The organism is Bacillus sp. S/N-304-OC-R1 (genome assembly GCF_019749375.1).
Lineage (GTDB): Bacteria > Bacillota > Bacilli > Bacillales > Cytobacillaceae > Cytobacillus.
The window spans coordinates 346,029-434,132 of the sequence record NZ_JACWFE010000004.1 but is presented as its reverse complement, the minus strand read 5'-3'; the positions used below and the strand labels follow the sequence as shown (position 1 = coordinate 434,132).

92 protein-coding genes, 3 pseudogenes, 1 riboswitch and 1 other annotated feature (1 of these 97 cut by a window edge) are annotated in these 88,104 nt (G+C 35.1%); of the genes and pseudogenes, 33 read left to right on the top strand and 62 right to left on the bottom strand.

Annotation, left to right across the window (positions count from 1 at the left end):
* Positions 1-29: 29 nt before the first annotated feature.
* The 4 genes from H0173_RS07285 to H0173_RS07270 form a co-directional block, all read right to left on the bottom strand.
* On the bottom strand, positions 30-893 hold the full coding sequence (locus tag H0173_RS07285; RefSeq protein ID WP_221845665.1) for an IS3 family transposase: 864 nt from the start codon (positions 891-893) through the stop codon (positions 30-32).
* Positions 857-1,408 carry a helix-turn-helix domain-containing protein gene (locus H0173_RS07280; protein ID WP_221845664.1) on the bottom strand — a complete coding sequence of 184 codons (552 nt, stop codon included), beginning with the start codon at positions 1,406-1,408 and terminating at the stop codon, positions 857-859. The genes H0173_RS07285 and H0173_RS07280 overlap by 37 nt, the downstream gene beginning before the upstream one ends.
* 83 nt (positions 1,409-1,491) lie before the next feature.
* Positions 1,492-2,247 (bottom strand): exodeoxyribonuclease III, encoded by a 756-nt coding sequence (locus H0173_RS07275; protein WP_221845663.1) that lies wholly within the window; start codon positions 2,245-2,247, stop codon positions 1,492-1,494.
* A gap of 401 nt (positions 2,248-2,648) precedes the next feature.
* Positions 2,649-3,434, bottom strand: coding sequence for a GNAT family N-acetyltransferase (locus H0173_RS07270; protein WP_221845662.1), 786 nt, complete (start codon positions 3,432-3,434; stop codon positions 2,649-2,651).
* 135 nt (positions 3,435-3,569) lie between these two features.
* On the opposite strand from H0173_RS07270, the gene H0173_RS07265 reads away from it, so the two are divergent.
* Positions 3,570-4,013 carry an OsmC family protein gene (locus tag H0173_RS07265; protein WP_221845661.1) on the top strand — a complete coding sequence of 148 codons (444 nt, stop codon included), beginning with the start codon at positions 3,570-3,572 and terminating at the stop codon, positions 4,011-4,013.
* 427 nt (positions 4,014-4,440) lie between these two features.
* Positions 4,441-5,364 carry a MerR family transcriptional regulator gene (locus H0173_RS07260; protein WP_221845660.1) on the top strand — a complete coding sequence of 308 codons (924 nt, stop codon included), beginning with the start codon at positions 4,441-4,443 and terminating at the stop codon, positions 5,362-5,364.
* A 72-nt stretch (positions 5,365-5,436) separates the two neighbouring features.
* Here the strand turns inward: H0173_RS07260 and speD are convergent, their stop codons facing one another.
* On the bottom strand, positions 5,437-6,243 hold the full coding sequence (speD, locus tag H0173_RS07255; RefSeq protein ID WP_221845659.1) for an adenosylmethionine decarboxylase: 807 nt from the start codon (positions 6,241-6,243) through the stop codon (positions 5,437-5,439).
* Positions 6,244-6,425: 182 nt separating this feature from the next.
* Between speD and H0173_RS07250 the strand changes: the two genes are divergently transcribed.
* The gene (locus H0173_RS07250; protein ID WP_221845658.1) at positions 6,426-7,559 is read left to right on the top strand and encodes a CAP domain-containing protein; all 1,134 of its coding nucleotides are present in this window, start codon (positions 6,426-6,428) and stop codon (positions 7,557-7,559) included.
* Between the two features lie 39 nt (positions 7,560-7,598).
* Here the strand turns inward: H0173_RS07250 and H0173_RS07245 are convergent, their stop codons facing one another.
* Complete coding sequence (locus H0173_RS07245) at positions 7,599-8,648, bottom strand: CNNM domain-containing protein (protein WP_221845657.1); 1,050 nt, start codon at positions 8,646-8,648, stop codon at positions 7,599-7,601.
* 320 nt (positions 8,649-8,968) lie between these two features.
* Between H0173_RS07245 and H0173_RS07240 the strand changes: the two genes are divergently transcribed.
* Positions 8,969-9,802: an undecaprenyl-diphosphate phosphatase gene (locus H0173_RS07240; protein WP_221845656.1), complete on the top strand. Its 834-nt coding sequence runs from the start codon at positions 8,969-8,971 to the stop codon at positions 9,800-9,802.
* 106 nt (positions 9,803-9,908) lie between these two features.
* On the opposite strand, the gene H0173_RS07235 is transcribed toward H0173_RS07240, so the two are convergent.
* The gene (locus H0173_RS07235) at positions 9,909-10,475 is read right to left on the bottom strand and encodes a DUF1836 domain-containing protein (protein ID WP_221845655.1); all 567 of its coding nucleotides are present in this window, start codon (positions 10,473-10,475) and stop codon (positions 9,909-9,911) included.
* Positions 10,476-10,618: 143 nt separating this feature from the next.
* On the opposite strand from H0173_RS07235, the gene trhA reads away from it, so the two are divergent.
* Entirely contained in the window at positions 10,619-11,266 is a 648-nt protein-coding gene (gene trhA, locus H0173_RS07230; RefSeq protein WP_221845654.1) for a PAQR family membrane homeostasis protein TrhA, read from the top strand.
* A 35-nt stretch (positions 11,267-11,301) separates the two neighbouring features.
* Here trhA and H0173_RS07225 read toward each other — a convergent pair whose 3' ends face one another.
* Positions 11,302-11,562 (bottom strand): hypothetical protein, encoded by a 261-nt coding sequence (locus H0173_RS07225; protein ID WP_221845653.1) that lies wholly within the window; start codon positions 11,560-11,562, stop codon positions 11,302-11,304.
* Between the two features lie 188 nt (positions 11,563-11,750).
* Here H0173_RS07225 and H0173_RS07220 point away from each other — a divergent pair, with 188 nt between their 5' ends.
* The 4 genes from H0173_RS07220 to H0173_RS07205 are packed head-to-tail and all read left to right on the top strand — an operon-like array spanning position 11,751 to position 15,790.
* Positions 11,751-13,289: a spore germination protein gene (locus tag H0173_RS07220; protein ID WP_221845652.1), complete on the top strand. Its 1,539-nt coding sequence runs from the start codon at positions 11,751-11,753 to the stop codon at positions 13,287-13,289.
* Complete coding sequence (locus tag H0173_RS07215) at positions 13,290-14,399, top strand: GerAB/ArcD/ProY family transporter (RefSeq protein WP_221845651.1); 1,110 nt, start codon at positions 13,290-13,292, stop codon at positions 14,397-14,399. It begins immediately after the preceding gene.
* Complete coding sequence (locus tag H0173_RS07210) at positions 14,374-15,630, top strand: Ger(x)C family spore germination protein (protein WP_221845650.1); 1,257 nt, start codon at positions 14,374-14,376, stop codon at positions 15,628-15,630. Before H0173_RS07215 ends, H0173_RS07210 begins: the two co-directional genes overlap by 26 nt.
* A 1-nt stretch (position 15,631) precedes the next feature.
* Entirely contained in the window at positions 15,632-15,790 is a 159-nt protein-coding gene (locus H0173_RS07205; RefSeq protein WP_221845649.1) for a hypothetical protein, read from the top strand.
* Positions 15,791-15,836: 46 nt separating this feature from the next.
* Here H0173_RS07205 and H0173_RS07200 read toward each other — a convergent pair whose 3' ends face one another.
* Positions 15,837-16,811 (bottom strand): aromatic ring-hydroxylating dioxygenase subunit alpha, encoded by a 975-nt coding sequence (locus H0173_RS07200; protein WP_221845648.1) that lies wholly within the window; start codon positions 16,809-16,811, stop codon positions 15,837-15,839.
* A gap of 186 nt (positions 16,812-16,997) precedes the next feature.
* On the opposite strand from H0173_RS07200, the gene H0173_RS07195 reads away from it, so the two are divergent.
* Positions 16,998-18,341 (top strand): uracil-xanthine permease family protein, encoded by a 1,344-nt coding sequence (locus tag H0173_RS07195; RefSeq protein ID WP_221845647.1) that lies wholly within the window; start codon positions 16,998-17,000, stop codon positions 18,339-18,341.
* 163 nt (positions 18,342-18,504) lie between these two features.
* Positions 18,505-20,265: a SulP family inorganic anion transporter gene (locus tag H0173_RS07190; protein ID WP_260631068.1), complete on the top strand. Its 1,761-nt coding sequence runs from the start codon at positions 18,505-18,507 to the stop codon at positions 20,263-20,265.
* 49 nt (positions 20,266-20,314) lie between these two features.
* Here H0173_RS07190 and H0173_RS07185 read toward each other — a convergent pair whose 3' ends face one another.
* Positions 20,315-20,770, bottom strand: coding sequence for a nucleoside deaminase (locus H0173_RS07185; protein WP_221845646.1), 456 nt, complete (start codon positions 20,768-20,770; stop codon positions 20,315-20,317).
* Between the two features lie 309 nt (positions 20,771-21,079).
* Between H0173_RS07185 and H0173_RS07180 the strand changes: the two genes are divergently transcribed.
* Both H0173_RS07180 and H0173_RS07175 read left to right on the top strand, forming a co-directional pair.
* Positions 21,080-21,427: an ArsR/SmtB family transcription factor gene (locus H0173_RS07180; protein WP_221845645.1), complete on the top strand. Its 348-nt coding sequence runs from the start codon at positions 21,080-21,082 to the stop codon at positions 21,425-21,427.
* Positions 21,428-21,620: 193 nt separating this feature from the next.
* Positions 21,621-22,823, top strand: a complete 1,203-nt coding sequence (locus tag H0173_RS07175) for an MFS transporter (protein WP_221845644.1) — start codon at positions 21,621-21,623, stop codon at positions 22,821-22,823.
* A 46-nt stretch (positions 22,824-22,869) separates the two neighbouring features.
* On the opposite strand, the gene H0173_RS07170 is transcribed toward H0173_RS07175, so the two are convergent.
* Both H0173_RS07170 and H0173_RS07165 read right to left on the bottom strand, forming a co-directional pair.
* Positions 22,870-23,571, bottom strand: a complete 702-nt coding sequence (locus H0173_RS07170) for a HoxN/HupN/NixA family nickel/cobalt transporter (RefSeq protein ID WP_221845643.1) — start codon at positions 23,569-23,571, stop codon at positions 22,870-22,872.
* A 225-nt stretch (positions 23,572-23,796) separates the two neighbouring features.
* Positions 23,797-24,963 (bottom strand): pyridoxal-phosphate-dependent aminotransferase family protein, encoded by a 1,167-nt coding sequence (locus H0173_RS07165; protein ID WP_221845642.1) that lies wholly within the window; start codon positions 24,961-24,963, stop codon positions 23,797-23,799.
* A 182-nt stretch (positions 24,964-25,145) separates the two neighbouring features.
* Positions 25,146-25,336: a binding site (T-box leader), on the top strand.
* Between the two features lie 50 nt (positions 25,337-25,386).
* Between H0173_RS07165 and nhaC the strand changes: the two genes are divergently transcribed.
* Positions 25,387-26,802 (top strand): Na+/H+ antiporter NhaC, encoded by a 1,416-nt coding sequence (gene nhaC / locus H0173_RS07160; RefSeq protein WP_221845641.1) that lies wholly within the window; start codon positions 25,387-25,389, stop codon positions 26,800-26,802.
* Entirely contained in the window at positions 26,799-27,665 is an 867-nt protein-coding gene (locus tag H0173_RS07155; RefSeq protein WP_221845640.1) for an MBL fold metallo-hydrolase, read from the top strand. Before nhaC ends, H0173_RS07155 begins: the two co-directional genes overlap by 4 nt.
* 86 nt (positions 27,666-27,751) lie before the next feature.
* On the opposite strand, the gene H0173_RS07150 is transcribed toward H0173_RS07155, so the two are convergent.
* The 7 genes from H0173_RS07150 to H0173_RS07120 all read right to left on the bottom strand — a co-directional run bounded on the left by H0173_RS07150 (position 27,752) and on the right by H0173_RS07120 (position 35,316).
* Complete coding sequence (locus H0173_RS07150) at positions 27,752-28,969, bottom strand: M20 family metallopeptidase (RefSeq protein ID WP_313770615.1); 1,218 nt, start codon at positions 28,967-28,969, stop codon at positions 27,752-27,754.
* 31 nt (positions 28,970-29,000) lie between these two features.
* Positions 29,001-30,548 carry an AbgT family transporter gene (locus H0173_RS07145; protein ID WP_221845638.1) on the bottom strand — a complete coding sequence of 516 codons (1,548 nt, stop codon included), beginning with the start codon at positions 30,546-30,548 and terminating at the stop codon, positions 29,001-29,003.
* Positions 30,549-30,569: 21 nt separating this feature from the next.
* Complete coding sequence (locus H0173_RS07140) at positions 30,570-31,214, bottom strand: helix-turn-helix transcriptional regulator (RefSeq protein WP_221845637.1); 645 nt, start codon at positions 31,212-31,214, stop codon at positions 30,570-30,572.
* 36 nt (positions 31,215-31,250) lie between these two features.
* A complete protein-coding gene (locus H0173_RS07135; protein WP_221845636.1) occupies positions 31,251-32,537 on the bottom strand; it encodes a cysteine desulfurase-like protein in 1,287 nt (428 codons plus the stop codon).
* A 95-nt stretch (positions 32,538-32,632) separates the two neighbouring features.
* The gene (locus tag H0173_RS07130; protein WP_221845635.1) at positions 32,633-33,850 is read right to left on the bottom strand and encodes a metal-dependent hydrolase family protein; all 1,218 of its coding nucleotides are present in this window, start codon (positions 33,848-33,850) and stop codon (positions 32,633-32,635) included.
* Positions 33,847-34,842, bottom strand: coding sequence for a threonine ammonia-lyase (gene ilvA / locus H0173_RS07125; protein WP_221845634.1), 996 nt, complete (start codon positions 34,840-34,842; stop codon positions 33,847-33,849). The genes H0173_RS07130 and ilvA overlap by 4 nt, the downstream gene beginning before the upstream one ends.
* A gap of 12 nt (positions 34,843-34,854) precedes the next feature.
* Positions 34,855-35,316 (bottom strand): RidA family protein, encoded by a 462-nt coding sequence (locus tag H0173_RS07120; RefSeq protein ID WP_221845633.1) that lies wholly within the window; start codon positions 35,314-35,316, stop codon positions 34,855-34,857.
* A gap of 151 nt (positions 35,317-35,467) precedes the next feature.
* On the opposite strand from H0173_RS07120, the gene H0173_RS07115 reads away from it, so the two are divergent.
* Positions 35,468-36,178: an alanyl-tRNA editing protein gene (locus tag H0173_RS07115; protein WP_221845632.1), complete on the top strand. Its 711-nt coding sequence runs from the start codon at positions 35,468-35,470 to the stop codon at positions 36,176-36,178.
* A 135-nt stretch (positions 36,179-36,313) separates the two neighbouring features.
* Here H0173_RS07115 and queE read toward each other — a convergent pair whose 3' ends face one another.
* From queE to H0173_RS07090, 5 genes are all read right to left on the bottom strand, one after another.
* The gene (gene queE / locus H0173_RS07110; RefSeq protein ID WP_221845631.1) at positions 36,314-37,030 is read right to left on the bottom strand and encodes a 7-carboxy-7-deazaguanine synthase QueE; all 717 of its coding nucleotides are present in this window, start codon (positions 37,028-37,030) and stop codon (positions 36,314-36,316) included.
* Positions 37,023-37,496, bottom strand: coding sequence for a 6-carboxytetrahydropterin synthase QueD (gene queD / locus H0173_RS07105; RefSeq protein WP_221845630.1), 474 nt, complete (start codon positions 37,494-37,496; stop codon positions 37,023-37,025). The genes queE and queD overlap by 8 nt, the downstream gene beginning before the upstream one ends.
* 3 nt (positions 37,497-37,499) lie before the next feature.
* The gene (gene queC / locus H0173_RS07100; protein ID WP_221845629.1) at positions 37,500-38,159 is read right to left on the bottom strand and encodes a 7-cyano-7-deazaguanine synthase QueC; all 660 of its coding nucleotides are present in this window, start codon (positions 38,157-38,159) and stop codon (positions 37,500-37,502) included.
* Between the two features lie 56 nt (positions 38,160-38,215).
* A riboswitch (PreQ1 riboswitch) is annotated at positions 38,216-38,258 on the bottom strand.
* Between the two features lie 68 nt (positions 38,259-38,326).
* A complete protein-coding gene (locus tag H0173_RS07095) occupies positions 38,327-39,511 on the bottom strand; it encodes an aminotransferase (protein WP_221845628.1) in 1,185 nt (394 codons plus the stop codon).
* Positions 39,511-40,014, bottom strand: a complete 504-nt coding sequence (locus H0173_RS07090) for an Lrp/AsnC family transcriptional regulator (protein ID WP_221845627.1) — start codon at positions 40,012-40,014, stop codon at positions 39,511-39,513. The genes H0173_RS07095 and H0173_RS07090 overlap by 1 nt, the downstream gene beginning before the upstream one ends.
* Positions 40,015-40,278: 264 nt before the next feature.
* Here H0173_RS07090 and H0173_RS07085 point away from each other — a divergent pair, with 264 nt between their 5' ends.
* Together H0173_RS07085 and H0173_RS07080 are read left to right on the top strand one after the other, a co-directional pair.
* Positions 40,279-41,262, top strand: a complete 984-nt coding sequence (locus H0173_RS07085) for a ring-cleaving dioxygenase (protein WP_221845626.1) — start codon at positions 40,279-40,281, stop codon at positions 41,260-41,262.
* A 140-nt stretch (positions 41,263-41,402) separates the two neighbouring features.
* Positions 41,403-41,621 (top strand): hypothetical protein, encoded by a 219-nt coding sequence (locus H0173_RS07080; protein WP_221845625.1) that lies wholly within the window; start codon positions 41,403-41,405, stop codon positions 41,619-41,621.
* 40 nt (positions 41,622-41,661) lie between these two features.
* On the opposite strand, the gene H0173_RS07075 is transcribed toward H0173_RS07080, so the two are convergent.
* The 3 genes from H0173_RS07075 to H0173_RS07065 form a co-directional block, all read right to left on the bottom strand.
* Positions 41,662-42,288: a metal-dependent hydrolase gene (locus tag H0173_RS07075; protein ID WP_221845624.1), complete on the bottom strand. Its 627-nt coding sequence runs from the start codon at positions 42,286-42,288 to the stop codon at positions 41,662-41,664.
* A gap of 153 nt (positions 42,289-42,441) precedes the next feature.
* A complete protein-coding gene (fabI, locus tag H0173_RS07070) occupies positions 42,442-43,221 on the bottom strand; it encodes an enoyl-ACP reductase FabI (RefSeq protein ID WP_221845623.1) in 780 nt (259 codons plus the stop codon).
* 177 nt (positions 43,222-43,398) lie between these two features.
* On the bottom strand, positions 43,399-43,644 hold the full coding sequence (locus H0173_RS07065; RefSeq protein WP_221845622.1) for a DUF2164 domain-containing protein: 246 nt from the start codon (positions 43,642-43,644) through the stop codon (positions 43,399-43,401).
* Between the two features lie 244 nt (positions 43,645-43,888).
* Here H0173_RS07065 and H0173_RS07060 point away from each other — a divergent pair, with 244 nt between their 5' ends.
* Positions 43,889-45,073 carry an MFS transporter gene (locus tag H0173_RS07060; protein WP_221845621.1) on the top strand — a complete coding sequence of 395 codons (1,185 nt, stop codon included), beginning with the start codon at positions 43,889-43,891 and terminating at the stop codon, positions 45,071-45,073.
* Between the two features lie 92 nt (positions 45,074-45,165).
* Here H0173_RS07060 and H0173_RS07055 read toward each other — a convergent pair whose 3' ends face one another.
* A complete protein-coding gene (locus H0173_RS07055; protein ID WP_221845620.1) occupies positions 45,166-45,366 on the bottom strand; it encodes a hypothetical protein in 201 nt (66 codons plus the stop codon).
* 552 nt (positions 45,367-45,918) lie between these two features.
* Between H0173_RS07055 and H0173_RS07050 the strand changes: the two genes are divergently transcribed.
* The 6 genes from H0173_RS07050 (at position 45,919) to hpaB (ending at position 49,895) form a co-directional block, all read left to right on the top strand.
* Positions 45,919-46,839 (top strand): GNAT family N-acetyltransferase, encoded by a 921-nt coding sequence (locus H0173_RS07050; protein WP_260631067.1) that lies wholly within the window; start codon positions 45,919-45,921, stop codon positions 46,837-46,839.
* Between the two features lie 233 nt (positions 46,840-47,072).
* Positions 47,073-47,342, top strand: coding sequence for a hypothetical protein (locus H0173_RS07045; RefSeq protein WP_221845619.1), 270 nt, complete (start codon positions 47,073-47,075; stop codon positions 47,340-47,342).
* A 12-nt stretch (positions 47,343-47,354) separates the two neighbouring features.
* Positions 47,355-47,585, top strand: a complete 231-nt coding sequence (locus H0173_RS07040; protein WP_221845618.1) for a hypothetical protein — start codon at positions 47,355-47,357, stop codon at positions 47,583-47,585.
* A 44-nt stretch (positions 47,586-47,629) separates the two neighbouring features.
* Positions 47,630-47,863, top strand: a complete 234-nt coding sequence (locus H0173_RS07035) for a hypothetical protein (RefSeq protein ID WP_221845617.1) — start codon at positions 47,630-47,632, stop codon at positions 47,861-47,863.
* 42 nt (positions 47,864-47,905) lie between these two features.
* A complete protein-coding gene (locus H0173_RS07030) occupies positions 47,906-48,142 on the top strand; it encodes a hypothetical protein (RefSeq protein WP_221845616.1) in 237 nt (78 codons plus the stop codon).
* A gap of 304 nt (positions 48,143-48,446) precedes the next feature.
* Positions 48,447-49,895 carry a 4-hydroxyphenylacetate 3-monooxygenase, oxygenase component gene (gene hpaB / locus H0173_RS07025; RefSeq protein ID WP_221845615.1) on the top strand — a complete coding sequence of 483 codons (1,449 nt, stop codon included), beginning with the start codon at positions 48,447-48,449 and terminating at the stop codon, positions 49,893-49,895.
* A 149-nt stretch (positions 49,896-50,044) separates the two neighbouring features.
* Here the strand turns inward: hpaB and H0173_RS07020 are convergent, their stop codons facing one another.
* On the bottom strand, positions 50,045-50,311 hold the full coding sequence (locus tag H0173_RS07020; RefSeq protein ID WP_260631066.1) for a spore coat protein: 267 nt from the start codon (positions 50,309-50,311) through the stop codon (positions 50,045-50,047).
* 1,167 nt (positions 50,312-51,478) lie between these two features.
* Positions 51,479-51,970, bottom strand: coding sequence for a CDP-diacylglycerol--serine O-phosphatidyltransferase (gene pssA / locus H0173_RS07015; RefSeq protein WP_221845614.1), 492 nt, complete (start codon positions 51,968-51,970; stop codon positions 51,479-51,481).
* Positions 51,971-52,185: 215 nt separating this feature from the next.
* On the opposite strand from pssA, the gene H0173_RS07010 reads away from it, so the two are divergent.
* On the top strand, positions 52,186-52,719 hold the full coding sequence (locus tag H0173_RS07010; RefSeq protein ID WP_260631065.1) for a GNAT family N-acetyltransferase: 534 nt from the start codon (positions 52,186-52,188) through the stop codon (positions 52,717-52,719).
* Between the two features lie 111 nt (positions 52,720-52,830).
* On the opposite strand, the gene H0173_RS22205 is transcribed toward H0173_RS07010, so the two are convergent.
* Complete coding sequence (locus H0173_RS22205) at positions 52,831-53,223, bottom strand: sensor histidine kinase (protein ID WP_260631064.1); 393 nt, start codon at positions 53,221-53,223, stop codon at positions 52,831-52,833.
* A 537-nt stretch (positions 53,224-53,760) separates the two neighbouring features.
* Positions 53,761-54,201, bottom strand: coding sequence for an Lrp/AsnC family transcriptional regulator (locus H0173_RS07000; protein WP_221845613.1), 441 nt, complete (start codon positions 54,199-54,201; stop codon positions 53,761-53,763).
* A gap of 153 nt (positions 54,202-54,354) precedes the next feature.
* Between H0173_RS07000 and H0173_RS06995 the strand changes: the two genes are divergently transcribed.
* Positions 54,355-54,981, top strand: coding sequence for a YitT family protein (locus tag H0173_RS06995; protein ID WP_221845612.1), 627 nt, complete (start codon positions 54,355-54,357; stop codon positions 54,979-54,981).
* 43 nt (positions 54,982-55,024) lie between these two features.
* Here H0173_RS06995 and H0173_RS06990 read toward each other — a convergent pair whose 3' ends face one another.
* A complete protein-coding gene (locus H0173_RS06990) occupies positions 55,025-55,549 on the bottom strand; it encodes a GNAT family N-acetyltransferase (RefSeq protein ID WP_221845611.1) in 525 nt (174 codons plus the stop codon).
* A 194-nt stretch (positions 55,550-55,743) separates the two neighbouring features.
* Here H0173_RS06990 and H0173_RS06985 point away from each other — a divergent pair, with 194 nt between their 5' ends.
* The gene (locus H0173_RS06985) at positions 55,744-56,349 is read left to right on the top strand and encodes a trimeric intracellular cation channel family protein (protein WP_221845610.1); all 606 of its coding nucleotides are present in this window, start codon (positions 55,744-55,746) and stop codon (positions 56,347-56,349) included.
* A gap of 88 nt (positions 56,350-56,437) precedes the next feature.
* On the opposite strand, the gene H0173_RS06980 is transcribed toward H0173_RS06985, so the two are convergent.
* From H0173_RS06980 to H0173_RS06960, 5 genes and pseudogenes are all read right to left on the bottom strand, one after another.
* On the bottom strand, positions 56,438-57,322 hold the full coding sequence (locus H0173_RS06980) for a gluzincin family metallopeptidase (RefSeq protein WP_221845609.1): 885 nt from the start codon (positions 57,320-57,322) through the stop codon (positions 56,438-56,440).
* Between the two features lie 782 nt (positions 57,323-58,104).
* Positions 58,105-58,578: a GNAT family N-acetyltransferase gene (locus H0173_RS06975; protein ID WP_221845608.1), complete on the bottom strand. Its 474-nt coding sequence runs from the start codon at positions 58,576-58,578 to the stop codon at positions 58,105-58,107.
* A gap of 75 nt (positions 58,579-58,653) precedes the next feature.
* Positions 58,654-59,202 (bottom strand): short-chain dehydrogenase, encoded by a 549-nt coding sequence (locus tag H0173_RS06970; RefSeq protein ID WP_221845607.1) that lies wholly within the window; start codon positions 59,200-59,202, stop codon positions 58,654-58,656.
* A gap of 22 nt (positions 59,203-59,224) precedes the next feature.
* A pseudogene (locus H0173_RS06965) lies at positions 59,225-59,752 on the bottom strand (histidine phosphatase family protein).
* 33 nt (positions 59,753-59,785) lie between these two features.
* Positions 59,786-61,735, bottom strand: coding sequence for a S9 family peptidase (locus tag H0173_RS06960; RefSeq protein WP_221845606.1), 1,950 nt, complete (start codon positions 61,733-61,735; stop codon positions 59,786-59,788).
* Positions 61,736-62,195: 460 nt separating this feature from the next.
* On the opposite strand from H0173_RS06960, the gene H0173_RS06955 reads away from it, so the two are divergent.
* Together H0173_RS06955 and H0173_RS06950 are read left to right on the top strand one after the other, a co-directional pair.
* On the top strand, positions 62,196-62,780 hold the full coding sequence (locus H0173_RS06955) for a helix-turn-helix domain-containing protein (RefSeq protein WP_221845605.1): 585 nt from the start codon (positions 62,196-62,198) through the stop codon (positions 62,778-62,780).
* Positions 62,781-62,884: 104 nt separating this feature from the next.
* A complete protein-coding gene (locus tag H0173_RS06950) occupies positions 62,885-64,255 on the top strand; it encodes an MATE family efflux transporter (protein ID WP_221845604.1) in 1,371 nt (456 codons plus the stop codon).
* A 317-nt stretch (positions 64,256-64,572) separates the two neighbouring features.
* Here H0173_RS06950 and H0173_RS06945 read toward each other — a convergent pair whose 3' ends face one another.
* The 8 genes from H0173_RS06945 to H0173_RS06910 all read right to left on the bottom strand — a co-directional run bounded on the left by H0173_RS06945 (position 64,573) and on the right by H0173_RS06910 (position 70,185).
* A complete protein-coding gene (locus H0173_RS06945; RefSeq protein WP_221845603.1) occupies positions 64,573-65,283 on the bottom strand; it encodes a hypothetical protein in 711 nt (236 codons plus the stop codon).
* A gap of 159 nt (positions 65,284-65,442) precedes the next feature.
* Positions 65,443-65,733, bottom strand: coding sequence for a DUF5316 domain-containing protein (locus H0173_RS06940; protein ID WP_221845602.1), 291 nt, complete (start codon positions 65,731-65,733; stop codon positions 65,443-65,445).
* Positions 65,734-65,856: 123 nt separating this feature from the next.
* On the bottom strand, positions 65,857-66,387 hold the full coding sequence (locus tag H0173_RS06935; protein ID WP_221845601.1) for a GNAT family N-acetyltransferase: 531 nt from the start codon (positions 66,385-66,387) through the stop codon (positions 65,857-65,859).
* A 682-nt stretch (positions 66,388-67,069) separates the two neighbouring features.
* Positions 67,070-67,534, bottom strand: a complete 465-nt coding sequence (locus tag H0173_RS06930) for a phage tail protein (RefSeq protein ID WP_221845600.1) — start codon at positions 67,532-67,534, stop codon at positions 67,070-67,072.
* A gap of 84 nt (positions 67,535-67,618) precedes the next feature.
* Complete coding sequence (locus H0173_RS06925) at positions 67,619-68,008, bottom strand: SRPBCC family protein (RefSeq protein WP_221845599.1); 390 nt, start codon at positions 68,006-68,008, stop codon at positions 67,619-67,621.
* Between the two features lie 3 nt (positions 68,009-68,011).
* Complete coding sequence (locus H0173_RS06920) at positions 68,012-68,335, bottom strand: ArsR/SmtB family transcription factor (RefSeq protein WP_221845598.1); 324 nt, start codon at positions 68,333-68,335, stop codon at positions 68,012-68,014.
* A gap of 167 nt (positions 68,336-68,502) precedes the next feature.
* Positions 68,503-69,129 carry a lysozyme inhibitor LprI family protein gene (locus tag H0173_RS06915; RefSeq protein WP_221845597.1) on the bottom strand — a complete coding sequence of 209 codons (627 nt, stop codon included), beginning with the start codon at positions 69,127-69,129 and terminating at the stop codon, positions 68,503-68,505.
* A 174-nt stretch (positions 69,130-69,303) separates the two neighbouring features.
* Positions 69,304-70,185: a LysR family transcriptional regulator gene (locus tag H0173_RS06910; RefSeq protein WP_221845596.1), complete on the bottom strand. Its 882-nt coding sequence runs from the start codon at positions 70,183-70,185 to the stop codon at positions 69,304-69,306.
* A gap of 107 nt (positions 70,186-70,292) precedes the next feature.
* Here H0173_RS06910 and H0173_RS06905 point away from each other — a divergent pair, with 107 nt between their 5' ends.
* Positions 70,293-71,402, top strand: coding sequence for a citrate synthase/methylcitrate synthase (locus tag H0173_RS06905; protein WP_221845595.1), 1,110 nt, complete (start codon positions 70,293-70,295; stop codon positions 71,400-71,402).
* 132 nt (positions 71,403-71,534) lie between these two features.
* Here H0173_RS06905 and H0173_RS06900 read toward each other — a convergent pair whose 3' ends face one another.
* Together H0173_RS06900 and H0173_RS06895 are read right to left on the bottom strand one after the other, a co-directional pair.
* Positions 71,535-72,167 (bottom strand): FMN-binding negative transcriptional regulator, encoded by a 633-nt coding sequence (locus H0173_RS06900; protein WP_221845594.1) that lies wholly within the window; start codon positions 72,165-72,167, stop codon positions 71,535-71,537.
* Between the two features lie 195 nt (positions 72,168-72,362).
* A complete protein-coding gene (locus H0173_RS06895; RefSeq protein ID WP_221845593.1) occupies positions 72,363-73,553 on the bottom strand; it encodes an MDR family MFS transporter in 1,191 nt (396 codons plus the stop codon).
* Between the two features lie 118 nt (positions 73,554-73,671).
* On the opposite strand from H0173_RS06895, the gene H0173_RS06890 reads away from it, so the two are divergent.
* The gene (locus H0173_RS06890) at positions 73,672-74,529 is read left to right on the top strand and encodes a LysR family transcriptional regulator (protein WP_221845592.1); all 858 of its coding nucleotides are present in this window, start codon (positions 73,672-73,674) and stop codon (positions 74,527-74,529) included.
* 174 nt (positions 74,530-74,703) lie between these two features.
* Positions 74,704-75,753, top strand: coding sequence for a DUF3231 family protein (locus H0173_RS06885; RefSeq protein ID WP_221845591.1), 1,050 nt, complete (start codon positions 74,704-74,706; stop codon positions 75,751-75,753).
* 367 nt (positions 75,754-76,120) lie between these two features.
* Here H0173_RS06885 and H0173_RS06880 read toward each other — a convergent pair whose 3' ends face one another.
* The 14 genes and pseudogenes from H0173_RS06880 to H0173_RS06815 all read right to left on the bottom strand — a co-directional run.
* Positions 76,121-76,696 (bottom strand): DJ-1/PfpI family protein, encoded by a 576-nt coding sequence (locus H0173_RS06880; protein ID WP_221845590.1) that lies wholly within the window; start codon positions 76,694-76,696, stop codon positions 76,121-76,123.
* Between the two features lie 117 nt (positions 76,697-76,813).
* Positions 76,814-77,260 carry an AraC family transcriptional regulator gene (locus tag H0173_RS06875; RefSeq protein WP_221845589.1) on the bottom strand — a complete coding sequence of 149 codons (447 nt, stop codon included), beginning with the start codon at positions 77,258-77,260 and terminating at the stop codon, positions 76,814-76,816.
* A gap of 106 nt (positions 77,261-77,366) precedes the next feature.
* On the bottom strand, positions 77,367-78,398 hold the full coding sequence (locus H0173_RS06870) for a serine hydrolase domain-containing protein (protein WP_260631062.1): 1,032 nt from the start codon (positions 78,396-78,398) through the stop codon (positions 77,367-77,369).
* A 438-nt stretch (positions 78,399-78,836) separates the two neighbouring features.
* Positions 78,837-79,369 (bottom strand): annotated as a pseudogene (locus tag H0173_RS06865) (isochorismatase family protein).
* Between the two features lie 10 nt (positions 79,370-79,379).
* A complete protein-coding gene (locus tag H0173_RS06860; protein WP_260631061.1) occupies positions 79,380-80,675 on the bottom strand; it encodes an MFS transporter in 1,296 nt (431 codons plus the stop codon).
* A 234-nt stretch (positions 80,676-80,909) separates the two neighbouring features.
* On the bottom strand, positions 80,910-81,116 hold the full coding sequence (locus H0173_RS06855) for a DMT family transporter (RefSeq protein ID WP_313770619.1): 207 nt from the start codon (positions 81,114-81,116) through the stop codon (positions 80,910-80,912).
* A gap of 103 nt (positions 81,117-81,219) precedes the next feature.
* Positions 81,220-81,741 (bottom strand): GrpB family protein, encoded by a 522-nt coding sequence (locus tag H0173_RS06850; RefSeq protein ID WP_221845587.1) that lies wholly within the window; start codon positions 81,739-81,741, stop codon positions 81,220-81,222.
* On the bottom strand, positions 81,738-81,977 hold the full coding sequence (locus tag H0173_RS06845; RefSeq protein WP_221845586.1) for a pyridoxamine 5'-phosphate oxidase family protein: 240 nt from the start codon (positions 81,975-81,977) through the stop codon (positions 81,738-81,740). The genes H0173_RS06850 and H0173_RS06845 overlap by 4 nt, the downstream gene beginning before the upstream one ends.
* 153 nt (positions 81,978-82,130) lie before the next feature.
* Positions 82,131-82,484, bottom strand: a complete 354-nt coding sequence (locus tag H0173_RS06840) for a hypothetical protein (RefSeq protein WP_221845585.1) — start codon at positions 82,482-82,484, stop codon at positions 82,131-82,133.
* 184 nt (positions 82,485-82,668) lie between these two features.
* Positions 82,669-83,156, bottom strand: a pseudogene (locus H0173_RS06835) (DinB family protein).
* A gap of 125 nt (positions 83,157-83,281) precedes the next feature.
* Positions 83,282-83,731 carry a GNAT family N-acetyltransferase gene (locus tag H0173_RS06830; RefSeq protein WP_221845584.1) on the bottom strand — a complete coding sequence of 150 codons (450 nt, stop codon included), beginning with the start codon at positions 83,729-83,731 and terminating at the stop codon, positions 83,282-83,284.
* Between the two features lie 227 nt (positions 83,732-83,958).
* The gene (locus tag H0173_RS06825; protein ID WP_221845583.1) at positions 83,959-84,948 is read right to left on the bottom strand and encodes an NAD(P)-dependent alcohol dehydrogenase; all 990 of its coding nucleotides are present in this window, start codon (positions 84,946-84,948) and stop codon (positions 83,959-83,961) included.
* A gap of 835 nt (positions 84,949-85,783) precedes the next feature.
* Entirely contained in the window at positions 85,784-86,332 is a 549-nt protein-coding gene (locus H0173_RS06820; RefSeq protein WP_221845582.1) for a CcdC protein domain-containing protein, read from the bottom strand.
* A gap of 938 nt (positions 86,333-87,270) precedes the next feature.
* Positions 87,271-88,104, bottom strand: the 3' portion of a protein-coding gene (locus tag H0173_RS06815) for an NAD(P)H-dependent glycerol-3-phosphate dehydrogenase (RefSeq protein WP_313770618.1). The gene runs 90 nt beyond the window's last position; 834 of the gene's 924 nt are visible here — the last part of the coding sequence; the start codon falls outside the window, past its right edge — the gene reads right to left on this strand; it ends in the stop codon at positions 87,271-87,273.

Sequence of the window (88,104 nt, the reverse complement as noted above, 5' to 3'; positions counted from 1 at the left end):
GTAGTGACCCCTTAAAGTTAGAGTTTTTATTATGCAGCTAATTGGCTGGCATTAGTTCGGTATTTTACTGGACTCATGCCAGCCAGTTTTTGTTTAATCCGTTCGTTGTTATAGTAATCTATATATCTTTCAATTCTCTTTCTTAAGGCTTCGTATGAAATCAATTCTTCTCCATAATACATTTCCTGTTTCAGTATGCCAAAGAAGTTTTCCATTGCCGCATTGTCTGCACATGTTGCTTTACGAGACATGCTTTGGAAAATCTTGTTTTGCTTTAATGTTTTCACCCATGAATTGTGTTGATAATGCCATCCTTGATCTGAATGAATCGTTGTACGGTGATTGGCGTGTTCTAAAATGATAGGCAGTGCTTGCTGTAGCGATTCCATCACAAAATCGAGTGTCGGACGTTTAGATAGACTGAAGCTAATAATTTCACCGTTATACAAATCCATTATCGGACTTAAATACAATTTTTCATCTCCTGTACACTTGAATTCCGTTACGTCTGTCACAATTTTTTGTAAGGCATTTCGGGTGCTGAAACGACGGTTTAATCGATTCTTTGCTACTTTACCTACTTTGCCTTTATAAGATTTATAACGAGATTTACGAACGAACTTCTCGCACTTTAAATCGAGTTCGTTCATAAGTCGTTGTACTTTCTTATGATTAATTACGTATCCTTGTGCTCTTAATTCCGGATAGATGCGACGATAACCATATCGACCTTCATGCTTCTCAAATAGCGCTAAAATCAACGTTTTCCACGCTTGATCCGGGTCTTCATTATTCATTTGATTGATGTGATAGTGGTACGTTGCTTCAGGAATATCCACTTGTTTTAAGACATCTTTTAATCGGAATCCTTCTTCTTTGAGTTCGAAGACCAACGCTGCTTGTGCTTTTCGAGATAGGCGTCCGGATTCTCCCGAAAAGCTTTCAACTTTTTTAAATACGCCACCTCTAGACGAAGTAGTTCATTTTCACGCTCTAATTGTTCTTCACGTGACATTGTTTTTTCACCTTTAGCAGGTGTAATTTTAGGCTTTTTAGACATAGATGGCCGTCCCTTCAATTTTTCTTGCAGGCCCTCTATTCCTTGACTGTTCCAATTCGCAATTAATGACGGATTATTCATGTTAAATTCAATCGCTGTATCATGATAAGAAGCACCTGTTTGTTTCATAAAGTGTAATACATCAAGCTTGAATTGAACAGCGTATACTTCTTTTCCTGTTTTTCGTTGTAAACCTTCGTTACCGAAAGCTTTATAAGCTCGTACCCATTGTTCAATTGGAGTTGAAGATGGCATCTCATATTTTTTCGATAATAATTGATAACCCAACTTACCTTCTAAATACTCCTGAACAACTTTCAATTTAAATCCTTCACTATATTTTGCCATAGAAAAACACCCCAAAAGTTAGTTTTTTAACTCTAACTTTTGGGGTGCAGCACCGATGCATCTATTGGATACCCTTTTTACTATTATAATTCCATTTCAAGCACGACAGGACAATGATCACTGCCCATTATGTCACAATGAATTTGCGCTGATTTGATGAATTCCTTCACTCGATCTGAAACGATAAAATAATCGATCCGCCATCCAATATTCCGCTCTCTCACTTTTGCCATATAGGACCACCAAGTGTAAGCCCCTTCTGCATCCGGATAAACATATCGAAAGGTATCTACAAAACCAGAATCTAGCAACTTCGTCATTTTTGCTCTTTCCTCTTGAGTAAAACCGGAGTTTCCTTCATTGGATTTAGGATTTTTCAAATCCATTTCAGCATGTGCAACATTAAGATCACCACAATACACAACTGGCTTTATTTGATCCAATTCACGTAAATATTGGAGTAAATTGTTTTCCCATTCTAGTCGGTACGAAAGACGAGCCAAGTCACGCTGAGAGTTTGGCGTATACACATTCACCAAGTAGAAAGATTCGAACTCAAGCGTAATAATCCGCCCTTCATCTTCCGTCTCTTTTTCCCCTACTCCATATTTAACAGATAGCGGCTTCTGTTTCGTAAACACAGCTGTACCAGAATACCCTTTTTTCAATGCATAATTCCAATATTGATAATAGCCATTAAGCTCCAGGTTAATTTGACCTTCCTGCAGCTTTGACTCTTGAATACAAAAAATATCAGCATCCACTTCATGAAAATAATCCAAAAAACCTTTTTTCACACAAGCTCGAATTCCATTCACATTCCAAGAAACAAATTTCATGTTGAAAAGACTCCTTTTTCATAGAACTCTAGACTACTAGAATAACATGGAACAGTATTAAGTGCTACGAAATGATAGATAGTAATAGAAAGCTAGGTTAATGGACAAATTTTGATAAATTTGTATTTTCTTGTCCGATAATGCGGTGTTATTGGACAGATTTTGTTGAATTTGTGTTTACTTGTCCAATAAAGTGGTGTTATTGGACAAATTTTGGTGAATTTGTGTTTTCTTGTCCAATAAAGTGGTGTTATTGGACAAATTTTGGTGAATTTGTGTTTTCTTGTCCAATAACGGGGTGATATTGGACAAATTTTGATGAATATATGATTTCTTGTCCAATACCTCTCTCAATCTCGTAAATTCATCAAATAATATACACCCCACCTCCATAAACATTGTTATCCTTGAATCTCTTTTATACTCTTTCCGCCTAAATAGGCGTGTCCCATTCTTATTTTACCTATCGTTGTAAAACCGTATTTTTGATAGACCTTTTCGATTTTTTCATTGATTGGGAACACCCAAAGATTTTCTAATCCTAGTTTGGCTGCTTCTTTTTGAATATGTTGTATTAAAAAGCCAATAAGTCCTTTTCCTCGATATTCTTCTAAGGTTGCAACACTTTCAAGGCGGCCCTGTTTATTATTTACAAATAAACAAGCTGTTGCACAAGCAATGCCATTATATCTAAGTAAATAATATGTAAATTTCGGATGATTAAACTCGTGCTCAAATGCCCTTTCTCTTACAATTTTTCCTCCTAATTCTTTAATGCTGCATTCAATATGAAGTGCTTCAGAATAATTTTTGTCTGTAACTAATTCGATGGTGATTTGGTCTGGAGCTTCCCTCTGATAAATTTTTTTGTTCCATTGCTGAATAGGCTCAATTAATTCTTCAAAACCAAAATTATTCTCTTTCAGTATTGAGATAAATTCCTCTTGAATATCCAGCTGATAGATATAAAATCTAGGAATGATTCCTTTTGATTGGAAATAATTCATTACTTCATTGATTATGTTCTGAGGCTGAGCTGCTATTTGACTAATATGTGCATGATTGGCACTATAATAATGAGGCTGGTATTCATTGCAAAATAGAATTCCCCAGCATTTATCGGTACGTGATGTAAAGCTTTCTAAATAGGCGTAATCTAATTCAAGGATATCTTGTAAAAATTTCATAATATGCCTCCCAATTATGTATCAAAGCGAAAAATGTTATGAATCTACATAATTATTACATTACACTCCCAAATATGTAAATCATCTCTATTATTTATCGAAAAATTGGACCGTTAAGAAGGAGGATTAACAATAATGGCAGAACATCATTTTCACTTGAAGGCTCACTGGCCAGGACTAAGAAATGACGTTGGTGAGATCGAAACAGGATCATTGAAAACGAAGGTATCTATTCCCCCTGAGATGGATGGACCGGGAATCGGGACAAATCCAGATGAAATGCTGCTTGGGGCAGCTGCAACATGCTTCATCATTACTCTTGCTGCGATGATGGAGCGCAGTAAACTAGAAAAAGTCGATTTGTACATGGAATCTGAGGGAATTGTGGATGTAACAAATAGTGTTATTACGTATAAAAAAATCATCCACCGTCCAACGATTGTATTAAAGCAAGGTGCAACTGAGCGAGATGAGGCCATGGCACTTAAATTGGCACATAAAGCCGAAGCTTCCTGCATGATTTCTCGTGCGGTAAAAGGAAATGTAGAAATTGAATTGCAAGCGGCTATTCTAAAGTAATACATCAGTATATTCAAATATCATGTGAGAAAAATATTACATAAAATAAAAAAAGTGCTAATTTTGCTTCTTTTAAATAAGGGACAGAATTAGCACTTTTTTATTCCTTCGCACTCCTCTTTAATGAATATTTCAAAATAATGAGGCTAACATAAATTGGCTAGTAAGGAGGCACTGAAAGTAAGGTTTTCATTACTATGCAGAAATATTTATGAATTAATCGACAGAATTCTTTTTTTGCTACATTTTTTTTATTTTTTATAGCGAAAATATTTATTTCTGTTGAAATAGGACTACTTTTGATAGCTTTTGTCAGGTAGCAGGAAAATAGGGTATCTCTTGCTGAATAACTTTTACATAGAAAATTTATTTGGAATATATTCCGAATTATTCATAATGATGCTAGACAGAAAGGGATGGATATCGAATGTCAAGTCAATTTGTAAAAGCATACACAATCAAGGAAGTATCTAAAATGATAAATATACCAGCTGGCACACTTCGTCAATGGGAGAAGGATTTGGATGACCTTCTTGTTATTCCCCGCTCTAAACAAGGGGCAAGATTTTATTCAGATAGGGAAATTCAATTGCTTGAAAAGATTAAACAAATGAGAACAAAAAACCTAAGCAAGGAAATGATTAGGGAATTACTTCAGCAGCATTTACATTCGGAACCTGCTTCCGAAACAGTCGAAACCTCTTTATCCCCTGTTGAGAATGAAGCAAACCTAGTAATAGAGAAAAATGAGCTCGCAATGGTCTATGAAGCCATGGAAATGTTCAGGAACCAATTAATAGTGGATGTACGAACAGAAATCAAGACTTGTATAAGGAAAGAAGTTATTGAAGAAGTAAAAAAAGAGATTTCGAAGAGTTCCCTACATACTGTGAAAAGTCTTTCGGATTCCATTTATAAGTCAAATGAAAAAACACGCCTTGAAATTACCGAGCTTTCTAGCCAGATACATAATGTTTCGGAACATACTTCCGAGTCGCTCGAAACCTTGAGCAAAAGGATTTCGAAAGCTTCGAAAGGCACTTCCGAACAAATTCGGAGCCTAGTTCACCGAGTTTCCGAATCATCTGAAGCTGCATCTGAAGAATTCAAAACAATGATTCATTATATATCGAGTTCGGCAGAGGTTACCCACACGGAAATTAGTGCACTAATTGAAACGTTAAACCAGGACCGTGAAATCTATATTGAAACAATTAATCGGGAACGTGAGCAATATTTGGAAGATGTTATTCAACGCGAAAGGATGTTTCAAGATTTAATGGCCAGCTTCCGGAAAGCTGCGGCAGCATCTGAAGAAAAAGTGAAACCTTGGTGGAAGCTTTGGGGGTAATGTATAGTAGAAAAGTAAGGCGGTCTTAAAAGTTAAGACCGTCTTATTTGTGATATTTGACTAACCTTTTCCTTAATTCATATTTGTACCATAAAAGATTTCGTCCATTTCTGTTTTGAGTTTTTCTGTAATTTCTTCGACTTCTCCCCCACTGAGTTTGTCCTTTGTGTAGCCAAAGAGATAGTTGTTTAAATCAAAATCGCGGATTCTGCATTTTGTATGGAAAATGTGGGACTGATAAATATTGACGTCAATCATGTCGAATTCATCTTTAATTTCGTCAGGAATATAATTTTGAATGGAGCTAATATTGTGATCGATAAAGAGCTTCTTTCCGTCTTTATCTCGAGTGAAACCACGTACACGGTAGTCAATGGTCATAATATCCGTATCAAATGAATGAATTAAAAAATTTAATGCTTTTAAAGGAGAAATTTCCCCGCATGTTGAGACATCAATATCGGCTCTAAATGTGCTTATCCCATCTGATGGGTGATATTCAGGATAGGTGTGTACGGTAATATGACTTTTGTCTAATTGCATAACAACGGATTCTGGCAGCGGACCTGGAGATTCTTTTAATGACTCACTTGGCACCTCGACAACGGGTCCTTCTGATACAAGCATTGTTACACTAGCCCCTTGAGGCACATAGTCCTGCTGGGCAATGTTTAATACATGGGCCCCAATAATCTCTGACACGCTTTTTAATATTTTTGTTAACCTTTCTGCGCTGTATTCCTCATCAATATACTCTATGTATGCGTCTCGCTCTTCCTTCGTCCTCGTATAACAAATATCATACATATTAAAGCTTAACGACTTCGTTAAGTTATTAAATCCATGCAGTTCAATGGTTTGCTCTGGAGTTAAGGTCAAAATCAGTTCCCCCTTTTTTTGAAACTCCTGTAAATATTGTTATATTGCCCATTACGATAGGCAAATATGATAAATAAGCTGTTACCATAAATAACTAGGTGTATATTATTTTATTATTTAACTGTTTCTATTTATAATGAGAACTAATTGCGGCCATTTACTGAAAGAAGGTATAACAAACAATGGGTAGATTATTTCGAACGGTCATCTTGTTATTTATTATATATTTATCGTGGCCCTTTATTGAAAACCAAATTGAAAAAACAAAATATGCCCCTATTTTAGAAAATATAAAAACTGAGATTCAGGCTTTGGCCGAAAACCCTCGTGTAACTGAAACAGTTGATGTAATATACGGAACAATCAATGAGTTAACGAATAAGCTTGAAAACAATGAGTTGCTTCCTTTAAAAGAAACTAAACCCGAGCAAGCGAAAAAACCTAATCTAACCATTCCATCGGAGCATGCATTTTCGATTCATAATATTGCTTTAGGTGAATTAAAGGAAAACGTTGAAAAACAAATTGGCCTCGCGAAACGGTCTTCATATAATGAATACGGCACTAAATGGTATTCGTACCATGAAAACTATCATAATTTCTTAATGGTCGCCTACGATACGAATAACAGAGTAGCCGCATTGTATACAAATCAGGATCTAATTGCTTCCCAAAAAGGGATCAAGCTTGGCAGTACGAAGGAAAATGTTCGTCAGCAGCTAGGGGATCCTTTGAAGCAAATTAGAAAAGGTTTGGTTTATTACCAAATTGAGGAAGACCGGGACTATGATATGTTTAAAATGGATAATAGTTTTGTCACTATTTTTTACGATAAACATTCGAATAATACTGTAACAGCTATTCAAATTATTGATGAGAATCTTGAACAAGTGAAGCATTATTTTTACACGGAAGGTTCTCTTCCTTTAAAGGAAGGCTTTGAATATCAATTGTTTGATTTAACGAATGCAGACCGCGTTAAGCATAATCTGACAGTATTGCAATGGGATGACCATGTTAGGGAAACCGCGCGGAAGCATAGCAAGGATATGGCAGATCAAAACTATTTTTCTCATACAAACTTGGAAGGTTTATCTCCATTTGATCGTATGAGCAAGGATCACGTATCCTTTACAATGGCTGGTGAAAATCTTGCGACTGGGCAGTTTAGCTCCATATTTGCTCATGAAGGATTGATGAACTCACTCGGTCACCGGGAAAATATTCTTAGACCAGAGTATCGGTATTTAGGTGTCGGCGTCGCCTTTAACTCGAAGTCACAGCCGTATTACACAGAAAATTTCTATTGTAGATAACAAAATGGCCGAACGTTATGTTCAGCCATTTTTTCTGTATTAAGTACTGTCTACCAGGTCTCCACTAATATGTTTTGTGGCATTCCTATTTTCTATTCTTTGAACAATATCATCCTCTTCATCAGACTCGTCTTCAATCTCTTGACCGAGCATCGCTTCGATTATATCCTCAAGAGTAATAAGCCCTTGTGTACCTCCATACTCATCAAGAACAATCGCCATATGTTTTCTCTCTCTATTCATTAATTTAAATACTTTCTCTATGGAATGAAATTCAAATACAAACAGTGGATCATTGTCAGTAAAATCATCTAAACTCTTATTTGGGTGTAATGACCATGCTAGTAATAACTTTGAATGAAACACACCGATTATTTGATCAATATCTTCCTTATAAACTGGATATCTGGAATATTTATTATAAAGGACAATTTCTCTTGCTTCTTCAAATGTAGATTCACTTGGTATCCCCTCAATTTTCATCCTCGGTGTTTTTAAGACATCATGGACATCAAGGCTGTAGAAATCAAGAACTCCTTTTAGAGTTCTTGTTTCATCAATTCGAAATGTCCCTTCAACCGCTGCGATATCAACCATTGCCCTTAATTCCTCACGGGATACTGAAATAGAATGCTGTTGGTCCTTCGTAAAAATTTTAATGATGGTACGAGTAAATTTTGAGAGTAAGAAGGTTAATGGTTTACAAACTATTAACAGCACTCGAATAACAGGATACACTGCATAAGCAACTTTTTCTGATAATGAAGCAGCAATTGACTTTGGCAGCACCTCGCAAAAAATGATAAGAACTGCTGTTAAAATTCCAGTAGCTAGCCCGACACTATAACCATATTTTATTGCAATAATTGTGACAAGAGTTGGTAGCATAATATTCGCAATATTATTTCCAATCAAGATGGCAGTAATTAATTCATCCGGCTTCGAAACTAGCTTTAAAAGTCTTTCAGCCTTACTATCATTATTTTCAGCTCTTGTCTTTAATTTCATTTTATTTACTGCGGTTAAGGCAGTTTCACTACCAGATAAGAAAAAAGACATAAGCATAAAAAATAGGATTGCAATAAACAAAATAGACAGCCTCCATTAATATTCCTTGTCCTACTAATAGTATCCAATTATTATGCTGTTAAATCTGAACCGAATAAAAAAAGTATTTATTTTCTGGTATGATGATAAAAACTGTATGAATCCTAGAAATAATTCAGTATGAAATGCTTAGTCATACCGATTTTATTTATGGTATACTGATACAGCGTATCATACCTAAATCATTTTCAATTGGACTTTTATTCTAATTACTGCAGAGTTATGTCTATTTATTATTCGTTTAGTTATCAAATCCGAATAAAAGTGATGCCTCTGCATCATAAAGGAGAATTAATCGTAAAATGGCAGTAGATTTTATCATGATTTTGAAGGCAATTATTTTAGGACTTGTCGAGGGATTAACGGAATTCGCACCTGTCTCATCTACAGGACATATGATTATCGTGGATGATATGTGGCTTCATTCAAAGGATTTTCTATCGCAATCAACAGCAAATACATTTAAAGTTGTTATTCAATTAGGTTCCATCCTTGCAGTCGTTATTGTGTTTAAAGACAGATTTATTCAAATGCTTGGTCTAGGGAGAAATACTTCTGAGGCGAATGCAGGTTCGCGGTTAAAGCTGACTCAAGTTATTGTTGGCCTGATCCCAGCAGGTATTTTAGGTGTTTTATTCGATGACTATATTGATGAAAACTTATTTTCTACAAAAACTGTATTAATTGGTTTAGTGATTGGTGCAATTTTTATGATCCTTGCCGATATTTTTGGCGCAAAAAAACCAAAAGTAGACTCAGTTGATCAAATTACATATAAGCAAGCATTTTCAATTGGCCTTATTCAATGCTTCTCCCTTTGGCCAGGTTTTTCAAGATCCGGTTCAACAATATCCGGTGGTGTTTTGCTTGGGTTAAGCCATCGGGCAGCAGCTGATTTTACTTTCATTATGGCCGTTCCAATTATGGCTGGAGCTAGCTTTATTTCATTATTAAAAAATTGGCAATATTTCACGATGGATGCCCTGCCGTTCTTTATCGCTGGATTTATTAGTGCTTTTGTCTTTGCGTTATTGTCTATTCGCTTCTTTTTAAAGCTAATAAACAAAATAAAGCTAGTGCCCTTTGCTATTTACCGCATAGTACTTGCTATCATTATTTACATTGTTTACATTTAAAAAACTACAAACAATAGTCCTTTACTTTATATATGAAGGACTATTGTTTCTTTTAACAAATCACTTAACATATCGTTTTATAATTCTTCAGTATTTTACTCCCCTTTTATTCCTTCTCCTCTAACTTATCAATTAGCTTTTCGGCTGCTCTACGATATAAATTGCTCATGTGGGCCATAGACGCAATCATGAGAATTTTTTCTAACTGACCTGACTCCATATCCTCAAGAATATTTATCTCTTCTACCACATCATTCTCTTTGTTGATAATGTCTTTCTCAAATACAGCTGCATTTTTCTCTGTTAAATGAAGAAAACTCTCATAAAATTGTTCAACCTTAAAAGAATGGTCTACAATCTTTTCATTGATTTTTGAAAGAGTTCCTCTTATGTCATTAATCGAAAGTGCTCCCTTTAATTGATAAATCAAGCTGATTAGGATAAGATGCTCCTTCGAATATTTTTTATTTTTAATTGGAAAGAATAATTTTCCCTTTGCATAATTATTAATCATCGTTTTTGTCAGAACTTTTTCATCTTCATTTCGCTTCGAGTTGCTGAATTTATTTTCAAATAGCTGAATTACTTGATCCATATACAGGTCAATGTCTGGAATTTCGTTTAGCGTGATTTGATTGTTTAAACCGGTAATATCTATTAATTTATTGTCCATTTAATTTACCTCATTACTTATGATCTGTATGTTGATTTTACAGGAAAAAAAAGTGTATGTAAATGATTGACTATGTAATGTAATAGATGTATCATTTTAAGTAGTTATCAAAACTACATAACAACATATTAGGGGGTTATCTTATGACATCTTATATCCGCGAACCTATTAATGGACTCACACACTTAGCTGGAGCAATCCTTTCATTTGTCGGGCTTTTGGCTATGGTTATTAAAGCTTCAATCACTACTTCCTCTCCTCTCGTGATTACGTCTGTCATTATTTTTGGAATAAGTATGATTTTGCTTTACACTGCTTCTGCCACCTATCATATGGTAATTGCAAAAGACCTTGTCATCGCTTTCCTGAGAAGACTAGATCACTCAATGATTTTTGTACTAATTGCTGGTTCCTATGCTCCCTTTTGCCTTATTAGTTTAAGTGGTGTAACTGGCTGGGTTATTTTTTCGATTGTAACGACTATATCAGTGATAGGGGTTCTTTTTAAAATGATATGGTTTAATTGTCCAAGATGGCTTTCAACAATGCTTTATGTAGCAGTAGGCTGGATTATAATCTTTGCATTCTCCCCATTGTCTCATTCTTTAAGCAAGCCTGGAATATTACTATTATTGTTAGGCGGAATTCTATACACTATTGGTGGTGTTATATATGGAGTTAAACCTAAGTTTCTGGAATTTGATCATTTTGGATTTCATGAAATCTTTCATATTTTCATAATGCTTGGGAGCATGTCCCATTTTCTTTGTGTATATTTATATGTAATATAAAAACCCGCTCTAGCAATTAGAACGGGTTTTCCCTGTTAATAGCCCATATTCATGAACACGGAGAAGAAGTATGCAAAGAGAAGTATGACACCAATAACTAAAAGAATGAATAATGCCACAATGATCCAGCCTAAAGCCTTTCTTCCTGTCACAATTAAATAAATTCCTAATCCTAAAAGTCCAAATATAAATCCTACAATCCCCCATAATACAGGACTTTTCCCATGTTTCGGAGCATCAATTACCAAATATACAGTGATCAAAATACTTACAATTAGTCCAATACTATATTCCATTTTCTCCCTCCCTATTTAATCAAAAGCACATAATAAATTTCTATACAATTTTAACAAAAATATGCAGAGGAATTAATCTGTAATGCTTGTCTATTACGGTTGATAATGCCTTTTTCAAAAGCGGTAGAAATTTTTTTACATAATTACCAACGAAAAAGGAAAACTTTTAAGAAGGGAGTGTGCTATTAATGTTTCGTGATTTGTTTAAAAAGCTGCTACATACAAAGGTTAGCAATAAAAAGTTCAATGAGATATCAAATAAGCGAGAAATCGAAATAAAAGAGAATCCTATTTCAGCAAATTTAGAAAAAACAATTGAGATTTTTGAGCAAATATATTCGATTCCAGAAAATAAAGATGTAAAAATTAGACGTTTGGTTATAAAGAGTTTAAATCGAAAAGCAGCTATTTTAACGGTAAGTACGATTACTGATCCAGTAATTTTGGATGATTTCATTATTAAACCACTTCTTAGAAATGCTAATGAAAAAAAAGTGGATGATATATTACAAGGTCTGACTATTTCGCCTGATACTGTCATTATGGATATTATCACAAAAATAAATAATGGACATGCTGTCCTCTTTATCGAAGGCTTTAAAAATGCCTTTTGTATAAATGCTGCAAATTTTCATGGCCGGGACATTGGATCACCAGACAATGAAATTGCTCTAAAAGGTTCAAAGGAAGCCTTTACAGAGAAAATGGATATAAATATTTCATTGATAAGGAAAAGAATTCGTAATGAAAGCCTAATATTTGAATCAACTATGGTTTCTGAACGAGCAAGAAACGAAGTAACATTAGTCTACTTAAAGGATATAACAAATGAAAAACTACTAAATAACATAAGAGAACGACTCAAGAGTCTTAGTGTTGATTCCATTCAAAACCTCGGTTTATTAGAACAACATATTGAAGAAAGAACATTTTCGATATTCCCAACGATTTTATATACTGAGAGACCGGACAGAGCTACAGCGTATATCGAAAATGGCTATATCATTTTAATAATGGAAAATTCCCCTGCCTCCTTGATTGTACCAGCAACGTTTTGGTCGTTTTTCCATACATCTGAAGATTATTATATGAGGTTTTTGTACGGCAATTTCACGAGGGCTTTACGAGCAGTCGGAATGTTTATCACCATATTTGCTTCAGCAATATACGTTTCCATTACAAACTACCATACTGAAATGATTCCTCCAGATTTATTGCTGGCCATCGCATCTACAAGGGAAAAGGTACCCTTTCCAGCATTATTTGAAGTGTTTTTGATGGAAATAGCTTTTGAACTTATTAGAGAAGGCGGTCTCCGAGTCCCCGCTCCAATCGGTCCCACCATTGGTATTGTAGGAGCATTGATTCTTGGACAGGCAGCAGTTCAAGCAAATATTGTTAGTCCTATTGTTGTAATTGTTGTAGCGTTAAGCGGCTTAAGTTCTTTTACTGTTGGAGATCTCAGTATGAATTTTACAATCCGCTTAATTCGTTTTTGTTTTCTTATTGCTGGAGGTCTATTTGGATTTTACGGAATGACCGCTTTGTTTACAGCTGGAATATTTTATTTAGTCTCATTAAAATCCTTTGGTGTTCCCTACTTAGCCCCGATGACACCGAAATATATATCATCTAAAGATACCGTATTTAGGAGGATGCTTAAGGATGAAATGTTCCGTCCAGGCTATTTGAAGCCAAAAGATATGAAAAAAACTAGGAGAATTTAAATGGAAGAGTCTAAGGGAAAGATCGGATTACGTGAATTTGTCGCAATCATTTTTCTTACTGTTGGCCCAAAATATGGGGATGATTCACCAACCATATTGTATAAATATTTAGATACTGCAGCTTGGATGGCACCGATAATAATTTCTATTTTATCAATAATCCCTATATATTTTATGATAAAAGTACTAGGAAACTACGAGGAAAAAAATTTATCAGATGTCATTAGACGGCTATTCGGAAAGTATATTGGATTCATTATCTTGATGATTTTATGGATCATACTGATATGTGCCCTAACCTTTGATACAGCGATATATTCTAATATTATAACGACGATGTATTTCTCTGAAACTCCTTTAATCGCAGTATACGTTGTACTTATGGCGGTATGTGCCTATGGTGCAAAAAAAGGGCTGCAGCAAATCGGCTCTGTTTCGTGGGCAGTCCTATTTTGGATTAAATTGTCACTTCTAAGTGTATTAATTATTATTCTGTTTCGAGGGGAATTTAGTTTCTTATTCCCGATTTTTGGTCCCGGACCTTTAGAAGTAGTAAAAGATAGTTCAATGAGATTAACACTTTACGCAGAGTTTCTCTATCTAGGTCTTATCTACCCATATTTAAGCAGTAAACGTCACTTTAAAAAGGCGATCTGGATTACCTTACCTTTGATAACTGTAGAAATTACAATTGCCATCATCGGTTTTATTTTGTTATTTGACTATGTTGGTGTGAAGATGATGAACTATCCATTCCATGAAGCTATTCGTTATTTGGAATTAGGATTTTTAATTAATATTGAGACCTTTTTCTTTCCCTTTTGGCTCATTGCTACATTTGTAAGGTTTACTTTCTATTTATACCTTGCTTCCTTACTTTTCGGTGATCTATTCAAAATAAAACATTTTGAATATTTAACCCCTATTTTAGCCACTTTAGTTTTTTTCCTTGGATTGATACCTGAAAGCCCAACATTTACGATTTTCTATCTTAGGGAAAAATTACTCACATATGTGAGCCCACTCTTTTTTTTACTGCCAATTATCATTTGGATTCTAGCAGTGGTGAGAGGAGAATTTAAAAATGATAAGACTAAAAACTTTCATTAAAATGATTTGCCTCCTTTTCCTCGTGATCACATTAGGTGGTTGCTGGGATAGGAAAGAAATTGAGAAAAGAGCTTACGTAATATCAATTGGGCTTGATAAAGGAACAGGTGATAACCTTAAAATTTCATATCTTATTGCAAATCCGGACTATGGTACGCAGCAGCAAGGTGGTGGAACGAATGAGCCTCCTCAAGAAATCATTAGCTTCGAAACAGGGGATATAATTACGGCAGAAACGAAAGCCAATACAGTAATCGCAAAAGAAATATCCTATGATTTGTTAAGAAATATAATGGTTTCAGAAAAACTTGCGAAAGATAAAAACTTTATTAGATGGTTATACGACACGACGAAAGAAAGAGAAATTAGAAGAGATGTATTCTTAGTCGTAACTAAGGAAGATGCATTAAAGTTCTTTGAGCAGAATAGTCCAAAGCTTGAGTCAAGGGCTCATAAATATTTCGATCTTATTATTAGGCGCGGTCTAGAAACGGGATTAATCCCAAATTCTCAATTGCATAGATATCTCAGAATAACAGAATCAGATGCAGATTTATTTTTAGCGATTTATGCAACGACAGAGCATAATCCTGAGGAAGAAAAACCATCAACCGAAGGTGATAATCTTTTTGCCGGACAATTTAATACAACTGGGGAAACGAATAGAACCCAATTTCTTGGCTCAGTTATATTTAAAGAAGGAACAATGATTGGCAAACTGACAGGTGAGGAAACGAGAATAGCGAATATATTAAACGATGTGGAGCCTGCACCAGAAATGGTTGTTTCAGTACCAGATCCTTTTAATAAAAATTTTCGTATCGCTGCAAAACTAAAAAAGCTTAGAAAAAACAAAGTGGATTTCAAAATTAAAGACCAATCTGGTAAGTTACATATTACCATTCCTTTAAGGGTTGATATATTAACCGATCAAAGTATGGTTAATTATGCGAAAAGCCTGGATAAAAGAAATGAGTTAAAAAGTTATTTAGAGGAGCGTTTTTCATCAAAAATTAATAAATTTATTGCTAAAACCCAAGAAGAATATAAAGGAGAACCGTTTGGCTGGTCATTGTTTGCCAGAAAGAAGTTTCTAACTTTGCCTGAATATGAAAAATTCAACTGGGAAAAACAGTACCCTGATATGGAGATATCCACTAAGGTTGAAATTACATTTGGAAATTTCGGCAGACAAAGCAGGATGCCAAAACTGAAAAGTGTGAGGGAATAATATGGTTATCATGACATGGATCTTAATGATCTTTTTGTTTACTTATACAATTGGCTTTTCTGTTGCTCTTTGGAAGGATCATAATAAAATCGGTTCCCTTGCAGTTTCTTCTTTAGTAGTTATCACTTTTGTCAGTGCCTTCTTTGGAATTCTAAAATAAAAAACGCGACCTATTTTGTTTTTTGAAGAGGTCGCGTTTCTATTAATTAATTCGTTCCAAGAACAACTCCAAGCTCTTTTAAGTATTGTCTATAAGCAATACTCATCCTATCGCACACTAAGGAAAGTTCAACTTGTAAATCTAGAGGAAGTTCCTCTGGCTTTTGATTTTCTACAACTGGTTTATCCTGAGCAAAAATCTCATCCTGGAACTTGATAATTTCTTCATCTGATAATCCCGTTTCATAATCAAAGGATAGGATGCCGTATGCCACCGATTTCGATTCTGTTTCTGGACGTATTGTTAAAAGAATCGTCATATGAGTCCCATTTTCACGGTCCTTTTTTGTAAACAGGACGGTCAAAGGACGAATAATTTCATATGTGTAATAAACATACTTCGGTTTTCCGGAGCCATCTGGGTCTGGCTGATAAATAGCAATCTCATCAGAATATATACGGTTCCCCTCTTTATTTACGGAATAATCATTTATGACACGGTGAGTTTCTGTACCAAGAAACCCTTGGTGGACAACAGCTAAATGTCCGACATCCAAGAAATTTTCTACTATACGAGGAGGTTTCGCATTGACCTCCTGTGGACCCCATATGACATTACGATAATCCGCTCCTTCCATTTCCTTATAATAGAAGAAATCAGGCTGGTTATTACCTAAATTCACCCAAATAAATCCGTATTTTTCTTGACATGAATAGCTGATTGCCTTTGCTTTATTAGGAATTGCTCTGCCCTCAGGAAGCTGAGGGATTTTTACGCAATTCCCCTCATCATTATACTCCCACGCATGATAAGGACATACAAGACAGTCATGCTTAACTTCTCCGAGTGAAAGAGCAGCTCCTCTATGAATGCATAAATCTTTAAAAGCGTGAACCCCTTTGCTATTTCTGAAAATAACAAGACGTTCTCCCATTAAAATAACTTGTTTTGGCTTATCTTCTACATCGATTGAGCGACAGGCTACAATCCAATCTTCTAGCAATACTTTATCTTGTATCATGTTAGTCTCCTCTATCAAGTTTTCTCTATTTTCATTTTAATGTGAATACTATTGTGGGTCAACCATAAATACGAACAAAATTAATTATTTTTTAAAAAATGTTCGTTTTTTATATACAAACAATTAAATTTTTAATATAATCCAGTTGAAAACAAGAAAATCACATACAATCTAGGAGGAATACCATTGGAAAAAAGACCAGATAATGGGATTATAATTGGAGTAGATGATAAAATTAGTTATGGAAAGGCGCTTTTGCTTGGAGCACAGCACGTATTAGCAATGGACTTATATATTGCACCAATCATTGTTGCCGGACTTCTATCTTTAGGAACTGAAAACACATCCTTCTTCATCCAAATGTGCTTTCTAGCAACGGGACTTGCGACTTTAATTCAAACTGGCGCTGGCATTAAACTTCCAGTAGTACAAGGTCCTTCATATGTACCGATTGGTGCAATTGCAGCGATTGGAGGCAAGCTTGGCTTAGGCGCCATTGCAGGTAGTCTTATTCCTGGTGCGCTAATTATTGCCATTCTTGGTTTTCCTTTAAAATGGTTTGCAAAGGTAGTTAAGAAAGTGATCCCACCTCTTGTTGGAGGCACTGTTATTATTATTGTTGGAATCGCGTTAATGCCGGTCGGTATCAATAACATCTATATTGCACCAGGGAATGTAGGAGATAATATTATTGTTGCTGCTGTTTCTGCTGGAGTGTTAATCGTTTGTATGCTTCTTGGCCGTAAAGTAAGCGGACTTGGAACGTTTTTCCGTTTAGTATCTGTTCTTATTGCAATAATTGCTGGAACAATTACAGCAAGTTTCTTTGGAAGTGTAGATTTCTCTCCTGTTAAAGAAGCTGCATGGTTCTCATTGCCATCGTTCCTTCCATTCGGTAAACCTATCTTTAATGTAAGTGCAATTATTACAATGGTTTTAGTTTATTTCATTATTTTAATCGAAACGACTGGTACTTGGTTTGTTGTTTCAACTGTAACTGGGAAAGAGCTTGATGAGAAGCGGTTAAACCGCGCTGCTGTTGGAGAAGGCCTTGGCTGTTTCGTTGGTGCCCTTTTCGGAAGTACACCGATGACAGGTTATTCTTCAAATGCTGGGCTACTAGCGATTACAGGGGTTGCCAGCAGATTAGCCATTATGGCTAGCGGACTAATTCTTGTATGTTTAGGCCTAGTACCAAAGCTATCAACGGCAATCACATGTATTCCTGAACCTGTTATTAACGGAATTTTTGGTATAGTTTGCGTGGCTATTGTGACAAATGGGATGAAGGTTATTCAGCCAATTATTATTGATGACCGAAATATGATGGTCATTGGGCTTCCGATTTTGTTAACAATCGCTGTTACTGTATTACCAAAGGATGTTTTATATAGTGCGCCTGAATGGGCAACCTATATTTTATCGTCTGGAATTACAGTAGGTGCGATTGCCACAGTTGTATTGAATTTAGTAATTCCTTCAGGGAAAAAGGAAACGGCTCCTGATACTATAAATGCAAATGCTTCATAATAATAAATTAAACAATGGGGAACTAGTTTGAGATTAGTTCCTCTTTTTGTATTACTGCGCTCACTTGCATTGACTTTATTTCATAATCAGAGTACATTCTATATATTAGTATATTCAAATAATCAAATATACTAAAATAACAACATAAAGAAAAGGGATGGTTATGCAGCTGAAAAATTTCTTTACCGGAAGATATGCGGGCTATTCTTTTCACAGTTTTCAAAAGGATTTAATATCCGGCTTAGTAGTTGGTGTCATTGCTATCCCCCTGGGTATGGCTTTCGCTATTGCTTCTGGTGTTAAACCAGAATATGGAATTTACACAACTATAATTGCTGGAATTTTGATCTCATTATTGGGCGGATCCAAATACCAAATTGGCGGTCCAACTGGTGCGTTTATTCCAATCTTATTTGGCATTGTCATGACATATGGATACGAAAATTTGCTTATTGCTGGTTTTCTTGCTGGTTTTATTCTTTTATTTATGGGTATATTCCGTTTAGGATCTTTAATTAAATTTATTCCCAAACCAGTAACTATTGGTTTTACTACTGGAATTGCAGTTATTATTTTTACTGGTCAGATTGCTAATTTTCTAGGTTTAGAGAATGTTGAAAAGCACGAATACTTTTTACAAAATATCGAGGAAATCTTTAATCATTTAGATTCATTCAACATATTAAGCATTTTGACTGCCGGCATTTGTCTCTTTATCATACTCTTAATACCTATGTTCTTTCCGAAAATTCCTGGACCTTTAATCGGATTATTGATCTCTACTATCATTGCCAATCTTTTTTACCCAAGCGATATTGCCACAATTGGCTCGACTTTCGGTGTGATTCCCAGTTCATTGCCACAATGGCGGTTTCCAGAAATCACTTTCGAGAAGATTCAATTACTTATTGGACCTGCATTTGTCATTGCTCTGCTTGGAAGTATTGAGTCTCTTTTATCTGCTGTAGTTGCTGACGGAATGACTAATGGAAAACATAATAGTAACAGGGAGCTTAAAGCACAAGGGATAGCGAATATTATTACACCTTTATTTGGCGGAATCCCGGCAACAGGAGCCATTGCCAGAACAGCTACCAATATTAATAATGGGGCTGTTTCTCCTTTATCAGGAATTACACATGGATTTGTAGTTTTGCTTGTACTTTTACTTTTTGCTCCATATGCTTCAATGATTCCACTCGCAAGTATGGCTCCTATTCTAATGATTGTAGCTTGGAATATGAGTGAAAAGCATGTATTCTATCATATTTTAAAAACAAAAACAGGGGACTCTATCGTTCTCGTTGTCACATTTTTATTAACCGTGTTGATTAATCTTACAGTTGCAGTTCAGGTTGGACTTCTATTAGCGCTGATTCTTTTTACAAAACGAATGAGTGATATATTAATTACCACAAAGGTACTGCCAAATCCTATGCATAAGAATAAAAAGGTTGATTCAAAGGTGGTTTCGAAAAACCGGGATTGTCCGCAAATTAGCATCTATAATGTTGAAGGTCCCCTATTCTTTGGAGCTGCACAATCATTTTCACAGTCGATCATGAAAACAATATATTATAAACCAAAAGTGCTGCTATTAAGAATGGAGAATGTCCCTTTTATGGACACGACAGGTGAAGCCTCTTTAGCTTCAATTGTCAGTCATTTTTCGAAAACCGGGGTTATTTTAATTGCCGGGATGAGAGCTCAACCGAAGAGAGTCATAATAAAAACTGGGCTATATGAAGTCATAGGTGAGCATCATTTTTTTGAACATACAGGAGAGGCTATTGATATGGCTTTGCATTATTTAAATAAAGAAAAATGTATTGGCTGTAAGCATTTCGCATTCCAGGAATGTGCGGTATTATCACAAGAAACAGATCAAGTTCAATCTAGGAAAAATCTATTGTCTTCTTCATAAAGAAAGAGCGGTTCTGCTTTAGTCGTGCAGACCGCTTTTTGATTTCGTTCTATTTCTGTTTATCCTTCCACTGCTTCATAGGATCTGCAAGAGACTGATCAATCTGCATTTGGATAATATTTATTTCTCTTTCGCTTCTTGCTTTAGCCAATTCGCGATAAATCATTTTCGATTTACCTAGCCCTGCTTGTTCAGCATCATCTACAGAAGCTGCATAGTAGACATCTTGAATGCCAGCAAAATACATTGCCGTTAAACACATCGCACACGGCTCTCCACTTGCATATATCGTGCAATCACTTAAATCCAATGTTTTGAGATCTGCCTGGGCCCTTCTAATGGCTAAAAGTTCAGCATGTCCGCTAATATCATAATGAAGATGAAGTTCATTTACTCCCTCGGCAATTACCTCATTGCCCCTTACCAAAACTGCACCGAACGGCTGTCCCCCCTTTTCAACATTATCGAGTGCCAACTGTATTGCTTGCTTCATAAATTGGTCCATTTCGAAACTCCTTTCACATTTAATCATTATTTCTAATTGTTTGTTTATAGATTGTACCATAGTTAACTTAGTGTAGCTTGAATTAGATTTAGGACACTTCTGTTTAGTTTTTGAAGAATACAATATAAAAATCGAACCAGTATCCCCTATCTCTGGGATCATTCATGTTATCATGGTATTATTAATACTAATACTTTTTATTATGTATACATCTAGCAATTAATTGGCAAGTATGACACCGACTTTTCCGGTCAACTATAGCATTCTGCTGAAAATGTACTGTCTTTATTGAAAGAAGGAGTTTATGACATGAACCTTGAAATGCAAAAATTCAAAGCGGATTTCTTTAAAGCTTTGGCTCATCCGCTCAGAATTCGAATTCTAGAACTTCTCTCTGAAGGCGACAAAAGTGTAAATGAAATTCAAACACTTGTTGGAAGTGAAGGGTCTGCAGTTTCCCAGCAGCTGACAGTCCTGCGCTCAAAAAACATTGTAACAGGAACAAAGGACGGCAATCGCGTTATCTATTCATTGCGGGACCAGATGATTATTGATCTGCTACAAGTAGCTAGACAAATCTTCAATAATCATCTTGTTGATACAATTACGATGTTAGATAAGTTTACAGAAAGTGAAACTAGTGATGAAACTGACTGACACAGCTTGGTTTGAAGCTGTGTTTTTTTGTGCTCTTGTCATGTGAACTTCCACCTCTGTAAAAGAATAATTCTTTTTTGTTAGCTAACAATAACGATGAAACTTACTAATTAATTATTTGTCAAAACTCCTTACAATGGAAAATATAATTAGGGGCACTATGCATTACATGTTACTCCCAGGAGGAATTTATATGAGTCATGATCTAGTCAATGCTGCTTCTAGGTCAAAGGCAAGCTCTGAAAAGATTTGGACCCGAGATTTTATTCTAATTGTTTTGTCCAACTTTTTTGTTTTTCTAGGATTTCAAATGACATTGCCGACGATTCCCCTATTTGTAGAAAAATTAGGAGGAAATGATCAGTTAATTGGAATTGTTGTTGGTATCTTTACATTTTCGGCACTCCTTCTTCGGCCATTCGCTGGTCATGCACTTGAATCAAAAGGAAGACGGTTTGTTTATTTAATTGGGCTGGGCATATTTGTACTGTCTGTCGGGTCTTTTGGATTAGTACATAGTTTGATGTTTCTTTTTATGCTCCGAATTATTCAAGGTGTTGGTTGGGGTTTTTCAACGACTGCCTCGGGTACGATTGCAACTGATTTAATACCGCCTAGAAGAAGAGGCGAAGGAATGGGTTATTATGGCCTTTCAGGAAATTTGGCTTTAGCACTTGGTCCAACTATTGGATTATCTTTAGCTGGCATAATTTCTTTCAAGTCTCTATTCCTATTCTGTTCATTGTTAGGACTTACAGCCTTGATCTTATCCTCTACAATTCGTTATAAAAAAGTAGAATCTGTTGCTGTTGCTCATAAAAAGTGGGATTTTTATGAAAAAAGTGCTCTTCCCCCTTCAATGTTATTATTTTTCTTAACCGTTACTTTTGGAGGAATTGCCTCTTTCTTGCCTCTATATTCAGCACAAAAAGGGATAGAAGGAATTCAGTGGTATTTTTTACTATATGCTTTCGCCTTATTGCTTTCCCGAACATTCGCAGGAAGGCTGTATGATCAAAAGGGGCATAAAGCAGTTTTTATTCCTGGAGCTATACTAGTGTTAATCTCGATGGGTTTACTATCTTGGTTGCCAAATAGTCTTATTCTTTATACCGCTGCCGTTATTTACGGTCTCGGCTTCGGTACAGTTCAGCCAGCTTTACAGGCTTGGTCGGTAAAAGAATCTCCCCCTCATCGAAGGGGAATGGCAAACGCTACATTTTTCTCTTTTTTTGATTTAGGAGTTGGAGTCGGTGCAATGACATTTGGGCAAATCGGCCACTGGTTTGGCTATAGTACTATTTATCAGGTTGCCGGGGTATCCGTTCTTTTATCCATTGTTTTATATCTGTTTATTTTAGCAAGAAGCGGGAAAATGGCGATTAAGGAAACTTAGAAGGGAGTTGGTTATTGTCAAACCAACTCCCTTTTTTAAGATGATCTTAAACCCAAAGACTAAACAGCCCTTCATTGAATCCTAAATTATACATGTAATAAATTCCAAATAATGTACTAATGACTCCAGTAGCCAATCCAAGTGATCCGCTAATGCTTTTACGGTTCTTGCTTATCACAAAAGGTATGCCAATAATAGTAGTAAAGAAAAGCATTCCAATAACGGTTCCAGCGCCAAAAATAAGTATGTAAATGGCTGCCTCTCCGATACTCTTCACTGTACTCATTGTTAATAATACCATAGCACCGCTGCCTGCAAGTCCATGAACTAAACCGATCAACAAGGAATTTATATACTTTGGTTTCTTGTGCTGAAGGTTATGTTCATGGTCACCATGCTGTTTATGAGCATGAACATGTTTATGATCATCACCTTCATGAACATGAATATTCTTAAAAGATTTAATAGTTTTAACTCCAAGATAAACAAGCATGATACCTACAAAAAATTCTAAGGACAAGGACCACTTTTCAGGTATTTCACCCTTCATAAAAATAAGAATAATTCCAATGATAAATAAGGTTGCTGTATGGCCAATTCCCCAAAATACCCCTGCCAATGAAGCGTTCCATAGTTTTTTGCTTTGACTTGCAATTGTAGATACTGCGATAACATGATCCGGTTCTATCGCATGTTTTATACCCAAAATAAAACCTAGAGCCAAAACTGAGTAAATAGTAACATCCATAAACTTCCTTCCTCCATTCTCTTCCTAAACTCAGGAACTATTATTATCACTGAGTTTAATGATTTTAATTTTTATTAGATTCCATGTAAATTATATTATGAATATAGGAAAATATACTTTCTATTAGTGTGGATGCACGTATTTGAAGGCAGCCTATTAATAAAATCAGACAGACCAATCCATCATTTAAATTGGTCTGTTCGAGAGATTTTCTTATTTTCGGTATTAACCAATTGGCATTGCCATTTCCCTGAATTTATCAGCTGCCTTTTTAGTATCTGCCTCAAATCCTTGTTCTATCATTGTTTCTCCTATAAATAAGATCGCCTTTTCCAGCATTTCCTCTGTTGTATTTCCCATATGTCCAATTCGAAATGCTTTTCCCGCTAAATGAGCAAGCGCTCCTGCAACTATTAATCCCTTTTCAGCGAGGGCAGCACGGAAAACCGCATCATTCATTCCTTCAGGGTAAAGAATACAGCTTAATGTATCTGCTGCTACTTCTTCTGATGCTAAAGCCTTCATACCATATACTGCAAGAGCTGCTCTTACGGCTTTACCAAATGCCGCATGTCGTTTATAACGATTTTCCATCCCTTCAGCCAGTACAAGTTTCATTCCTTTTTCATATGCGTAAATAAGATTAACCGGAGGGGTTGCAAAATATTTTGCAGGATCTTTCATTATGGGAATCCAATTGTAAATATCACAGTAATAAGCTGGCACTCGTTTGATTTGTTCTCTTGCAGCAAGTGCAGACTTGTTAAACGCGACAATGGCAATTCCTGGAGGTACTCCTATTGCCTTTTGTGAACCTGTCAAAATTACATCTATTTTAGCATCTTCATTTCCATATGACTTGCTCATGTCCTCTTCCATTGCTGCAGTGGCACATACTCCATCTAGAATAACGAGAGCTCCATGATTTTTAATGATAGGTACAAGTGAATCTAAATTAGCCGCAACACCAGTTGATGTATCAGCATGTGTTAACGTGACTGCCTTGTATTTGCCAGTTGCTAATTTTTCTTTTATTTCTTCAGGGTTTACCTGTTTACCCCATTCAGATTGGATGACCTCTGCCTCAATTTCAAATGCTTCAGCAATTTTAATAAATCGGTCACCAAAAAATCCTTGGCTTATAATCAGAATTTTTTCTCCTGCTTCTACTGTATTAACAAGAGCCATCTCCATAGCTAGTGTGCCAGAGCCAGCGACAACTATAACCTCACCGTCAGTTTTAAACATTTCTCTTGTTTTTTCAATAGCGCTCCTATATATTGCAGTAAACCTATGGTCAGTATGACTTCTCGTTTCTTCAGCTAGGGCATCATAAATAGAATCAATAACAGGGGTCGGGCCAGGTATTAACAACATTTCTTTGTTTCTCATGATCATCCTCCTAATATTCCTCATACTCATTATGAATACTTCTATACATTTCCATAAATCCCTTTAATATATTAATAATTCAAAAAATTATGTTGTTTTTAAAATATGAAAATATCGGTTGACTCTTTTATAAGATTAATATTATGATTGTTCTACACTTAATTACACAAAAGCATAAAAGCGTAAAAGCGTTGAACTATTATAGTAACTTATACAATCTTGAATGTAGAGACCTGATGGCTGGTGAAAATCAGGCAATCTGTATAGTGAATTACAAATAGGGAGCTGTTTATTCCGGTCTCGGCCGTTATGAAAACAAGAGAGCAGTTTAATCTGCTAACTAGGGTGGTACCGCGGAGCTTCCGTCCCTTTTTTGGGATGGGGCTTTTTTATTTTTTCGGAAATGAAAGGAGATTAAATGGAATGAAAAGAGAACTTACGATTGGAATGTCCGTCATTCCTATATTGGCATTAATTATTTCTGCTGCGTTATCAATTTTTATTTGGAAAGCTGGCATGCATTTTCCCTTGATGATTGGCGTAATTTTTGCTGCTTTTGTTGCAAAGCGAAGCGGCTGGGATTGGGATGAAATACAAAATATGATGGTAAGAGGTGTTTCCAGGGCATTACCTGCTGTGTTTATTCTGCTCATCATTGGCATGATAGTTGGTTCATGGATAGCTAGCGGGGTCATTCCAACGATCATTTATTATGGTCTTTCGATTTTGAAGCCAGAGCTATTCGTACCACTAGTTGCTCTTATTACAGGGATCGTTTCTGTAACTCTAGGAAGTTCCTTCACTTCTATTGCTACGATCGGTCTTGCTTTTATGGTAATCGGTGAAGGACTTGGCTTTACACCCGGTCTTGTTGCTGGGGCAGTGATTTCTGGAGCTTATTTCGGTGACAAATTATCCCCTGTCTCTGATACGACTAATATTGCTCCAGCAATGGCAGAAACCGATCTATTCAGCCACATTAAACATATGCTATGGGACACTCTTCCTGCCTTTTTCGTGTCTATTATATTATATTGGATTGTTAGTAATTCAGGTGCTGTCGGGGCTGGCGCAGATGCAAATGTAATTGATACGATTAAGACAGGATTAAATAATATATTTACTATTCATCCGTTATTATTATTTATGCCTATTCTAACGATTATCTTAATGGTTTTACGCACACCTGCGATTCCGGCATTAATGGGTGTAAGTCTTTTAGGCGGTCTTCTAGCCATATTTGTCCAAGGTTCAACTGTTTCTTCTATTATACAAATCATGACTAGCGGATTTACCGTTGATTCTGGTATCAAGGCACTTGATTCACTCTTAAACCGCGGTGGCATGATGTCTATGCTTGGAACCGTTGCCCTTCTCATTATTGCTACTGCTTTAGGTGGAATATTAGAAGAGACTGGATCGTTTGAAGTATTAACTAGAAAAATGATGGCAAAGGTAAACTCCGCTGGAACTTTAATCAGCTCAACCATTCTTTCTACATTTGTTGTTGCCTTTGCAAGCGGAGCACAATTTCTGGCAATTATTTTGCCCGCAAGAACATTTGTCAACAAATATAAAGACATGGGCATTGATACGAAAAACCTTTCAAGATGTGTAGAAGCTGCTGGAACAGTCGGTATAAATCTTGTTCCGTGGGGTGTCCCCGCTGTATTTGCAGCTAGCATTTTAAGTGTTAGCCCTGGTGAATTTATTCCATATTCATTCTTTGTATTTTTAGTTCCTCTTATTAATATTGTTTTCGGTTTTACAGGCTGGACCATATCTAAGAAAAATTACAATCATGATTCAAATAATAAAAAAGGAGAAATCACGCTATGAGTGAAGTGATCTTAAATGTAATAGGAACAGCACAAGATGCAGGTCTCCCCCATCCTAACTGCTTTTGCAAAAACTGTATGGAAGCAATCCAAAATCCTAGATTTCGGCGGCTCGCTGCTTCGTTAGCGATTGTTTTTCCAAATGAAAGAAAATGGCATTTAATTGATGCCTCACCTGATTTAAGAGAACAAATGACGAAGCTACAATTACAATATGGAATGCATGGGAAGCTAATGGATAGTATTTTCCTTACACATGCCCATTTGGGACATTATCCAGGCTTGCTTTTTTTAGGGCGAGAAGCCATTGGAGCCACAGGGATTCCTGTAATGGCTGGTAAAAAAATGAAGCAGTTGCTAGAGGATCAAGCACCTTGGAGTCAATTAACGAAACTAGGTAATATTCAGACACATGAAATATCGGACGGACAGCTCATTTCTATTTCAGAGCAAGTCTTCATAAAACCGGTTGAAGTTCCGCATCGAAATGAGTTTTCGGAAACATTTGGCTTTATTATCGAAGGACCGAATAAAAAGGTACTCTATATTCCAGACATTGACCGCTGGCATGAATGGAAACTTGATATTTATAAAGCAGCTGAAGAAGTGGATATCTGTCTTCTAGACGGTACCTTTCATTCTGTGAAGGACCTTGAAAAAATTGGCCGGGATTTCAGAGAAATTCCCCATCCATTAATGACAGAAACAATGGATAGATTGCAGGATCTAGCTCGAGAAAAGGAAATCTATTTTACGCATTTAAACCATTCGAATCCTGCTATTGATTCGGACCGAACAATTAGAAACGAAATTGAAAATCGTGGGTTTAAGATTGCCGATGATGGAATGGAAATTCAGCTGTAAGATTTTATTATGTTTCATAGCTATTAAAATGCCTGCCTTCTTTTTAGTGATGAAGGCAGGCAAATAATAAATTGTTTATATATAACTCAGACTAGCTCAGTTTTTTCTATTTCAGCTTCCAAAACTTCAACTCTGTTAAAATATGTTAGAGTTGCTGCCCCTAAAACATTCGCTGCGATTAATAAACCTTGTTCATCAATATCAAATTTCGGATGATGATGAGGATAGGCTTCTGTTCGATCAGCAATCCTTGCACCAGTAATAAAAAAGGTTCCTGGTACTCTTTCAAGGTAATAGGCGAAGTCCTCTCCCCCCATTTGAGGTGCTATTTCTTGCGTTTTTATTACCCCAGGAACATTTGGTGCAAGCTTTGCTATAAATTCAGTTTCTTTTTTATGATTGACAGTCGGTGGATATCCTCTTAGAAACTGATAGGAGAATTTCGCATCTGCCGCCAAACACGTACCTTCCGTTATCCTTCTGATTTCACTTTCCATTTTCGATCTAACTTCTTCCTTAAATGTTCTTACAGTACCAGTTAATCGAACTGTATCTGCAATCACATTAAATGCATTCTTTGCCTCAAATGAACCGACTGAAAGAACTGCGGAATCTAATGGATCTACTCTCCGGCTAACAATTTGCTGTAAATTCACAACAAGTTGGGACGCAATAACAATGCTATCTTTTGTGAGATGGGGCTGAGCACCATGGCCTCCCTTTCCTTGAATATCAATATGAAAACGATCAGCAGCCGCTAAAGCAGGTCCCGTTCGATACCCAATTTCCCCAACCGGACTCGTAGCCCAAATATGTGTCCCAAAAATAACATCTACTCCTTCTAGGCAGCCATCATCTATCATGGCTATCGCACCACCTGGGGCAAGCTCTTCAGCGTGCTGATGGATAAAAACAATGTTTCCTTCAATTTCATTTTTTAATAGATTTAAAGCTTTAGCGAGAACAAGTAATGTTGCAGTATGTCCATCATGCCCACAAGCATGCATGACTCCATCTACTTTTGATTTATATGGAACTTCATTTTCTTCCTGAATTGGCAATGCGTCAAAATCTGCCCGTAAGGCAACTGTTTTCCCTGGCTTTTCTCCTTTTAATATCGCAACGACGCCACGGCCCCCGACACCTGTTCGAACTTGGTGCCCAAGTTTTTCGTGATAACCAGCAATATACTTAGGAGTCTCTACTTCCTCAAATGATAATTCGGGATACTGATGCAAGTAACGTCGAATCTCCACCATTTCATCGTAATTTTCTTCCAATATTTTATACAATTTTTCAAGCATATTTTTCAACCCCATTCTATTTTATTTATTCTTAATTTAGTTTTATATAAGAACCTGGTCCCAACGGTAGTCCAAGTAAATACCAGACGGAGAATAATATAATCCAAAATATACCAAATGCGATTGTAAATGGAATTAAAGAGGAAATCAGTGTTCCTACCCCCATATTTTTATCAAACTTTTTCGCAAATGATAGTAAAATAGCAAAATAGGCAAGCATAGGAGTAATCGTGTTTGTAATAGAGTCTCCTATTCTATAGGCAACTTGTGTGAATGCCGGACTATAGCCTAGAAGCATAAACATTGGAACAAAAACCGGACCTAATAAAGCCCATTTTGCAGAGGAGCTTGCAATTAGAAGATTGACAATGGCAGTAAATATTATAAATCCGATTAACAACGGTAAACCGACTAACCCAATTGATTGTAGTGCCTCTGCTCCTTTAATAGCTATAATGGCACCAAGATTGCTCCAGCTAAAATAGGTAATCATTTGGGCCGCGATAAACGCTAAAACAATATAATATCCCATACCGGACATGGCTTTGCTTAATTGCTCAGCAACATCTTTATCAGATTTGATCGTTTTTGCACCAATACCATATGCAAGGGCCGGAATGAAGAAAAATAAGAACATAATGCCAACTAGTGAATCCATAAAAGGAGAAACAACAATTGATCCGGTTTCTGGATGGCGAAGTAGTGCATTTGGCGGTAATGTAACAGCTAGGAGAATAAGGATATAGATACTTAAAGAAATTGTTGCCCACTTTAATCCTTTTTTCTCATCAACTGTTAATTTCGAATTACTTTCTTCACTAGGCAACTGTGAATGATAAGTACCCAATCTTGGTTCTACAATCTTTGTTGTAACGAACACCGCTACGGGTAAAAGAACAAAGGTAGAAGCAAATAAAAAATAATAGTTCATCGCAGGATTAGCTTTATAGGATGGATCCAAAATTTGTGCACTTGTTTCAGTGAATCCAGCGAGCATCGCATCAAGAACATTTATAATAATGTTTGCACTAAATCCGCCAGCAACAGCCGCATATGCCGCTACAAGGCCAGCAATAGGATTACGTTTTAGAGCAAGGAAAATCATTGCAGCAACTGGAGGCAGTACGATTAAAGCAGCATCAGCAGCTGCATTTCCTACAATTCCGATAATTACGATAATCGGAAGGATCAATTTGCTTGGTGCAGACAATACAACTTTCCTCATAAATGCAGAAATTAGGCCAGTTGATTCAGCTAGCCCTACCCCAAGCATGACGACAAGAACTATTCCAAGGGGAGGGAAATTAACAAAGTTTTTGACCATTTCTGAGAGAATCCGCTTAATCCCATCTCCATTCAATAAATTAACTGCATCTATTTTTTCTTTCGTTGCTGGGTTAATCGCACTCCAGCCTGAAAGCCCGGCAATCGCAGATGTTATTAAAATAATTACTGTAAAAATAACAAACAGTGTTAATACATCAGGTAATTTATTCCCATTTACCTCGATCCAATCTAAAAAGCGGTAAAACATGCCTTTTTTCTTTGGTTTATTTACATTTATTTCAGGTGTGCTCATATTTATAATCCTCCTTTATTTTTAAGTTTTTTTCTCGATATAGTTATAGATGGTGAATTTAGATACATCTAACAACTCAGCAATATTTTGAATTGTTCCTTTAATAAGAAATAGTCCCATTTCATCGAGTAAATGAATAAATTCCATTCTTTCAATTTTATTCATTAATCCTATAGGTTTACCAATCTTCTCGATTGCTCGCTCTATCATTCTATCCTCTAAATCTGCTACTGTTTGAGGAAATAGTTCGTCTTCCTTCTCCTCTTGGACATTTACCAATTCATTCATAACACTAGTAGCTAGGGATAGAAGGGTAAGGTCAATGTTTATACAAAGACATCCAACAATTTTTCCATCGTTATCCCTAATAACAATGGAGGAAGACTTTATCTTTTTTCCCTTTATACTCTTGTTTGGATAGTTTAATAGAAGGTCCTCTTCAGCACCTTTTCTTAATATTGCTAATCCTAAATCAGTTATAGGTGAACCTACCTCCCTGTCGGTTACATGTCCATTAAAAATGGCCACAATGGAAGAGGAAATGTCCGTTAAGTCATGTACAACCACCTCACAGTGGCTGCCGACCGTTTTGGCGATCCCTTCAGCAATAGGCAGGTAGTTTTTAAATATAGGATGCTGTGCTTTCTTCTGATCGATTTGGTACATTATGCCCTCCAATTTGATCTCCTTTTATCGAAAAATTCAACTAATTGTGTTGGTATTTAAAATATGTTCCTTAGTCTTACTATCGTTTTCATTATGCCTCTTCATATATTGAAGGAGCGCTTCTTTAAAATGCTGTATTTCTTCCCTTGTGTTGTATGGTGCAAGGCCAATTCTGATCCAGCCGCCAACTTTATTGACATCTAGTTTTTTGGCCATAGTAGACGCATAGAAATCTCCATCTGCTACGCACATATTATAATTTTGAGCGAGCCACTCGGTTACATTTCGAGAATGGTGGTGGTCAATCGTAAAAGCAAATGTTGGTGTTTTTATGCCTTTTGATGAACGATAGAGACGTATATCGGGAATACTCCTTAAAAAGTTTTCTAAGTCAATGGATAGCTCAGTTTCATATTCCTCTATTGCTTTCATACCAGAAAGGAGTCTCTCCCTTCTAGTTTCTCCAAAGCCTAATTCTTCAATAAATTTAATAGCGCCCCTAACGCCTGAAATTCCTTCATGGTTTTGTGTCCCAGTTTCTAATTTATACGGAATATTAGAAGGAGCAGGATTTAATTTGTATACGGAAAGCTTTTCAAATAATTCCTTCCTAATATATGCAATCCCTACATGAGGCCCAAAGAACTTATAAGCTGAACAAAGCAAAATATCACAGCCAAGAGTACGTACATCTATTTGTAAGTGAGGAACCGCATGGACTGCATCAACAATAACAAGTGAGTTTACTTCCTTTGCTCTCTCGACAATTTTGCTAATATCTGTAACAGTTCCTGTGACATTTGAAGAAAGTCCAACTGCAACAATTTTTGTTTTTTTTGTTATTACTTCGTCAATGTTTTCTAAATTTAGTGATAAGCTTTCTTTGCTAAGCTCGATGAATTTTATAGTAGCTCCCTTATCATTTGCTAATTTGATCCAAGGATCGATATTGGCATGGTGGTCCAGCTCCGTTACAACAATCTCATCCCCTTCGCGGATGTAATCATTAAGACTTCTAGCTATTGAAAACGCTAGTGTTGTCATATTTGCTCCAAATGCCACTTCCTTTTCCTCACAACCCAACAAATCTGAAACTGCCTCCCGTGCCTCGGAAATAACTAATTCTGTTTCAATACTTGTCTGAAACGTCCCATGTAGATTTGCCATTCCTCTTTTCATATAGCGATACATCGATTCAATGGCATAGTCAGCCATTTGTGTACCGCCAGGACCATCAAAATAAATAACTGCTTTTTCTCCTTCCAATCTGGATAATGCAGGAAAATTATTTCTTACTTGTTCAATTGGAAAATGACTTGCCAACTTTTATTCAGCCCCTTTTTCATTTATTCAAATAATTGATAAGTTAGTTAGTTTCCTTGCTATGTGAGTTGTTTGAATAGGGTTAATTACATCATTTAAGAATTGATTTCAAGATGAGTTTTTGAATGTGAGGTATTATTATGAACCATTCGTCCATTTAAGAAAACATAAACAGGTTCACATAAGTTATGGATATTCTCTAGAGGATTGCCACGTACAATAGTAAGATCTGCTTCTTTACCGATTTGAATAGAACCTATTTTATGATCCATTTGAACTGCCTTTGCTGCACCTAATGTAGCAGAATAAATAGCTTTTCTAGGAGTCATTCCGTATTCAATCATTAATGATAGTTCTTTTGCCAGCAAACCAGGAAAATTAAATGGAGTACCGGCATCTGTACCAGCCGCAATCGGAACTCCAGCCTTATAGGCCATTTGAAAACTAATTTTATGATCATTGATTATTTTTTTCACTTTAGAAATCATATAGTCAGGAACAGTGCCTGGTTTATCCAGGATAAGTGTTGGGGCTAATAATGTAGGTACAAGATATGTGCCCATTTTCAGCATAAGTTCAACTGCTTCTTCATCAAGCAAATATGCATGCTCAATAGTTGTAACTCCTGCCCTAATCGCATTTTTTATTCCTTCAGTTCCAATCGTATGTGCTGCTGTCGTTTTCGAAACTTTTGCAGCTTCTTGACAAATACACCTTAATTCCTCCTCAGAAAATTGAGTAGCACCAGGTTCATTTCCTTGTGTCAATACTCCCCCAGTCGCCATGACCTTAAGCAAATCAGCCCCAGCTTTTAACTGTGATCTAGCTGCTTTTCTTACCTCATCGCAACCATCTGCTTCAATAGCCATAACATGCCCATGTCCACCCGTCATTACTATTGGACTACCGGCAGCGAATACCTTTGGTCCTATGATTTTTCCAGATGATACTGCATTTCGATATGCAATATCTGCATTGTAACGAGTACCAAGATTACGAATAGCGGTAATTCCCGCTTTCAAAAATTCGTATCCTTGTTGAACCGCCAAATAGGCGATATCTGCAGGACCCTCATCTTTCATGCTTAAAAATGGATCTGGGGAAGCATCCATTCCTAAATGAACATGGGAATCGATTAATCCAGGGAGAATGGTTAGCCCAGTACCGTCAATTTCTTCTACATCTGAATATCCTTCATCTACTTTATGTCCAAATCCGACTATTGACTTTTCATTAAAGAGTATTTCTCCTCGTTCAATTACCTCTTCATCGTTACAAGTCAAAATTCGGATATTCATAAATTTATAGATCATTTCATTAACTCACTCCTTTTATAGTTTTTTTCATGATAGTTCTGAATAATAGATTGAAAGAGTTCAAAGCTTATATTTCCGCCACTAACCATGACTACCACTTTTTTATTCTTTAGTGTGGTATGTCCATTAACTATCGCTGCCAATGCAGCAGCCCCTGATGGTTCTACGACAAGCTTTGCTCTTTCAGCTAAAAGAGAAACACATTCTGCAATTTCTGTTTCTTTTACTAAAACCAATTCATCAACATAGCGTTGAGTATGAGCAAAAGTAAGGTCACCAGGCTTTTTAGCCATTAGCCCATCAGCAATTGTATTAACCTTTTCTATCTCAACAGGCTTTCCATACTGAAGAGATGTATACATTGCTGTGGCTCCCTCTGTATTGACTCCTATCACCTTAATGGATGGCTTTATTTCTTTTAATGCTGCTGCAACGCCTGAAATAAGGCCACCCCCGCTAACCGGAATAATAACTGCATCTGTTTCTCCCAGTTCTTCTAGAATTTCAAGTCCAATCGTTCCTTGCCCAGCGATAATATGATGATCATCAAATGGATGAATCATAGAAAATCCTTCATCTCGATGCAATTGTAATGCTTTTTCATACATCTCTATCGATGTATTTCCATGTTCAATAGCCTTTGCTCCATACTGAATAATGGCATTTTTTTTACTCATTACAGGGTTATTAGGCATAACAACAGTTGCCTGAATGCCTAACCTTTGAGCTGCATAGGCGGTTCCAGCTCCGTGATTTCCTGCTGAAAAAGCGACTATCCCTCTTCGTTGCTCCTCTACCGATAAATTAGCAACTTTATTATAAGCCCCCCTAATTTTGAATGATCCAGTTTTTTGAAGGTTCTCAGTTTTTAAGAAGATTTCATTTCCAGCCAAATTTGAAAAAGTATGTGAACTTTGAAGATTAGTTGGTATAATAATACCGGCAAGTGTAGCTCTTGCTTGTTTAATCTGTTTTAATGTGACATACATATTTTCACTCTCCTATTCTAATAATTCGGCTATGAGCTCAATTTCAACAGGAATATTAAAAGGAAGAACATTCGTGCCAATTGCGGTACGGGCGTGTTTCCCATTATCCCCCAGTATTTCTACAATAAGATCTGAGGCGCCGTTAATCACTTCAGGCTGTTGAAAAAAATCATTTGCACTATTTACAAAACCAAGAAGTTTCAACACTCTAATTTTTTCCAGACTTCCTACCTCTGCATGGATAGTGGATAATAAATTTACTGCTGAAATCCTTGCTGCTTCATAAGCCTCCTGAACAGAAAGTTCCTCCCCTACTTTTCCAACATAGCGAGCCTCACCATCAATAAATGGACCAGCACCGGATAAAAATAGCAGGACTCCGCTTCTCCTCAAAGAAACATAATTTGCCATTGGCTTTGGAGATTGTTTTGGCCAGTATAAACCTAATTCCTTAATTTTTTCTTCAATTACCATTTATTCAACTCCTTTCTATGAATTAGTTTTATTATGTCATAATTTTCAGACATTTCAATAAGTTTTTGTAATTTTTAAAATTTTTTGTATTTAATAAGATTGATTGGTATAATGTAAAAAATCAATAATATAATGGATGGTGATTTAATAGATGCTATCAGAGTTATTTTTGCATGACAGCTATGCTACTAATTGTAAAGCTGATGTGATTCATATTGATAACGAAAAGGTCATACTAAATCAAACGGTATTTTATCCAACAGGAGGCGGGCAGGAGCATGATAACGGCTGGCTTCATCAGGGTATTCACTCCTTTGAGGTTTATAAAGTGAAGAAAGAGCAAGGTCAAGTTGTTCATTATATTAAAAATCATGAGAATCTGACATTAGGACCAATTAAAGCAGAGATAAATTGGGATAGACGATTAGGATTAATGCGGCATCATTCAATGCTTCATGTGATAGGGGCGGTATTCTATAAGCACTTTGGCTCTTTATGCACTGGGAATCAAATCTATCAGGATAAAGCGAGAATTGACTTAACAGGAATTTCTGATTTAGAAATTGAAGAGATAAATAATTTAATTGCAGAAGCAAACAGGGAGATCGCGGCTAATCATCCTGTTTCAATTTCCTTTGTTTCTAGAAAAGAGGCGGAAACTTTATCCGGCACGATTAAAACAGTTGTTAATCTCATTCCTGAATCAGTAAATGAAATTAGATTGGTGAAGATTGGTATCCTTGATTTGCAGGCATGTGGAGGAACCCATATTAAAGAAACACGAGAAATTGGTAGAATAGTTTTGGAAAAAGTAAAGAATAAAGGAAAAGGTATAACTAGATTAGAATTAAAAATTGAATAGCTTATTTTTTCTACATTATCAATCGCCAAATCAAACTTCTAGCATAATATAAATGGCTCCCTTCCATTTAATTGATGGGAGCCATCGTAAAGAACTATTAGTTTACATAACATTTTTATCGTTAATTAAATTTATCTACACACCGCGTTTATTTCCCCAAATATAAGTATGCAGCTGTGGAAGCACCTTGACATCATTTAGATTAAAGTCAGCTACTACTTTATCAATAAGCCATGAATACTTGTCGATCAAGCGATTTACTAGCCTGCCTTGATCAGGCGAAGTGATATCATCATTCCCTACTTGCAGATAAAAAGGAACTTGAGGATACCTCTGATGCAAATTCTTGGCATAAATGTAATCTTCATCATTAAAAATGACCACTTTTAAGCTGATTTGCTGTGATTTCAGCTTGTCAATGATGTCATCGAGAATATATAAATTAGTAGTCATTTTCGAGCTTGGCGGTTTTGGTGAAATGGTCAGTTCATCGATTTGATAGAACCAATCCTGCCATTTACTTCCTTGCGTTTCAAGACTAATTTTTATAGAATTTTTCTTTAACAAATCAATTAATCCATTTAGGTTTTTCAGTAGCGCCGGATTTCCTCCAGAAATGGTAACAAACGAAAATCTGTCCTCCCCTAATTGTTTTAGCTCTGTCCATATCTCTTCTGCTGTCATCTGTTTAATTAAATCTTTTCCAGACCCATCCCATGTAAAAGCAGAATCACACCAAGAACAGGAATAATCACAGCCAGCTGTTCTGACAAACATTGTTTTCTGGCCAATTACCATCCCTTCTCCTTGAATGGTAGGACCAAAAATTTCGATAACTGGAATCTTACTCAAATTCCATCCACTCCCTTCTTGCTTCCGCATAGCTAGTAGGAGTTTCATATAAACGAACAAATTCTACTCTTGGATTACCGCTGTACTCACGTTTTTCTAGGCTCTCCTGCATTTTTTCATATATCCAAACGACCATATTTTCTGCCGTCGTATTCATCGGAGGCAGAGTTTCATTCAAGTAGCGATGATCTAAAAAGATTTCAATTTCTTTTTTCCAAATATCCTTAATATCTCCAAAATCGATTAATAGACCACGGTGATCGACAAATCCGCTTATGCCAAAAATCACTTTATACGTGTGGCCATGTAGATTTTTACACTTTCCCTCATAATCATGTAAATGATGAGCAGAATCGAAAGTGAATTCTTTGCTGACAAGAACACGCTTTTGATGGTATTTTAATTGCTCTCTTAATATATCAATATCTATTTTTTGGAGTTTATCTACAATTCGAAATCCGTACATCGATTAAAACCCCTTTCTAATAGATAAGTATTCTTCTAAACCGTTCTTTCTAAGCTGACATGCCGGACATTCTCCACACCCATCAGCAACGACTCCATTATAGCATGTGAATGTTTTTTCACGGACAAAATCAAATGCTCCAAGTTCGTCTGCAAGCTTCCATGTTTCAGCTTTATTTAGCCACATTAACGGTGTATGAATAACAAATCGTTCATCCATTGAAAGATTTAATGTAACATTTAATGACTTAATAAAAATATCACGGCAATCAGGGTAACCACTAAAGTCAGTTTCACAAACACCTGTAATGATATGCTTAGCTCCGACCTGACTCGCTAAAACACCTGCAAAAGAAATGAATAATAGGTTTCGACCAGGAACAAAGGTTGAAGGTAGCTCTCCATTTTCACCATCCATTACCTGGATCTCCTGTCGTGTTAATGCATTTGGGGCAAGCTGATTTAATAAACTCATATCTAGTACATAGTGTTTGACACCAAGTTCCTCCGCTATGGATTGGGCACATTGAATTTCTATAGCATGACGCTGATTATAGTCAAATGTGACCGCCACTACTTCTTTAAAACGTTCCAATGCCCAGAATAAACATGTTGTACTATCCTGACCGCCGCTAAACACGACAACCGCTTTTTCATTTTTCATCTTGCATACTCCTTTATAAAAAGGAAAAAACAGTTCCACTAAGAAAGCAGAACTGTTTTTCCTTAGTTTTTTTGAGAGGGTAGCTAGAACCTCTACCGCGTTAGCGGATTTTTTAATTTAATTGTATTTCATTATACCATAACTTCTTAAAAAATTTCGTTTTGTAATTATTTGTTACTCGATTCTAATTTTTCAATAAAACGTTTCATCCGTTTTATTGCTTCTTGAAGCTGTTCCAATGATGTTGCATAGGAACAACGAATATGTCCTTCGCCGCTTGGCCCAAAAACATTACCAGGAACAACAGCTACTCCCTCTTCTAGCAACAGTCTTTCAGCAAATTCCTCTGAGCTTAGTCCTGTTGATTCTATAGATGGAAAGGCATAAAAAGCGCCGCCTGGAATATGGCAAGTCAAGCCAATTTCATTAAAGGACTGCACAATATAATTTCTTCTTCTCCGGTAGCTTTTGACCATATCCTCTACATCTGGTCTGCCATTTCGCAATGCCTCGATGGCTGCAAATTGCGCCATCGTTGGAGCACACATAATTGCATATTGATGGATTTTTAACAAGGCTTGTGTGATTTCTTCAGGTGCACAAACAAAGCCTAATCGCCAACCAGTCATGGCAAACCCTTTTGAAAAGCCGGAAATCAAAATCGTTCTCTCCTGCATCCCTTTTATAAATGCTAAACTTGTATATTCCTCATCATAGACTAGCTCAGCATAGATTTCATCAGCAATGACAAGAATATCGTATTTTTCAGCGATTGTTGCGATTTCCTCCAGCTCTTTTCTATTTAGCATCGAGCCTGTTGGATTATTTGGAGAACAAAGCATAATTGCTTTTGTATTTTTCGTCATAGCCTCCTCTAGCTGTGATGGTAATATTTTAAAGTCATTTTCCTTTAACGTCTGAACCGGTACAGGAATACCGCCTGCCATTTCCACCATTGGTGAATAGGAAACGAAACAAGGTTCGACAATAATTACTTCATCCCCTGGATCAAGTATTGCTCTCATCGCAATATCAATAGCCTGACTCGCTCCAACAGTGACAATTATTTCTGATTGAGGGGAATAAGAAACTTTAAATTGCCTTTTCATATAAGAGGCAATTTCTTCTCTCAGCTCCATAAAGCCAGCATTTGCAGAATAGGATGTATAACCTTGTTCTAATGAAAGAATAGCTGACTCTCTTACCGACCAAGGAGTGACAAAATCAGGTTCACCAACTCCTAAGGAAATAACCCCTTCCATACCGGCAGCTAAGTCAAAGAACTTGCGGATTCCTGAAGGCTTTAGTTCTTGAGCTTTTTTAGATAAGTAAGTTTTGTTCAATGTTTTCATTATGGAGACACCACAATTCTTTTGTCTTCATCATTACCGGATTCAAAAATCGTCCCATCATGCTTGTACTTCTTCAAAATAAAATGAGTCGTTGTAGAGATAACGGAATCAAGGGTTGAAAGCTTTTGTGAAACAAACCGGGCTACCTCATTCATCGATTTACCTTCAATTTCAACCGATAAATCATAAGCACCAGACATTAGATATACTGACTTTACTTCATTGTAGCGATAAATTCTTTCGGCTATATCATCAAAGCCTACCCCCCGTTTTGGTGTAACTTTGACATCAATCATGGCTGTTAAGCCTGCGTGCCCTTCAACCTTTGCCCAGTCTATCACAGAGGTATATTTTAATATGACCTTTTCATCCTCTAGTTTCTTGATCGCCTCTTCTGTTTCAGCTAAGCTTAGATCAATCATTTTTGCTAGATCCTCTGTTTTAACTCGAGCATCCTTTTCTAAAATCTCGACGATTTCTAAATCCTTTTCAGTTAATTTCATTGATGTGCCTCCAATGTTCTAAAAAATATTCATATTATAACAAATCAAAAAGTATTTAAAAAGTCTTTCGATTAAGAATATTACTATATACACAGGAAATTTATATATATTTACTTAAATAGATAGTGTGCCCAATATAGGTTAGAAATTTGACATTACTTCAAATCCGTGATAAATTTATCTCGAATTAAAGATATTTTTATTCGAAGCATTTATTTTTGTACTTGAGATACACTGATAATTCTATACTTGGGAGGAATATAAATGAATGAACTTAAAGGTGTCCACCATGTCACTGCAATCACAAGCAGCGCAGAAAGGATATATGACTTTTTCACATATGTTTTAGGAGTTCGACTTGTTAAGAAAACTGTCAATCAAGATGATATTAAAACCTATCACCTATTTTTTGCTGATGACACTGGCAGTCCTGGAACTGACATGACGTTCTTTGATTTTCCGGGGATTCCCAAAGGGGTTCATGGAACAAACGAAATCTCAAAAACATCCTTTCGTGTTCCAAGTGATGCTGCGCTAAATTATTGGGTCAAACGATTTGACCGTCTTGAGGTAAAGCACTCAGGCGTTACAGAACAATTTGGAAAAAAGACACTTTCTTTCGTTGATTTTGATGAGCAACATTATCAATTAATTTCAGATGAACATAATAATGGCGTTGCATCGGGAACTCCTTGGCAAAAGGGACCGATCCCTTTAGAATATGCTATTACTGGTTTAGGACCGATCTTTGTGCGAATTGCAAACTTTGCATATTTTAAAGAAATGCTCGAAAAAGTGCTTTTATTTAGAGAAATTGCTCAAGAAGATGCTTTTCATCTATTTGAAACTGGTGAAGGAGGAAATGGTGCCCAAGTGATAGTTGAAGACAATCCAGATCTTCCTCAAGCTCAGCAAGGCTTCGGAACTGTGCATCATGCTGCGTTCAGAGTAAATGATAGAGCAGAATTGGAAGAATGGGATAAACGAGTTAGAAACTTCCGAATTCCTACATCAGGATTTGTTGACCGTTTCTTCTTCGGATCATTATATTCAAGGGTTGCTCCACAAATATTATTTGAATACGCTACAGATGGCCCAGGATTTATGGGAGACGAACCGTATGAAACACTTGGAGAAAAATTATCACTGCCGCCTTTTCTGGAATCAAAGCGTGAGCAAATCGAAAAATTAGTGCGTCCAATAGATACAGAAAGAAGTTCAAAAGAAATAAAAAAAGAATATGAATAACTATTCCATTAACACCTGCATGTTTCACTTATTAAATGCGGGTGTTTTTCTTTTCTGCTTAGCAAATGCTGCCTATGAAAGAGAAAAGCTTACATATAATTATTTTTGAGAAGCAACCTATTCGTATAGGAGGTGCTACCTTGACGAATCCAAAAAAGCCAGGCAGCAAAAAACTACCGGACTTCAATAAACTGACTGATCGAATCATTGCTGAAACAAGAACATCTGGACCAAGCTTGGTTATTAAAACAAACCTAGACCCGCAAGATTCAACTATCGATAATCCCTACTTCGAAAATAAAAAGCTTACGGATACGGATGAATTCAGAGATTTCTTTGAAGATGATTCAATTAAGTAAAAGAGCCGGTAGTATTTTATCGGCTCTTCCCTTTTATTAATCAAAATTCCCGATTTGAAAAAGGTAAAAATAGTTTAATTCCTTTCTTGTTGAATGGAAGCAGCTTCAAATCGGCTAATAAATGACTAATATACCCTAAAAGACAGGCTATAAATATCCCATTCATCTTCATTGATACTTCCAACTGATAGGAAATATAGCTGAACGCAAGGATTCCGATAAGTGAATGCGTATAGCTTCTATGAGGAACGAAGGAAGCAGCAATAATAAAAATCCCTAACATCCATAACCAATTTTCACGTAAATAAAATCCCCCAAGGAATAAACCAATACCTGTAATGGTGAGCATCCTCCTTTGTTTAATAAACGAAGAAAGGAAGAAGAAGATAAGTCCAATAGCAATACCTGTCCACTTATAAATTCCTGCACCAAAAAAATAACTAATCAAAACGAATAGAACTGAAATACACTGGACTATTGATTTAATAAGCTTATGAGAGATCGTAATTTTATTACTAAGTTTTCCATCAATGTCGACATCAGGCATTAAACCTGAAATAGCTCCTAATCCTACTAAAATAATTGTTCCAGTTGGATCTGTCTGCAGCACGTTAGCTGTTATAAACCCCGCTCCTGCCCCGATGACTGTATGTGCTGTACCGTTCAATTGCTTCCACCTATCTCTAATTATTGTAATTATACCAAAACAGAACATTCGTTCTCGATATGATTATACTTATTATTTTTACAAACTTCAAGGATAAATAAAAAAGAGATTCTTTCTGGTTTACTCTCCAAAAAGAACCTCCTATATGAACACTTAAGCCATAATATTATAGCCGGCATCTACATACACAATTTCACCTGTTACACCTCTTGAAAGGTGACTCATAAGTGCTAATGTCATATCGCCAACCTCTTCTTGTGTAACATTTCTTTGAAGTGGTGATGTTTCTTCAATTTTATGCAGAATTTGATTAAATGATGGAATTCCCTTCGCAGCGAGTGTTCGAATAGCACCCGCAGAAATAGCATTCACACGAATATTATCTTTTCCTAAGTCTAAAGCCAAATATTTCACAGATGCTTCAAGTGATGCTTTAGCGATTCCCATTACGTTATATCCAGGTGCAACACGTTCTGCGCCTAGGTATGACATCGCAATGATGGAACCCCCTTCAGTCATGAAAGGTTTTGCTTCACGTGCAACCGCAATCAATGAATATGCACTAGTATCTTGAGCAAATGCATAGCCGCTTCTAGAAGTATCGATAAAATCTCCCTTTAGGTCTTCTGCATGTGCAAATGCAAGGGAATGTACAACGCCATGGATTGTGCCTGCAGTTTCCCCAATTTTCTTAAATGCTTCTGTCACGCTTTCATCACTATTTACATCGCATTGGATAATTAATTTAGCTTCAAGATTGTTATCACTCAGCATTTTTGTCAGCTTTGCAAGAGAACGTTCCTTTCGATAAGTAAAAATAATGTTCGCTCCTGCTTGAAAAAGAGATTTTGCCACTCCCCAAGCTATACTGCGTTCATTTGCTACGCCCATTACTACAATATTCTTGCCCTGTAATTTAAGTAAATCTTCCATATTAGCCTCCAAAACCTATATATTGAGTTCATACAAATCTGGTAGCAAATCATAGTATCTGCTCCTAATTATTGATTATATCATAATCTTTTTCATATAATTATGCAAAGTTTTATCACTACATTGATATCGCAAATAAAAAAAGAGTGAATAGAAAATTCACTCTAGATTCATCATTTATTTATTGATTGGCCGCTCTAATGTTAATATCTCTTCTTCTAAAGCTGAATATTGTTGCTCTAATACATGTTTTGCATCTAAGACAGCGGCATTATAAAAATGAGGAGCTAACGATTCTTTAATAAAAAACAGAAATCTTTCTGCCGCAAATTCCGAAATTTCCTCGTCCCTCTCATGTAAAAAAAATTCTTGAATATCTGAAATCATTAATTGCTGCTGGTCTTTTGTCAGTTTAATAAACAAATTGAACACTCCTTCGTACATCTCATAGTGTAACCATACATGTATATAACATTAAAAGACAGACTATATTTTTTAAAATAAATATGTACAAAAACATTTTAGTTTGGTTACAAACAGCCTATATTAAAGGTTCCAATCCTTCTACTAGGATTCAATTACAGCTTCCTGTAAAATAAAATTATTGATTAAATAATCAAATAATTGATTGAATTAATTTTTAGATAACATCCAGGAGGAAATCAAAATGTCTGAACCAATGATAAAAAGTGCTCCCCAAATGTCAGCCGATAAAATATGGACCAAGGATTTTACTCTTATATTATTGGCCAATTTCTTTATTTTTCTTTGTTTTCAAATGACTGTACCCACCATTCCATTGTTTGTTAAAGAGCTTGGGGGAAACGACCAGCTAGTTGGTCTAGTCGTTGGGATCTTCACATTCTCTTCCCTCCTCCTTAGACCTCATGCGGGACAAACAATCGAAACAAAAGGCAGACGCTTTGTCTATTTGCTAGGACTTGTATTATTTGTCGTCTCAATCGCCTCATTTGGATTTGTAAAGAGTTTACTATTTTTATTTTTTCTAAGAATTGTTCAAGGAGTTGGCTGGGGATATTCGACAACCGCCTCAGGAACAATTATCACGGATATCATCCCGCCAAAAAGACGAGGAGAAGGAATGGGGATTTATGGTCTATCAAGTAGCCTGGCATTGGCACTCGGTCCAACATTAGGTCTAGCATTCGTTGGTTTTTTAACATTTCCGCAGATTTTTCTTGTATGTGCAGTCCTTGGTTTCGTTGCTTTCTTCTTATCATTAAACATCCATTATCGAAAAATGGAGACAAATTCCGCACAGCTTGGAAAACGGGGAATTTATGAGAAAAGTGCATTGCCGCCTTCTATCCTTCTGTTTTTCATCACTCTTACATTTGGTGGCATTTCCTCTTTTCTTCCGATTTATTCGCAGGAAAAAGGAATTGATGGGATCCTCATGTATTTCTTCTTGTATGCAATTGCATTAATGGTTTCACGCCCTTTTACAGGGAAACTATATGATCGAAAAGGACATAAGGCAGTCTTTATCCCAGGGGCACTTTTAATCATCATCTCAATGAGTTTGCTAGCGTGGCTGCCCAATAGTTTGACCCTTTACATAGCAGCTGTTTTGTATGGATTTGGTTTTGGTACGGTACAGCCTGCCTTGCAAGCTTGGTCGGTTAAGGATGTACCCAGTCATAGAAGAGGAATGGCCAATGCGACCTTTTTAACCTTTTTTGATCTCGGAGTAGGAATCGGTGCAATTCTATTTGGACAAATCGCCTACTGGTTTGGCTACAGCACCATTTATGTTATTGCTGGCATATCTGTTCTGTTGTCTGTTGGTATTTACCTTGGAATGATTTGGAGGAATAAAATAACTATATAAATAATGACAAAACGCAGGGTTTATATCCTGTGTTTTGTCATTAATTCAAAGCTTAGTTGTTTATAGAAACCTATTATTGTTTTCATAGTTGATTAAAGATCCTTATCATCTGTGTATATTTTTAGTTTCCCTAATATTAATATTAAAGGGAATACAACTAATGAAAATCTGAGAATGAGAATATCAAAAATGAAACTTATTAGAATAATAGGAATGGCAATCAAACAAGTTAAGGATGCGAATTTGGTGTAGCGGATGACTTCATTGGATAGCTCTGGTTCCTCTTTAAACATCCACATTCTCCCAAACAATATACTATCTTCAGTGCATAAATAAGACCAAATTAATAAACCATAAATAGGAATTATAAAAATAAATATCAAAATGGTTTCAGCCATATAGCTCACTCTTTCTTTCATGTTTTCTAATAAAAATTCTTATTAAATAATACGTAAAGTAATCAAAATGGTTTCAATTTAATCAACCCAATGGATTTTAGTTATTTAATAACTCTTGACCATGAATTAAAAAATAATCTCTACTTTTTAAATTTCATCTTAGTAAAAATGATAATAATTCTGCATCCCTGAATATGTATCGTTCACTTTTTTAATAATCATTTGCATTTCTTTAGGTAATATTGACAACCCCCCATTGACCAGCTAATGATACTAGGCTCAAGTTAATCCCCCACATTTTATATTTACTTTAATTCTACTTTTTATCTGTTATCAAAAACACTATTGAATTAATAATTAGCGATCCCCTATTACAACTCTATCCTTATAAGGTAAAATATGTTATTTTAATATTATCATTTAATTATAGAATCAGGAGAGTGTTTAATGAGCAATGTAGAAATTAGGAGTTTTAAAAAAGAGGATATGCCTCTTTTGGGGAATTTTTATCGCACAATGACATCTCAAGAACCAACCGTATTTTGGTGGGTAGGAGACGAAGGAAATTGGAAGGATGTAATTTGTGCTTTTAAAGATGGAAAAATGATTGCTAAAGGTCAAATTCAAGTCATTAGTGTCATTCCATCAGGACGTTCAAATGATAGCAAGCACTCCATTTATATTAATTTAAAAGCCTTACCGAATACAGATACAGCGATATTAAATCAAATTTACGAAAGATTGTACAATATAGCGCTACTTTTAAAGGAAACATTGCCAAATGAGTATGAAACGCTGCTATGTGTAGGGAACTTTCAAAACGAAGTCGAAAATAACCTTTTCTTCACTAAAGAAAAAGGGTTTAACCATTTAAATACTTTATATTCGATGAAAAGAGATTTAGAAAGAGAGATAAATGAAACAACAACAATTAGGGACTATCAACTTTTCCACTGGAATATGGAATCTCCTAACGAAGAACAAGAATACTTAAAAGTCGAAGCAGAAATATGGCCTGAAGCCGCTCTTGGTTTAAATAGACTTCGAGAGTATAAAAGTAACGAATTTTGGACTTCTATTAATGTAAGAGAAAATGGAACAATCGTCGGGAATGCAATGGCTTGGAAAGAACTAGAAGGCGATAATGAAATCGGAATAATTGAAGATGTATTTGTAAGGGAAAATTGGAGAAAACAAGGCATCGCTAAACATATCCTTACAAAATCCATGCTTTATTTAAAAGAAAAAGGTTTGACTGTAGCAAAGTTACAGGTAGAAACTACCAATGAAAAAGCTCTAAACTTATACAAATCTGTTGGTTTCGAGGTAGAAACTGAAGAACTTCGATTTTTTACTATTCTTAAATAAAAAATTAGATTAGTTTCTTTAAAGAACGCTTTTTTGGCGTTCTTTTTTCATTGTGCTGATTATAAAATATACATTTCCAAACTTTATAAAAATATAAATTTTGTTATTTTAATGGGTTAGCAAATGTTCGATATATGCTTAAAATTCTAGGTTATAACGCGAATACTCATATATATTTAACATAATCGACATTTTTATGAATATAGTTTAAAAGACGAAAGGAGAGGTTGTGGATGGCTCCTGTAACAAGGCCTGCTCAGTTCAATATTCATATTAATATAATTAAAGTGAATTCATTTGAAAATGCATCTGCCATTAATGTCGGTAATAATTTATTAGCAGAATGGCACAATTCTGATAAGAAAAATATGGGTCTCGGACAAAATATGGGTGATGGAAGCAATTTCTTTGGAACGAATAGTATGGTAGACGATCGAGATCAAATCGACTCTGCTGCTTCTTTTGAATCAGAATGGTTACCAATGCCTGATATTAAACCATAAAGGAGAAGGGAAATGTTTTTTAAACCGACAAGTATTCAGATTGATTCATTTAAGGTCAATAATCTAGATCATTTAGGTGCTATTTCTTTTGGCTCTACACAGAAAATAGGGAGAAATGTGAATGGCAAAAAAACGCAAGGATTCGGCCAGCAGCACGGGGATAACACTATTCGCGCTTTTAATTGGCATTATGTTCTCGATGAAGATATTTCGGACCAGGCATCCGTTAAAATTAATAAGTAACATCATAATTTTGATGCATCAATATTTTTTGGGGAGGAGTTCATATGTATTTTGCACCAGTTACAATCAATATGATTGTTTTTAAAATCAACGCGATCGACCATTCAGCCGTTGTTAATATGGGTCCCAGCCAACATATTGATGTATTTGTCTCCTATAAAAGAAGTCAAGGTATCGGGGAACAAAATGGGGATTTTTCTCCAATGCTTCTTACCAACTCTATTGTGGCAGATAGCGATTTTAGTGATAGTCCTTCTGCAAAGTATAGTTTTATTTAAGGGACAGGTTTTTTAAATAAAGATAATTAGGTAGGTGGTAAAATGTTTTCTTTTTCACCTGTAGTTATGAATGTTTTAGCAATTAAGGTTAACGCAGTAGATAACGAATCGGTTGTTATGACTGGATCTCTTCAAAATGTAGATCTGTTTCTCTCATATAAAAGAAACCAAGGAATTGGAGAAGTAAATGGCGATCTATGTCCACTTAATGTTCCAATCTCCTCTGTTGTAGACCCTGATGTTCTTGATAGCACGTCTGCCAAAACCAGTGTAATATAATTTCCAAAAGATATCAATATCAAAAATAACTGTTCCAATTACCGACCTCAATTAGACTTTTATTGAGGTCTTTATCTTTATATTCAAATAAACTCCGATTTCTAACTATCTGAAATAATCATATTCTCTCCCCTCTTATCCAACGCAAGTCAATGCGTATTTATTTGAATAGGTAGGTAATTATTCAAGCATTTACCCAATTTAAAAACAAGGCTTTTCCAATAAGAACAGGCTTCTAGTTTTTTCAATAAAATGTTACTAACAAATTTCGTACATTTATTACACCAAAAGGAGCAGGTTGAAAATGGGAATCATTAACGGGGAAAACTTTATTGAACGGTTAGATAAAATGGAGAATGAAATTTGGTTAGATGGTGATAAAGTAAGCGGGAAAATTTCAGAACATCCTGCCTTTAAAGGGATCCTACAGTCAAAAGCTTCCCTTTATGATTTACAAAATGATCCTAGCATTATAGATGAAATGACTTTCATTTTACCTAATAAAAACGAGCCTATTGGACTTTCATATTTACAGCCAAAGTCAAAGGCAGATTTAAAGAGAAGGAGAAAAATGATTCAGCATTGGGCTAAAAGTACCCATGGAATGCTGGGAAGAAGTCCAGATTATATGAATACTGCTCTCATGAGCTTTGCCTCTTCTGCGTCTATTTTACAAGGTAGAGAAAATTCCTTTCCTGAAAATATCGTATCCCTTTATGAAAGAGCAATGGAGCAAGATCTCTCGTTTACACATACATTCATTACTCCACAAATAAATCGTTCTCAGCATTATTTCGGATCCACTTCGGATCCAATATCTGCTAGGGTTATTGATACAAACGAAAAAGGAATAGTCATTATGGGTGCCCGCCTTCTAGCTACTCAAGGCGGTTTAACTGATGAATTAATAATCATTTCTTCCCCAAGTTTATTATTCTCTGAAAAAGAAGATGCGTTCGCCTTTTCTATCCCTTCTAATACAAAGGGATTAAAATTCATTTGCAGAGAGTCTTTTGTTGGAGGAGATTCTCTATTTAATCATCCTCTTAGTTCAAGATATGAGGAAATGGATTCTATTGTCGTGTTTGACAATGTAATTGTGCCATGGGATCGAGTGTTTTTTTATAATAATATTGAGGTTGCAGCCGACTTTTTGAATTATGGTTCCTTTCAAAACTTTGCATACCATCAAGTCGTTACAAGACAAATTGTAAAAACTGAATTTATCTTAGGAGTTGCTGAACTTATTGTCGAGACAATTAATGTTGGTGAGTATGGGCATATTCAAGAAAAGCTTTCCGAAATCATAATTGGTCTTGAAACGATGAAGGCGCTGCTAGAGAAGTCCGAAAATGATGCAGAAACTGATCAGTTTGGCATTATGCGTCCCAGCATAATACCGTTACATGTTGCCAGTGTCATCTTTCCAAAAATTTATCCCCGCTTCTGCGAAATTATCCAACTTATTGGGGCCAGCGGGATGGTTTCATTACCTACACAAAAAGACTTTGATTCTGATATTAAGTCAGATTTAGAAAGATATCTTCAAGGAACAAGCAAGATTGCTGAGGATCGGGTTAAAATTTTTCGTTTGGCTTGGGATCTCACAATGAGTTCATTTGGTACAAGAGAGACTCAATATGAAAGATACTTTTTCGGTGATCCAGTTCGCTTAGCAAGTGGCTTATATAGAAACTATAAAAAAGATAAATATGTTGAAGAGATTAACAGATTTTTAAACCTAAATAATTAGGAATGCATTCTTACTTTGGTTAAGATGAATTATTGTTTGATTTAAAAATTAATATTCCCTAATAAGAAACAGGCGCTTCTACAAATTATAGAAAAACGCCTGTTTCATTGTTCACTTCATTCAGATTTTAACATTTTTATCTGTAAATCTTAATAATGGGAGTGGTATGGATAGTAATGGTGGTGATATGGGTAATGGTGATGGTATGGATAGCCCCATCCATATCCTGGAGCGCCAAACCCCATTCCAGGACCATAGCCAAAACCTGAACCCGGACCACCAAAACCTAACCCAGGAGCATAACCAAACCCTGAACCTGGACCTCCTAAACCTAGACCCGGTGCATAACCAAAACCTGAACCTGGACCTCCTAAACCCATACCTGGATAAATTCTCTCATCAATGGCATAATACATACGCTATCTTCCTCCCCATTTCTTTTTACACTAGAGCATATGCATAATTGGGATAAATTCTTGGGTTTATGTCCTGAATTTTTAATTTTTTTTATGACATTCGCGGATAAATTTTGGATTGATCAACAAATTTTCAGGTTTTGAATTGTGTACAACTGCTTAAGGACAAAAATGTTTCCTACTCCCCTCTTACATCAAGCTCAATTCTTTTACTAAAAGAATATACATCCCACAATTATTCAAAAACCAAAATAGAAAAAAGCTATCCCCTTAGTTTTAAGTAGTTCGGTTTTTGTGGAGAAACATTGTAAATAGCATATGGTTGCATACATATTAGCACAGTAAATAGCATCTATATTTTCGTAGGTATTACAATGATTTTAATGAAAATAAACGCAAAACATTATAGCAAATAAACCCTTAATTGCATCTTGACAATAGCAGTAGTAGTCATCATTGGCATTAGGGTGATATTTTATTGTTGTTATTTTGCTTTTCAATTTCTCTCTTATTTTGAGAAAAATACTTTTATGGTAAAATATAGTTTATTAAATTCTTCAACCAACGGACAGTTTGTTTAAGAAGGTGGTTAGTGTTTCTCATCTGGTTGATAAAATGCTGCTATTTCCGCATCTAGGATTAATAGGGCCTGTTCTTATCAGTTTGGGAACCAGGTTAAGCCCCAATCTGATAAATAGACGGAAAAATTCCTCCTAATTAAAAATTTTAAAAAATTAAGCTTAAATAGGCGGAGAAATTCCGCCTATTTACTCAAAAATTGAAAAAACGGGGGATTTTTCTTTGAATTAACGGAAAAGTTCCCCTTATTTACCCCAAAACGAGCTCTATTCTGCATTTAACGGGAAAATTTCCGCTTATTTTGCTGGTTACTAATTAAGGACAAGACATTGTATATAAAAAGTCAGGGACGTTCTTTAGCATAAATAGATTTTCCCCCTTCAACAAATAGGAGCTTTAATTAAATAAGCAACATTTCCCCTTAAAGTGAAAAAAGCTTGGAGTTTTTCAAGCTTTTTTGTGTGCTATTTACAATGTTAATTTGTATTGTTAATTCGTATGTTATTTAACTTGTAATTTTGGGTCTTCACCACGTTATCGGACCTACTTACCTTGGTTTTAACAGGTTTTAGCTTTTCTCATAAAAAGTTAAATTTTTTTCACTCTAATTGGGCTTACCATTAAGATTGCAAGGATTAAAGTAATCCAGGCATTACTATATGAAAATAGCCCCATCCCTGCCAAAGGCAGTCCTGCCGCTGGAATAGGCAACCCTTTAAAATAACCAATAGTTGGTTTAACACTAAATTTCGCTAAACGTAATGCTCCCATTATTGGAAATAGAATAAAAGCAAGTGATGTAAAAATGGATGGTACTGCAATTGAATGAAATAAAAGTGCAGGCGCAACTCCAAAACTAACTATATCCGCCAATGAATCCAATTCAACGCCAAATTCACTATTCACCTTTAATTTCCTCGCAATCCTGCCATCTAGAAGATCAAAGACAGCTGATAAGAATATAAAAATGGATGCTGCTTCTAAGAAACCACTCATATTAAAAGTAATTGAAAGCACCCCGCATAATAAATTTCCAATCGTAAATAAATTAGGAACAACTTTCACTATTTGATTGAACAAGGCAGCACCTCCTAATGTGAACTAATACTCTTCACTCAAATAGCATTTTCTATTTGTTCTTCACTTATTCTTAAATTTACCATGTAGTTATAAATTTCATTCCTTATAATACGCATTTTAATGCCGATAATGATAAAATCATGTATACTAGCAGTATTTCTTGTACACCAAATATAACTTTAGTATTAATTCTACCTAGAAAGCAGCTGATAGATATGATGAAATTTCGATTAAGAGATGGAAATGAAGTAACGATAATAGAAGCAACCAAAGAATATGCCCAACGGATGATCGATTTCTATAATGTTGTTGGAGGGGAAACTGATTTTCTTTCATTTGGGAAAGATGAATTTAAGCGAAATGCAGAAGAGTATCAAGAGTATATTGAAACTACAAGGCTGGAACAGAACTCTATCATATTACTGGCAACCATTGATGATGAAATAATAAGCATAGCATCCATCACCTCTAGCCAGAAGGTAAGAATGAAACATGTTGGAACATTAGGGATCGTTGTTAGTAAGCAATTTATAGGGCAAGGTTTAGGTACGGAAATGATGGTGCGTTTGATCCAATGGGCTGCCTCTAATGGCATAACGAACAAAATTAGTTTAGTAACGAGAGAAGATAATATTCATGCTATTGAACTGTACGAAAAACTTGGATTTGAAAAGGAAGGCCTTATTAAAAAAGATAATCTAATTAATGGGGTTTATTACAATACGTATATAATGGGATTGTTTCTATGAAGAGTATCCTAATCTGTTAGGGTCTCTTCTACAAGGATCAATATTTAATTCTTTTGCACTCAAAATATAAAGCCGATATAAGAAATAATCTTGAATCGTCATAAGGACATATTATTTAGGATCGCTTGTATGATTCTCTGATGGAAAAAGAATAGTTACTGTTGTTCCTACACCTTTCGAACTTTGAAAATCAATTGTGCCTTTATATTTAGCTGCAATATTATAGCAAATCATCATTCCTAATCCAGTCCCTTTACTTTTTAAAGAGTAAAAAGGGGTGCCTAAAGACCCAACTTCTTCTTCTGACATTCCTTTTCCATAATCAATTATTTTAATCTCAACAAAATCATTCTTTATATCAGCATTTATTTTAACCAAATCACCATTGCCAGAAGCCTCGATGGCGTTTTTAATAATATTGATTAATAATTGTTTAAATTCTATGTGGTTTGCGGCGATAAAGCAATTATCTGTCACATTTAATTCAATATTATTATCATGCAATAGTACATATGATTGAAGTAAATCTCCGTATCTGGATATAAAATGAAAAGCGTATAAAAGTAAACGGCCCCTACTGTCATTATGATTATTCTAAAAGCATGGGTTACATATCTAGGATAAAGTAATAAACAAACAGATAGAATGACAACAAGTGCAATATGTGAGATAAAACCGCCCCAATGCTCACCATTAAGTGGTTTACTAAAAACTATCCCCATTATCATAATCGCAATGATAATTAACATTGTAATATAGTAAACTTTAATATTCTTTTGAGTATAAAATTCCTTTCATAAATACCTCTTTTATTATGATACATTAGAATTTTCGTATTTTATCTTAATATTCCCCTGTAAATTTCCTGTAAATATTTTATCATATAATGATGGTATACTATTACATCTTAATATAAAATTTAGTATAAGCTTCAATATCTTTCTGCTTATCAGCAGAGCAAAAATGTAATTGGTAATTACTCTCCCCTTCTCTGCGGTCATGGTAACCTCATTTAATCACATCAAAGATTTTAAATTATCGTTAATTCTCAGATGGCAAAATTGGACGAAATTTCACAGGAGAGGTCAGAACAATGGAAGTATAGATGTTTCCAAACGGCATCAATTTATCAACTAGTAAACGTAAGGAATCCATCCCAGTTACAGCTGCCTTGATAAAATAGCCAATATGCCCTGTTACTCGATGACATTCGATAATATCTTCATCTCCAGCAATGACCTCTTCAAATTCCTTCGCTGAAACTTTTAAGTCACTGATTTGAATGATTAAAAGTGTCCCTCTTCCTATCTTGGCTGGGGACACCCTAGCAGCGAATCCTTCGATAATCCCTTGTTCTTGCAACCGATGCAATCTCTCAGATACGCTTGGACGGCTCAATGATAACTTCTTTGACAATTCACTAACGGTCATTCGGGCATCTTCTTGTAAAAATTTCAGTAAATCAATATCAATGTTATCCATTTTTAATTACCTTTCTAAATGAAGTGTATTTAATTCAATTAAATTCATATTGTAAACTAAATACGTAAAACGCATTCATTATTGCATATATAACATGTAAAAATGATTGTATCATGTAAAAGGGAAATTTACATAGTGAATAAGGAGTACATCATGAAAAGAGGATTATTTATTGTATTAGGGTGTCTGATTACAAGTATTGGCGTAATTATTTTAAAACATGCTGGAATCATGACAGGAGGAACTGGTGGACTGTCATTGATATTAACTTATGCATCTGGTCTCCCTTTTGGGCTCGTGTTTTTCCTCGTTAATATTCCATTTTATATATTAGCTGTTACGTTAATGGGTTGGAATTTTACGATCACAACGATACTTTCTGTTACATTATTGTCTGTTATGACTGGAATTGACAACTGGCTGCCAACTTTTTCTGTCCCTACATTGGCTGGTGCTATATTGGGAGGTATTATCCTTGGATTCGGATTGTCTATCATGTTTATGAATCGTACTTCACTTGGCGGTTCGAACATCGTGACTTTAATCCTGCAGAAGAAGTTAAATTGGAATCCTGGAAAGATAAATTTCATATTAGAATTTGTCGTCGTGCTTTACGGATTTTATTCTATTGGGTTTATCAAAGGTATTCTATCTGTTCTTTCCATTATACTTACATCAAGTATCATTAGCATGTTTAAAAATAAAATCGAAGCTAGTTATCTAGCTGTTAAAAATAAAGAAATTAATCATTCAAACAAAAGAACAATGATGGCAAGTTAATATGATCCAATTGCATATATACGGACCTAAAAAGGTCCGTTTTTTAACTTGATTTATTCCAGCTATAATATTGAAATGTTAAACTTTCTCCATTCAAATAAAACGCTTCATCATCCTCATTTGTTTCTATCTGCTTAAATCCGTTTTTCACCAAAACCTTCTGAGACGCTGTGTTTATAGTCGTTGTCTTCGCTAAAATTTTTTTAATACCTTCGTTAACAGTAATATTTTCCAATAATAACTTTAATGCTGAACTCGCAATCCCTTTTCCAACATTCTCTTTACCTACTCGGTAACCTAAGTGACCTAGCATTTGGGATTTATCGATATCTACTAAGTTCATTCTTCCAAGAATTGAACCGTTCTTATTTTTAATTAAGTAAAAATACGATAATCCTTCTGCTTGTTCATCTAGTAATGATTTATGTTTTATTTTGAAAGTATCATAGTTATAATAATCATCTCCACGACTTGGTACCATTTTTTCAAAGTATTCGCGATTTTCAAGTTCAAATTCGAATAATTCTAATGCATCTTCATCTCGTAAACATTGAATTGTAATCTCCATATTATCACCGCCATATTGTTGTTTGCGCTTACATTATTGATTTAACCACATAAAAGTCTTTAACTTTAATACTTATTTGATATTTTATATAAAAACTGTTGTATTTTGTGTTAAAATCATACTGTTTGTACACTTCAATTTGCTAATAATACAGTGTATTAACCGAAGGAACTTAGAGGAGACATCAGAAGAAAATGACATGGGAAGTACTTAGTATGATTGGCACAATTGCATTTGCAGTTAGCGGAGCAATTGTTGCAATGGAAGAAGAATATGATATTTTAGGAGTTTATATTTTAGGCATTGTAACTGCCTTTGGAGGCGGGGCCATTCGGAATTTGTTAATTGGCGTCCCCGTTTCGACATTATGGAGTCAGGGATTACTATTTCAAATTGCATTATTATCAATAACAGCGGTTTTTCTATTCCCAACGAACCTAATAAAACATTGGCAGAAGTGGGGTAATATGTTTGATGCAATTGGTTTGTCAGCCTTTGCAATACAAGGTGCCATATATGCTTCAAAGATGGGACACCCGCTTAGTGCTGTAATCGTTGCAGCTGTCCTTACCGGAATTGGCGGAGGAATTATTCGCGACCTGCTTGCTGGTAGAAAACCAATAGTTCTAAGGTCAGAGATTTACGCGGTTTGGGCCATCCTAGCAGGCGTCATAATTGGATTAAAAATAGCTATTGCCCCTTGGCAATTATATACCCTGTTTGTAATCGTTACAGGCTTGCGTATTCTCTCATATACTTTTGATTGGAAACTGCCCGTAAAAAGGCTAAGAACACATTAATAAAAATCGACGGTATTCCCGTCGATTTTTTAATTCGTTTTCCTCCAAAATTATCCTCTAAGGTTCTTCCCTTCTTCTTTTATACACATCAATCTTTTGTAAAAAATTTAGAATCAATTTGATCAATGGCTGAGGTCCATGTATAAAAATATCTCATTTTTAGTTTGTCCTCGTATGTTAGCTCTTTTTGGGTTTCATTTATAAATGATATCCAATCATTTTCTAATTCACTTATATTTTTTCCGTATATATCCTCTATTTTATTAGCCAAGTCTTCTTTATTGTAAATTTGCTCAAACTTTTCTAATCCATATGATTCTATTAAATAGGTAACAAAAGAAGCTGCATGAATATAGCTCATCCATTGAAGGGTATAATCTTCTGTATTTATTAGAGCTGGACGAAAAAATGAATCATCTTGATTCAAATCAATCAGCTTGTTAATATAAATTCTTTTGTTTGAATCGATAAAATATCTCATATATTGATGGGAATACGATTTTGTTTTTCCGTACATATCTTCCATGTATGTAGCAAAACCTTCTTGAGTGAGATACCCTGTGCTTGAATCAAAATTATTACCATAACCAAGTAAGGAATGCGTAAGTTCATGGACAAGTGGATGTTGATTCTTCCTAACACCATATAGTTTAAGTTCTGATCTTAATCCCCATGAAGATTGATTCCCCTCATTTAGGATTACATTTATTTTCTCGGATGGTACATAATCTGTTTTGATTGACTTCTGAATATGGTTATAAGCATTAAGAAGTTCCTGTTTTATGGAATCTATTTTTTCGTCTGTAACTTTTATGTTATTAAAAATTTTAAAGGTAATTTCCCCATCGTCTGAAACTACAATGTTTTTATCCTCTTGTTGCTCTTGTATAGTTTCAATGGGAACTACTGTATCTCGAGTACATGCAGTTAATAAGAATAAAGTTATAAGGATGTAGACTAAAGATCTAAGCATAATACCCCCTGGAAAAAATAGCATTTTCCAGTTATACGAGTTTTAAGTAGAAAAGTTTCATTATTTACTCCCAAAAAAGAATTTCACAATTAATACTGCTTTTTCATTTTTTCCTCCGCACACCCTAAAAAAACACAAATTTTTACTAAGTAGTTCCGTTTGGGTGGAGAAAATACCAAATCGTATGCTAATTCGCAGACAAAATCGCAACATAAAAAATCTTGACAATCGTTGTTTTCAACGTACGTATTGCTATGTTAATTCATATGAAATTTACTATGTTGATTTTTTTATTTCAGTAGGTAATATATCTCTTTTTTGAGTAACCAGAGATAATTAAAATATACGGAGATTTTCCGGTTAGACAGCAGAATAGAGCTCGGTTCGGGGTATATAAGCGGAAGTTTTCCGATTAAGCAAAGTAATCTTACTCATTTTCACGTTTTTCAAGTCAATAGTCGGAATCTTTCCGTCTATTTAAGATATTTTCAGTGTTATTTCCTAATTAAGAGAAATTTCTTCGCTTATTTATCAAACTCGCTTTAGCGGCTAATGAACTTGTACAAGTTCTCCTTTAAACCTAATAAAGACAAAAGCTTGGAAACAAAATCCTAAGCTTTTGTGTTCTATTTATATGTTATTTTCTTGTTCCTTCAAATGCAACGAAATCTTATCTTATCTGTTTTGCGATTATAGCTTTTCTCCACGTTATCGGAACTATTTAAATTATTACGTGCAGCTTTTTTAAATTTTATGAGGTTTGCATCAGGATACTTTAAAATCTATAAAATTTTTTCCATAATAAATTCATTATAAGGTAGATTGTTAAGTAAACGTTCCCCTACAATTTTATACCCTTTTTTTTCATACATTTTAGGTAAATATGGATGAGTTTGAGCAACCGTTAATCTTACTACTTTTTCATTCATTTCTGAAAGCATACATTCCCCATGCTTCATTAATTTTGTAGCTAGTCCTCTTCCCTTATTAAGTGAGTTAACAGCTAATCTGCTATGAACATAACACTGCCACTCTTCACTATATTTGAACCTTACAGTTGCTACGATTGTATTAGTTTGTTTTTCTTTAGCCGTAAGTAAGATAGTATTGTTTATCCAGTCTTGAACTTCTTTAACAGTAACCTTCGATGCACATGCAGGTAAACCTAGACTCTCATTTTCTGCATACGCATCACGGTATATATTAACCAATGTTTCTGCCTCATGACTTCCTGCTTTTTCAATAATAATCTCCATTTAACCTCCCCTAATATGATTAACAATCTATCAGTTTAGGAACATCTTTTCACAAACTCCGGTAGATTCACATTGTTACGGCCGCATTTCCCAAGGTTCTATTACTCCAACGGTAAATACTTGCTTTCTTTTTTTTATCGCTTCAATTATCCCATTAGAAATTTCTTGATTTGTAAGCCACCTTGAGTTAACACCTTCTATCACAAACCCTAGTTGAACTTGATGATATGTACAATTATTTGGCGCACTAGCTTTCTTCTTTATTTTTTCTAGATTCGAACTGCTCCCTAAAACATGGAATAACTTCCACTCATTCTTATCCTTTGAAACCTCTTCAACGATGATTGGTAATGCGTCGTCTCCACTGGAATGAATCCAGGCAACGACAATATCAATGTTGCCATTTTGTTTAATCGTATCCTTTATTTTCGCTTGAAGCTCACTAACATTTGTATAATCAACTAATATTGGTGTTATTTTTCTTTCTGAACCTGTCTTCTCTATTAGATTTTTCATTCGAATAGGATTTCGTGCAATGACAGAAATATGATAGCCATTATCTAATAACCAAAGTGATACATTTGATAACATTCCTGTTCCACCAACTATTAGTGCGTGCTTCATTTTCCTTCTCCTTAAATTAAATTTAGTTAAAATAATAGACTTTATAATCTCCATTGCCTGATGAATACTTTAAGATGTTGCCATCTTTCGGAATGCCCTCAAAATAAGACCCAATGCACCCAGTTGTACACCTATGACCTGATAAAAGAATATTTAACTTCTAATTTCTGTATTCATTTTCAAGCTCGCTCATAAAACTAAAAACTCGCTGAACAAAACTGCTTCTGTCTTCTACACCTTCAGAAATGCTTGAATCAGGTGCTGCTCCATTCATCTGAACTTCACATATTTTCAGTCCGTCAGCTTCTCCTAAATCAAAAACGTCAAGCCTATAATCTTTCACGGCCTTTAATCCCGTTGCTATTTCTGCAGTTTGAACAGCTCTTTCTCGTGGCGAGGAAAATACATAATCAAACTTTATATTTTTAAGATCTTCTCTTAGTTTTTCCGCTTGCTCAATTCCTCTTTCATTTAATGGAAGTCCCCTTCGCCCTTGCATTCTCCGTTCTAGGTTCAAATCAGTTTGACCATGTCGAACGACAATTATCATTATTAGCCTCCATTTTATATAGGCATTTATAAATCATAAAACCCTAAAATCTTTCATACTTTCTCCAAGAATATAGTGTGAAAACCACATCAAATTCTGCTTCATAATAGCCACATTCATTCCTGGCTGGTCAGAACTATATGCCATTCCTTTAAATATAATTAATTCTGTATCCACTTCCATATCACTTAATCCTTGATATAGCTCATATGAATTTGAAGTTGGAACTCTTGCATCCGTTTCGCCATGTTGGATTAAAGTGGGAGTACTGGCTGATTTAATATATGTCATTGGTGATGTTTTAGTATATATCTCTGGATCATTCCATGGATCATTTCCTAAATACATCCTAATAAAGTAAGGTATATCTGTATTTACATAATGGCTACTCCAATTAGTAATTCCTCCTCCAACTGAAATAGCTTTAAATCTACTACTATATGTAGAACAGAAAGCAGATAAATATCCCCCATAGCTCCATCCCATAATCCCTACTCTATCTTTATCTGCCATCCCTATGTCAACTAGATGATCCACTCCAGATATAACATCATCGTAGTTAGCAATTCCAAGTTTTCTATAGTTTGCTTTTAAGAATTCATTACCATAACCAGAACTTCCCCTGTAGTTTGGTTCTAAAACGATAAAGCCTTTTTTGATAAACTGTTCAATAGGATATTTCTCATTAAAACAGTCTGAAAAGATTGGAAAGGATGCCCAAGCTGGGCCGCCATGGATTACCACTAATAAGGGATATTTTTCATTTGCGTCAAACTCTACTGGAGTTGATAAAACTCCTTCTATTTCAAGACCATCACTACTTTGCCATGAGATTATTTCCCTGTTACTTTTAAGCTTTTCTTTGAAAAAGCTATTTTCATTCGTTATTTTTATATCGTCTAAATAGATTTCAAAGGTTTCATTTGTTATAGCCTTATTATAGGATATGTGATTTCCATCCCTTGTTATGGAAGCTTCCATTATAAAGCTATTTGCGTTTTCGCTTAACATTTCCACAGTGCCACTCTCAGATAATAACCCAATAAGATAATTAGTTTTATTCTGCCATCTAATTAATATTCCTTTAGCTGTCCACCGTAATGGAATAACCGTACTATCAAAATCTGTTAAAGGTTGAATTAGCTCTCCGTTATTAATATCATATATTTCTAGTGTACTGTCTTGTATTTGGGTTTTATAGAAATCCTTCTCCCGTATGCTTGCTGTGTAACATACTTTGCTGCCATCAGGTGAAAAGCAAACGCTCCCTCCCAACAACTTATCTATTTTCATCTTTTGTAGTTCTCTAAATTGAATATCTAGTATGTATTGATCTCCATTAATATAATCTCCCATATCTGGGCTTGGTGTAGCCATAAATACAACCTTTTTCCCATCATTAGAAACATCAAATTCATGGATATGAAGATAATTGCCATCAGTTAGTTGATAAACAACGCTATTTTCGTTTTTGTCTATTCCAATGTAATATAAACTATTATTCTGGTAGTCCTTACCTATATGATGGAAATCTCCATATCGTTCCTTACGTTTCTTTATCGCCTCAGATTCTTTTGACTGTGCCACATAATAAAATCCCTTGCCCGTAGGCTCCCATTTGAATTTACTGACCCCTTCTTTCTCATCAGTAATTTGAACCTCACTATAACCATCTATTGACTTAACAAAGATCTGATTTTTCTTATTCTCCCCGTCACCAACTGGGCTCAAGTATGCGATTTCTCTAGAATCGGGAGACCATAATGGGTATGTACTATCTATTTCCCTAGTAGTTAATGGGTAACACTGCAACTTATCTTTTTCGTATATCCAAATTTGATTCCTATATTTATTGTCTTCCCAGTTAGCTGTCCTCTTGACAAATGCTACGTTTTTGCCATCATCACTTATGTTTGTACCTGATAAGGTTGGTAATGAAATAATTTCTTCTATATTTAAATATCTTTTTTTATTCATTTTCATTAATACCCCTCCTCGTAACTATGATCAAAAAATTAATTTATCAATTTTTGTTGCAATAACTAGGACATAAGTTTCTTAATAATATTTTTACTTATTTATTTTTTTATCCACATAATAACCATGCTACAACATTTATTAATCACTAATTAATATGACTGTGTTCACTGGTTATTCACATTAGCATTCTTGAGACACTTGCATATGTAAGTCAAGTTGAATACAAACTCGAACACCTTAAAAAAGTTTTCTAGTTTAGTGCAAATATAGAAATAAGGAAGATAACTCTATATCTATACATATTGTCCTGAAAAAAGATAGTATTTACCATTTGTACGACCTATAAAACGAAAAGTTTCATAATTTACCGAAAATTATATTCGTTTGAATTAACTCTACGGAGCGTTTGTTGCCTCAATACATGTAAAGCTTTAAGATGACATTAGATTAGGAGGAAAGATTGATGGATAATCGTAAAGTTGGAGAGTTAATTTATAATTTGAGGAAGGAAAAGGGGCTCACACAGAAACAATTAGCGGATCAAATGAATATTTCTGATCGAACGATTTCAAAATGGGAGCGTGGGTATGGTTGTCCTGATATCACGCTTTTACCAAGTTTATCAGTTCTCCTAGGAATAAATATAGAAAATATTTTAGATGGTGAATTATCGTCGAATGAATTTGTAGGAGGAAACATGAAAAAATCTAATTATTTTGTCTGTTCATCATGTAATAATATCGGTTTAGCAACTGGAAATGTAACTATATCCTGTTGTGGAAGAAAGTTAGAACCATTAGAAGCAAAGAAAGCATCCGAACAAGAAAAGCTATCGATTTCAGAAATTGATAATGAATGGTTCATTTCAAGCGAGCATCCGATGAATAAAGATCATTATATTTCATTTATTGCTTTTGCAACCGGTGATCAAGTGCAAATTATTAAACAATATCCTGAATGGAGCTTACAAACACGCATTCCCAAACGTAAACATGGGAAATTGTTATGGTTTGACACTCAATTCGGTTTATTTTATCAGCTTATCTAAACAATGCTAACTATTTTATTCATTCCCTCACTTATTAAAAGGTGAGGGATTCTTTTAACGGAAATCAACTACAAGTTTTTAATAAATTATAGGGGTCAAATGAAATGAATAAATCCATTAATGAAACAGTGTCATTAGTAAAACCGATGATTGCTTTCCTCATTCCTATCATCTTTGCGAGTGTTCTGCAATCATTAGGTCAAGTCTTTGGAATAATTGTAGTTGGAAAAACACTTGGAGTGGAATCTTTGGCAGCTCTTTCTGCTTTCTTTCCTCTATTGTTTTTCCTAATATCCTTTGTTATCGGAATTGGCTCTGGAAGTTCAATTCTAATTGGGCAAACTTACGGTGGAGGAAATATTCCAAAGATGAAGGAAGTTGTTGGAGTAACGCTATTCTTAACCATGAGCATTTCCATTGCTGTTTCCCTATTCGGGGGGCTCCTTACAAAAGATATTCTAAAATGGATGGGAACCCCAGAGAATATCTTAAATGAAAGTGCAGAGTACGCACGTATTTTATTTGTTACATTACCCATCACCTTTTTATACATTTCCTATACAACTTTTATGCGAGGTGTTGGTGATTCAAAAACTCCATTTTATTTTTTGTTGATTAATACATTTCTAAATATTGTATTGCTGCCAATTCTTATTTTCGGGTGGTGTGGATTACCAAAATTCGGATTGAATGGTGCTGCATACGCCTCAGTATTAGCCAATTTCATAACATTTGTGATTTTATTAACGTATTTACACAAAAGAAACCATATACTTAAAGTTGACTCAGCTATTTTGAGACATCTTCATTTAAAAGGTGCCGTCTTGAAAACATTACTGAAATTAGCTATTCCTACTAGTATTAGTATGGTTTCTATTGCTTTTTCAGAAATTGCAGTTATCACTTTGGTAAATAAGTATGGTGCTCATGCAACTGCAGCATACGGAATCACCAATCAAATTGCAAGCTATGTCCAAATACCAGCGATGAGTATCTCGATAGCAACATCCGTTTTTGTTGCACAAGCAGTGGGATCTGTAAAGATTTCAACTATTAAACACATCAAAAAAATAGCGATTTCCCTGAATTATTTCCTTGGTGGTGTTCTCATTCTCACCCTTTATCTAATACCAAATCCAATTTTAGGCATTTTTTTAGATAACGACGAAACCATGAATATAGCAAAGAGTTTTATTTTGATCACATTTTGGAGTTACATTATTTTGGGACATACTCAGGTAATTTCGGCAACTATGAGAGCAACCGGTACAGTATTATGGCCAACAATTTTTACAATCACAAGTATTTTGTTAATCGAAGTTCCAGTAGCCTACTTCTTATCACAATTTACATCTCTTGGCTTAAATGGTATATGGCTTGGGTACCCTATAGCGTTCATAGTCAATTTCTTAGCTCAGTCCATTTATCATCAATTTATTTGGAAAAAAAAGTCCTTAAAGGCACTTATAAATTAAACCTAGTAAACTATTATATAAAGTAATTTCACGCAGCTATTATAACTTTATCTGCTAATTTTCCATTATATAGATTATTGGTAGATTCTTTGCTGCCAATACGTACAATAATGGATTTTTGGTGAATACTCCAATCATCCCTATGTTAACTACAACATGATCTAGTCCCATGTGAACCAGTCATATGATTTAGAGATAGGTATGGAATTCCTTTTAACCCACCTCGCTGCCTGCCTTTACCAACCAGTTCCTTAGGTTCAAAAATAACTTTAAGCAGAAGCTTCTTCTCTGAAGCGCTTTAATAATACAATCTATATTCAGTTATTAATCTTCCATTCGATTTGCTGAATGGAGTGTTGCTTATTCATATACCATTGTTTTATACCTTCATATGAAGTTTCGTCTATATTAGCTATTGTGGCTATTAATACTTCATCTTTCCATTCAATCATGGGAATTGGGTATTCAAATGACTCTAATAATATCAAATCGTCTGGTGGTGATATTTTCTGGAAATCCTTCAATCTGATAATAAAAACTTGATTTCTAACTACCTCAGAGCCTTCATTTCTGCCAAAGAGGAATGCTAAATAATCATTATTGATCTTTGAATCTTGAAGAAAACTCGATTCTGACACCTGTATTGACTGTATGTTCCCTTCCTTTTCTTCAAGAAAGAGTTGATTACAAAGTTTCGTTCCACAACTATAATTCACGAGGATATAATTCTTCTGATTGTTTCGATACAAAAATCTACTGGAAATTCTATTTATTTCATTCTCTTTGTCCTCAAACTGCTCAATATATGATTTTAAAATCGGAACCTTATCAATCGATACATTGAGTTGTTCATGATCTAGTATATCAATAGGAAGAAAGAGATCATTTTGTTGATTAGTTGTAAAGCTATTGTCTTTAGGTTTATAAGTTACTTCTATTCCGCCATTAGATTTCAAGATATTCTCTTTTGATTCGCAAGAAACTAAAAATAAAATTATAAAAATCATGATTGGTAAGTGTTTTTTCATAATATCCCCTATTATTTATTGCGACACCTAAATAAACGGTACATAAAAGCAATTGTTTATAGAATATACTTGTTAAATTTTGCTTCGATTGTATCTTTTCTTATCATAGTTAACATGACATAACTATTAGTTTATTACAATTTTAAATTTTCCGTATATTTAATTGAAAAATAAATAAACCACCAAAGCAATAACGAGATTCGGTATTCCAATTAATGCTGCACGTAATGTGATATTATTTCGCGTTCTCCTATCTTCAGCAGATTCTGTTGCGAAATTAGCTCTCATACGGTCACCGCTTACCATTGAACCTGAAAGAATTACTGATATTCCCAGAAAAATAACTCCAATAATGCCAGATAGATAATAAGCTTTTTCAATTCCCCATAGAACGAGCGATATCAAGATACTTATTAAAGAAATGAAAATCCCTATAATAAAATATCTCAAGAAACGTCACTCCTCACAATAGACTATAATAATTTAAATTTAGTACTTAAGCTTTTATTTCTATAATTGCTTATTGTTTCATAACAATGTATGACAAAAACACATGAATTGCCATTTTCTGATTTATTTTATGTTTATATGAAATAGCACATGTTTATTTAATGGACTATCTCTATTCACTTTCGGGTGATTGAATGTTTTTATAAAGTTCATCCCTATTTTATTCATAACATTTTTCGAAGGCTCATTAATATCGGCTGTAAAACTATAAACATCACTAAAACCTAATTCGTTAAATCCATATTGTAGACAAGCTGCCGCTCCCTCAGTTGCATAACCTTTTCCCCAAACCTCTTTTTTCAGTCGCCATCCAATTTCGATACACGGTGTAAACTCAGCCTCAAATGTTGCTCTATGAAATCCAATAAACCCTATAAATTCTTTATTCTCCTTCAATTCTACTGCATATAGCCCAAACCCACATTCCTTAAATTCTGATAAAATTGATTTATAAAACATATATGTTTCATCGATTGATAAGGATTTTGGAAAATATGTCATTACCTTCTCATCCGCATTTAGTCTACAAAATGGTTCTAAGTCTGTTTCTTCCCAGTCGCGCATTAACAATCTTGAAGTTTCTAAATATATCATTAAATACCTCCGAATATAATATTATTGTTCGATTAAGACATTATCCTTCCCATTCTAAATAAAGATCTATAGTTTATAGTAATGGTACGTTATCGTTCTATTCATTACCATTTTAACATATTTACCCATTTTATTTTTAAAACTAAAAAGAAAGAACGCCATTCCTTAATGAATTGCGCAATACTATTGAATCTTTAATTGTTTATTGATCTCGAAATATTTATTTTTTATTATAGTGGGAACATATACTGTCTTCGTTTTCAGATGATAACGATAAAAAGCTAGGAGGTTGGAGTAATGAACTTGACCCCCAATCAAAAATCCGTGTTACTTGTATTATCAACTGATTGGCAAACACCAATACAGATTGCTGGTCGACTTTCAAGAACATCTGAGGACCTATCCAACATAAATCAGGCACTTAAAGACTTAATCTATCAAGGGTGGGTTCAAGTAAATCCAGTTATACTCGGCATGTACCGTTTAACTTCGGGAGGTTTCGCCACCAAGGCATTGGAATTGAGTAAAAGTAGATGAGGAAAATGTCTTCATTGGGGATGTATTTAGTGAAAGCAATTTTATTTTAATCTTAAAATAAAATTGCTTTCACTAATTTTTATGATAAATAAAAATGATCAAAAATAAAAGGAATTGGATTTCTCATTTTAATCCTTTGCTTACTTTAATATTCTCCTTTAATTACAAAATACGATCCACGAATTGTTCCAGCTAGCTTAGACTTCTGCCTAGCAAACTTAAACTTCTCTTCTAATTCCTTTGGTATCTCCATCCCATCCGAAAGCTTAAAACCAACAGCTCGCTTTTTAGGGTCATCAACTGTGTACATGACATTAACGCTAAGACCATCTTCATAAAAAACATATGCCATATTAATATTTTCCACTTGAAACCGTGAAGTTTCTAAAGGTTTGGCCGAAAACTCTATATCACGTTCTTCCTTCAAAATTCTGTTTACATAATCAAGTGTCTCCTGGCTTTCGCTAGCTGGTACAACAGTAAATTCATGCTTATATTTATTCATAAAGTAGCGGGCTTCATTAGCGCGTAAACCAGCTAGCGCTTCTACTACAGGTGAAGACTCTAAACCAACAGTTGAAACATTTTTAAAATCAACAACATAGGACATTTATATCCCTCCATTTATCTCTAATAGTAGTAACGATAAGTTCATCAAACGTTGTATTTGATTCTTTTCTTTATCAAAACCGTATTACATTGCCTCTAACACTTTTTGGAGTTCACCAACCATATTCGCCCAACCATATTTTGCACCATTGAACGCTTGATCTTCTTTATCGAATCCTGTTTGTTCAAGATGTAAATACGTCTTTCCTTCCTCTTCCTTCAGTGTCCATGTGACGATTGTATTGATCGGACCACCTACCCATGTATAAGATAATTTATAAGGCTCGTCCACTACTAATACTTCACAATCTACAATTAAATTCCACTGTGGATTTTGGAATTGACATTTATATCCTACGATTGGTTTAAAGTCATTTGCCATGATCCATTTTCCTAACGTGTTCGCATCTGTTAATGCGTTCCACACCTTATCGATTGAACTTGTAAATTGAAAATCTAATGATACTTCTGCCATTATTTATTCCTCCTCTAATAAATTTTTTAAAAGTGCTACATTTCCTATCCAAAATTTCTCGTAAAAAGACACCCAATCTTTAATTTCCTGAAGGGGTAATGCGTTTAGTCGGAACCTAGTTTCTCTACCAACTTTTCGGTCAGAAATTAGACCAGCTTCTTTAAGAATCGCAAGATGTTTGGAAACTGCAGTGCGACCCATTTGAAAATGAGGGGTTAATTCGTGAAGAGGCAGCTCTTCTGCTTCAGCCAATAAACGCAGTAATTTACGTCTTGTTGGGTCAGCGATGGCTACATAAACATCACGTTCTGGAGTTTTCTCGTTCAAAATCACCCTCCCCTTTTTAAATAGGACACCAAATAGTGTCTTAATTATAGGACACTATTTGGTGTCTAGTCAACTTAATCTTTGACTAAATAGATTAGTTGTATTTTCCCATCACCTAGTATACAGTTTTCTCCTTTATTAATTCATTCAAAGGACAGATTCAATAATTATTTCAAATAATTATAAACGAATTCAAAGCATCTATCTTCTGTAAGATTGTTCTCGACCCTTACATATTCTAATTGTTCCATTGTACCGCCTTTATATTTAAGAGAGGCTTCTTTTGCTATATGATCTCGGTTTTCGATCCAGTCACGCTGTTCTTTTCTTAATTGGTCCATCTCGTCTTCAGAGAGCTGCTTCTTTAAGACTACATAAATTTCATTTAACAATCCATCCCAAATATCGTATATATCTCCTTCTACTTTTTTCAAAGCAAAAGTTGTGTCGTCAGTTTGACTTTTTCGCATTTCTTCTACTTTATTTTTAGTATCATTTAACTTCTTGATATATTTTCCCTTTAGACTCGATGTATTATTAGCAGAGTCTTCTACATTTGTAGGTTCTTCATTATTTGTATTGCTATTTTCTGAATTACTGTTCTTTGAATTAGCAATGTCAGTATTTGAAGCATTCCTTTTTGCTTCTTTATGAGAATTATTTTGAGTTAAGTTACTATTTTGTGACTGGTTTTCCGAATTTGCACTAGACTCTTCAGATGAGTTACTACAAGCAGCCAATATCACTATTACTACTGTTAATATTACGATTAAAATTTTTTTATTATTTCCCATAAAGAATACTCCCCTTCTTCCTACTGTAAAATGTATATTAAGATAATCTTCCTAAACTAATATTGTTTCTACTACTTCACAAAGAATGCCAATGAGATTTAATCTCATAATATAGATTCTTATTAACTTTAATAAACTTCTTTGTTTCATTAGTACATTTCTATGTAATTTCAATTATCCAAAATAATATTTTGAAATCAAATCAATGAACTCTTGTTCAATTTTCCCTTTCCTTTTCACAATGATAAAAGTTGAAACAGTCGGAAGTGGGAAAAGATCAAAATGGGGCTGCATAAGCCTTCCTTCTATTAATTCACGCCTAATAATTGAGTGTGGTAGAAAAGATATACCGAGCCCTTCCTGAATGAATCGTTTTACAATATGTGCTTGAGTTACTTTCATCGTACGGATACGCTTTACGTGTTTGTTCAGCTTATTAAGCAATCTATCCCAATATATTGGGTGATGGTGTGTGAATATATAATTTGTTTGTAATACTTCCACTGCGTCAATTGGAGGTCCGCTTTCTTCATCATATGAATCAGGTGAGGTCACAAACAGAATGGGGTCATCGTAAATTCGAATCGAATCGATATTCTTTAATTTAGTGTCTAGTGCTGAGATGCCCAAATGCACATCCCCGTTATCAACTAGTTGTTCAATATTAGTTGATTCTTCAACTCGAATGCTGATCTCAACGTCTGGATGACTCTCCATAAACGTTCGCAAAATATATGGCAATATCGTTTCAGCCATAAGTGGGGAAATTGCAATTGTCCAATTTTTTCGAAATCCTTGTGCATATGTATGAATCCGATTTACACTCTGTTCCATCTGTTCGACTAGTTGCATTGCCTCTCTATAAAAGAGTTTTCCAACATCCGTCAACGTGACGCGATTGTTTATTCGATCAAAAAGCTTTGCCCCTAGGTATTCCTCTAATAACCGAATATGAACAGTTACACTTGGTTGAGAAATGATTAGTTTTTCCGATGCTTGACGAAAATTAGTCGTTTCGGCTGCTACAATAAATGTTTTCAACCACTGAAGTTCCACAAAACTCCCCCTTTATTAATTAAAAAAATTAATCATTTCAATATAAAATATTTAATTTCTATAATCATATAACACCACTATACTAAAGAAAAGAAGGAGGAATCGGAATGTTTAAAAAAGGATTAAAAGATGTCGTGGCCGTTCAAACAAACATAGCTTCTGTTAAAGGAGATATAGGGGAATTACGCTACAGGGGTGTTTTAGTAGACGAACTCATCCCATCTCATTCGTTTGAAGAAGTGGCATATTTTATTTGGTATGGTTTGTTACCAAACGAAAGTGAGCGAAGAAATATGGAAAGTAAATTAATGAATGGGAGACATTTACCTCTTCACGTTCAAAAAATACTCGACGCTTTGCCAGCAGAAGTTCCAATCATGGATGCATTGCGTACAGCTATTTCCGCATATGTACATGAAGGTTTTTCAAATGAACCTATTGAGGAGCAAGCAATTATTCTTACTGCTGTCTTTCCAGTAATCATAGCAAGACATTATCGAAATCAACAAGGGTTACCTCCCATCAACCCTGATCCTAATTTGTCACACATAGCGAATTACTTATGGATGCTAAACGGGAAGCTTCCAAAACACCAACAAGTTGAGGCACTTGAAACATATTTGAAATTAACAATGGAGCATGGATTGAATGCAGCTACGTTCTCTGCTCGTGTAACCATTTCGACAGAATCGGATTTAACTGCAGCCGTTACATCTGCCATTGGTACAATGAAAGGACCATTGCATGGTGGAGCACCATCAGGAGTTATTGAATTGCTTGAGGAAATTGGAAATCAAGAAAACATCATATCCGTTATAAAAGAAAAACTTCAAAATGGGGAAAAAATCATGGGATTCGGTCACAGAATTTATAAGACAGAAGATCCACGTTCCATTCTTTTGAGAAATAAATGTACGAGTATGTCAGGAAAAGATGAATGGTTAGACTTAGCCACTGTAGCTGAAAAGGAAATAATTGATTTACTCGAACACCATAAGCCTGACCGCAAACTTTATACAAACGTTGAGTATTATGCAGCTGCCATTATGCGTTCAATCGAAATGCCACCAGAACTGTTCACACCGACATTCAGTGTTGCAAGAATTATCGGTTGGACTGCACATGCAATTGAGCAACTTCAAGATAATGCAATTTTCCGTCCTCAGTCAGAATATATTGGATGCGAAAGAAAGCTCAGGGAGCATGAAATGAATTAAGGAAGCTAGCTCTAAGAGTAAAGATAGGATATCTCCATGTTAAAACGAATCTATATTTCGAGATTTTATCATATGAGAAGTTATAAAAAAGGCGCATTTCTTATTTTTTGAAATGCGCTTTTTTATTAGGTTTTATTCATTCGCCTCGTTTCTATTCATTCTCCTTTCCATTAGTTCTGCCATTTCTTTCGATTGAGAATTATCTTCATTTTGTAATTTATCAATGATGTTCATATAATCCAATTTATTTCGATTTTGACTTAATTTATATGCAGCCTGAATTTCTTCTGCCTTTATCTTAAATCCAACTATACCTTTGAGTTCACTTTCTAACAGCTGAGGTGAAAGTTTATCCCATAAAACCGGATTTTCGCGATTCTCTTCATATTTTTCTAGCATGATTGCTAAATCTTCTATTAACTCATCTTTCTCTAAAATGCTTGCTTTACCATGTACATGGACGGCTTGATAATTCCACGTTGGAACATTTTCATGTGAATACCAGGAAGATGAAATATAAGCATTCGGGCCCTGAAACATTACAAGAACATTTTCACAGGTTTCAAATGTTTTCCACTGTGGATTTCCATAAGCCATATGTCCAGTTATATAGGTGTCATCACCTTGTTTCTTCAATCCCAAGGGCAAATGAGTAGCAATTGGCTTTCCTTGTTCGGTCGTAACGATCGTGCCAAAAGAGTTTTTTTGAACAAAATCCCTAATTTCATCAATATTTGTGACCTTAAAATATTTTGGTATATACATAATTTCACCTTTTTCTAATAAGTTAAATGAGTGATTTAGTTAATATAAATTCAACCTGTTCCTTCTCACCTCCTCCAAGCATCTAAAGAAATATGTAAAGCATTCAATATTAATTTCAAAACTCCTCCATTTTACTCGATAAATACTCCATTTTTTTCTGGAGTTCATACTCGTTGTTATTAAACTTTTTTTATCTCAAGTTTTTTCTAATAAATTATTGCTAGTCTCTTCTTCTTCAAATTGGAGATGTCTTTTTATCATCCATTGCAGCCATTGAATGCCTATTGCTGAAATGAATCCAGCTATAGTACAAATAATCCAATTCACATCTGGCATATGCTCAAACAGCCATCCACCTGCCCCTTGACTGAGGCTGCCTCCAATAGCCATTGCAATCAGCGAAAAGCCAAAATAACTGGCAGAAAATTGAGGAGGTGCAATTTCCGACGTATATTCATATGAGGTTGGTTCCACTAGCATAATACCAACAGCATATATACAAAAACCGCCCCAAAAGATTAAAAGGCTATCAGACAAACCAATTAGTAGCATACCTGCTCCCATGATAGCCATTCCTACTTTAATAACCGATAATCGCGAAAACATTTTCGTCCATTTTTGCAATGGATATTGAAGAATAACGACAATCATCCCATAGACGATGAACAAGCCTGAAACGAATGTTGAGCTGTAAAACACCTCAGTAGCATGAAGTGGAATGGTCAAATACAGCTGCATAAACATGATCCAAAAACCAATCATACAAATTGTAAAATAGATAAATTGTCGATCAGATTTTACCTTCTGCCAAGAGTCCTTAAATGACTGCTTTGGAACATTTATATTTTCTTTAGGCAAATTAAAAAAGGTAATTAAACCGATGAAAATAAAAATTCTGCCACATACGAAGGAAGAATAGAAAAAGTCGAGATGAAGTAGCATACCACCTAATATCCCAGCAAAAATAATCCCCGAATGGCGAACAATTTTATCTAGTGCAAAAATGTCACCCCGTTTAGAAGGTTGGCTAAATATGGACATAGCCGCTTTACTTGTCGGCTCAAATAAGGAACCGCCTATTCCGGCAATGATCGCAGCAACTATTAATTCCATCGGAGTTGTACAAAAAGAAAATAGTACAAAGCCACCTCCGCGTAAAATCATTCCCGTACTTATCAGCAATCGATAATCAAACCGATCACCGAGCATCCCTGATATAAAGGAAGTACCTTGCTGTGTCAACTGACGAATCATAAGGACTACTCCTGCAATCCCTGCAGAAAGCGCTAAATCCCTAGTAATATAGGAACTTAAGAACGGAATAAATGCAAAAAAACTGACGTTCATTAGAAATGAATTGACTAGTAGTAATCGAATGGCTCGCATCAAGTTCTCACCTTTCATCCAAGTAGAATCTAGTAATAGAGTATCAGGACCATTGCCATTTGTGTAACGCATAAATATAATAGCATTGATTAAAAAAATTAATTGAAGGATGAATAAAGTGGAAATTCAACAGTTGCGTGCTTTCTTGTCTGTTGCTCAGACGAAAAATTTTACAAAATCTGCAGAATTAATGTATATCTCACAATCAACTGTTACAATGCGTATCAAAGCATTGGAACAAGCGCTTGGGAAGCAATTATTTGAACGCGATAATCGACAAGTTCTTCTTACTACCTCAGGCAAAGAGCTGTTGGAATATGCAAAGAGAATAATTGAACTTGTTGATGAAGGATCAAGAAAAGTTGGCATGGAAGAATCCTTTGAAAACTTATTAGTCGTTGGTGGCTTGCATTCTTTATGGGATTATCTCATGTTTCCTATAATGAAAGACTTTCAATCAAAGCACCCTAGAACAGCACTTCGTTTCATTACAGGACATTCATGGGATATTGTTCAGCAAATTCTTGACGGAATTATTGATATTGGAGTCGTCCTTATTCCACCTACACATTCAGAAGTAGAGGTTCTTCCTTTTAAAAAAGAAGAAATAAGACTTGTTGCAAATGTAGATAATGATTTTACTGAGGAAATCGATTTGGCTAACTTAAGTAAATTACCCTATATTCATATGGATTGGGGACCAAGCTATAGATCCTGGTTTGAAGAGAACGCCGGAAAGCAAATATTTTCTTTAATGGTCGATCATGCTTCCCTCTATGTGCAATATTTAAGAAGCGGCCACTTTTTGGGGCTTTTGCCATCCGCCATAGCGGATACCTTCATACAAAGAGGTGAACTCGTTTCACTCCCCTTTAGTTCCAAAACGAAGCCACCAATCATTCAAAGCTATATCATATATCCAAAGCGTAAATTTGAATCGATTAAACGTTTGCTTGAACATATGCAGCAAGCATGAAATTCAATCTAAATTCTGATATTCACCTTAGAATTATAGAGAAATTGTAAAGTTTTTATTACCTAATAATAACGAAACCAAAAGTTACTTATACAGGAAGAAATGGATGAAGGAGATAATATTTTTTAATTATTTACAGATAATAGTTGTAATAAAAAGCGTTGGAGGAGAACTATGGAAAAAAACCGCGATTTAATCAAACATGTTGAAGAACATCAGCAAAATAAACAGCTTTCCTCAGCGGAACTAGCAGATTTATTTAATAATTATCTAGGTGACAGTATGTTTTGTTGTGTATTTGAGCATTACCTTCAAGTCGTAGAGGATGAAGAGGTTAGAAATTATATTGAATTTGCATTAAGCCTTTCAAGGAGACATGTTAAAGAAATAAAGAATATTTTTTTGGCTGAAAAAATACCTGTTCCTGTCGGTTTCGGGGAGCAAGATGTTCGGAAAGGTTCACCTCGGTTATTTAGTGATTTGTTTATGATTTTTTATATCACCCAAATGGCTAGTGCTGCATTATTAACTTATGGCAGTGCATTCGGAAATTCTACTCGGCACGATATTATGAGTTATTTTCGGAACTGTTTGAATGATTCTGCAGAGACTTTTGAAAGAGGATGTCATTTATTACTATCAAAAGGCATGGATATTAGTCCTCCCAATATCCCTTATGCAAAAAAGGTCGATTTCGTTGAGAAGAAATCATTTATTTCGATTTTTACAGGAAGAGATAGGCCCCTTACTGCCATTGAAATAAAGCAATTGCATTTAAACATTAACATGAATCTTTTAGGTAAAGCTTTAATGCTTGGTTTCAGTCAAATTGCTTCTTCAGATAAACTTAGGAATTATTTTTCTGATGGAGCAAAGCTTTCAAGTTACCTAATTAAGAGTTTCTCGGACCATTTGATAAACCAGGACCTACCCGCTCCAAAATTATTAGATGCACATATTTCCGATTCAACGTCATCTCCTTTTTCAGATAAACTGCTGTTATACCACACATCACTGGCAGGAAATCTAGCCATACAGAACTTTGGTTCTGCCCTTTCACAAATGTTGAGGCATGACTTATCAGCAGAATTTATCAAACTAATTACTTTAGTTGGTAAATATAGCAATGATGGATTAAATATGATGATCGAACATGGATGGCTTGAAGAACCCTTTTCTGCTGCGGATCGAGATGTACTTTCAAAAACTTCATCAAGTAATTAAACATAAAGGTAAGAACGCTATCTTTTTCACTTACAAACAAAAAATGTAAGATGGGAAAAATGGCGTTCTTTTTAAATAATATTTGATTTACCTATTGGTTTAAATAATTGTGTTGAAAAATGATAGTGTTTTATTATTTGTATTCATATTCTTTTGATTTTGCGAGATCTCTATCAGCTAAGAAACGCTTTTTTTTCAGGACTATCATCACGAGTAGAAGCTTATTTGCATGACGACGCTTCTATAAATTTCATTACAATTAACTATGTAGGTATATCAAAAGTCTATAAATATTGCTTTTATAAAATTCTAACAATCGTAGTACTATAAGACAAATTATAATATTTATTTTTAATTTTTCATGACTTTAATTAAAATACAATCCCTTTCCAACAGGCTTTACCGTTTCTATAACTTTGTTTACCATTTCTTCACTTACTAGAGTTCTAATAATCCAAGCAGATAGATCCTGAGCAGCTATACATCCAGCAGCTGTTGATACATTTCCGTTATTTACAAAACTTTGTTCAACAACTTCTACATTAAATTTTTTTAGTTGTTCAACTACCGTTGGATAAGTAGTAGCTTTAAGACCTTTTAACAACCCCTTAGCTCCTAGAATTAATGCTCCAGAACACATAGATCCTATTAATTGATTCTCTGGATTCAATTGTATTTTGTCTAAAAACTGTTGATTTTCATATAAACCCTGAACACCACTACCACTTGCAATGATAACAGCATCTGCAGAAGGAATTTCAGATAAGTCCCCTGTCATCGGAATTCTTAATCCTGCCATAGAAACATGTGTTTTATCGGTTCCAAGGAGTTGAACTTCCCAATCACTAATACCGCCAACCAAACGTACACGATTTAACAAATCCCAAGGTAAAAATACATCAATATCTGTAAAATCATCAAAACATACTATAGCAATTTTCAAATTTAACTCCCCCATTAAACAAAATATGATTCCATTCTACTCACACAAAACACTCTTTAGTTGAAAATGATAAAAAATGTTCTCAAAAGTTACATACCGGGTTTAGAGCAACGGAATTCAAATATGGATTGGTAAAAAAATCTCTACATCCTCTTCACTATTTTCCATAGGATGATAGGTCTCAACAATATAAGATTCTAAATCCCTTTTATATCCCTGATCATCTGCCCATTTCGATAGATTTTCATGTAGATTACCAATATTACTTATTTTCCTCCTAGTTGTGACATATACTTGTGCAGTTTCGATATAATCCATCAAATCTGGAACTTCTTTAGGAGTCTCTTTAACAATTAATCCTACGTAATAGTGGCCTTCCAGTTGGTTAGCTTCTCTTTTAGGTTCAAAAAGGGCTATTTCAGTACCTGAATAATTTTCAACTTCATCTAATCGAGTTAGAAATTTCTGGGCAGTTTTAGGAACTTCGGCATCAAAATCAGCATACGCTCCACTGTCTTTTATGCCTACAACTCTAAAGATTTTTTCAACCTTTTTATAATCCACTATTATCCGCCCCAAAGATATTTTAAAAAATTATTATTTTCCCTAGCCGTTACTTTAAGTACAGGCTTTCACAAACTTCATCAAATTTCTTCTGAATATGCCAGACTTATTTGTTTATTCTTGCATTTTTTACTATTTTTACTATCATTTTTGCTGCGACACTATGCCCATAAAACTGATTGACCGTTCCTGTAAAGTATAGATCAGTATTTGGATGGTAAAATGAAAAAGCACCTGTCTGCCCCCAATGTCCTAATAATCCATTTTTTAATTCTTTAATAGATATAGGTTGATTCGCAATCCCAACTCCATAAAAGAATAATCCTGGGCCAAAAAGAATTTTCCAATCTTGAAGCTCATTGAAATATTCTTTTGGAAAGAAATGTCCATTGAAAAAAGCCTTTAAAAATATCATAGATTCCTTTGCTGTCGATACAATGCCTCCTTCTGGTCCTATGGATGACATATATTGGGGTAAATAGATCTCCCTTTCTTTGTAATAGATAGGGGCTGGTCGTTTATCACTTGCATCTTCATATAAGTAGGTATTCTCTAATTTAAGTTCATCAAAAATAAATTCCTTGAAAACGGCATGGATATCTTTTTTTGTGATTGTTTCAATAATTTTACCTAAAAGCTGATAATTTGTATCAGAGTATTGAGCCCTTTTACCAGGAGCAAATTTTGGTTTCTTTTGCTTTGCACTTGCTATTGTTCTTTCAAAGCCCCAACTCTGATCAATTCCTGCTGTTAATTCCCTAATCACATCAGAGGAAAAGTAATCAGGTATTCCTGATGAATTGGACATTAAATGTTTGATGGTTATTTCTTTGGAGTGATCTATGCCTTTAAATAGGTGGAGTTCTTGTAGAATATCATTAGAAAAATATTCGGAAATTTTATTTTGGAGATTCAGACCATTTTCTGACCTTAGTTTTAGTAAGACAGCCGTAACGTATAATTTTGTTACGCTTGCGATAAAATAGGGTTTATCTGCAGTTAGATTTCCAGCCCCGTATAAGTACGATAAAGAGTTTTCTCCATTTTCGACACATAATACAGCCCCATATATGTTTTTCTTTGTTACTGCAGTTGACACTATTTCATCAACAAATGATGCATCAATGGATGTTAACAATTTTAATAGCCCCCTCATGCTATATTAAGCATTAAAACTTTATAGGAGTACAGTTATGGTTATCTATCTTGACTTTCATAATATGTTTCATCCGCATGTATCTGATCTGTACCTTTGAGTTAAGCGAAAATGATCTTCGGACGTTTCAGTAAAGCCTAGTCTCCATGTTTATCAAACTTTTTGTAGGTAAATAGTATTCAATCCCAAATAATAACTCTTCTCCCTTAAATCTTACCATATATTGTAATAGTTTGAACAATTAAAATATATTACAATTCTCTATTTGTTAAACCACAATCTGGTTCTTATCATAAAGAAAGAGCGTAATTCTTATTGCAGAAATACGCCCTTTTGTTTAATGTTTTCATACTAATATTTCAGAAAAACGCCCGATTGTGGAATAGAAACAAACATTATAGTAACACTTTTAATTTTATATTACCTATATGAGTAATGGGTTGGACGAAATAAGTCCTCTTCTGTATATCTGACAAGTGAAAAGCATTCGACATTATAATGACCTTAAAGATTTCTATTATGATGCTTTATAATTTGTTCAGCACTTAAAACATCATTGTCTGTTGTTGAATGACCATCACCGACTAAAGTTACATCAAAACCACTAATAGTAGCTGTTCTAACTGCACTATCTATACAGTGTTGTGTTTTACTGCCCATAACAACAATATGTTCAATCTGTTGAGATCGTAAATGATTTAGTAGATCTGTTCCATGAAAGGAATTCGTTGCAGATTTATCGAAAATCTTTGCTTTCGAAGGTACAATGATTTCATTGTGAATTTGAAATCCTTCACCTTTACCTTCAGCAACATCGAGATCCCTTACAACACAACAGGAACATCAGATTCCCTTGCTTTTTCGATCACTTTATTGATATTTCTAATAAGCTGTTCTTTATTAAAAACCGCACTTTCTTCTTGATTCCCGTCAATTAATACTGTTTCTGCAATACATTCTTGTTTATTTTTTGCCTCTGCGAGACCATATCACCACTGGAACTAGTAATAATGACAAAATCGCTCCAACAAATGATAATGTTGGATAACTGGAACTTGCCACAATTATTCCCGATAAGGCGCCTCCAGCAGCACCTGATAGCGCAATTAAAACATCCACTGTACCTTGAGTTTTAGCTCGTATGGAAATATCGGTTGAATCAACAATAAGGGCAGTCCCGCTTATCAGACCAAAATTCCAGCCTAACCCAAGTAAACAAAGAGCAATGACAAGGAGAACCATCGAATCTCCAGGTGAAAATGCTGCTATTAACCCAGCGAGGAGCAAAGTAGTTCCTGCCGCAATAGCCATCGCAGTACGCCCAAGCTTATCGACAAGGATTCCTGTAACAAGTGAAGGGAGATACATCGCCCCGATATGAAAACCAATAACAAAACCAACTGCACCCAAGCCATGTCCATGATGTCTCATATGAACAGGTGTCATTGTCATGATAGCTACCATGACAATTTGGGTAAGAATCATAATGGCTGCCCCAACAATAATACCTCTTTTGTTTTGTGTATGTTCAGTTGTCGCAGAATAATCTTTATTATTTGATTCCTGCTTGGTAGCTTCTATCATTCTAGCTATAACGAATGGATCTGGACGAAGCATGATGAAAAGGACAACACCTGCTAAGATGTATGCGGCTGCTCCTAAAATGAAAGGGCCAGCAAGTGACGGTACTCCAATGGATAGAGCGAAATTTCCCATGACATTCACTAAATTTGGGCCTGCAACTGCGCCAAATGTTGTAAAAACCATCGCAATACTAATGGCTGTTGCCCGTTGTTTATTACTCGCTAAGTCTGTACCCGCATAACGAGCTTGTAAATTCGTTGCTGACCCTGCACCATAAACAAGCAGAGAAGTAAACAACAGGAATACACTATTGATGATTGCTGCCATGATGACTCCTATTGCTCCAAGTCCGCCGATCATAAAACCTGCTGTCAGTCCAATACGTCGCCCAAACAGCTGAGAAAGTCTTCCAACAAATAATGCTGCTCCTGCTGACCCTAAAGTTAATAGAGCTGAAGGAAGTCCGGCATACGCATCCGTACCAAGCATTTGCTGTGCAAGAAGTGCCCCCACAGTAACTCCTGCTGCTAATCCAGCACCACCAAAAATTTGTGAAATACTTACAACGAATAAAGTACGCTTGTATAACATTTTTTGTTTTTCTGAAGAACGAACATAGCTTTGTAACGAAGCCGCTTGGATGTCTAACAATTCTGCACTTTCCTTATGTAACATAATCTAACCTCTCTTTCTAGAAAGCTCTTAAACCTCCAACTGGATTTGAATCATCATAGCACGCACAAAAAAACCACACAATATTATAATTGTATGGCGAACAATATTAGGAAAATGATTAGAATCATAAAAGGATGTTAACTAACCCTACACCTCAAGTTTAGCGCCCATCTTTTGAGGAATGAAAAGTGCTTTTTCCTCATTATCTCAATAATAAAAGTTTATTAATATCTATTATACTGTTAATTTTTTTGACCGAAACAATTCCCCGTATGCTGCACCACCTAAAATCAGCACAGCCCCAACTAATTGTACAAGACTTAACTTTTCCCCTAAAATGGCAGCTGAAAAAACCAATGCCGAGAGAGGTTCCAGATATCCTAGTATGGAAACTGACTGAACAGGCAGACGACCAATAGAAGAAAAATAGAAGCGCCGAATTAATGAAGATCAGTGGCTTCTCATTTCTCTCCAAAATGTAAAAAGACAAATTGTCATCTTCAGAAATTGGGTGCACACGTAATAATATCGCTGCAAGAATTAATTACTTTCGCTCCTTAGTTCCTTTATACCAGGCCAGTGCTTTATTCTCCATTTCTGAAACAAATGATTTTTTAGCAGGGCTATAATCACGAGTTGACGGATATTTATTTGCCAACACTTGTTTAAATTCACTATATCTTCTAGCTTCATCTTGGTGCACGAGAAGATAATCTCGGAATACTAAATGTCGAATAATCTGGGGATTATCAAATTGGTAAAAATGAATGTGATGTGTTCTATGTTCTCCCCCCTTACGGAATAATCTTCGTCCCTTAATCCCCCATTCACCAGCAACATCATATTCAAATGATTTCATTTGTTCATTGTATGTATCTATTTGTTCAATATCATTTACTATGCACATCATATCAATCACTGGTTTTGCTTTCATACCTGGAATTGATGTGCTACCGAAATGCTCAAATGAAATAATTACTTCCCCAAAAATAGATTTTAAAAATTGTACTTCTTGCTCAAACATCCATCTCCAATTTTCTGTATAATCCGTTAATCTTACTTTCATTTTGACACCTGCCTATCTAAATCTTCTCCAACATTCAATGTGGTTCCTCCTATTCGAACTTGTCTGCCAATCAATGACCAATAAAAGGTTAATGAAACATTTGGATTTATTTTCAATTGTTGACCCTTCACACTGTTTGAACCAGATGCGAAATACCATCCATCTTTATCTACATCTTTTAAAATAAGTACTCTTACATCAGGATGCCCAAAACTATTGATGGTGGAGAGTGTCATGGAATGAGGTTATTCAACTCTGAATGCCCTAAATTGAAATGCAAACACTTATCCTTGTTCCATGATAGCACCATAAAATTGTATAAGATCATGATTAATTACCTGATATTGTGCCAAATGAAACTTCCTCACTATCACAAAAAACTTAATATTCTAATAATTCATAGCTGTATTTAACTTATATAATATTTCATGAGTTAATGACTGATTTGAATAGTCAGTTGTTTCAGTACTTTTATATTTAATGTTTAGTGTTTCACCAGATTCTTCAACATCTAAATTTGTAAAATGAAAAGCTTTTTCACCTTGTACAACGTTTAAACCATTCATATATACATAAATGACATTTGCATTATCAAAATATAGATGTACCCCATTTTCATTCTTAACATCGACAATAAACGATTGAATATCTTTACCTGCACTATTCACACTAACCTCGGAAAAAGATAATTCTGGAATACATCCAGATAATAAAATGGTACTAAAAAGTAGTGCAGCAAACATTTTCATAAACCCACATCCACCACCCTGATATTTTCCATATTTATTTTTTATTCTAACATATAAATTAACTTTGATCTTTTTAATTTATTATTGAACTAAAGGAAAGAGGGTCAAAAATGAAATAAGCGCTGATCCTTATTTACAGGAAAGCGCTTTAGAAGAGATTGCAAGTTGTCTTATCTTCTCATTTAATATTAGTTTTCCAGCCTTTTTGTAATTGCTTTCGAATGTAAACAATTTGGCCGATATGGTAAGCGTTATGCGTGGAAATGTTCCCCAATATTTCCCACCACTTTGCAGACACTTGAAATCCATTCACTTCACTTTCTACCTTTTCTTTAGTTAGTAGATTTTGCCACTGAAGCAGAACCTCAAGAAGACACTCTTTAAGTCATTAAACCCTTTGTTTTCCGGAACAATAAAGCTTTTATTATTATCACCTATTGGAGTAACAGCACTTACATGGGATTTTTCGCACCTCTTTTGCCATGTCTCATTCCAGTAAAGCAGATGTTGCACAATTTCAGCTATACTTTTACTTTCATCGTTCGGTTTCCAAAACGCTTCTTCCTCTGACAAGTTTGCTACTGATTCCGAAAACGGAACGTAAAAGCTAGGGTCATTCGCATTTGCTGACAATTGATCAGCTAAAACATCTTTAGCGTGAGACATACCGGCCACACTCCCTCTAAATTATATCTCTTTCTATTTCGACGCCCTTTGGAAATTTCCTATGTTATTGCTCAAAAATAAAAATATCACTATCCTTGTTCAAGAAAAGCCCCAGATTACATCATTCATTTGGATGTCCATTCATATTGAATATCAGGTAAATTCTCTTCATTTTCATGTCCTCTTCCTATGATTTCAAATCCATTTTTTTCATAAAAACGTTGAGCATTTTCATTTACTTCAAATGTGTATAATGTTAATCTCCCACTTGATTGTGCTTTTGCTCGATCTAGTAATGTTTGACCTATACCGAATCCTTGATAATCTATATGAATATATAGTTGGGTTAATTCCCTTTCATTATAGGCAACCATTCCAACTACTTTTTCATCAATTAACGCTAAATCTATTCGACACTGTTCAGCTAATATATGATTTAAAAAATATACGTGATTTTCAAAGCTGTGAATTTCTTTTTGCCCAATTGCCTGCTCCTTGCTTTCCCGCCACATGGCTACTGTTTGTTCTGCATATTTGGGGTTAAACTGAGTAATGATTATTTTATTTTGGTTCATGACAATATCTCCTCAAGTTTCTTTCTGTTTTTATATGTTTTTACCCTGTCATTAATTTGTCTAAAACTACCTGTGCAGGTCCTATGCTTCTATTAAATTTACTACTTTTGTAACTTTATAATAACGATTGATTAAAAGTTCTCTTCACCCTTTATATAACAACAAGTATAAAAACTCCAGCTCGGAAAAAAGAGTGAGTGATTATCAAACAAGTAGGTGGTGTAAAACTATTTATTAACAATTTCTTCGTTTTCCACACTGATTACAACCTTCCCCTTGGCGTGCCCTTCTCCAAGATACTGAATAGCTTCTTTCACCTGACTTAGCGAATAACGTCTATCTATAAAAGGTACTAGTTTACCAGCAACAAAAAGTTCTTTTAATAAATTTTGATCATTTTTATTTGGTTTATGAATTAAGATAGTCATATTCTTACATTCGGTTTTAGTAATTAAAGGCCCAATAAACAATATTTGAAGAATCAGTGACATTGTGCCTCCCACCATAACATATTTGCCCTTAGGTTTTAATACACGCTTGTAATCGAAGAGTGACCGAGTTCCTACAACATCAATTATCAAGTCATAATATTGTCCCTTTTTAGTGAAATCTTCTTGAGTGTAATCAATAACACTGTCTGCACCCATTGCCTTCAGCATATCAAACTTAACAGCTCTGTCCACACAAGTTACCTTAGCACCATGTAATTTGGCAATTTGCAGTGCAAACGTGCCTACACCTCCACCGGCACCGTTAATTAAAACCGTTTGCCCTTCCTGAAGTTCTCCTTTATTGCGTAATCCCTGCAAGGCGAGGACCGCAGCTTGTGGAATTGCCGCTCCTTGTTCAAATGTCATACAAGATGGTTTTAAGGATAATGCATCTTCATGTACACACACATATTCAGCAAATCCACCCCACCCACACCAGGAAATATCCCCGAAAACATCATCACCTGGAAGAAGATCTTTTACGTTTCTGCCAATGGCTTCAACTCGCCCCGCTATGTCCGCACCAAGTATCTTGTATTTTGGTTTTAGCAGTCCACCCAACCGAGCAAGAAATGGTTTACCTCTTAGGAGGTCCCAGTCCCAAGAATTCACGGAAGCAGCATGGACTTTTACAAGTACTTCATTGTCCAGTGGAGTAGGTATTTCTACTTCTTTAAATATAAGAGTGTCTATCGATCCGTACTTATCATATACCATCGCCTTCATGAAGATTTCCCCTTTATCTTCCATTTTGGTAAAAGTATTTCTTAATAAAACCAGCCTAAAATTTTTAAATCTAATTATAAATTATATGTTTATATTTAGTTTCATATTTACAGAATCCTAGGTTCTTTATAACATACTTTCATCAACAATACGGTCAGTTAGAATATAAGCAATTTTATCAATTTTTTCGTTTAATTTTACATAAATATACAATTTTGTCTTAAGTACACTTCTTCACAAACATAAAAGTGAAAATTTGCATTGATATACAATACTCTCTGCTATCATGCTCCACTAATCTGCTCCGTCAGTAGAAAAACGATTGCCACTGTTTAGAAATCGCCACCGTTACTTCAAAAAGGTTTTAATATTTATCTTTGAAATTCAAATAATGTAGGAAATCCAGCACGAGAAAATCAACCAAAAATAGGGATTTTGATTTATAATAAGATAATTATATATTATGGATTTTCAAACTATTAACCACCTTGTTTTATTAATACATTTTTCAAGGAGCAAATTTTATGAAAAAATTGTTATTCGAAAACATAGTGGTGGCTCCATATCTTCCAAAGCAAACGACGCAAATTTTATTGTTTCGTATTTAAATTCACAAATACCATACGAACAAGAGAAAAAAGAACTTATCCAGATTATTAATCAAATGTTTTGAGTGTATCCTTGTATCTAGAATCTAAGAATTTTACAACCAAAAACGCAACAGGAATTTAACCTATTGCGTTTTTTGGTGTTATTACCCCTGGATTGACCTGTTACTTATTAAATCCCTGCTAAATTTAATTAACCTGCCTCGACCTTTTTTAATAGTACTAATTCAAATATCAAGCGTTTTTTCTGTCGAGAGCTGTTTCTGTTTACAGATAATAATCGGATAGTAAGTCACATAGTAAGCAAATATAATCAATATTAAACCCGAACTCCAGGAGTTTCCGACAGCATATCCCAAGTTCTGAAACCCATTTGCCTGCCCCTGTTGCTGCAACTTGGTTAAATCACCTAACATGTTTAAATTATAAATGCGATAAATTAGCCTCACAAAGAAAATAGCCATTACTGCACTGCCAATCCAAGTGTTTGGACGGAAATACCAGCCTCCATCCCGGTTTTCGAAATGGGTCATCACTGCCCCGTAATAGGCTAGGGCAACACCAATCAGAATACCGATAATGTCAGAAATTAGATTGATCGGATGAAAAATCCCGCCGCTTAAAAATAACATCCCAATGATCAGGAAAATAAAAGTTCTTATTAGCAGTTTCCTCTGAATCAGCTCCTGCCAGCCGATATTCCGTCGAACACGACGATAGATACTAAAAAGTAATAAAGCAGAAATAATAATGATCGTATTGGCAGATAGATGCATAAAAAACCTCCATTCTAATGTAAAATTTTTTTAATGATTATTCGTTAAAATAGTAACCTATGCGATATGTTTAGGAAAGTACAAATTCTCTCATTTAATGAAATCCACACAAGCTTTTAATTTCGAAGTGCTACCATGCTTGAAATTTTTGGGTATAATTATTAATATTTATTCAAGAAAATGGCCTGATAACTGAAAAGGGCACAATTCCTCTTCAAGAATTGCGCCTGATTGTAGAAGAACGTTATTGAATTAAAGCTCCCGTTAGTTCAACAAGCATTATTTCTTTTTAGAAGATTTATTCCCAATAATAATAACAACAGCAACAATTACTGCGAACCATATATACCAATCCATTTGATTTCCTCCTTAACTGACTAAAAATCAATATGATGATTTGATAAATAGCAGCAACATTTCAGAAAACAGCCAAATTCTAAGAGTTATGCTCTTTACACCAGAATATTCCTTTTTCTATTAACTTGCCCCGTTACTTTAAGTAAAAATTTTTACAAACTCGTATAAACTTTCACCTAGATATCTAGGTGTTATTCAACAATCTGTCCCTTTTCATAAAGTATCTGTCCCGATAACTGAAAAGGGCACAATTCCTCTTCAGAGTTGCGCCTGATTGCAGAAGATCGTAAGTGAACTAAAGCCCCCTATAGTACAAATAGACACTCTTTTGTCCAACAATTTGAATGGCATTTTTAAAATTTTAGATATTAATCACCAGATGCAAATACTATCTCTGTTTTGCAAACTACTTCTCCATCTTGGAAAATTCTATTTATTGCGTTATTTTATCACTTGGCATTAATAGTTGATACTAAAAGGGTGAGCTACTTTAACTATACTTCCCCGTTACTCGAAGAAGAAAAAAGCGACCTTCGTTATTGAAGTATCGCATCTATTAGTTAACTAAGTTATTATTTATTTTATTGAAATTCAAACTTCACTGGTCTCAACAATAGGTTTTCCAATGTTTCCTTTGCATCTTTATTCTCAAACAAGATCTCATATAATGCGTTACAGATTGGAAGGTCTACTTCATACTGTCTAGAAAGTTCCTTCAAAGCCTTTACAGTTGAAACACCCTCTGCTAGTTTTCCAAACCTTTCTCCTTCAACATAAGCCTGTCCAAACTTCCTATTTTTGCTGTGCATGGAGAAAAGTGTAGCTTCATAATCACCTAAATGACTTAACCCATAAATAGTTAAATCGCTTCCACCCATTACACTTACTAGACGAGATATTTCTCTAGTTCCTCTAGCCATAAGTGAACCCTTTAAGCTACTATAATTTAATCCATCTAGCATGCCAGCCGCAATTCCTATAACATTTTTTGTGGCGGCTCCCATTTCATTCCCAATAAGGTCCTGACCATAATAGAATCTGATTAAATCACTATTTAGTTCTTTAACAATCTTTTTAGTTATTTCAACGTTCTTTGAACCAATAACCATACAATTTGGTATGTTATTTACATATTCTTGTACATGTCCTGGGCCGAGCCAAACTGCTACATTTACATTTCTTCCAACCTCCTCGCTAAAGACTTGAGAAAGTCTTTTTCCACTGGAGGCTTCAAGTCCTTTCATACATAAAATGAAAGTTTTGTTTTGTGTTTCTATTATTGAATTTAGATGCTTAGCAAATGACCTTAATTGTTGGGCACTGATTGAAATGATTATGAATTCCGCATATGATATGGACTTTTCTAATGAGCTACATAACGCTATTGTATCTGGTAGAGTGAGAAATTCATTTTT

Bases quoted from the DNA above. Each gene is read 5' to 3' on its own strand.
- H0173_RS07280 (WP_221845664.1), bottom strand. From the start codon at position 1,408: ATGGCAAAATATAGTGAAGGATTTAAATTGAAAGTTGTTCAGGAGTAT.
- H0173_RS07275 (WP_221845663.1), bottom strand. From the start codon at position 2,247: ATGAAATTTGTTTCTTGGAATGTGAATGGAATTCGAGCTTGTGTGAAA.
- H0173_RS07270 (WP_221845662.1), bottom strand. From the start codon at position 3,434: ATGAAATTTTTACAAGATATCCTTGAATTAGATTACGCCTATTTAGAA.
- H0173_RS07265 (WP_221845661.1), top strand. From the start codon at position 3,570: ATGGCAGAACATCATTTTCACTTGAAGGCTCACTGGCCAGGACTAAGA.
- H0173_RS07260 (WP_221845660.1), top strand. From the start codon at position 4,441: ATGTCAAGTCAATTTGTAAAAGCATACACAATCAAGGAAGTATCTAAA.
- H0173_RS07250 (WP_221845658.1), top strand. From the start codon at position 6,426: ATGGGTAGATTATTTCGAACGGTCATCTTGTTATTTATTATATATTTA.
- H0173_RS07240 (WP_221845656.1), top strand. From the start codon at position 8,969: ATGGCAGTAGATTTTATCATGATTTTGAAGGCAATTATTTTAGGACTT.
- H0173_RS07235 (WP_221845655.1), bottom strand. From the start codon at position 10,475: ATGGACAATAAATTAATAGATATTACCGGTTTAAACAATCAAATCACG.
- trhA (WP_221845654.1), top strand. From the start codon at position 10,619: ATGACATCTTATATCCGCGAACCTATTAATGGACTCACACACTTAGCT.
- H0173_RS07225 (WP_221845653.1), bottom strand. From the start codon at position 11,562: ATGGAATATAGTATTGGACTAATTGTAAGTATTTTGATCACTGTATAT.
- H0173_RS07220 (WP_221845652.1), top strand. From the start codon at position 11,751: ATGTTTCGTGATTTGTTTAAAAAGCTGCTACATACAAAGGTTAGCAAT.
- H0173_RS07215 (WP_221845651.1), top strand. From the start codon at position 13,290: ATGGAAGAGTCTAAGGGAAAGATCGGATTACGTGAATTTGTCGCAATC.
- H0173_RS07210 (WP_221845650.1), top strand. From the start codon at position 14,374: ATGATAAGACTAAAAACTTTCATTAAAATGATTTGCCTCCTTTTCCTC.
- H0173_RS07205 (WP_221845649.1), top strand. From the start codon at position 15,632: ATGGTTATCATGACATGGATCTTAATGATCTTTTTGTTTACTTATACA.
- H0173_RS07200 (WP_221845648.1), bottom strand. From the start codon at position 16,811: ATGATACAAGATAAAGTATTGCTAGAAGATTGGATTGTAGCCTGTCGC.
- H0173_RS07190 (WP_260631068.1), top strand. From the start codon at position 18,505: ATGCAGCTGAAAAATTTCTTTACCGGAAGATATGCGGGCTATTCTTTT.
- H0173_RS07185 (WP_221845646.1), bottom strand. From the start codon at position 20,770: ATGGACCAATTTATGAAGCAAGCAATACAGTTGGCACTCGATAATGTT.
- H0173_RS07180 (WP_221845645.1), top strand. From the start codon at position 21,080: ATGAACCTTGAAATGCAAAAATTCAAAGCGGATTTCTTTAAAGCTTTG.
- H0173_RS07175 (WP_221845644.1), top strand. From the start codon at position 21,621: ATGAGTCATGATCTAGTCAATGCTGCTTCTAGGTCAAAGGCAAGCTCT.
- H0173_RS07170 (WP_221845643.1), bottom strand. From the start codon at position 23,571: ATGGATGTTACTATTTACTCAGTTTTGGCTCTAGGTTTTATTTTGGGT.
- H0173_RS07165 (WP_221845642.1), bottom strand. From the start codon at position 24,963: ATGAGAAACAAAGAAATGTTGTTAATACCTGGCCCGACCCCTGTTATT.
- nhaC (WP_221845641.1), top strand. From the start codon at position 25,387: ATGAAAAGAGAACTTACGATTGGAATGTCCGTCATTCCTATATTGGCA.
- H0173_RS07155 (WP_221845640.1), top strand. From the start codon at position 26,799: ATGAGTGAAGTGATCTTAAATGTAATAGGAACAGCACAAGATGCAGGT.
- H0173_RS07150 (WP_313770615.1), bottom strand. From the start codon at position 28,969: ATGCTTGAAAAATTGTATAAAATATTGGAAGAAAATTACGATGAAATG.
- H0173_RS07145 (WP_221845638.1), bottom strand. From the start codon at position 30,548: ATGAGCACACCTGAAATAAATGTAAATAAACCAAAGAAAAAAGGCATG.
- H0173_RS07140 (WP_221845637.1), bottom strand. From the start codon at position 31,214: ATGTACCAAATCGATCAGAAGAAAGCACAGCATCCTATATTTAAAAAC.
- H0173_RS07130 (WP_221845635.1), bottom strand. From the start codon at position 33,850: ATGATCTATAAATTTATGAATATCCGAATTTTGACTTGTAACGATGAA.
- ilvA (WP_221845634.1), bottom strand. From the start codon at position 34,842: ATGTATGTCACATTAAAACAGATTAAACAAGCAAGAGCTACACTTGCC.
- H0173_RS07120 (WP_221845633.1), bottom strand. From the start codon at position 35,316: ATGGTAATTGAAGAAAAAATTAAGGAATTAGGTTTATACTGGCCAAAA.
- H0173_RS07115 (WP_221845632.1), top strand. From the start codon at position 35,468: ATGCTATCAGAGTTATTTTTGCATGACAGCTATGCTACTAATTGTAAA.
- queD (WP_221845630.1), bottom strand. From the start codon at position 37,496: ATGTACGGATTTCGAATTGTAGATAAACTCCAAAAAATAGATATTGAT.
- queC (WP_221845629.1), bottom strand. From the start codon at position 38,159: ATGAAAAATGAAAAAGCGGTTGTCGTGTTTAGCGGCGGTCAGGATAGT.
- H0173_RS07095 (WP_221845628.1), bottom strand. From the start codon at position 39,511: ATGAAAACATTGAACAAAACTTACTTATCTAAAAAAGCTCAAGAACTA.
- H0173_RS07090 (WP_221845627.1), bottom strand. From the start codon at position 40,014: ATGAAATTAACTGAAAAGGATTTAGAAATCGTCGAGATTTTAGAAAAG.
- H0173_RS07085 (WP_221845626.1), top strand. From the start codon at position 40,279: ATGAATGAACTTAAAGGTGTCCACCATGTCACTGCAATCACAAGCAGC.
- fabI (WP_221845623.1), bottom strand. From the start codon at position 43,221: ATGGAAGATTTACTTAAATTACAGGGCAAGAATATTGTAGTAATGGGC.
- H0173_RS07060 (WP_221845621.1), top strand. From the start codon at position 43,889: ATGTCTGAACCAATGATAAAAAGTGCTCCCCAAATGTCAGCCGATAAA.
- H0173_RS07055 (WP_221845620.1), bottom strand. From the start codon at position 45,366: ATGTTTAAAGAGGAACCAGAGCTATCCAATGAAGTCATCCGCTACACC.
- H0173_RS07050 (WP_260631067.1), top strand. From the start codon at position 45,919: ATGAGCAATGTAGAAATTAGGAGTTTTAAAAAAGAGGATATGCCTCTT.
- H0173_RS07045 (WP_221845619.1), top strand. From the start codon at position 47,073: ATGGCTCCTGTAACAAGGCCTGCTCAGTTCAATATTCATATTAATATA.
- H0173_RS07040 (WP_221845618.1), top strand. From the start codon at position 47,355: ATGTTTTTTAAACCGACAAGTATTCAGATTGATTCATTTAAGGTCAAT.
- H0173_RS07035 (WP_221845617.1), top strand. From the start codon at position 47,630: ATGTATTTTGCACCAGTTACAATCAATATGATTGTTTTTAAAATCAAC.
- H0173_RS07030 (WP_221845616.1), top strand. From the start codon at position 47,906: ATGTTTTCTTTTTCACCTGTAGTTATGAATGTTTTAGCAATTAAGGTT.
- hpaB (WP_221845615.1), top strand. From the start codon at position 48,447: ATGGGAATCATTAACGGGGAAAACTTTATTGAACGGTTAGATAAAATG.
- H0173_RS07020 (WP_260631066.1), bottom strand. From the start codon at position 50,311: ATGTATTATGCCATTGATGAGAGAATTTATCCAGGTATGGGTTTAGGA.
- H0173_RS07010 (WP_260631065.1), top strand. From the start codon at position 52,186: ATGATGAAATTTCGATTAAGAGATGGAAATGAAGTAACGATAATAGAA.
- H0173_RS07000 (WP_221845613.1), bottom strand. From the start codon at position 54,201: ATGGATAACATTGATATTGATTTACTGAAATTTTTACAAGAAGATGCC.
- H0173_RS06995 (WP_221845612.1), top strand. From the start codon at position 54,355: ATGAAAAGAGGATTATTTATTGTATTAGGGTGTCTGATTACAAGTATT.
- H0173_RS06990 (WP_221845611.1), bottom strand. From the start codon at position 55,549: ATGGAGATTACAATTCAATGTTTACGAGATGAAGATGCATTAGAATTA.
- H0173_RS06985 (WP_221845610.1), top strand. From the start codon at position 55,744: ATGACATGGGAAGTACTTAGTATGATTGGCACAATTGCATTTGCAGTT.
- H0173_RS06980 (WP_221845609.1), bottom strand. From the start codon at position 57,322: ATGCTTAGATCTTTAGTCTACATCCTTATAACTTTATTCTTATTAACT.
- H0173_RS06975 (WP_221845608.1), bottom strand. From the start codon at position 58,578: ATGGAGATTATTATTGAAAAAGCAGGAAGTCATGAGGCAGAAACATTG.
- H0173_RS06970 (WP_221845607.1), bottom strand. From the start codon at position 59,202: ATGAAGCACGCACTAATAGTTGGTGGAACAGGAATGTTATCAAATGTA.
- H0173_RS06960 (WP_221845606.1), bottom strand. From the start codon at position 61,735: ATGAAAATGAATAAAAAAAGATATTTAAATATAGAAGAAATTATTTCA.
- H0173_RS06955 (WP_221845605.1), top strand. From the start codon at position 62,196: ATGGATAATCGTAAAGTTGGAGAGTTAATTTATAATTTGAGGAAGGAA.
- H0173_RS06950 (WP_221845604.1), top strand. From the start codon at position 62,885: ATGAATAAATCCATTAATGAAACAGTGTCATTAGTAAAACCGATGATT.
- H0173_RS06945 (WP_221845603.1), bottom strand. From the start codon at position 65,283: ATGAAAAAACACTTACCAATCATGATTTTTATAATTTTATTTTTAGTT.
- H0173_RS06935 (WP_221845601.1), bottom strand. From the start codon at position 66,387: ATGATATATTTAGAAACTTCAAGATTGTTAATGCGCGACTGGGAAGAA.
- H0173_RS06930 (WP_221845600.1), bottom strand. From the start codon at position 67,534: ATGTCCTATGTTGTTGATTTTAAAAATGTTTCAACTGTTGGTTTAGAG.
- H0173_RS06925 (WP_221845599.1), bottom strand. From the start codon at position 68,008: ATGGCAGAAGTATCATTAGATTTTCAATTTACAAGTTCAATCGATAAG.
- H0173_RS06915 (WP_221845597.1), bottom strand. From the start codon at position 69,129: ATGGGAAATAATAAAAAAATTTTAATCGTAATATTAACAGTAGTAATA.
- H0173_RS06905 (WP_221845595.1), top strand. From the start codon at position 70,293: ATGTTTAAAAAAGGATTAAAAGATGTCGTGGCCGTTCAAACAAACATA.
- H0173_RS06900 (WP_221845594.1), bottom strand. From the start codon at position 72,167: ATGTATATACCAAAATATTTTAAGGTCACAAATATTGATGAAATTAGG.
- H0173_RS06895 (WP_221845593.1), bottom strand. From the start codon at position 73,553: ATGCGAGCCATTCGATTACTACTAGTCAATTCATTTCTAATGAACGTC.
- H0173_RS06885 (WP_221845591.1), top strand. From the start codon at position 74,704: ATGGAAAAAAACCGCGATTTAATCAAACATGTTGAAGAACATCAGCAA.
- H0173_RS06860 (WP_260631061.1), bottom strand. From the start codon at position 80,675: ATGTTACATAAGGAAAGTGCAGAATTGTTAGACATCCAAGCGGCTTCG.
- H0173_RS06850 (WP_221845587.1), bottom strand. From the start codon at position 81,741: ATGAAAGTAAGATTAACGGATTATACAGAAAATTGGAGATGGATGTTT.
- H0173_RS06845 (WP_221845586.1), bottom strand. From the start codon at position 81,977: ATGACACTCTCCACCATCAATAGTTTTGGGCATCCTGATGTAAGAGTA.
- H0173_RS06840 (WP_221845585.1), bottom strand. From the start codon at position 82,484: ATGTTTGCTGCACTACTTTTTAGTACCATTTTATTATCTGGATGTATT.
- H0173_RS06830 (WP_221845584.1), bottom strand. From the start codon at position 83,731: ATGAACCAAAATAAAATAATCATTACTCAGTTTAACCCCAAATATGCA.
- H0173_RS06825 (WP_221845583.1), bottom strand. From the start codon at position 84,948: ATGAAGGCGATGGTATATGATAAGTACGGATCGATAGACACTCTTATA.
- H0173_RS06820 (WP_221845582.1), bottom strand. From the start codon at position 86,332: ATGCATCTATCTGCCAATACGATCATTATTATTTCTGCTTTATTACTT.